The 112,432-nt window shown below is 67.8% G+C and carries 112 protein-coding genes and 2 tRNA genes (2 of these 114 cut by a window edge); 41 read left to right on the plus strand and 73 right to left on the minus strand.

The annotated features are described in order from the left end of the window. The 4 genes from RS883_RS09950 to RS883_RS09965 form a co-directional block, all read left to right on the plus strand. Window positions 1-165, plus strand: partial view of a hypothetical protein gene (locus RS883_RS09950; RefSeq protein WP_315760050.1) — the 3' end only. 330 nt of this gene lie to the left of the window's left edge; the window shows 165 of its 495 coding nt (coding positions 331-495); the start codon falls outside the window, past its left edge; its stop codon occupies window positions 163-165. 11 nt (window positions 166-176) lie between these two features. Beyond that, complete coding sequence (locus tag RS883_RS09955; protein ID WP_315760051.1) at window positions 177-971, plus strand: SDR family NAD(P)-dependent oxidoreductase; 795 nt, start codon at window positions 177-179, stop codon at window positions 969-971. Window positions 972-1,090: 119 nt separating this feature from the next. Then, window positions 1,091-2,116: an aspartate-semialdehyde dehydrogenase gene (locus tag RS883_RS09960; protein WP_315760052.1), complete on the plus strand. Its 1,026-nt coding sequence runs from the start codon at window positions 1,091-1,093 to the stop codon at window positions 2,114-2,116. Window positions 2,117-2,147: 31 nt separating this feature from the next. After that, window positions 2,148-2,915, plus strand: coding sequence for an alpha/beta fold hydrolase (locus tag RS883_RS09965; RefSeq protein ID WP_315760053.1), 768 nt, complete (start codon window positions 2,148-2,150; stop codon window positions 2,913-2,915). Between the two features lie 92 nt (window positions 2,916-3,007). On the opposite strand, the gene RS883_RS09970 is transcribed toward RS883_RS09965, so the two are convergent. From RS883_RS09970 to RS883_RS09985, 4 genes are all read right to left on the minus strand, one after another. Then, window positions 3,008-4,138 carry an SDR family oxidoreductase gene (locus RS883_RS09970; protein WP_315760054.1) on the minus strand — a complete coding sequence of 377 codons (1,131 nt, stop codon included), beginning with the start codon at window positions 4,136-4,138 and terminating at the stop codon, window positions 3,008-3,010. A gap of 59 nt (window positions 4,139-4,197) precedes the next feature. Next, window positions 4,198-5,631: an AMP nucleosidase gene (locus tag RS883_RS09975; RefSeq protein ID WP_315760055.1), complete on the minus strand. Its 1,434-nt coding sequence runs from the start codon at window positions 5,629-5,631 to the stop codon at window positions 4,198-4,200. Window positions 5,632-5,718: 87 nt separating this feature from the next. Continuing rightward, window positions 5,719-6,069 (minus strand): hypothetical protein, encoded by a 351-nt coding sequence (locus RS883_RS09980; protein ID WP_315760056.1) that lies wholly within the window; start codon window positions 6,067-6,069, stop codon window positions 5,719-5,721. Between the two features lie 58 nt (window positions 6,070-6,127). Then, a complete protein-coding gene (locus RS883_RS09985; RefSeq protein ID WP_315760057.1) occupies window positions 6,128-6,607 on the minus strand; it encodes a peroxiredoxin in 480 nt (159 codons plus the stop codon). A 95-nt stretch (window positions 6,608-6,702) separates the two neighbouring features. Here RS883_RS09985 and RS883_RS09990 point away from each other — a divergent pair, with 95 nt between their 5' ends. From RS883_RS09990 to ahcY, 3 genes are all read left to right on the plus strand, one after another. After that, complete coding sequence (locus RS883_RS09990) at window positions 6,703-7,275, plus strand: YqgE/AlgH family protein (protein ID WP_315760058.1); 573 nt, start codon at window positions 6,703-6,705, stop codon at window positions 7,273-7,275. A 50-nt stretch (window positions 7,276-7,325) separates the two neighbouring features. Next, complete coding sequence (locus RS883_RS09995; RefSeq protein WP_315760059.1) at window positions 7,326-8,141, plus strand: sterol desaturase family protein; 816 nt, start codon at window positions 7,326-7,328, stop codon at window positions 8,139-8,141. An 81-nt stretch (window positions 8,142-8,222) separates the two neighbouring features. Further along, the gene (ahcY, locus tag RS883_RS10000; protein WP_315760060.1) at window positions 8,223-9,644 is read left to right on the plus strand and encodes an adenosylhomocysteinase; all 1,422 of its coding nucleotides are present in this window, start codon (window positions 8,223-8,225) and stop codon (window positions 9,642-9,644) included. A 56-nt stretch (window positions 9,645-9,700) separates the two neighbouring features. On the opposite strand, the gene RS883_RS10005 is transcribed toward ahcY, so the two are convergent. Then, a complete protein-coding gene (locus RS883_RS10005; RefSeq protein ID WP_315760061.1) occupies window positions 9,701-10,426 on the minus strand; it encodes an SDR family oxidoreductase in 726 nt (241 codons plus the stop codon). Window positions 10,427-10,570: 144 nt separating this feature from the next. Between RS883_RS10005 and RS883_RS10010 the strand changes: the two genes are divergently transcribed. Next, window positions 10,571-11,467: an AraC family transcriptional regulator gene (locus tag RS883_RS10010; protein WP_315760062.1), complete on the plus strand. Its 897-nt coding sequence runs from the start codon at window positions 10,571-10,573 to the stop codon at window positions 11,465-11,467. Window positions 11,468-11,470: 3 nt separating this feature from the next. On the opposite strand, the gene RS883_RS10015 is transcribed toward RS883_RS10010, so the two are convergent. The 19 genes from RS883_RS10015 to RS883_RS10105 form a co-directional block, all read right to left on the minus strand. Beyond that, window positions 11,471-12,163 (minus strand): glutamine amidotransferase, encoded by a 693-nt coding sequence (locus tag RS883_RS10015; RefSeq protein WP_315760064.1) that lies wholly within the window; start codon window positions 12,161-12,163, stop codon window positions 11,471-11,473. 31 nt (window positions 12,164-12,194) lie between these two features. Then, window positions 12,195-13,091 carry an SDR family NAD(P)-dependent oxidoreductase gene (locus RS883_RS10020; protein WP_315760065.1) on the minus strand — a complete coding sequence of 299 codons (897 nt, stop codon included), beginning with the start codon at window positions 13,089-13,091 and terminating at the stop codon, window positions 12,195-12,197. Window positions 13,092-13,311: 220 nt separating this feature from the next. Beyond that, window positions 13,312-13,788 carry a hypothetical protein gene (locus RS883_RS10025; protein ID WP_315760066.1) on the minus strand — a complete coding sequence of 159 codons (477 nt, stop codon included), beginning with the start codon at window positions 13,786-13,788 and terminating at the stop codon, window positions 13,312-13,314. Between the two features lie 118 nt (window positions 13,789-13,906). Then, window positions 13,907-14,599 (minus strand): phosphate regulon transcriptional regulator PhoB, encoded by a 693-nt coding sequence (gene phoB / locus RS883_RS10030; RefSeq protein WP_096341467.1) that lies wholly within the window; start codon window positions 14,597-14,599, stop codon window positions 13,907-13,909. 10 nt (window positions 14,600-14,609) lie between these two features. Then, window positions 14,610-15,284, minus strand: coding sequence for a phosphate signaling complex protein PhoU (gene phoU / locus RS883_RS10035; RefSeq protein ID WP_315760067.1), 675 nt, complete (start codon window positions 15,282-15,284; stop codon window positions 14,610-14,612). A 17-nt stretch (window positions 15,285-15,301) separates the two neighbouring features. After that, window positions 15,302-16,075, minus strand: a complete 774-nt coding sequence (gene pstB, locus RS883_RS10040; protein ID WP_315760068.1) for a phosphate ABC transporter ATP-binding protein PstB — start codon at window positions 16,073-16,075, stop codon at window positions 15,302-15,304. Beyond that, window positions 16,075-17,337 (minus strand): phosphate ABC transporter permease PstA, encoded by a 1,263-nt coding sequence (gene pstA / locus RS883_RS10045; RefSeq protein ID WP_315760069.1) that lies wholly within the window; start codon window positions 17,335-17,337, stop codon window positions 16,075-16,077. The genes pstB and pstA overlap by 1 nt, the downstream gene beginning before the upstream one ends. Next, window positions 17,330-18,706, minus strand: coding sequence for a phosphate ABC transporter permease subunit PstC (pstC, locus tag RS883_RS10050; protein ID WP_315760070.1), 1,377 nt, complete (start codon window positions 18,704-18,706; stop codon window positions 17,330-17,332). Before pstC ends, pstA begins: the two co-directional genes overlap by 8 nt. Before the next feature lie 6 nt (window positions 18,707-18,712). Further along, window positions 18,713-19,747 (minus strand): substrate-binding domain-containing protein, encoded by a 1,035-nt coding sequence (locus RS883_RS10055; RefSeq protein ID WP_315760071.1) that lies wholly within the window; start codon window positions 19,745-19,747, stop codon window positions 18,713-18,715. A 146-nt stretch (window positions 19,748-19,893) separates the two neighbouring features. Then, window positions 19,894-20,244 (minus strand): curli-like amyloid fiber formation chaperone CsgH, encoded by a 351-nt coding sequence (csgH, locus tag RS883_RS10060; RefSeq protein WP_315760072.1) that lies wholly within the window; start codon window positions 20,242-20,244, stop codon window positions 19,894-19,896. A gap of 23 nt (window positions 20,245-20,267) precedes the next feature. Then, a complete protein-coding gene (locus RS883_RS10065; protein WP_315760073.1) occupies window positions 20,268-21,077 on the minus strand; it encodes a hypothetical protein in 810 nt (269 codons plus the stop codon). Between the two features lie 2 nt (window positions 21,078-21,079). Then, window positions 21,080-21,811, minus strand: a complete 732-nt coding sequence (locus tag RS883_RS10070; protein WP_315760074.1) for a hypothetical protein — start codon at window positions 21,809-21,811, stop codon at window positions 21,080-21,082. Between the two features lie 65 nt (window positions 21,812-21,876). Next, window positions 21,877-23,298, minus strand: coding sequence for a hypothetical protein (locus tag RS883_RS10075; RefSeq protein ID WP_315760075.1), 1,422 nt, complete (start codon window positions 23,296-23,298; stop codon window positions 21,877-21,879). 65 nt (window positions 23,299-23,363) lie between these two features. After that, complete coding sequence (locus tag RS883_RS10080) at window positions 23,364-25,547, minus strand: hypothetical protein (RefSeq protein WP_315760076.1); 2,184 nt, start codon at window positions 25,545-25,547, stop codon at window positions 23,364-23,366. A 98-nt stretch (window positions 25,548-25,645) separates the two neighbouring features. Then, window positions 25,646-27,409 (minus strand): hypothetical protein, encoded by a 1,764-nt coding sequence (locus tag RS883_RS10085; protein ID WP_315760077.1) that lies wholly within the window; start codon window positions 27,407-27,409, stop codon window positions 25,646-25,648. A gap of 253 nt (window positions 27,410-27,662) precedes the next feature. After that, window positions 27,663-28,652 carry a CsgG/HfaB family protein gene (locus RS883_RS10090; protein WP_315760078.1) on the minus strand — a complete coding sequence of 330 codons (990 nt, stop codon included), beginning with the start codon at window positions 28,650-28,652 and terminating at the stop codon, window positions 27,663-27,665. Window positions 28,653-28,655: 3 nt separating this feature from the next. Next, entirely contained in the window at window positions 28,656-29,117 is a 462-nt protein-coding gene (locus tag RS883_RS10095) for a curli assembly protein CsgF (RefSeq protein WP_315765053.1), read from the minus strand. A gap of 298 nt (window positions 29,118-29,415) precedes the next feature. Continuing rightward, a complete protein-coding gene (locus RS883_RS10100) occupies window positions 29,416-29,997 on the minus strand; it encodes a helix-turn-helix transcriptional regulator (protein ID WP_315760079.1) in 582 nt (193 codons plus the stop codon). Between the two features lie 178 nt (window positions 29,998-30,175). Then, complete coding sequence (locus tag RS883_RS10105; RefSeq protein ID WP_315760080.1) at window positions 30,176-31,387, minus strand: ATP-binding protein; 1,212 nt, start codon at window positions 31,385-31,387, stop codon at window positions 30,176-30,178. A 150-nt stretch (window positions 31,388-31,537) separates the two neighbouring features. Here RS883_RS10105 and RS883_RS10110 point away from each other — a divergent pair, with 150 nt between their 5' ends. The 4 genes from RS883_RS10110 (at window position 31,538) to RS883_RS10125 (ending at window position 37,864) form a co-directional block, all read left to right on the plus strand. Beyond that, window positions 31,538-32,404, plus strand: coding sequence for a glycine--tRNA ligase subunit alpha (locus RS883_RS10110; RefSeq protein ID WP_315765055.1), 867 nt, complete (start codon window positions 31,538-31,540; stop codon window positions 32,402-32,404). After that, window positions 32,401-34,902, plus strand: a complete 2,502-nt coding sequence (gene glyS, locus RS883_RS10115; protein ID WP_315760081.1) for a glycine--tRNA ligase subunit beta — start codon at window positions 32,401-32,403, stop codon at window positions 34,900-34,902. Before RS883_RS10110 ends, glyS begins: the two co-directional genes overlap by 4 nt. Window positions 34,903-34,988: 86 nt before the next feature. After that, on the plus strand, window positions 34,989-37,673 hold the full coding sequence (ppdK, locus tag RS883_RS10120; protein ID WP_315760082.1) for a pyruvate, phosphate dikinase: 2,685 nt from the start codon (window positions 34,989-34,991) through the stop codon (window positions 37,671-37,673). A gap of 17 nt (window positions 37,674-37,690) precedes the next feature. Beyond that, window positions 37,691-37,864 (plus strand): hypothetical protein, encoded by a 174-nt coding sequence (locus RS883_RS10125; RefSeq protein ID WP_315760083.1) that lies wholly within the window; start codon window positions 37,691-37,693, stop codon window positions 37,862-37,864. Window positions 37,865-37,984: 120 nt separating this feature from the next. Here the strand turns inward: RS883_RS10125 and RS883_RS10130 are convergent, their stop codons facing one another. The 3 genes from RS883_RS10130 to queF form a co-directional block, all read right to left on the minus strand. Continuing rightward, window positions 37,985-39,271 carry a glycoside hydrolase family 130 protein gene (locus RS883_RS10130; RefSeq protein ID WP_315760084.1) on the minus strand — a complete coding sequence of 429 codons (1,287 nt, stop codon included), beginning with the start codon at window positions 39,269-39,271 and terminating at the stop codon, window positions 37,985-37,987. Window positions 39,272-39,313: 42 nt separating this feature from the next. After that, window positions 39,314-41,593: a glycosyltransferase family 4 protein gene (locus RS883_RS10135; RefSeq protein WP_315760085.1), complete on the minus strand. Its 2,280-nt coding sequence runs from the start codon at window positions 41,591-41,593 to the stop codon at window positions 39,314-39,316. Window positions 41,594-41,721: 128 nt separating this feature from the next. Then, window positions 41,722-42,168: a preQ(1) synthase gene (gene queF / locus RS883_RS10140; RefSeq protein WP_315760086.1), complete on the minus strand. Its 447-nt coding sequence runs from the start codon at window positions 42,166-42,168 to the stop codon at window positions 41,722-41,724. Window positions 42,169-42,205: 37 nt separating this feature from the next. On the opposite strand from queF, the gene RS883_RS10145 reads away from it, so the two are divergent. From RS883_RS10145 to metC, 3 genes are all read left to right on the plus strand, one after another. Then, a complete protein-coding gene (locus RS883_RS10145) occupies window positions 42,206-43,747 on the plus strand; it encodes a cryptochrome/photolyase family protein (protein ID WP_315760087.1) in 1,542 nt (513 codons plus the stop codon). Between the two features lie 29 nt (window positions 43,748-43,776). Then, complete coding sequence (sseA, locus tag RS883_RS10150) at window positions 43,777-44,610, plus strand: 3-mercaptopyruvate sulfurtransferase (protein ID WP_315760088.1); 834 nt, start codon at window positions 43,777-43,779, stop codon at window positions 44,608-44,610. Window positions 44,611-44,772: 162 nt separating this feature from the next. Next, a complete protein-coding gene (metC, locus tag RS883_RS10155; protein WP_315760089.1) occupies window positions 44,773-45,972 on the plus strand; it encodes a cystathionine beta-lyase in 1,200 nt (399 codons plus the stop codon). Between the two features lie 28 nt (window positions 45,973-46,000). Here the strand turns inward: metC and RS883_RS10160 are convergent, their stop codons facing one another. The 5 genes from RS883_RS10160 to RS883_RS10180 form a co-directional block, all read right to left on the minus strand. Further along, window positions 46,001-46,864 carry a cupin-like domain-containing protein gene (locus tag RS883_RS10160; protein WP_315760090.1) on the minus strand — a complete coding sequence of 288 codons (864 nt, stop codon included), beginning with the start codon at window positions 46,862-46,864 and terminating at the stop codon, window positions 46,001-46,003. Next, window positions 46,848-48,056, minus strand: coding sequence for a GNAT family N-acetyltransferase (locus tag RS883_RS10165; RefSeq protein WP_315760091.1), 1,209 nt, complete (start codon window positions 48,054-48,056; stop codon window positions 46,848-46,850). Before RS883_RS10165 ends, RS883_RS10160 begins: the two co-directional genes overlap by 17 nt. Before the next feature lie 125 nt (window positions 48,057-48,181). Further along, window positions 48,182-48,883, minus strand: a complete 702-nt coding sequence (gene ctrA, locus RS883_RS10170; protein WP_315760092.1) for a response regulator transcription factor CtrA — start codon at window positions 48,881-48,883, stop codon at window positions 48,182-48,184. 112 nt (window positions 48,884-48,995) lie between these two features. Then, the gene (locus RS883_RS10175; protein WP_315760093.1) at window positions 48,996-49,934 is read right to left on the minus strand and encodes a LysR family transcriptional regulator; all 939 of its coding nucleotides are present in this window, start codon (window positions 49,932-49,934) and stop codon (window positions 48,996-48,998) included. Window positions 49,935-49,941: 7 nt separating this feature from the next. After that, window positions 49,942-50,607, minus strand: coding sequence for an RluA family pseudouridine synthase (locus tag RS883_RS10180; RefSeq protein ID WP_315760094.1), 666 nt, complete (start codon window positions 50,605-50,607; stop codon window positions 49,942-49,944). On the opposite strand from RS883_RS10180, the gene RS883_RS10185 reads away from it, so the two are divergent. Beyond that, a complete protein-coding gene (locus RS883_RS10185) occupies window positions 50,606-51,397 on the plus strand; it encodes a M15 family metallopeptidase (RefSeq protein WP_315760095.1) in 792 nt (263 codons plus the stop codon). The genes RS883_RS10180 and RS883_RS10185 overlap by 2 nt on opposite strands. A 219-nt stretch (window positions 51,398-51,616) precedes the next feature. Further along, a complete protein-coding gene (locus RS883_RS10190) occupies window positions 51,617-52,189 on the plus strand; it encodes a manganese efflux pump MntP family protein (RefSeq protein WP_315760096.1) in 573 nt (190 codons plus the stop codon). Between the two features lie 4 nt (window positions 52,190-52,193). On the opposite strand, the gene RS883_RS10195 is transcribed toward RS883_RS10190, so the two are convergent. Together RS883_RS10195 and rnd are read right to left on the minus strand one after the other, a co-directional pair. Then, window positions 52,194-52,505, minus strand: coding sequence for an I78 family peptidase inhibitor (locus RS883_RS10195; protein ID WP_315760097.1), 312 nt, complete (start codon window positions 52,503-52,505; stop codon window positions 52,194-52,196). After that, window positions 52,502-53,680: a ribonuclease D gene (rnd, locus tag RS883_RS10200; protein ID WP_315760098.1), complete on the minus strand. Its 1,179-nt coding sequence runs from the start codon at window positions 53,678-53,680 to the stop codon at window positions 52,502-52,504. The genes RS883_RS10195 and rnd overlap by 4 nt, the downstream gene beginning before the upstream one ends. Window positions 53,681-53,779: 99 nt before the next feature. Here rnd and aspS point away from each other — a divergent pair, with 99 nt between their 5' ends. Further along, on the plus strand, window positions 53,780-55,582 hold the full coding sequence (gene aspS / locus RS883_RS10205; RefSeq protein WP_315760099.1) for an aspartate--tRNA ligase: 1,803 nt from the start codon (window positions 53,780-53,782) through the stop codon (window positions 55,580-55,582). Window positions 55,583-55,701: 119 nt separating this feature from the next. Continuing rightward, on the plus strand, window positions 55,702-56,652 hold the full coding sequence (locus RS883_RS10210; protein ID WP_315760100.1) for a manganese catalase family protein: 951 nt from the start codon (window positions 55,702-55,704) through the stop codon (window positions 56,650-56,652). Window positions 56,653-56,711: 59 nt separating this feature from the next. On the opposite strand, the gene RS883_RS10215 is transcribed toward RS883_RS10210, so the two are convergent. Further along, window positions 56,712-57,371, minus strand: coding sequence for a carbonic anhydrase (locus RS883_RS10215; RefSeq protein WP_315760101.1), 660 nt, complete (start codon window positions 57,369-57,371; stop codon window positions 56,712-56,714). Window positions 57,372-57,503: 132 nt separating this feature from the next. Here RS883_RS10215 and lipA point away from each other — a divergent pair, with 132 nt between their 5' ends. Further along, window positions 57,504-58,430, plus strand: a complete 927-nt coding sequence (gene lipA / locus RS883_RS10220; RefSeq protein WP_315765059.1) for a lipoyl synthase — start codon at window positions 57,504-57,506, stop codon at window positions 58,428-58,430. After that, window positions 58,430-58,921: a type II toxin-antitoxin system RatA family toxin gene (locus RS883_RS10225; RefSeq protein WP_315760102.1), complete on the plus strand. Its 492-nt coding sequence runs from the start codon at window positions 58,430-58,432 to the stop codon at window positions 58,919-58,921. Before lipA ends, RS883_RS10225 begins: the two co-directional genes overlap by 1 nt. Here RS883_RS10225 and RS883_RS10230 read toward each other — a convergent pair. The 3 genes from RS883_RS10230 to RS883_RS10240 are packed head-to-tail and all read right to left on the minus strand — an operon-like array spanning window position 58,852 to window position 61,063. After that, the gene (locus tag RS883_RS10230) at window positions 58,852-59,382 is read right to left on the minus strand and encodes a CinA family protein (RefSeq protein WP_315765062.1); all 531 of its coding nucleotides are present in this window, start codon (window positions 59,380-59,382) and stop codon (window positions 58,852-58,854) included. The two genes, RS883_RS10225 and RS883_RS10230, sit on opposite strands and share 70 nt — an antisense overlap. A gap of 5 nt (window positions 59,383-59,387) precedes the next feature. After that, the gene (locus RS883_RS10235) at window positions 59,388-59,921 is read right to left on the minus strand and encodes a hypothetical protein (protein WP_315760103.1); all 534 of its coding nucleotides are present in this window, start codon (window positions 59,919-59,921) and stop codon (window positions 59,388-59,390) included. Then, window positions 59,918-61,063, minus strand: coding sequence for a bifunctional 2-C-methyl-D-erythritol 4-phosphate cytidylyltransferase/2-C-methyl-D-erythritol 2,4-cyclodiphosphate synthase (locus tag RS883_RS10240; RefSeq protein WP_315760104.1), 1,146 nt, complete (start codon window positions 61,061-61,063; stop codon window positions 59,918-59,920). Before RS883_RS10240 ends, RS883_RS10235 begins: the two co-directional genes overlap by 4 nt. A gap of 92 nt (window positions 61,064-61,155) precedes the next feature. On the opposite strand from RS883_RS10240, the gene dusB reads away from it, so the two are divergent. The 7 genes from dusB (at window position 61,156) to hflX (ending at window position 70,264) form a co-directional block, all read left to right on the plus strand. Beyond that, complete coding sequence (dusB, locus tag RS883_RS10245; protein ID WP_315760105.1) at window positions 61,156-62,154, plus strand: tRNA dihydrouridine synthase DusB; 999 nt, start codon at window positions 61,156-61,158, stop codon at window positions 62,152-62,154. Next, a complete protein-coding gene (locus RS883_RS10250) occupies window positions 62,130-63,206 on the plus strand; it encodes a two-component system sensor histidine kinase NtrB (RefSeq protein ID WP_315760106.1) in 1,077 nt (358 codons plus the stop codon). Before dusB ends, RS883_RS10250 begins: the two co-directional genes overlap by 25 nt. Continuing rightward, window positions 63,164-64,654: a nitrogen regulation protein NR(I) gene (gene ntrC / locus RS883_RS10255; RefSeq protein WP_315760107.1), complete on the plus strand. Its 1,491-nt coding sequence runs from the start codon at window positions 63,164-63,166 to the stop codon at window positions 64,652-64,654. Before RS883_RS10250 ends, ntrC begins: the two co-directional genes overlap by 43 nt. Window positions 64,655-64,714: 60 nt before the next feature. Then, complete coding sequence (locus tag RS883_RS10260; RefSeq protein ID WP_315760108.1) at window positions 64,715-66,979, plus strand: sensor histidine kinase; 2,265 nt, start codon at window positions 64,715-64,717, stop codon at window positions 66,977-66,979. After that, window positions 66,976-68,352, plus strand: a complete 1,377-nt coding sequence (locus RS883_RS10265) for a sigma-54 dependent transcriptional regulator (RefSeq protein ID WP_315760109.1) — start codon at window positions 66,976-66,978, stop codon at window positions 68,350-68,352. Before RS883_RS10260 ends, RS883_RS10265 begins: the two co-directional genes overlap by 4 nt. Window positions 68,353-68,471: 119 nt before the next feature. Then, the gene (hfq, locus tag RS883_RS10270; protein ID WP_315760110.1) at window positions 68,472-68,963 is read left to right on the plus strand and encodes an RNA chaperone Hfq; all 492 of its coding nucleotides are present in this window, start codon (window positions 68,472-68,474) and stop codon (window positions 68,961-68,963) included. Between the two features lie 8 nt (window positions 68,964-68,971). Continuing rightward, the gene (gene hflX / locus RS883_RS10275; RefSeq protein ID WP_315760111.1) at window positions 68,972-70,264 is read left to right on the plus strand and encodes a GTPase HflX; all 1,293 of its coding nucleotides are present in this window, start codon (window positions 68,972-68,974) and stop codon (window positions 70,262-70,264) included. Window positions 70,265-70,288: 24 nt separating this feature from the next. Here hflX and mazG read toward each other — a convergent pair whose 3' ends face one another. Genes mazG through RS883_RS10325 form a run of 10 tightly spaced genes read right to left on the minus strand, consistent with a single transcriptional unit; the run spans window position 70,289 to window position 79,405 of the window. After that, window positions 70,289-71,035: a nucleoside triphosphate pyrophosphohydrolase gene (gene mazG / locus RS883_RS10280; protein ID WP_315760112.1), complete on the minus strand. Its 747-nt coding sequence runs from the start codon at window positions 71,033-71,035 to the stop codon at window positions 70,289-70,291. Between the two features lie 42 nt (window positions 71,036-71,077). Beyond that, window positions 71,078-71,668, minus strand: coding sequence for a retropepsin-like aspartic protease family protein (locus tag RS883_RS10285; RefSeq protein ID WP_315760113.1), 591 nt, complete (start codon window positions 71,666-71,668; stop codon window positions 71,078-71,080). Then, window positions 71,665-72,429 (minus strand): MBL fold metallo-hydrolase, encoded by a 765-nt coding sequence (locus RS883_RS10290; protein WP_315760114.1) that lies wholly within the window; start codon window positions 72,427-72,429, stop codon window positions 71,665-71,667. Before RS883_RS10290 ends, RS883_RS10285 begins: the two co-directional genes overlap by 4 nt. Continuing rightward, entirely contained in the window at window positions 72,426-73,205 is a 780-nt protein-coding gene (locus RS883_RS10295; protein ID WP_315760115.1) for a TatD family hydrolase, read from the minus strand. The genes RS883_RS10290 and RS883_RS10295 overlap by 4 nt, the downstream gene beginning before the upstream one ends. Beyond that, entirely contained in the window at window positions 73,202-74,758 is a 1,557-nt protein-coding gene (gene metG / locus RS883_RS10300; protein WP_315760116.1) for a methionine--tRNA ligase, read from the minus strand. Before metG ends, RS883_RS10295 begins: the two co-directional genes overlap by 4 nt. A gap of 41 nt (window positions 74,759-74,799) precedes the next feature. Next, on the minus strand, window positions 74,800-75,777 hold the full coding sequence (locus RS883_RS10305) for an AAA family ATPase (RefSeq protein ID WP_315760117.1): 978 nt from the start codon (window positions 75,775-75,777) through the stop codon (window positions 74,800-74,802). Continuing rightward, window positions 75,774-76,400: a dTMP kinase gene (gene tmk, locus RS883_RS10310; RefSeq protein WP_315760118.1), complete on the minus strand. Its 627-nt coding sequence runs from the start codon at window positions 76,398-76,400 to the stop codon at window positions 75,774-75,776. The genes RS883_RS10305 and tmk overlap by 4 nt, the downstream gene beginning before the upstream one ends. Next, window positions 76,397-77,563, minus strand: coding sequence for a D-alanyl-D-alanine carboxypeptidase family protein (locus RS883_RS10315; protein ID WP_315760119.1), 1,167 nt, complete (start codon window positions 77,561-77,563; stop codon window positions 76,397-76,399). Before RS883_RS10315 ends, tmk begins: the two co-directional genes overlap by 4 nt. A 32-nt stretch (window positions 77,564-77,595) precedes the next feature. Next, the gene (locus RS883_RS10320; protein WP_315760120.1) at window positions 77,596-78,456 is read right to left on the minus strand and encodes an SPOR domain-containing protein; all 861 of its coding nucleotides are present in this window, start codon (window positions 78,454-78,456) and stop codon (window positions 77,596-77,598) included. Continuing rightward, a complete protein-coding gene (locus RS883_RS10325; protein ID WP_315765065.1) occupies window positions 78,440-79,405 on the minus strand; it encodes a lytic murein transglycosylase in 966 nt (321 codons plus the stop codon). The genes RS883_RS10320 and RS883_RS10325 overlap by 17 nt, the downstream gene beginning before the upstream one ends. A gap of 178 nt (window positions 79,406-79,583) precedes the next feature. On the opposite strand from RS883_RS10325, the gene RS883_RS10330 reads away from it, so the two are divergent. After that, a tRNA-Ser gene (locus tag RS883_RS10330) sits at window positions 79,584-79,673 on the plus strand. A 3-nt stretch (window positions 79,674-79,676) separates the two neighbouring features. Here the strand turns inward: RS883_RS10330 and RS883_RS10335 are convergent. The 16 genes from RS883_RS10335 to RS883_RS10410 form a co-directional block, all read right to left on the minus strand. After that, entirely contained in the window at window positions 79,677-80,042 is a 366-nt protein-coding gene (locus tag RS883_RS10335; protein ID WP_315760121.1) for a hypothetical protein, read from the minus strand. Window positions 80,043-80,172: 130 nt separating this feature from the next. Further along, on the minus strand, window positions 80,173-80,514 hold the full coding sequence (locus RS883_RS10340; protein ID WP_315760122.1) for a PilZ domain-containing protein: 342 nt from the start codon (window positions 80,512-80,514) through the stop codon (window positions 80,173-80,175). 45 nt (window positions 80,515-80,559) lie between these two features. Beyond that, window positions 80,560-80,790, minus strand: a complete 231-nt coding sequence (rpmE, locus tag RS883_RS10345; RefSeq protein WP_315760123.1) for a 50S ribosomal protein L31 — start codon at window positions 80,788-80,790, stop codon at window positions 80,560-80,562. Window positions 80,791-80,880: 90 nt separating this feature from the next. Beyond that, window positions 80,881-81,306: a 3-hydroxyacyl-ACP dehydratase FabZ gene (gene fabZ / locus RS883_RS10350; protein WP_409977414.1), complete on the minus strand. Its 426-nt coding sequence runs from the start codon at window positions 81,304-81,306 to the stop codon at window positions 80,881-80,883. Window positions 81,307-81,359: 53 nt separating this feature from the next. Further along, complete coding sequence (locus RS883_RS10355) at window positions 81,360-81,980, minus strand: OmpH family outer membrane protein (protein ID WP_315760125.1); 621 nt, start codon at window positions 81,978-81,980, stop codon at window positions 81,360-81,362. After that, complete coding sequence (gene bamA, locus RS883_RS10360; protein WP_315765066.1) at window positions 81,980-84,700, minus strand: outer membrane protein assembly factor BamA; 2,721 nt, start codon at window positions 84,698-84,700, stop codon at window positions 81,980-81,982. Before bamA ends, RS883_RS10355 begins: the two co-directional genes overlap by 1 nt. 95 nt (window positions 84,701-84,795) lie before the next feature. Continuing rightward, window positions 84,796-85,929 carry an RIP metalloprotease RseP gene (gene rseP, locus RS883_RS10365; RefSeq protein ID WP_315760126.1) on the minus strand — a complete coding sequence of 378 codons (1,134 nt, stop codon included), beginning with the start codon at window positions 85,927-85,929 and terminating at the stop codon, window positions 84,796-84,798. After that, window positions 85,926-87,083, minus strand: a complete 1,158-nt coding sequence (locus RS883_RS10370) for a 1-deoxy-D-xylulose-5-phosphate reductoisomerase (RefSeq protein WP_315760127.1) — start codon at window positions 87,081-87,083, stop codon at window positions 85,926-85,928. The genes rseP and RS883_RS10370 overlap by 4 nt, the downstream gene beginning before the upstream one ends. Beyond that, on the minus strand, window positions 87,080-87,889 hold the full coding sequence (locus RS883_RS10375; protein WP_315760128.1) for a phosphatidate cytidylyltransferase: 810 nt from the start codon (window positions 87,887-87,889) through the stop codon (window positions 87,080-87,082). Before RS883_RS10375 ends, RS883_RS10370 begins: the two co-directional genes overlap by 4 nt. After that, window positions 87,886-88,617, minus strand: a complete 732-nt coding sequence (locus RS883_RS10380) for an isoprenyl transferase (protein WP_315760129.1) — start codon at window positions 88,615-88,617, stop codon at window positions 87,886-87,888. Before RS883_RS10380 ends, RS883_RS10375 begins: the two co-directional genes overlap by 4 nt. Before the next feature lie 37 nt (window positions 88,618-88,654). After that, window positions 88,655-89,212: a ribosome recycling factor gene (frr, locus tag RS883_RS10385; RefSeq protein ID WP_315760130.1), complete on the minus strand. Its 558-nt coding sequence runs from the start codon at window positions 89,210-89,212 to the stop codon at window positions 88,655-88,657. A gap of 12 nt (window positions 89,213-89,224) precedes the next feature. Continuing rightward, window positions 89,225-89,950 carry a UMP kinase gene (pyrH, locus tag RS883_RS10390; RefSeq protein WP_315760131.1) on the minus strand — a complete coding sequence of 242 codons (726 nt, stop codon included), beginning with the start codon at window positions 89,948-89,950 and terminating at the stop codon, window positions 89,225-89,227. A 111-nt stretch (window positions 89,951-90,061) separates the two neighbouring features. Continuing rightward, window positions 90,062-91,000, minus strand: a complete 939-nt coding sequence (tsf, locus tag RS883_RS10395) for a translation elongation factor Ts (protein ID WP_315760132.1) — start codon at window positions 90,998-91,000, stop codon at window positions 90,062-90,064. A gap of 105 nt (window positions 91,001-91,105) precedes the next feature. Continuing rightward, a complete protein-coding gene (rpsB, locus tag RS883_RS10400; protein ID WP_315760133.1) occupies window positions 91,106-91,888 on the minus strand; it encodes a 30S ribosomal protein S2 in 783 nt (260 codons plus the stop codon). Window positions 91,889-92,322: 434 nt separating this feature from the next. Continuing rightward, window positions 92,323-93,108 carry a phosphatidylcholine/phosphatidylserine synthase gene (locus RS883_RS10405; RefSeq protein ID WP_315760134.1) on the minus strand — a complete coding sequence of 262 codons (786 nt, stop codon included), beginning with the start codon at window positions 93,106-93,108 and terminating at the stop codon, window positions 92,323-92,325. Next, window positions 93,108-93,842 (minus strand): phosphatidylserine decarboxylase, encoded by a 735-nt coding sequence (locus RS883_RS10410; protein ID WP_315760135.1) that lies wholly within the window; start codon window positions 93,840-93,842, stop codon window positions 93,108-93,110. The genes RS883_RS10405 and RS883_RS10410 overlap by 1 nt, the downstream gene beginning before the upstream one ends. Before the next feature lie 146 nt (window positions 93,843-93,988). Between RS883_RS10410 and RS883_RS10415 the strand changes: the two genes are divergently transcribed. Continuing rightward, window positions 93,989-95,209 carry an NADP-dependent isocitrate dehydrogenase gene (locus RS883_RS10415; RefSeq protein WP_315760136.1) on the plus strand — a complete coding sequence of 407 codons (1,221 nt, stop codon included), beginning with the start codon at window positions 93,989-93,991 and terminating at the stop codon, window positions 95,207-95,209. A 66-nt stretch (window positions 95,210-95,275) separates the two neighbouring features. Here RS883_RS10415 and RS883_RS10420 read toward each other — a convergent pair whose 3' ends face one another. The 7 genes from RS883_RS10420 to fabD form a co-directional block, all read right to left on the minus strand. After that, entirely contained in the window at window positions 95,276-95,995 is a 720-nt protein-coding gene (locus RS883_RS10420) for an SDR family oxidoreductase (RefSeq protein WP_315760137.1), read from the minus strand. Between the two features lie 91 nt (window positions 95,996-96,086). Further along, window positions 96,087-97,055 carry an endolytic transglycosylase MltG gene (gene mltG, locus RS883_RS10425; protein ID WP_315760138.1) on the minus strand — a complete coding sequence of 323 codons (969 nt, stop codon included), beginning with the start codon at window positions 97,053-97,055 and terminating at the stop codon, window positions 96,087-96,089. A 7-nt stretch (window positions 97,056-97,062) separates the two neighbouring features. Further along, window positions 97,063-98,325 (minus strand): beta-ketoacyl-ACP synthase II, encoded by a 1,263-nt coding sequence (gene fabF / locus RS883_RS10430; protein WP_315760139.1) that lies wholly within the window; start codon window positions 98,323-98,325, stop codon window positions 97,063-97,065. Between the two features lie 208 nt (window positions 98,326-98,533). Next, complete coding sequence (locus RS883_RS10435; RefSeq protein WP_096341411.1) at window positions 98,534-98,770, minus strand: acyl carrier protein; 237 nt, start codon at window positions 98,768-98,770, stop codon at window positions 98,534-98,536. Window positions 98,771-98,859: 89 nt separating this feature from the next. Then, window positions 98,860-99,600, minus strand: coding sequence for a 3-oxoacyl-[acyl-carrier-protein] reductase (gene fabG, locus RS883_RS10440; RefSeq protein ID WP_315760140.1), 741 nt, complete (start codon window positions 99,598-99,600; stop codon window positions 98,860-98,862). 42 nt (window positions 99,601-99,642) lie between these two features. After that, entirely contained in the window at window positions 99,643-100,038 is a 396-nt protein-coding gene (locus RS883_RS10445; protein WP_315760141.1) for a GxxExxY protein, read from the minus strand. Between the two features lie 46 nt (window positions 100,039-100,084). After that, window positions 100,085-101,020 carry an ACP S-malonyltransferase gene (gene fabD / locus RS883_RS10450; RefSeq protein ID WP_315760142.1) on the minus strand — a complete coding sequence of 312 codons (936 nt, stop codon included), beginning with the start codon at window positions 101,018-101,020 and terminating at the stop codon, window positions 100,085-100,087. Window positions 101,021-101,209: 189 nt separating this feature from the next. On the opposite strand from fabD, the gene RS883_RS10455 reads away from it, so the two are divergent. The 5 genes from RS883_RS10455 (at window position 101,210) to RS883_RS10475 (ending at window position 104,322) form a co-directional block, all read left to right on the plus strand. Then, window positions 101,210-101,596 carry an RcnB family protein gene (locus tag RS883_RS10455; protein WP_315760143.1) on the plus strand — a complete coding sequence of 129 codons (387 nt, stop codon included), beginning with the start codon at window positions 101,210-101,212 and terminating at the stop codon, window positions 101,594-101,596. 148 nt (window positions 101,597-101,744) lie between these two features. Further along, a complete protein-coding gene (rpsF, locus tag RS883_RS10460) occupies window positions 101,745-102,158 on the plus strand; it encodes a 30S ribosomal protein S6 (protein ID WP_294265685.1) in 414 nt (137 codons plus the stop codon). Next, on the plus strand, window positions 102,158-102,382 hold the full coding sequence (gene rpsR, locus RS883_RS10465) for a 30S ribosomal protein S18 (RefSeq protein ID WP_007403456.1): 225 nt from the start codon (window positions 102,158-102,160) through the stop codon (window positions 102,380-102,382). Before rpsF ends, rpsR begins: the two co-directional genes overlap by 1 nt. 12 nt (window positions 102,383-102,394) lie before the next feature. After that, window positions 102,395-102,982, plus strand: a complete 588-nt coding sequence (gene rplI, locus RS883_RS10470; protein ID WP_315760144.1) for a 50S ribosomal protein L9 — start codon at window positions 102,395-102,397, stop codon at window positions 102,980-102,982. Between the two features lie 284 nt (window positions 102,983-103,266). Then, entirely contained in the window at window positions 103,267-104,322 is a 1,056-nt protein-coding gene (locus RS883_RS10475; protein ID WP_315760145.1) for a 2OG-Fe(II) oxygenase, read from the plus strand. On the opposite strand, the gene RS883_RS10480 is transcribed toward RS883_RS10475, so the two are convergent. Both RS883_RS10480 and mutL read right to left on the minus strand, forming a co-directional pair. After that, on the minus strand, window positions 104,319-104,651 hold the full coding sequence (locus RS883_RS10480) for a DUF962 domain-containing protein (protein ID WP_315760146.1): 333 nt from the start codon (window positions 104,649-104,651) through the stop codon (window positions 104,319-104,321). The two genes, RS883_RS10475 and RS883_RS10480, sit on opposite strands and share 4 nt — an antisense overlap. 166 nt (window positions 104,652-104,817) lie before the next feature. Further along, the gene (gene mutL, locus RS883_RS10485) at window positions 104,818-106,599 is read right to left on the minus strand and encodes a DNA mismatch repair endonuclease MutL (protein WP_315760147.1); all 1,782 of its coding nucleotides are present in this window, start codon (window positions 106,597-106,599) and stop codon (window positions 104,818-104,820) included. A 146-nt stretch (window positions 106,600-106,745) separates the two neighbouring features. On the opposite strand from mutL, the gene RS883_RS10490 reads away from it, so the two are divergent. From RS883_RS10490 to RS883_RS10515, 6 genes are all read left to right on the plus strand, one after another. Continuing rightward, window positions 106,746-107,789 carry a rod shape-determining protein gene (locus RS883_RS10490; RefSeq protein WP_315760148.1) on the plus strand — a complete coding sequence of 348 codons (1,044 nt, stop codon included), beginning with the start codon at window positions 106,746-106,748 and terminating at the stop codon, window positions 107,787-107,789. Between the two features lie 23 nt (window positions 107,790-107,812). After that, entirely contained in the window at window positions 107,813-108,700 is an 888-nt protein-coding gene (mreC, locus tag RS883_RS10495; protein ID WP_315760149.1) for a rod shape-determining protein MreC, read from the plus strand. Further along, a complete protein-coding gene (locus tag RS883_RS10500) occupies window positions 108,697-109,206 on the plus strand; it encodes a rod shape-determining protein MreD (protein ID WP_315760150.1) in 510 nt (169 codons plus the stop codon). The genes mreC and RS883_RS10500 overlap by 4 nt, the downstream gene beginning before the upstream one ends. Beyond that, window positions 109,203-111,158, plus strand: coding sequence for a penicillin-binding protein 2 (gene mrdA / locus RS883_RS10505; RefSeq protein WP_315760151.1), 1,956 nt, complete (start codon window positions 109,203-109,205; stop codon window positions 111,156-111,158). The genes RS883_RS10500 and mrdA overlap by 4 nt, the downstream gene beginning before the upstream one ends. Further along, a complete protein-coding gene (gene rodA, locus RS883_RS10510; protein ID WP_315760152.1) occupies window positions 111,155-112,279 on the plus strand; it encodes a rod shape-determining protein RodA in 1,125 nt (374 codons plus the stop codon). The genes mrdA and rodA overlap by 4 nt, the downstream gene beginning before the upstream one ends. A gap of 102 nt (window positions 112,280-112,381) precedes the next feature. Continuing rightward, window positions 112,382-112,432: transfer RNA gene (locus RS883_RS10515), tRNA-Lys, on the plus strand (it continues 25 nt past the right edge of the window).

Consider the following 112,432-nt stretch of genomic DNA (forward strand, 5'->3'; position numbering starts at 1 on the left):
CGGTTCGTCGTCAACACGATCATCCCCTTCCGCGGGCTGGTTCGGGAGATCAGCGGCGCTGCTGCATCGGAGCGGCGGCTGGAGCGCGCCAAGGAAGCGGGCGTCGCGCGCCGCGGCTACCTGCGCGGATTGCAAGCGGCGAAGGGCTGCGCCGTCGAGGATTGAGGGAGAAGGCCATGCGCTTTTCGGGCAAGTCGGTGATCGTCACGGGTGCGGGGTCGGGCATCGGCCGCGCCACCGCGATCGGCTTTGCCGCGGAGGGGGCGGCGGTGACCTGCGCCGACCTGAACGGCGCTGAGGCGACGGCGGCGGCGATCGCGGATGCAGGCGGCCGGGCACTTGGCGTGACGATGGACGCGGGCGAGGAGGCGGCGGTCGGCGCGTTGATCAACCGCGCGATCGAGGCCCATGGCGGGATCGACGTCGTCCACGCCAATGCGGGCATCTCGGGCGGGCTCACCGGCCTGTTCGACCAGAGCGCCGGCGACTGGGCGGAGATCCTGCGCATCAACCTGATCGGCCCGTTCCTGGCGATCAAGCATGCCGCGCCGCGCATCGCCGAGCGGGGCGGCGGCGCGATCGTGCTGACCGCCAGTGTCGCGGGGCTCCGGTCGGGGGCCGGCGGCGCGGCCTATTCGGCGTCGAAGGCTGGCGTCATCAACCTGGCCCAGACGGCCGCGCAGCAGCTTTCCGGATCGGGCGTGCGCGTGAACGCCGTATGTCCCGGCCTGATCGAGACGGGCATGACGCAGGTGCTGTTCGACCGCGCGCGTGACCGCGGGGCGGAGGATCGGATCGGCGCGCTCAATCCGCTGCGGCGTGCGGGCGTGCCGGACGAGATCGCCGGGGTCGTGCTGTTCCTCGCCAGCGATGCGGCGAGCTACCTCAACGGGCAGGCGATCGCGGTCGATGGCGGGCTTTCCACCAGCCACCCGGTCACGCGCCAGCGATACGGCCAGGTTGCGACCTGACGAAGCCGCGCTTGGCCGCGGCAAACCGGAAAATCGCTTCCCTTCGCGGGCTCAGGCCCTAAAGCGGCAGCCGTTTTCTTGTGCCCGGCAAGGGCATGTACGACAGGAAGTTGCGGACCATGGGTTATCGGATCGTCGTCGCGGGCGCGACGGGCAATGTCGGGCGCGAGATGCTCAACATCCTCGCCGAGCGTGAGTTTCCGGCCGACGAGATCGCGGTGCTGGCAAGCAGCCGCTCGGTCGGCGAGGAAGCCGAATATGGCGAGACCGGCCGCAAGCTGAAGATCCAGAATATCGAGCATTTCGATCCGACCGGCTGGGACATGGCGCTGTTCGCGATCGGCAGCGACGCGACCAAGATCCATGCGCCCCGGTTCGCGGCGGCGGGCTGCGTCGTGATCGACAATTCGTCGCTCTATCGCATGGACCCCGACGTGCCGCTGATCGTACCCGAGGTGAATCCTGAGGCGATCGACGGCTATACGGCCAAGAACATCATCGCCAATCCGAACTGCTCGACCGCGCAGATGGTCGTGGCGCTCAAGCCGCTGCACGATGCCGCCGGGATCAAGCGCGTCGTCGTCGCGACCTATCAGTCGGTATCCGGCGCGGGCAAGGCGGGGATGGACGAGCTGTTCGAGCAGAGCCGCAACATCTTCGTCGGCGACCAGGCCGAGCCCAAGAAGTTCACCAAGCAGATCGCCTTCAACGTCATTCCGCACATCGACAGCTTCCTGGACGACGGGTCGACCAAGGAAGAGTGGAAGATGGTCGTCGAGACCAAGAAGATCCTGGATCTCAAGGTCAAGGTCGTCGCGACCTGTGTCCGCGTGCCCGTGTTCGTCGGCCATTCGGAAGCGGTGAACGTCGAGTTCGAGCGCGAGATTTCGGCCGAGGAGGCGCAGAACATCCTGCGCGAGGCGCCGGGCATCATGCTCGTCGACAAGCGCGAGGACGGCGGATACGTCACGCCGATCGAGTGCGTCGGCGACTATGCCACGTTCGTCAGCCGCGTTCGCGAGGATTCGACCGTGGACAACGGCCTCGCCTTCTGGTGCGTCAGCGACAATCTCCGCAAGGGCGCGGCGCTGAACGCGGTGCAGATCGCCGAGCTGCTGGGACGCCGGCATCTGAAGAAGGGCTGACGGACGGGCGCTGCCCGGCTAGAGCAGCGCCATGACCGATCAATCGACGATGCAGCACCTGACCGCGGCCGACGGCACGCGCCTTGCGTGGCATGAACTGGGCGAGGGGCGGCCGATCGTGCTGATCCACGGCTATATGTCGAGCGCCGACGTCAACTGGATGCGGTGGGGGCATGCGGGCAAGGTCGCGGCTGAGGGCTACCGCGTCATCATGCCCGACCTGCGTGCGCACGGGCAGAGCGACCGGCCGCACGATGCCGCCGCCTACTATCCCGACGTGTTGGCCGAGGATGCGGAGGCGCTGATCGCCAAGCTGGGGCTGACCGACTACGATCTCGGCGGTTACTCGCTCGGCGCGCGGACGACGATGCGGGTGCTCGATCGGGCGAAGGTGACTGCGCCCGCGAAGGTGATCTTCGTCGGCATGGGCTATGAGGGCCTGATCGACACCGACCGGCGTAGCGGGCACTTCCGCGGCATCCTCGACAATCTCGGCACGTTCGAGCGGGGGTCGCCCAAGTGGATGGTCGAGGCGTTCCTCAAGACGACCAAGGGCGACCCGGTGGCGCTGCGCCACATCCTCGACACCTTCGTCGACACCGCGCCGGAGCGCGTTGCGGCGATCACGCAGCCGACGCTGGTGCTGGCGGGCGAAGAGGATGACGACAATGGCTCGCACCGCGAGCTGGCGGCGGCGATCCCGGGTGCGGCGCTGAAGGAAGTGCCGGGCGGCCATATGAGCGCGGTGACCAAGCCGGAGCTTGGCGATGCGCTGGCGGAGTGGTTGGCAGCGAAGTAAGTCAACGTCATCCCGGCCTTGAGCCGGGGTCCCGCTTCCTTTCCACGGCAGAGATAGCGGGACCCCGGATCAAGTCCGGGGTGACGAGATACTCAGCTCATCGCGACCGGCTCACGCTCCGGGATCGTGCCTTCGTCGGCGATGCCGGCCTGCCAGGAGCGCGACGAGTCCGTCCCGTCGGCCTGGTGCGCGCCGCCGTTCAGCGTGCCGTCGCCCAGCTTCGTCGGACGGAGCAGGAGCCACAGCGCCGCCGCCGCACCGCCGACCAGGGCCGCGGTCGCCGCAGGGCGCATCTGCGCCTCCAGCGACAGGCTGGTGCGGCGGACATAGATGTCCTTGTTCGACCGCTCGCGCCCGTCCTTGCGCGCTTCGAAGAGGTTGTCGGCGGCACCCGGCTCGGGCGGGGTGTCGATCGTCTGCGCGGGCTTGCCGAACACCGTTTCGACCATCAGGTCAGTCATGCGCGGCATCGCGTTGCCCAGCCCGGAGATCATGAACCCGCCGCCGCCGACCGTCAGCTCGCGCTTCTTGTGGCTCGCGGCGAAGCAGATCGCCTTGGCGACCAGTTCGGGGTCGTAGACGATCGGCGGGATGCGCGCCGGCTTGTCGAGCTTGTTGCGGGCATGTTCGGGATAGGGCGTGTCGATGCCGGTCGGCTTGATGAGCGTCACCGAGATCGGCACGCCGTCGCCCTCCAGCTCGGTGCGCAGCGCCTCAGTAAAGCCGAGCACGGCATGCTTCATCGCCGAATAGGTGCCCTGGAGCGAGATCGCGCGCTCCGACAGGACCGAGCCCACATTGATGAGCGCGCCGCCCCGATCCTTCAGCCGATCGACCGCGTAGCGCGAGGCGCGGACGAGCGCGAAATAGCCGACCTCGAACACGCGGCGATGTTCGTCCATGTCGGTTTCCATCAGCGGCGCATAGAGCGCCACGGCGGCGTCGTTGACCCAGGTGTCGAACCCGCCGAACCGCTGGTCGGCGAGCGCGCCGATCCGCTGCGGCGCATCCTCTTCCGCCACGTCGAGCGCGATCCACGCCGCCTTGCCGCCGGAGCGCGAGATCGCCTCGGCCGCTTCGCGCAGCGCCATCTCGTTGCGCGCGACCATCACCACGCGCGCGCCCTCGCGAGCGGCGCGGCGCGCGGTGGCGAGGCCGATGCCCGACGAGGCACCGGTGATGACGATCGTCTGGTCGGACAGCGGCTTCAAGGTGACGGCCATGGCGTGAGCTCCCGGGGAAAGGTCCGATCGCTCAACGCGTTAACCGTGGATGCTATCCCTTACCTGAACGGCGGCTCATTGAAGGCGCGCAGCTTGCGGCTGTGGAGCTTGCCGCCCTCACGGCGGAGTTCCTCGACCGTCTCGATGCCGATCCGCATATGCTCGCTGATCGCGCGCTCGTAGAAGCGGTTGGCCTGGCCCGGCAGCTTGAGCTCGCCATGGAGCGGCTTGTCCGACACGCATAGCAGCGTGCCGTAGGGGACGCGGAAGCGATAGCCTTGCGCCGCGATCGTCGCCGATTCCATGTCGATGCCGACCGCGCGGCTGAGCGAAAAGCGCAGCGCCGAGGCGGAGAAGCGCAGTTCCCAGTTGCGATCGTCGGTGGTGACGATCGTCCCGGTGCGCAGGCGACGCTTGAGCTCGTCGCCCGACTGACCCGACACCGTCTGCGCCGCGCGGGCGAGCGCCTGCTGCACCTCGGCGATGGCGGGCACGGGAATCGCGGGCGGCAGCACCTCGTCCAGGACGTGGTCGTCGCGAAGATAGGCGTGGGCAAGCACATAGTCGCCGATGCGCTGGCTGGGACGCAGCCCGCCGCAGTGGCCGATCATCAGCCACGCCTCGGGCCGCATGACCGCAAGGTGGTCGGTGATCGTCTTGGCATTGGACGGGCCGACGCCGATGTTGACCAGCGTGATGCCGCTGCGATCGGGCGCGATCAGGTGATAGGCGGGCATCTGGTGCCGGCGCCACGCGCTGTCCGCGACATGGTCGGTGGGGTCGGCGCCGGGCTTCAGATAGAGGCCGCCCGCGCCCGACAGCGCGGTATATTGCCCCTTGCCGAGCTGCTCGGTGCCCCAGCGCACGAACTCGTCGACATAGCGGTGATAGTTGGTGAACAGGATATACTTCTGGACATGCTCGGTCGGCGTGCCGGTATAGTGGCGCAGCCGGGCGAGGCTGAAGTCGGTGCGCAGACCGTCGAACAGCGCCAGCGGGCGCGTCCCGTCCAGACTGACCCACAGGCCATCGGCGATCTCGTCGCCGATATGCGCCAGCTCGGTCGCGGGAAACCAGCGGGCAAGCTCGGAGGCGGACACCTCGTCGAGCTGAAGCGCGTGGCCGGGGTCGAGGACGTAAGGGAACGGTATCTCCTGGCGCCCGGGGACCGCCTTCACCTCGACATCATAATCCTCGACCAACAGCGTCAACTGCTCGGTCAGATAGTCGCCGAACATCGCGGGCTTGGTCACGCTGATGCGATAGTCGCCCGCAGTGACGAGCCGGCCGAACGAGCGCGGCGGGGCGGGGCGGTCGGGTCCGCCGGTATAGCGGACGCGGATCTCGGGATAGGCGAAGCTGCCGTCCTTGCGCATCTCGGGCGCTGGCGCTTCGCCGGTGGAGAGATAGGTCTCAAGCGCCTGCTTCAGGCGCGAGACGGAGGCGGTGTAAAGCCGATCAAGCTCGGCGACGATCGATTCTGCCGTTGTCATCTTGGACGGCTAAAGCGCCGACGTGACGCTGGCAAGTCAGCGAATTGACAGGCGCGCGGCAGCCGGGCCGCCGCGCGCCGTGTCGGATCAGTCCTTGGCGGTGCCGTTCGCCTTGGGGGCGGCAGGCTTGCGCTTGCGCGGCGGCGTGGTCGCCTCCTTGCGCTTCTCGACCAGCTTGGTGACGCCGAAGGCAGCACCCGCGACCGCCGCCGCCGTGCCGACCGCGATCGCCGCGGCGGCGACCGGGTGACGCTTGGCCGAATCGACCGTCGTTTCCGTCGCCTCGTCGATCCGCTTCGCCGCCTTCTTGGCGACGGTGCGGCTCTTCTCGGCGGCGTCATTGGCCGCCTGCTTGACGGCGGTGGTCGCCTTCTGCGCCTTGTCCTTCACGGTAGCCTTAGTCTCGTCGGCGGTATCCTGCGCGGTGTCGGTGGTCATCGCGAAATCTCCTTTCGCGTCTGCAACAACCAACCCCCGCGACAGTTCCGGTTCGGCTTTAAAGCTGCTCGATCAGATGGTCCGCCGAGCTGACGCTGAACTCGCCCGGCTGCTCGACATGGATCTGCTCGACCACGCCGTCGTTGACGATCATCGCGTAACGCTGGCTGCGCGTGCCCATGCCATAGGCGCTGCCGTCCATTTCGAGCCCCGCCGCCTTGGCGAAGTCACCATTGCCGTCGGCCAGCATCGTCACCGCCGACGCGTCGTTCGACTTGCTCCAGGCGCCGAGCACGAAGGCGTCGTTGACCGATGTGCACGCGACCTCGTCGATGCCCTTGGCCTTCAGCTCCTCGGCACGATCGACGAAGCCCGGCAGGTGGCGCGCGGAACAGGTCGGCGTGAACGCGCCCGGTACCGCGAACAGCGCAACGCGGCGACCCTTGAAATAGTCGGCCGAGCTGATCTGCTCGGGCCCGTCGGCGCCGACCTTGACCAGCTTCGCCTCCGGCAGTCGCTCTCCAACCTTGATCGTCATCATCATCTCCCATGTCCGGCCCGGCAGCTTGGGCGCCGGCGCGAGTTTTTCAAGCATTTGCGGATCGCAAGTCGGCTGCTTAGGGTTCTGACGTCATGTCAGTGTCCGTTTCGTCCAGTCCCTTCCTCACCGGCCAGTTCCTGCTGGCGATGCCGGGCATCGGCGATCCCCGGTTCGAGCGCGCGGTGATCGCGATGTGTGCCCACGACAAGGAGGGCGCGCTGGGCATCGGGATCGGCGCGACGATCGACGGGCTGACCTTCCACGACGTGCTCGAACAGTTCGAGATTCCGACCGACGGCGTGCCCGCGGTGCCCGTCCATTTCGGCGGCCCGGTCGAACCGCGGCGCGGCTTCATCGTCCACTCCGTCGACTGGAGCGGGCAGGATACCGTCGACGTCGCGGGCCGCTGGGCGCTGTCGGGCACGGTCGACGTGCTGCGCGCGATCGCCGAGGGGAAGGGGCCGGCGCGGTGGATCGTCGCGCTCGGCTATGCCGGGTGGGGCGAGGGACAACTCGATGAGGAGATGACCCGCCACGGCTGGTTCAACACGGCGGGTGACGAGGCGCTGCTGTACGATGTCGAACCCGACAAGCGTTGGGAACAAGGCTTCACCATGGCGGGAATCGATTCCAGACTCTTGACGATATCGGCTGGAAATGCCTGAATCTAGTACGATTTAACGGTTCGTTTAGACCGTCGACGTAGCCCGATCGCGTGGACGTGATCGAGCTCCTGGTAACCCGCGTGGCCGCGCATTGGCACGTCGCCGCCTTTGCTTTCGCCGCCTTCACGGCGCTGGAACTCGCCTTTCCGCGCGAGCGGCAAAGCCTTATCGGACGGATTCCCGGCGTGATCTTTTGGGGCTTGTGGTTTCCGGTCTCCGTCGCCGTCGACCTGGCTTTCGACGCGTTGTGGCAGTCGGCCGGGGTGCGGCCGTTGCTCCGGGTCGATGTCGGTTCGGCCAGCCTGTGGATCGTGATCGCCGTAGCGGTTGCGACCACCGCCCTCTACGACTTCTTCTTCTACTGGTGTCACCGGTTTCAGCATCGGTTCCTGTGGAGATGGCACGCGGTCCATCATTCGGTTCGCGAACTCAACACGGTCAACGCCTATCATCATGTCAGCGAGCCGGTCGTCCAGTCGATCCTTATCATCCTGCCGATGAGCTTGGTCGTCGCCGATAGTGGAGCGGCACCGACGATCGTCGTCGCGCTGGTCGCCGCACAAAGCTGGCTGATCCACAGCGCGTCACGACTTCACTTCGGTCCGATCGCGGCAGTCCTGGTGGACAATCGCTTTCATCGCATCCACCACTCGGTCGACCCGCAGCATTTCGATCGGAACTTCGGGGCGTTCACGACGCTCTGGGACCGACTGTTCGGGACCGCGTGGATGCCGCGAACGGACGAGTGGCCGGATACGGGCATCGCTGAACTCGACCAGCCGCGCAGCGTTGGCGAGTGGGTCAGTTTGCCATGGCGCTTTCCCAAGCTTCAAACGAGCGCTCCAGCGATGCTCACGCACATATAAAGATATCTTTATATGGAGTTTGCGTTGCGCGGCTGATCGCGCTACGGGGCGGCACGCTAATCGTGATTCAGGAGATTGACCGTGGCCACCGCCCCCGTCCTCGAGACGACCGACTATGTCATCAAGGACATCGCGCTTGCCGATTTCGGCCGCGCCGAGATCAAGATCGCCGAGACCGAGATGCCGGGCCTCATGTCGCTGCGCGAGGAGTTCGGCGCCGCGCAGCCGCTGAAGGGCGCGCGCATCACCGGCTCGCTGCACATGACGATCCAGACCGCGGTGCTGATCGAGACGCTGACCGCGCTCGGCGCCGACGTGCGCTGGGCGACGTGCAACATCTTCTCGACGCAGGACCATGCCGCCGCCGCGATCGCCGCGACCGGCGTGCCGGTGTTCGCGGTCAAGGGCGAGAGCCTGGCCGAATATTGGGACTATGTCGGCGACATCTTTAGCTGGGACCATGAGGTCGAAGGCCAGACCGCCAACCTGATCCTGGACGATGGCGGCGACGCGACGATGTTCGCGCTGTGGGGCGCCAAGCTCGAAGCCGGCGCGACGCTACCTGAGCCCGAGAACGCCGAAGAGGTCGAGTTCCAGCGCGCGCTGAAGGCGTTCATTGCGAAGAAGCCCGGCTATCTGACCGAAACGGTCAAGAACCTGAAGGGCGTCAGCGAAGAGACGACCACCGGCGTCCACCGCCTGTACGAGATCGCCAAGAAGGGCGAGCTTCCGTTCCCCGCGATCAACGTCAACGACAGCGTCACCAAATCGAAGTTCGACAACCTCTATGGTTGCAAGGAATCGCTGGTCGACGCGATTCGCCGCGCGACCGACGTGATGCTGGCCGGCAAGGTCGCGGTCGTCGCCGGCTTCGGCGACGTGGGCAAGGGTTCGGCCCAGTCGCTCCGCAACGGCGGCGCGCGCGTGATGGTGACGGAGGTCGACCCGATCTGCGCGCTTCAGGCCGCGATGGAAGGGTTCGAGGTCGTGACGATGGAGGAAGCGGTGACCCGCGCCGACATCTTCTGCACCGCGACGGGCAATGCCGACGTCATCACCGCCGATCACATGAAGGCGATGAAGCCGATGTCGATCGTCTGCAACATCGGCCATTTCGACAGCGAGATCCAGATCGCGGCGCTGTCGAACTACAAGTGGACCGAAGTGAAGCCGGGCACCGACCTGGTCGAGTTTCCGGACGGCAAGCAGATCATCGTGCTCGCCAAGGGCCGCCTGGTGAACCTGGGCTGCGCGACGGGCCACCCGTCGTTCGTCATGTCCTCGTCCTTCACCAACCAGACACTGGCGCAGCTCGAGCTGTGGACGGCCGGCGAGAAGTACGAGAACAAGGTCTACGTCCTGCCCAAGCATCTGGACGAGAAGGTCGCGGCGCTTCACCTGGAGAAGCTGGGCGTCAAGCTGTCCAAGCTGACGAGCAAGCAGGCGAGCTATATCGGCGTGCCGATCGAGGGTCCGTTCAAGCCGGATCACTATCGCTACTGATCGATAGCGATCGAAGGGAAGGGGCGCGGTCGGCGACGACCGCGCCCCTTTTCGTGTCAGAGTGCGGTGTCGACCGGACGGACGACGATCTCGTTGACGTCGACGCCGTCCGGCTGCTCGACCGCGAAGCGGATCGCGCGGGCGATCGCATCGGGGGTCAGCGAACCCTTGCGCCATTCGACCAGCGCCGACTGGATCGACGGATCGGCGATGTCGTGGCCGAGTTCGGTCGAGACGACGCCGGGCGAGATCACGGTCGCGCGAATGTTGTTGTGCTCTAGGCGCAGCCCCTCGCTGATCGCCCACACCGCGAACTTGGTGCCGCAATAGACCGCCGAGGTCGGATAGACGTTGTGCGCCGCCACCGACGCCACGTTGACGACGTGCCCGCTTCCCTGCGCGATGAAACGCGGCAGCACGGCGGCGATGCCGTTGAGCACGCCCATCACGTTGACGTCGAGCATCCGGCGCCAATCCTCGACACGGCAAGCCGCGAGCGGCGACAGCGGCATGATGCCGGCATTGTTGACGAGCGTGTCGATGCGCCCGAACCGCGCCTCGGCCGCGTCGGCGAACGCGGCGAAGCTGGCGGCGTCGGTGACGTCGAGCGCCTGCCAGGCAACATGGTCGCCGAGCTCCTTCGCCAACGCTTCGAGCCGGTCGGTGCGCCGCGCGCCGATGAAGAGCGTCGCACCCTTGGCGGCGAGTTCGCGTACCGCCGCCTCGCCGATACCGCTCGACGCGCCGGTGATGAGAATGGTCTGGTTCGACAGGTCGGTCATGGGTTCCTCCGTTGTTCCGAGGACCGCGATGTGGGGCAGGGATGGCCGCCCGCGTTAGATGGATCGAGCGCGAGTGTTGCACGATCCTCCAGATCGTGACCGGCGCGGGTTGCGCGTCGAGTGCCGGCGAAGGATAGCAGCGGCATGGACACGATCGACGATCTCGCCGCGCTCATGCTGCGCCACTCCCCGGAACAGGGGATCCAGGCGACGGCGATCCCGCGATTGTGGCTGATCCGCGGGGATGCACCGACGATGCCGGTGCCCGCGGTGTACGAGGCGTCGCTTTGCCTGATCGCGCAAGGCTCCAAATGCGTTGCGCTGGGCGATCTGGAGCTCGTCTATGACGCGTCGCGCTTCCTGGTGGTGTCGGTGGACCTGCCGATCGTCGGCCGGGTGATCGATGCGTCGGCCGAGCGGCCCTATCTCTGCTGCAAGCTCGACCTAGATCTGCGCGTGCTGGCCGACCTGGTCCTCGAAACGCAGCGGCCGGTCCGCGGCGACGCGGCACCCGTGCTCGCCGCGCATCCGAGCGACGGCGCGCTGATCGATGCGGTGGCGCGGCTCGTCCGGCTGCTCGGCGAGCCCGACGCGATGCCCGTGCTTGCGCCGCTGATCGAACGCGAGATCCTGTGGCGGCTGCTCGCGGGTCCGCATGGCGGCACGCTGCGCAACCTCGTCGCGGGCGACACTCACCTTCGCCAGGTGGCGCGCGCGATCGCGCTGATCCGGGAACGCTACGCCGAACCCGTCCGGATTGAGGAGATCGCTGCGGTGGCGGGGATGAGCGCGTCGTCGCTCCACGCGCATTTCCGCGCGATTACCCGCGTGACGCCGCTCGAATACCAGAAGCAGCTCCGGCTTCAGGAAGCGCGGCGGCTGATGCTGGTCGAGGGCAAAGCAGCGGGCGCGGCGGGGTTCGCCGTCGGCTATGACAGTCCGTCGCAGTTCAGCCGCGAATATCGCCGCCTGTTCGGCGCACCCCCGCGCGAGGATGTGGAGCGGCTGCTGGTCGCGGGCGAGCGCGCCGCGGCGGCTTAGCCGTCAGAGGCCGGTCAGCCACTCCGCGACGACGCGGCGTCCGGCGGCGACCGCGCGCGGACCGTTCGCGTCGTGCGCGGCGCGCATCGCGTTGGGATCGGTGCCCGCCAGCGCGAGATAGTCGACATCCTCGATCCACTCGGCGAAGCGCTCGTCCTCGCCCATCTCGGGATGGCATTGCAGCGCGAGCAGTTCCCGCCCGCGTCGATACGCCTGATGCGCGTAGTGCGTTGTCGAGGCGAGCAGCTCGGCGCCCTCCGGCAGGTCGAACGTGTCGCCATGCCAGTGGAGCACCGGTACGCCGGCAAGGTGGCGGACGGGCGAGGCGCGGCCCGCTTCGTTGAGCTCGATCGGCGCGAAGCCCACTTCTTTCACCGGCCCCGGATAGACCGGCGAGCCGAGCGCAGCGGCGATCATCTGGGCGCCCAGGCAGACGCCGAGCACGGGCAGGTTGCGGTCGAGCCGCTCGGCCAGCGCGGCGATCTCGGGCTCGATCCAGGGATGCGCGTCGCGCTCATAGACACCCATCGGCCCGCCCATCAGCACGACCAGGTCGGGTGACAGGAAGTCGGTCGCCGCGAATTCGGGCGCGGTCACGTCGACGCGGTCGATCTCGTAACCGGCCGCCTCGACGGGCTGGCGGAAACCGGCGATCCCCTCATAGGGGGTGTGGCGGATGACGAGGGCGCGCTTCATGGGGTTCAGGCTAACGCCGCGCCCGGCGCGATCAAGCCGTCAGCAGGCGTAGAATTGCTTGGGCCTGCTCCATTCCCGATTGCGGCACCCGCTCGCGCGAGCGGTCGGTGATCGCCGACCAGTGCGCCGCGACACCCTCGGGCGAGAGGTCTGCGCCGGACAGCGCGACGCCTTCGGTCAGGGTGATGTACGCGGCCTGGAACGCGCCGGCGCCGGCGCCGACGATCATGTTGGAGGGGGCGTTCTCGCTGACGAGGAAGAGCGCGGCGGGGGCGACGCTCTCCGGCGTAAAGCGCGCGAACGCTTCGGCGGGAAAGATATCCTCGGTCATGCGCGTGCCCGCGGTGGGCGCGATCGAGTTGACGTGGATGCCGTATTTCGCGCCCTCCAGGTGGAGCGTGCGGGCCAGGCCGACGATACCGAGCTTTGCGGCGCCATAGTTCGCCTGGCCGAAATTGCCGTACAGGCCGCTTGACGACGCGGTCATCAGAATGCGGCCATAGCGCTGGAAGCGCATCGTCTCCCACACCGCCTTGGTGACGGTTGCCGATCCGATCAGGTGGACGCGCAGCACGAATGCGAAATCGTCCGGCATCATGTTGGCGAAGCTCTTGTCGCGCAAGACGCCGGCATTGTTGATGAGGATGTCGACGCTGCCGAAGGTTTCGCGCGCCGTCTCGACCATTGCCGTCATCGCCTGCGGATCGGTGACGTCGCCGCCGTCGGCGATCGCGTGGCCACCCGCCGCTACGATCTCCGCCACGACCGCCTCAGCCGCGGCAGAGGCCCCGGTGCCGTCGCGCGCGCCGCCAAGGTCGTTGACGACCACCGCCGCCCCGCGTCGCGCGAGTTCGAGCGCATAGGCCCGGCCGAGTCCGCCACCCGCGCCGGTCACGATGGCGGTGCGCCCGTCGAAGCGGATGGTCATGGCGGTATCCCTCGTTACGATCTGTCGCCGCACGGTGTCGTGGGGAAGCGGCGGTGGCAAGACCCGGTTTAATCCGTCATCCCAGCGAAGGCTGGGATCGCTCGCGGTTGGCGCATCCCGCTGCAACCGGGAGATCCCAGCCTTCGCTGGGATGACGGCTGGCACGAAAAAGGCCCCGGCTTTCGCCGAGGCCTCTTCTCGATCAGCGATCGGGCGTCGATCAGCCGCCGCGCTGGCGGCAGCCGTCGGTCTGGCCCTTCTTGCAGATCGGGTATTCAGCCTTGGGCGCCGGCGGCGGGAAGGCCTGGTCCGGCGACATCGACGGCTGGACGCGCACGGTCGCGCCGGCGGTCGGCGTGCCCGACAGCGGCGGGGTCGAGGGCATGTAGCCGCCCTTCGGCGTCTCACCGCCCGCGGCCATCGGCTGGCCACCGGTCATGCCGCCCTGCGCCTGCATCGGCTGGCTCTGCATCGGCTGGTTCTGCATCGGCGCACCGGCCTGGCCGGCCATGCCCGGCTGCTGCTGCGCGGCCGGATCGTTCTGCATCGTGTCGGTCGGCGCCGGCGCGTTGGGGTCGGTCGGCGGCGGGGTGTTGGCGTCGGGCTGCACCTGGCCGGGCTGCGTCGACTGCGGGGTCTGCTGGGCGTAGCCGGCGCTGGCAAGGGCCAGCGCGGCGGTCATGGCGATGAGCTTCATCAAGAACTCTCCTCGTGTCCAAACGCGCTCGTCGCGCGCGTCGGCCGGTGAACGCCCGGCGCGAGGAAGGTTTCCTTTGTTTCGGTAAAGGTACGTCTCCGACGCGCTTTGATGCCGATCAATTGCCCGCGTCGAGTGCGTAGCCGGCCGAGCGGACGGTGCGGATGATGTCGGGCTTGTCGCCGACGTTGATCGCCTTGCGCAGCCGGCGGATGTGGACGTCCACGGTCCGGCTCTCGATGTCGCTGTCATGGCCCCAGACCGCGTCGAGCAGCCGCTCGCGCGAGAACACCCAGCCGGGGTGCTCGAGGAAGTGCTTGAGAAGCCGGAATTCGGTGGGGCCGAGCGGGATCACCTCGCCGCCGCGGCGAACCTTGTGCCCGACCGTGTCCATCTCAATGTCCGAATAGGTCAGCTGCTCGCCGGCCAGCGCCGGCCGCACGCGGCGCAGTACCGCGCCGACGCGCGCGACGAGCTCGCGGGGGCTGAAGGGCTTGGTCACATAATCGTCGGCGCCGGTCTCAAGCCCGCGGACGCGATCCTCCTCCTCGCCGCGCGCGGTCAGCATGATGATCGGCACGTTCGCCGTCTCGGGCATCCGGCGAAGGCGCCGGCAGACCTCGATCCCCGACAACCCCTCGACCATCCAGTCGAGGAGGACGATGTCAGGCGTCGCTTCCTTGGCGAGCAGCAGCGCCTCCTCGCCATCTGGGGTCTGCTTGACCTCGAAATCCTCGCGCTTGAAATGCCATGCGAGCAGTTCGGCAAGCGCCGCATCATCCTCGACCAGCAACATCTTGACCCGGGCCATCGTCGTCCTTTCAGCTGGCACGTTCGCGCTCGCCCATCCGCTCGCCCGTGGCGGCGTAATGGACCATTTCGGCCAGGTTGGTCGCCTGGTCGCCGATGCGCTCGAGATTCTTGGCGATGAAGAGAAGGTGCGCCGCCTGGCTGATGGACTTGGGATTTTCCATCATGAAGGTGACGAGCGCACGGAAGATCGAATTGTAGAGATCGTCGACCACCTGGTCGCGCTTGCACACCGCCTTTGCGGCGGCGGTGTCGCGCGCGGCAAAGGCGTCGAGCACGTCGTGGAGCATCTCGGCGGCGACGTCGGCCATCGCGGGAAGCACCGACATCGGCTCGATATGCACCGACTGGTCGATCTCGACCACGCGCTTGGCGATGTTCTTGGCATGGTCGGCGACGCGTTCGAGCGTGTTGGCGAACTTCATGCCCGTCAGCACCTCGCGAAGGTCGTCGGCCATCGGCGCCCGCAGCGCGATGAGCTGGACCGCCAGCCGCTCGACCTCGCTCTCCAGCGCGTCGATGCGGCGGTCGCCCTCGACCACGCGCGCCGCCGCCTGAAGGTCGTGGCGCACCAGCGCCTCGACCGCGCACTCGATCGCCTCCTCGGCGAGGCCGCCCATCTGGGCGACCAGTCCGCGAAGCTGCCCCAGCTCGTCGTCGAAAACCTTGACCGTATGCTCGTTCATGTCGATTCCTGTCCGGCTCAGCCGTAGCGGCCGGTGATATAGTCCTTGGTGCGTTCCTGGCGGGGATTGGTGAAGATCTCCGACGTCACGCCATATTCGACCAAAGTCCCCAGGTGGAAGAAGGCCGTTCGCTGAGAGACGCGCGCGGCCTGCTGCATGTTGTGGGTGACGATGACGATGGCATAGCGGCCGCGCAGTTCGTGGATCAGCTCCTCGATCTTCGCCGTCGCGATCGGATCGAGCGCGCTGCACGGCTCGTCCATCAGAATGACTTCGGGGTCGACGGCGATCGCGCGCGCAATGCACAGCCGCTGCTGCTGCCCGCCCGACAGCGCGGTGCCGGAGTCCGCCAACCGGTCCTTGACCTCGCCCCACAGCCCCGCGCGGGTCAGCGAGCGTTCGACGATGTGGTCCAGCTCCGCCTTGCCGTTCGCCAGCCCGTGGATGCGGGGGCCATAGGCGACGTTCTCGTAGATCGATTTGGGGAACGGGTTGGGCTTCTGGAATACCATGCCGACGCGGGCGCGAAGCTGCACCACGTCCATCGCGGGGGCATAGATGTCCTCGCCGTCCAGGCGGATGTCGCCCTCGACCCGCGCGCTCGCGACCGTGTCGTTCATGCGGTTGAGGGTGCGCAGGAAGGTCGACTTGCCGCAGCCCGACGGGCCGATGAAGGCGGTGACATGGTCCATCTCGACATCGATCGAGACGTCGTTGATCGCCTGCTTGGCGCCATAGAAGACGTTGACGCCGTGCGCGGACATCTTGGGGGAGGGGGCAGGGGCGTGCATCACCAGCGGGTCTCGAAACGGTTGCGGAGGTAGATGGCGAGCGCGTTCATCGCGAGCAGGAAGACGAGCAGGACGATGATCGCCGCCGACGTCTTTTCGACGAAGCCGCGGCTCACCTGATCGGACCAGAGGAAGATCTGGACGGGCAGCACCGTCGCCGCGTCGGTCAGGTCCTCGGGCGGCGTGGCGATGAAGGCGCGCATGCCGATCATCAGGAGCGGCGCGGTCTCACCCAGCGCCCGCGCCATGCCGATGATCGTGCCCGTGAGGATGCCGGGCAGCGCGAGCGGCAGGACATGGTGGAAGACGACCTGCACGCGGCTGGCGCCGACGCCCAGCGCGGCGTCGCGGATCGACGGCGGCACCGCCTTGATCGCGTTGCGGCCGGCGATGACGATGACGGGCATGATCATCAGCGCGAGCGTCAGGCCGCCGACGACCGGCGCCGACCGTGGCATGTTGAAGGTGCCGAGGAACACCGCAAGGCCGAGCAGGCCGAAGATGATCGAGGGGACGGCGGCAAGGTTGTTGATCGACACCTCGATCAGGTCGGTCCAGCGGTTCCGGGGCGCATATTCCTCGAGATAGATCGCCGAGAGCACGCCGATCGGGAAGGCGAGGCCGAGCGTCACGAGCATCGTCAGGATCGAGCCCTTCAGCGCGCCCCAGATGCCCGCATTCGACGGGTCGGTCGAATCCGCGCCGCTCAGGAACGTCCAGTTGAAGCCGCGGGTCAGCGCTCCGGCGAGCCGCGCCACCGCCGCCTTGTCGTCGGCACGCCCGTCGCCGGTATAAGCGTCGTGGATGCCGGGCGCCGCGGGAACGGCGATCGTCACGCGGCGCGACAGGATCGTCGGATCGGCCTTGATCGCCTCTCGCACCGTGACCCACGCGCTTTCGGAGATGATGCGCTCGCCATCGTCGCCGAACGCTTGCACCGCCGCTACACCGACCGCGTTTTGGAGCCCCGCGCCGGCAAGGGCGAGATCGGCGCCCGCCCGGTTCAACTGCTCGGGCACGACGTCGAGCGACATCGCCGGGAAGTCGAGCGGCAGCTTGACCTCCGTCCGCGAAAAGCCACCGAGGCCGTTCGACACCATCGTCCACAGGAGAAACGCAAGGAACGCGCCCGACAGGCTCACCGCGCCGAGCCCCAGCCAGCGGAACCGCCGCTCGGCCGCATAGCGGCGGCGGATGCGCCGCTGCATCGCGGCGGCGCGCCAGTCGGTCGGCGCGCGGTTCGGGGTGGCGGCCTTACTCATACGCTTCCCGGTACCGCTTCACGACGCGCAGCGCGACGATGTTGAGAAGGAAGGTGATGACGAACAGCGTCAGCCCCAGCGCGAACGCGGCGAGTGTCTTGGGGCTGTCGAACTCGGCCTCGCCGGTCAGCAGGTCGACGATCTGCTTGGTGACGGTGGTCGCGCTGTCGAAGGGATTGAGGCTGATCGTCGCCGCGCCGGAGGCGGCCATGACGACGATCATCGTCTCGCCGATCGCGCGGCTGACCGCCAGCAGGATGCCGGCGACCACGCCGGGCAGCGCGGCGGGCATCAACACGCGGGCGATCGTCTCCGACCGGGTGGCCCCCATCGCCAGGCTGCCGTCGCGCATCGCCCCCGGCACCGCAGCAAGCGCATCGTCGGCCATCGAACTGACGAACGGAATGATCATCACGCCCATCACCAGTCCCGCCGCAAGCGCGCTTTCGGAACTGGCATAGGGAAGCCCGATCGCGACGGCGAACTGGCGGATCGCCGGCCCGACGGTGAGCGCGGCGAAATAGCCATAGACGACGGTCGGCACGCCCGCGAGGATCTCGAGCATCGGCTTGACCCAGCGGCGCACGCGCGGCGCCGCATATTGCGTCAGGTAGATCGCGCTCATCAGCCCGAGCGGGATCGCGACGACCATCGCGATCACCGCGCCGATGAAGAAGGTACCCCAGAACAGCGGCACCGCGCCCAGCTCCGCGCCGGGATCGGTCGCGCTGATGACCTGCGGGCTCCAGCGCGTGCCGAACAGGAAATCGGTGATTGGCACGATCGAGAAGAACCGCGCGCTTTCGACCAGCAGCGACACGAAGATGCCGAGCGTCGTCAGGATCGCGATCAGGCTGGCGACGAGCAGGATCAGCATCACCCCGCGCTCAACCCGCCACCGCGCGCGGAACGCCGGCGCGATGCGGCTGAAGGCATAGGCGCCACCGGCAAAGGCGAGCACCAGCGCGATGGCGGTGCCGACCCATGCATAACGGGTCAGATAGGTGCGATAGACGGGCGCCAGCAGCTCTGACTGCGGATTGAAGGCGCCGAGCCCCGGGTTGCGCGCGATCGCGCGTGCCTCCGCCAGGATTGCCGACCGCTCGAACGCGAAGCTCGGCAGGCCGGCGGCCTGCGGGCTGGCGAGCACCCCCTCGCGCGCGAGCTGGGGGCTGAGCCAGCCCCAGAAGGCGAGGAAGACGAAGGCGGGCACCGCGACCCACATCGCCACGTACCAGCCATGCTGGCCCGGCAGCGAATGCAGCCGGTCGCTGCCGCTGCCCTGCATCCGCACCGCACGCGCACGCGCGGTCAGCCAGCCGATCAGGGCAAGACCGATGACGAGGAAGAAGAGCGCCGACGACGACATTGCCGGTTACTCGAGCCCCGCTGGATCGAGCGTGGTGCCGCGTTCGATGATCCGTGCACTGGCGGCGCGGACCGCGCTGGGCGCCGCGATCATGCCCTTGCGCACCAGCGGGCCGTCGGGGCCCCAAGCGGCGGCATAGTCGGCGAGGAAGTCGGCCAACCCGGGAACGGGCTTCAGGTGCCGCTTCTTGACATAGATGAACAGCGGACGCGCGCCCGGATAGCGGCCGGTGGCGATCGTCTCATAGGTGGGCTCGATCCCGTCGATCGGCACGCCGTCCAGCCGGTCGGCATTCTCCTCCAGATAGCTGAAGCCGAAGATGCCGATGGCGTTCGGATTGGCGTCGAGCTTCTGGACGATCAGATTGTCGTTCTCGCCCGAGTCCACATAGGCCGCATCGTCGCGGACGCGCGTGCAGGTCCGGGCGAAGCGATCGGGATCGCTCTCCTTCCACGCCGCGGCACCGGGCAACAGCGCCTCGCACGCCGGCGCCAGGATCAGTTCGGCCAGCGCGTCGCGCGTGCCGCTGGTCGCGGGCGGACCCATGACCTGGATCGGGATGTGCGGCAGGCCCGGATTGACGTCGGACCAGAAGCGCGAGGTGTTCGGCTTGCCCCCGGGAAACGCCGCGAGCGCGCGGTAAAGGTCGGTGCGGCCGAGCGACAGGTCGGGACCGCGCGTCGATTCGGCAAAGGCGACGCCGTCGAGGCCGACCTGGATCTCGACGATCTCGGTCACGCCGTTCGCCGCGCAGCTTTCATATTCCGACTTCTTCATGCGGCGGGAGGCATTGAGGATGTCGGGATATAGCGGGCCGATGCCGGCGCAGAACTGCTTGACGCCGGCGCCGGTGCCGGTCGCCTCGATCACCGGTGCCTTGCGGTCCGGGCGCTTGTTGCGGAACTGCTCGGCGACGGCGGTGGTGAAGGGATAGACCGTCGAGGATCCGACGATCCGGATCTCATTACGCGCGGCCCCGCCCTCGTCGCACGCGGCGAGCGCAAGGGCGATGAACCCCGCCAGGGCAAGAGGTCGAAACATCGGCACGGTCCCCCGGATGCCTGGGAAGGCGGTCTGAAGCCGCTAGCATCCGATCGGTGGCCCTTTGTTGCATTGACGTTGCGGTTTGATGACACGGGCGACGGGACGAGGGTGCGTATTCGGGCGCAGGCGGGGAAAGGTAGCGCTTAGGGCGCCGCCCGCTCGATCTGATAGGTGCCGCCCTCCCACTCGACGTCGAGCGTCGCCTGCCAGTCGCGGGCGGCCGATTGGCCGAGGCGCGCGGTCAGGAGGACGGTGTCGCGATTGCCGGCGAGCTCCGCATTGCCGCGCTGCCGCGTACGGTTGCCACCGCTGCGGTTGGTGGTCTCGAGCATGTAGCTGACGCGCGTGGCCTTTTCCCATCGCCCGACGACGCGGATGGTGACGTCGGTATCGGATCGATCGACGACCAACCGGACCGGCCGGTCCGGCGGCGGATGGCTGGCTCCGGTGGCGAGGCCGGCAGCGGCGATGGCGATCATGGCGAGCGGGCTCATGCGGGCACCTCTTGGATCGGCGATTACTGGGGAGGACGAACGATCGGCCCGGTTGGGGTGACGCCCAGCCCCTCGACCAGCGCACCGATCAGGTCGAGCGTCTGCCGATCGACATCGTCGAGCGTCGCGCCCGGTCGGCCTTCTTCGGCAGGGGCGGGGGTCGGGGCGAGCGCGACCGAGGCGATCACCTGGTCGCCGGGCGCCGCGGGATCGATCGCGTTGTTGCCGAGCCGCTGCGCCGCATTCAGCGGACCGTCCGGCGCGGTGCGCACGCGTTGATCGACGAGCAGCCGCTGCTCGGGCGACAGGGTCGGCCGCTCGGGCGCGTCATAGCTGGCCGCGCGCGTCTCGATCACGCTGGCGCAGGCCGGGTCGCCGGCTGCCGCGTCGTCGCAGCGGTCGCGACCCTCCAGCCGCACGGTGCCCGCAGGGCGGCTGTCGCGGCGGCTGGACAGCGAGGCTGCCGCTTCCGCCGACCGGTCGCGGGGCGCGAGCTGGGCAGTGCCCGTTTCGGGGGTCGAGCGGCTGATCTGCGGAGTGGGGACGCCGTCGCCGACCCGGCCGACCTGTGCCGGCTGTTCGGCGTTGTGGGGTGGGGGAGCGGCGGGGTCGGAACCGTCGTCGGTGGACGCGCCCTTGGCGTCCGCGGCGCGCGCCGACGTGATCTGGTCGACACCCACATGCGCCGTGGCATTGCCACGCGAAGGGGCGGGCATCTCCGGCACGCCCTTGTCGTCATCCGACTGCGCCAGCGCGAGCGGCGCCAGCGCGAGCAGCACCGCGGTCGTCACCAGCGCCGATCTAAACATCGCCTGTGCCATCGCGTCTTTCATCCTCAGCGCGTCTGCGTGACGCGGATCGCCTGATTGCCCGACTGGACGAGCGATCCGGCCAGATTGTCGCCGACCTGCGTCCATTCGATACTGTTGTTCGAGGCTTGCTGCACCAGGTTCATGCGATTGCCGTCGCCCGATTGGACGAGGCGCGCGTGATTGTCGTCGCCATCCTGGTCGAGCGCGAGCGCGTTGTCGCTGCCCGATTGAGCGATGATCGCGCCAACATCCCCGCCGGTGGCGCGCGCGGTGACGGTCAGGCGATTGCCCGCGCCCTGCTGCTGAGCAATGTGGACGGCGTCGCCGACCCCACCCTGCGTGATGGCGGCGACGTTGTCGGTCCCGGACTGGGCGAGGTCGACATAGCCGACCGCGACGCTCTGGTGGGTCGAGGCGCGGTTGTCGGTCCCGTTCTGTCGGATGCGCGCATAATTGGCCGCGCCGGTCTGTGCGATCGCTGCCGAGTTGGCCTCGCCCACCTGGCTGATGAAGGCGCTGCGGTCGCGGACCATCGGCACGGCGATCGCGAAATCGTTGGCCGGTTTCGGATCGACCGCGCTGGGGTCGGGTCGGCCATGCCCGCTATTGCCCTGTGCCCCTGCATTGCCGTTGTTGCCGCCGCACGGATTGCCGTTGCCCTTGGTACAGGGAGAACCGGGCGGCGTCTTGTCGTTCGCCGCGATTGCCGGGTGGGCGGCCAAGAGCAGGACGGGCAGGATCAGGATGCGGCGCATGAGCGGTTTCCTAGAAAGCAGAACGATGCCGGCGGGGCAGGGATGCCCCGCCGACAGGCTGGGCCTTACATGCCTGCGTTCTGAGAGACGGTGGCGACATGGCCGCCGCCGTTCTGGCTGACCGACGAGATGTTGCCCGACAGGCCCTGCATCACAACCGCGCTGTTGGCGACGCCCGTGCCGTTTTGAACAATCGTCGACTCGTTCAGGATGCCGCCCTGCGTCAGCTCGGCCGAGTTGTTCAGGCCGTCCTGCGAGACGAACGACGTGCCGCCGACGCCCGTCTGCGTGACGGTCGCTTCGTTGTCACGGCTCGACGAGGCGAGGATGATGTCGGTCTGGCCGGTGCCCTGCATGACGGCCGAGCGGTTGTCCGAGCCGCCCTGCACGACGGTCGCCACCTGGTTCCGGCCGATCTGCATGATGCCGACAGGGCTGGCACCGGAGCCGATCGACCGGTTGCCGGTGCCCGTCTGCGTCACGCTGGCCGTCTGGTCGCGGCCATACTGGCTGATCGTCGACTGGTGATCGGCGCCGGTCTGCGAGACGGTGGCCGAGTCGTTCTCGTTAACAGGCAGGTTGGCATAGATCGGCCCGAACACCTGCGTGCGCTGGCGCGCCGCTGCCTGCGACACTTCCGAGCGGTTGCCGGTGCCGGTCTGGCTCACGACCGCGTCCGATCCATCGGCGAGCCCGACGACCTCCGAACCGTTGTCCGTACCGATCTGCATGATGTCAACGGTCGAGCCGGCGCCGACCTGCAGCACGTTCGAGGTGTTGGTCATGCCGTCCTGCTGGACGTCGACGAAGCTGCCGAGCCCCGCCTGCGTTACGTCGGAGACATTGCCTTCGCCCTGCTGGTCGACGGTGACGTCGGCAAGGCCGGCGAGCTGGTCGACGGTCGATTCGTTGCGCTCGCCATCCTGGGTCACGTTGACCGACGAGAAGGCGCCGGCCTGGTCGACGGTCGAGCTGTTGCCGAGCGTGCCGGCATTGTCGTTGCTTTGCACGACGTCGATCGTCGAGGACACGCCGATCTGGCCCACGTCCGAGCTGTTGCGCGATCCGGTCTGGTCGACGGTCGTGCGGACATTGGCGCTTAGCGCGCCCTGAAAGACCGTCGACTGGTTGGCGGTGCCGTCCTGCGTCACATCGACGAGCGAGGCATCGCCGCGCTGGTCGACGTCCGAGTCATTGCCCGCACCCGTCTGGGAGACGAGGGTCTCGCTGTTCGACGCGGTCGCCGCCTGGTTGACGAGCGAGTCGTTGGTCGCGCCGGCGGTCGCCGTCTGGTTGACGGTCACGCTGCTGCCGTTCGTCGCGGCCTGCGTGACGACGGAGCTGTTCTTGCCGCCGCTCGCGCCCTGCGTGACCTCGACGCTGCTGTTCGACCCGGTCTGCGTCACCGTCGAGTTGCTCTGGCCCATTGCGGGGGCGGCGGCGAACATGGCGAGCGCCGGGACGCCCGAAAGAATGATGGTCTTCATGATCGATCCTTCAAATCCGGAGCGATGCCGGCGGCGACCCCTGGCCGCGCGCCGGCATCAAGGGTTCACATGCCGCCCGACTGGGTGACGATCGCGCTGTTGCTGGTGCCCGACTGAGTGACATCGGAGTTGTTGCCGATGCCGCTCTGGACCACGGTCGCGCTGTGGCCGCTGCCGCCCGTCTGCCAGACGTTTGAGCCGTTATCCGTGCCCGACTGGCTGACATCGGCCGACGACGCCGAGGCGGTCTGGTCGATCAGCGAGGCGAGCTCGCTGCCGTTCTGGAACAGCTTGGCGCTGTTGTTGGCACCCGACTGATCGACGCGCGACGTGTTGCCGGTGGTGGCGGTGTTGGTGCCCGTCTGGTTCACGCTGGCGGCGTTGCCATCGCCACCACGCTGCAGGATCGTCGAGTCGTTGTAGCGACCGTTCTGCACCGTCGACGCGGCATAGGTGCCGAGGCTGGCGTTCGCCGACGACGAGACCTGCTGGACGTCCGACGTGTTATAGGCGCCGATCTGCTGGACATAGGCGCTGGTGTCGCCCGCCTGATAGACGTCGCTGAGGTTCTCGTCGCCCGTTTGCGTGACGTCGATCAGGCCGCCGTTGCCGAACTGCTCGACATAGGACACGTTGGTCGGCGCGTTCGCCGGCAGGCCGAGGTTCTGGCCCTGCTGCGTGACGTTGACGACCGAGCCGGTGCCCGACTGCTTCACGTCCGAGGCGTTGCGCGCGAACGGATCATTCCCGCCCTGCGTCACGGTCAGCGCGTTGCCGCTGCCCGCCTGCTGCGAGACCGAGGTGTTGTAGACGCCGGTCTGGCTGATCGTCGCCGATACACCCGTGCCCGTCTGAACCGCGTTGGCGCGGTTCAGCGTGCCGTTCTGCGTGATCGACGCGTTCGAACCGTTCGAACCCGCATCCTGCCGCACCAGCGCGACGTTGTTGGTGTAGGGCTGACCCGCCGATGATACCGGCAGGGCCACGCCGTCCCAATTACGCGGGCCGAGCGTGTTGGCGCCGCCGCCCTGCGTCACCGACGCACTCGAGCCCGACGACTGGTCGACATCGGCATAGTTGCCGTTGCTGGTCTGCGTGACCGTCGCGGTCGCCCCGGCCGCCGTCGCGCGCTGGGCGACGAATGCCTTGTTGTTGTCGGCATCGGTCGCGCCCGACCCTTGCGTGATCGTCGCGCTGACGGGCACCGCTGCCTGAAGGACGTCGGCCAGGTTGCCGTCGCCCGTCTGGGTCACGGTCGCCTTGGCATTGTCGCCGGCGACGACCGGGCTGCTCGCCGGATTGGCGTTGCCGCTGCCGTCGGCGGTTTGCCTGACCGACGCTTCGTTGTCGCTACCCGTCTGCGTCACCGTCGCGGCGGCGAAGTTGCCGCTCTGGTCGATGGTGGCGAGGTTGTCGTTGCCCGTCTGGACGACGTCCGCAACGGTGTTGTCGCCCGACTGTTCGACGAAGCTCTCGTTGCCGTCACCCGTCTGGGTCACGCCCACGCCCACGCCGCTTTCGACGTTGCCCAGGTTGTTGTCGGGATCGCCGACATCGCCGTTGGTGCCGCTCTGGCGCACTTCGGAGACGTTGCCCGTGCCGACCTGGCGCACGCCAGCCTCGTTGAAGCGGTTCGACTGCTCGATAAAGGAGCGGCTCGCCCCATCCTGATAAACGGCGGCGTTCTGCGCGCCGGTTCTCTGGCGGATTTCGGAATCGGCGGCGCCGCTCTCCTGGATCACGCTGGCGCGCTGGTCGCTGCCCGTCTGGCTGACGCTGCTGGTTGCGGCGTTCGTCAACGCGCGCTGGTAGACTTCGGCGCGGCCGCCGGTGCCGCTCTGCGTCACGAACGAGCCGGTGGAGGTGCCACCGCCCACACCGGCCTGATCGACGCGCGCGCCGTTGTTCAGGCCCGTCTGGTTGACGGTCGAGCGCATGCCCGACGAGCCGGCCGACTGCGTCACCGCCGCGGCGAGCTGGCCGCCATTCTGAGTGACGCTCGAGCGGCCGTTGGCGCCCGCCTGGCTGACGGTCGTCGCGACCGAACGGCCGCTGTTGGCACCATTGGCAAAGGTCTGCGTGCCGCCGGTCTGGTCGACCGTCGACTGGTTGCTGGCGCCGTTCTGCGTGACCGTGGCACCGGCATTGTTGCCCGATTGGGTCGTGGTCGAATTGTTGCTCTGGCCCATCGCCGGAGCAGCCGCGAACATCGCGAGCGCCGAGACGCTCGAAAGAATGATCGTCTTCATGATGTCGTCCTCGAATTAGGGTTGCCGCGGGCCGGCCGCGCCATTCGCGCGCCGCCCGTCGGGGCGAGCGGGGATGCCGCTCGCCCCTCCGTGGGAGATCAGTTCGGCAGCCCGCCGCCCGACTGGGTGACGTTGGCCGAATTGTTCATGCCCGACTGAGTGATGGTCGAGGTGTTGCCGAAGCCGCTCTGGCTGACGACCGCGCTGTGGCCCGATCCGGCGTTCTGATGGATGTACGAGTTGTTCGACTCGCCCGTCTGCGTCACGTCGGCCGTGCTGTTGGTCGCGTCCTGCGTGATGATCGAGCCCAGCTCCGTGCCGTTCTGAGAGACCGCCGCGGCGTTGTCCGCCCCGGCCTGCGTGATCTCGGAATTGTTGCCGTAGCCCGTCTGCTCGACATAGGCCGCATAGCCGACGGCCACGTCGACCTGGTTCGACGAGGCCGCGTTCTGCGTCACGCGCGAGACGTTGGCCTGGCCGATCTGGCTGACATAGGCATCGCTCGCCGCGGTCTGGTCGACATAGGCAAGGTTGCGATCGCTCTCGAAGCCGCCGACATTGTTGGTCTGGAACACGTTGGCGATCGCGCCGGCGCCGGACTGGTCGATATCGGCGAAGTTCTGCTGGCCGTTCTGATCGACGGTGGCCGTCGCCGCCGCCGACTGGAGGATCAGCGCTTCGTTGGTCGGGAACTGCGTCGGCGCGTTGCTGTCGGCAGTCTGGTCGACCCTGGCGGACGCGGCACCGGCGGTCGCGGTCTGGGTCACCTGCGCGCTGTTGTCGCCGTACGCGCCGCCCTGGCTGACGGCGACGGTGCCGTTGCTCGCCTGATTGACGGTGGCGTTGTTGAAGATGCCGCGCTGTTCGATCTCCAGCCCGGCGTTGCTGCCGGTCTGCCCGGCGACCGCGCGGTTGAGATGACCCTTCTGGTCGATTTCCATCTCGTTATTGTCGCCGCCCTGCGACACGCGAGCATAGTTGGCGCGCACCGGATCACCGCCCGCGGTGTCGCGGCCATCGTCGCCGCGGAGGCGCGGGACCGCGTTGCCGGAGTTGTCCTCATCCTGCTTGATGTCGACGTCGCCGTTGGTGCCCGACTGAGCGACAATCGCGTCGTTCTGGTTGTCGAGCTGGAGGACGGTGGCGATGTTGTCCTTGCCGCCCTGGCTGACTGCGGCGCCGTTCTCGCTCCCGGTCTGCGTCACCGTGGCAGTGAGGCGCGACTGGGAGACCTGCGAGAGCTGGTTGATCGTCGCTTCGTTGTCGTCGCCGGTCTGAACCACGGTGGCGGTGCTGCGATTGGCGCCGCCGGCATTGTTGACCTCCTGCCGGATGGTCGAGCTGTTGCCGTTGCCGAATTGGTCGACGTTGGCCGACGAGAAGCTGGTCGGATCCTGATCGATGCTGGAGGTGTTGTCGTCGCCCGTCTGGATGACGCCTGCCGCCGAGCTGTTCAGCGCGTTGCCGACGGTGTTGCTGTTGCCGTTCTGATTGATGGTCGAGCTGTTGCCATCGCCATTCTGGCGGACTTCGGCTTCCTGCGACGTGCCGTTCTGCGAGATGTACGAATAGCTGTCGCCGTTCTGGATCACCTCGGCATCGTTGCGGTCGCTGCCCGACTGGATCAGCACCGACTCCGCGCTGTTGCCCGACTGGCGGACCAGCACTTCATTGGCGTTGGCCGCGTTGCTGCCGTTGCCCGACTGCGTGACCTGCGAAGAACCGTTGCTGCCGGTCTGGCGGACTTCCGCTTTGTTGAAGGCGCCCGACTGCGAGACGGTGCTGCCATTGTCCTGTGCCAGTGCCGGCACGGCGGCGAGCAGAGCGGCAAAAGAAACCGAAGTCAAAATCGTCCGTTTCATGGTTGTCATTCCTCATATTGGATATGATAACCATGCCGCCCCCCGAAGAGAGGGGTTCGACATGATCGATATGCTACCCATTCTCCGCGTGACGGCGCTGCAACGCTGTCACGCGGTTTTGTCTTGAGCCAGCGACGCGCTGCAACACGCCGGTCGGCCCCTCAAAACCTGGAGTTGATTGCGTCGGCTAGGTCCCAGGCGACCCGCCGATCTGCTACATTCCCGGCTGCGACTTGTGCCGGGATCTCGTGTATCACCGCATCGCGGTGCCGCCGGCGCTGCGCACCTGGCTCGTCTCGGGCGGCGCGATGCGGCGCGGCGTCATCTTGGCAGGGGGCATCGCCGCGATGCGCTTGACCGCGTCGGCGACCGCCTTGGCATCGAGGTTGCCGGCCCGTTCCTCGCGGTAGCGATAGAGCAGGGGCCAGCCGGCCTTGGCGTCGGCGAAATCCCAGAGCTTGAGATCCACGCCCTCCATGATGATGCCGTACACCGCCTTCTCGATCGCCTGCTGAAGCGCGAGCTGATCGGGTTCGTTGGTGGTGTAGCCGAGCTCGGCCTCGAGCAGTTCGCGAAAGGCCACGAAGCGGAAGGCGCTGGCGCCCAGCGATTGCGAGGCGATCGTCTTGGAGGCCGTGACCGTCGTCAGCACCTCGCCCGTGCGAACCGACACGGCGCGAAGATAGACGGTGACAGTATCCTGACGATACTGCGTTCGCGCCCCGATGCCGAGGAAGCCGGCCCCCGCGCCGCCGGTGACGGTGTTGCTGTCATAGCCGATGATCCCGCCTTCGAGCAGGACGCCGGCGAACAGCAGCGCGGGCAGCGCCTGTGGGTTGATGTTCGCCTCGCCGAGATAGCGCTCGCGCATCTCGCGGATGATCTGGCGTTCGTTGAGGAGGTTGCGAAGGCTTTCGCGCTCGACGATCGTGAACCACTGGCGATTGCCAGCGTCCTGCAACGCCTTGACCAGGATCGAGCCGCCGCCCTGGCTGACCGCCCGCGACAGGGTCTGGCCGGTCTCGCTCGGCTTGAACTGGCCGGTCTGATCGGTGAAGCCATAGACGGCGATCGCCACCGGACGCGCGGGTGGGGGGATCAGCCCCAGCGCCTTCTGCGTCTGCGTCTGCGCCGGATAGACGGCAAGGCTGCTCATCTCGGGAAGCGTGGCACGGCCCGAATCGCCGACGGTCATGCAGCCGGCAAGCATCGAGGACAGGAGGATCAGCGAAGCGACGCGCATAGGTCAGCCGAGGTCCACGAAGGTCGGGATGACGATGGTCGTGACTTCGCCCGTTGCGTCGTTGGTGATGTTGATCGTCACCTCGTCGAGTGTTCGGAAGAAATCGACCGTCTGGCCGCCAAAGCTGATCTTGCCCTGTTCCTGCGGGTTCTCCCCGAAAATCGCATTCACGATCTGGGACGAGAGGGAGGAGAGCAGCCGAGATTCGAGCTGGCGGCGGAACACGTCGGCCTGGGAGTTGGTCGAGGTGGCGCGAACCGACGCCGGGTCCTTGTAGTCGTTCTGCGCGTTCGCGATGCCGAGCAGATGAGACGAGTTGAACGGATTGCCACCGAAGGACGGATTGACCGGTGTGTAGACCATGTCCTGTGCCGCGGCGGGCGAAATCATGGCGATCGTCGCAGCCAATACGCCAGCCCTCACGCAACGCCCCACGGGCGCCGCGCGCTGATACTTACCCACCATCAGGAACACCCCCTAAAGTCTGTCTGGACGTGCGAGCAACGCTTCCCCCGACTCGCCGCCATTAATCGATCATTAACTGCCGGACAGGATTCATCATCCCCCAAATTGGGTATTGACCGCTTTCAGCCGCGACTTGTTTTTGGTTGTGCGGAATTGGTACATTGCTGATCTCCGTTGAACCGGTATGGTGTCGCGAGCGTATCGCTGCTGTTGATCGAGGTCGGTACTTGGCAAACGCTGCGAAAAATTGGCGCCGGTTCAAGCTGATCCATCCTGCGCCAAACGGGTCCGTTTTGGACTATTCGTAACGGTAGCGATTAAGCCGATGCAGTAACTGCTCGCGCGATCCGACACCTAGCTTCTGGTAGATCCGCCGAAGATGCGTGCGGACGGTCATCACCGACACGTTCGATGCGCTGGCGATCACATCCGCGGTGCTGCCGCGAAGCAGCGCTAGTACGATACGGTTCTCCGACGCGGTCAGGCCGAAGATCGATTCGAAATCATGGTATCGTGGCGTCGAGAGTTCGGTATCGGGCGTAATGAGCAGCGAGACATACTCGCCCTGCGGATCCGGCAAGCGGCGACCGCTGAACAACAGCCACCCGCCATCCTCGCCAAGCGGAAGCGCCATGGCGCCGATCTGAACCAGGTCGCGCACAAAACCAGCGACCTGCCGCTCATGGTCGGCATGGAAGAACTGCAACCGGTCATGATGGTTGGCGACCGCGCGCCCGGTGCCGAGCAGGCGATCCGCTGCGGCATTGCTCCATTGGACCGACAAGCCAGGACCGACGACCAATCGAGCGCGCTGGTCCTCGAGCAGTTGTTGGGCGAAGGCGGCTGTCCCGGGCGGGAGGTTCGCGGCAAGAAGCGGCAAGGATGCAGGACCTTTGGCTGTCGTGTTCGGTCGCGACCCGCAATCTTGTTGGCCTGAAATTCCAACGACGGCCATGGTTGTCAATATGTAAACCGGAATGCCACAATTTGCATCCTGTTGCGAAGTGCCGCGTAACCCCGAGACCGGGCGGCGTTTTTCACAACGGTCGGTGCGCTCGTTAGCCGCCGGCCGCCGCCGGCAGCAGGACCGTCACCGTCGTGCCGTTTCCCGGCTTGCTGGCGATGTCGAGGCGGCCGCGGTGGCGTTCGACGATGTGCTTGACGATCGACAGGCCGAGGCCGGTGCCGCCCGCCTGGCGGCTGCGCCCCGAATCGACGCGGTAGAAGCGCTCGGTCAGGCGCGGGAGATGCTCGGGGGCGATGCCGTCGCCTTCGTCGCGGACGGCGAGGCGGACCATCGCGCCGCCGTCGTGGCGCAGTTCGACCATCACCGGCGTGCCCGGGCGCCCGTATTTCAGCGCGTTGCCGATCAAATTGTGGAGCACCTGGCTCAGTTGCGCACGGTCGCCCTTTACCGCCGGGGCGTCGCCCACCGCGGTGACGAGGTCGGCGGCGCGGCCGTCGGCGATGCTCGCGACCTCGGCACGGACCTCCTCGACCAGCTCGCCCAGGCGGACGACCTGGTCGGGCTCACGATACTTCTCTGCTTCGATCCGCGACAGGCTCATCAGGTCGTCGACCAGCCGCCGCATCCGCGTCGCCTCGCCGAACATGATCTTGAGGAAGCGGTCTCGCGTCTCGGGATCGTCGCCGGCGCCCTCGCGCAGCGTTTCGATGAAGCCGAGGATCGAGGCGAGCGGCGTGCGCAGCTCGTGGCTGGCATTGGCGACGAAGTCGACGCGGATCTTGTCGGCGGCATAGCTGCCGGTTCGGTCGATCAGATGGACGACGCGCAGCGACGGCCCGGCGGCGCGGACGTGCATCTCCCAGCGCTGCTCGCGCGTGCCGACACCGACCAGCTCGATCGGCGCGTCATTGCCGGACAGCGGCGCGGTCAGCCGCTCGGCCGCGGCGGGGTGGCGGATGGCGAGGCGGACGTCGTCGCCCAGGATGTGCTGGCCGAGCAGCGCGCGCGCCGGCGCGTTGGCGCGGACGACGCGGCGGTCGGCCACCACCAGCACGGGCTCGACCACCGCCTCGATCACGTCGCTGACCAGCGCGTCGGGGGCAGCCGCGGGCGTCGCGGCGACCGGTGTGGCGGCGCGCGGCTCGTCCGACTCGGTACCGAGGGCGACCAGCACCGCGGCGATCGCGCCGACGATCGCCACCAGCGTCGCCGACACGTCGCCCCCGATGATGAGCGCCGCCGCGCCGCTCGCCACCGCCAATGCCAGCGCAATCCCTGCGCGAATCGCCCGATCGCCGCCCATGTCCCCCGCGCTACCTGATCGCCCGGCGAAAGTCGCCCGCGGGCGTTATTGACCGCGGGCGCCCCCTTCGCCAAGGGATGCGGCCTTTCCTTGACCCTGCCCGGAAGGCCCGCCTTGCTCAACACCAGCGCGCCCATGAGCTTTCAGCGCATGATCCTGACGCTCCACGACTATTGGGCGGCGCGGGGGTGCGTGATCCTCCAACCCTATGACATGGAGATGGGGGCGGGTACCTTTCACCCCGCGACGACGCTGCGCGCGCTGGGACCGGAGCCGTGGAACGCCGCCTTCGTCCAGCCGTGCCGCCGCCCGACCGACGGCCGCTATGGCGAGAACCCCAACCGGCTCCAGCATTATTACCAGTACCAGGTGATCCTGAAGCCGAGCCCGTCCGACCTTCAGGAGCTGTATCTCGGCAGCCTGGCGGCGATCGGCATCGACTTTGCCGCGCACGACATCCGCTTCGTCGAGGACGATTGGGAAAGCCCGACCTTGGGCGCCTGGGGCCTAGGCTGGGAAGTGTGGTGCGACGGGATGGAGGTGACGCAGTTCACCTATTTCCAGCAGATGGGCGGCTTCGACTGCAAGCCGGTAGCGGGCGAGCTCACCTACGGGCTCGAACGGCTGGCGATGTACATCCAGAACGTCGACAGCGTGTACGACCTGGCCTTCAACGACGCGGGCGTCAGCTATGGCGACGTGTTCCTGGAGAATGAGCGCCAGATGTCGACCTGGAACTTCGAGGTCGCCGATACCGAGCGGCTGTTCGACGGGTTCCGGAAGGCGGTGGCCGAGTGCGAGAACTCGCTGGCCGCGGGTCTGCCCATCGCCGCCTATGAGCAGGCGATCAAGGCGAGCCACCAATTCAACCTGCTTCAGGCCCGCGGCGTCATCTCCGTCGCCGAGCGCCAAGCCTATATCGGCCGCGTCCGTGACCTCGCGAAGGGCGCGTGCAAGGCGCAGATCGACAAGATGACCCCCGATTGGGAAGCGCGTTTTCCGGAGTGGAGCCTGTGACCGACTTCCTCCTCGAACTCCGTTCCGAAGAGATCCCGGCGCGGATGCAGGATCGCGCGCGGGCCGATCTGGAGAAGCTGTTCGTCGCCGAACTGGCCAAGGCAGGCGTCGCGGCGGGCGCGATCGTCACCTATGCGACGCCGCGCCGCCTGGCGCTGATCGCGCGCGACTTGCCCGAAGCGACCGAAGGCTCGCGCGAAGAAGTGAAGGGGCCGCGCACTTCGGCGCCGGAGCAGGCGCTGGAGGGCTTCCTGCGCAAGACCGGGCTGTCGAAGGAACAGCTGACCGAACGCGACGGCGTGTGGTTCGCCGTCACCGAAAAGCCGGGCCGCGCCACCGCGGAGGTGCTCGCCGCCGCGATCCCCGCGATCGTCCGCGCCTTTCCCTGGCCCAAATCGATGCGCTGGGGCGATGCCTCGCTGTCGAGCGAGAGCCTGCGCTGGGTCCGGCCGCTGCAGGGCATCGTCGCGATCTTCGGAGAGGCGCTCGTCCCTTGTGCGATCGCCGGGGTCGAAAGCGGCTATGCGACGGTGGGTCACCGCTTCCACAGCCCGCATGGCCTCACCATCGGCGGCGCGCATGATTATGCCGAGAAGCTGCGGCTCGCGCATGTCATCGTCGATCAGGACGAGCGCCGCGCGATCATCCGTGACCGCGCGACCGCGCTGGCGAGCGCGGCGGGGCTGACGCTGATCGAGGACGAGGGGCTGGTCGCCGAGAATGGCGGCCTCACCGAGTGGCCGGTGCCGCTGCTCGGCCGCTTCGACGAGGCGTTCCTGGACGTGCCGCCCGAGGTCATTCAGCTGACCGCGCGCGTGAACCAGAAATACTTCGTCTGTGCGCGGGCGGATGGCGGCTTGGCCAACGCCTTCGTCTGTGTCGCCAACATCGATGCGCGCGACGGCGGCGAGCGGATCGTCGCGGGCAACCAGAAGGTGCTCGCCGCACGGCTTTCCGACGCGCGCTTCTTTTACGAGACGGACCTCAAGGTACCGCTCGAGGAGCAGGCGAAGAAACTCGAGAAGATCGTCTTCCACGAAAAGCTCGGCACCGTAGCCGACAAGGTCGAGCGCGTGGCGAAGCTGGCGCGGTGGCTGGTCGAGGAGGGGATCGTAAAGCCTGCACCCCTCCCGCTTGCGGGAGGGGTCGGGGGTGGGCCTGACCAGGCGTCGTCACCCGCGGACAGGCCCACCCCTAGCCCCTCCCGCGAGCGGGAGGGGGATCTGGCCGACATGGCCGAACGCGCCGCGCGCCTCGCCAAGGCCGACCTCGTCACCGGCATGGTCGGCGAGTTCCCCGAATTGCAGGGCCTGATGGGCGGCTATTACGCCAAGGCGCAGGGCGAGCCGCGCGAGGTCTGGGAAGCGGTCCGCGACCACTACAAGCCGGTCGGGCAGGGCGACGACGTGCCCACCGCGCCGGTGACGGTGGCGGTGTCGCTGGCGGATAAGTTGGATACGCTTATTTCGTTCTTCTTCGAGGAGCTTCTGCCCACCGGTTCAAAGGACCCATTTGCGCTCAGACGGGCAGCTCTTGGTGTCTTGCAAGTCATCGAAACAAGCGATCTCCGTTTGGGGCTGGCGACGATTGCTGCCGAGGCTGCCTTGCCCCTGGCGGCCCGAAGCTTTCCTGTTGAAAGCGGAATCGCGGATGATCTGTTGCGTCGTTCGTCGAAACTGCTCCCGAAGGCACTTCTAACTAGCCCGGAAATCGCTGCGAAAGACGAGATACGCGCTGTTCAATCGGCTGTGCTCGAAATGCTGCAAGGAAGCGTGCGAACATCTCGGCTGCTGCTCGACTTCTTCGCCGACCGCCTCAAGGTTCAGCAGCGCGAAGCCGGCGTTCGCCACGACCTGATCGACGCGGTGTTCGCGCTGGGTGGGGAGGACGATCTCGTCCGCTTGCTTGCGCGCGTGCACTCGCTTCAGGCGTTCGTGGCGACGGGTGAGGGGGCCAACCTGCTCGCCGCGTACAAGCGCGCGGCGAACATCCTCAAGAAGGAGGGGTGGAGCGACACCGCTGCCCCCGCCGCGACGCCGACGCTGGCCGACATGGCCGAGCAGTCGAAGCCGTTCGGCGACGAGCCGCAGCGCCTGCCCGAGGAGCGCCGCGTGATCGAGGCCGATCTGGCGGGCGGTCGCATCCCTGAGACCGGCGAGGAGGACCCGCTTGCCGAGGGCGCGGGTCAGGACAACGCAGGCATGACCGCCGGCGAGGGCAGCGGCGACGCTCGCGCGACCGCGCACGAGCCCGCCGAAGCCGCGCTGATCGCCGCGCTCGATGCCGCGGAGCCGCGCGCCGCCGCAGCGGTCGAAGCCGAGGATTTCGAGGGCGCGATGGCGGCGCTCGCGTCGCTGCGCGCGCCGATCGATGCCTTTTTCGACCAGGTGACCGTCAACGACGCCGATCCCGCCAAGCGCGAGGCGCGGCTGCGGCTACTCGCGCGGATGCGGGCGGCGGTTCATCGCGTGGCGGATTTCTCGCGAATCGAGGGCTAGGAACCGCTTTAGTCGGAGTGGACATCCTCGAGGGCTCGCTGCAATGCAGCGCATAGCTATGCAAAGAACAAGGCTCGGGGGATAAGATGACGGCGACCAATGGCGCGGGCGAGCCCGTTTACGTCTATCGCTTCGGCGGCGGCGTGTCCGACGGCGGCAAGGGCGACAAGAACCTGCTCGGCGGCAAGGGCGCGAACCTGGCCGAGATGGCGTCGATCGGGCTGCCGGTGCCGCCGGGTTTCACCATCTCGACCGCGATGTGCGCGCGCTATTACGAGGAAGGCGAGGCGTTCCCCGAGAGCCTGCGCGCCGAGGTCGCAAACGGCATCGCGCATATCGAAAGCGTGACGGGCAAGACGTTCGGCGACCCCGCCAATCCGCTGCTCGTTTCGGTCCGTTCGGGCGCGCGCGTGTCGATGCCGGGGATGATGGATACCGTCCTCAACCTTGGCCTCAACGACGCGACGGTCGAGGGGCTGGCCAAGGTGTCGGGCGATCCGCGCTTTGCCTGGGACAGCTATCGCCGCTTCATCCAGATGTATGCCGACGTCGTCCTGGGCCTGGACCACGACCGGTTCGAGGAAGCGCTGGAGATCGCCAAGGAGGATCGCGGATATTTCCTCGATACCGACCTGACCGCCGCCGACCTGAAGGCGCTGGTCGCCGAGTATGAGACGCTGGTCGAGGAATTGTGGGGCAAGCCGTTCCCGCAGGACGTCCACGACCAGCTCTGGGGCGCGGTCGGCGCGGTGTTCGGGTCGTGGCAGTCGGAGCGGGCCAAGGTCTATCGCCGGCTCAACGACATTCCCGGCGACTGGGGCACCGCGGTCAACGTGCAGGCGATGGTGTTCGGCAACATGGGCGACACGTCGGCCACCGGCGTCGCCTTCACGCGCGATCCGTCGACGGGCGAGAACGGCTATTATGGCGAGTTCCTCATCAACGCGCAGGGCGAGGACGTCGTCGCCGGCATCCGCACGCCGCAATACCTGACCCGCGCCGCGCGCGAGGCGGCGGGGGCCAAGCCCGCTTCGATGGAAGAGGCGATGCCCGAGGTCTACGCCGAGCTGGCCGGCGTGTTCGACACGCTGGAGCGGCACTACCGCGACATGCAGGACATCGAGTTCACCGTCGAGCGCGCCAAGCTGTGGATGCTCCAGACGCGCTCGGGCAAGCGGACGGCCAAGGCCGCGCTCAAGATCGCGGTCGATATGGCGAGCGAGGGCCTCATCACCGAGGAGCAGGCGATCGCGCGCGTCGATCCCGCCGCGCTCGACCAGCTGCTCCACCCGACACTGGACCCCGATGCGGCTCGCGACGTGCTGACCAAGGGGCTGCCCGCGTCGCCGGGCGCCGCGTCGGGCAAGGTCGTGTTCGACGCCGACACGGCCGAGAAGATGGCTGCGTCCGGCGAGGACGTGATCCTGGTGCGCGTCGAGACGTCGCCGGAGGACATCCACGGCATGCACGCCGCCAAGGGCATCCTTACCGCACGCGGCGGCATGACCAGCCACGCGGCGGTGGTCGCGCGCGGCATGGGGCGCCCCTGCGTCTCCGGCGCGGGCAGCCTGTCGATCAAGGGCAAGGACGGCGTGATGCGTGTCGGTGAGCGCGAGGTGAAGGCCGGCGACGTCATCACCATCGACGGTTCGACCGGCGAAGTGATGATGGGCGCGGTGCCGACGGTCCAGCCGGAACTCGCGGGCGATTTCGGCACGTTGATGACCTGGGCCGACAAGGTCCGCCGATTGAAGGTGCGCACCAATGCCGAGACGCCCGCCGACTGCCGCACCGCGCGCGAGTTCGGCGCCGAGGGCATCGGCCTGTGCCGGACCGAGCACATGTTCTTCGACGCGGGCCGGATCACCGCGGTGCGCCAGATGATCCTCGCCTCGGACGAAGCGGGCCGCCGTGCCGCGCTCGACAAGCTGCTGCCCGAGCAGCGCGCCGACTTCGCGGAGATCTTTGCGGTGATGGCGGGGCTGCCCGTCACGATCCGCCTGCTCGACCCGCCGCTCCACGAATTCCTGCCGCACGAGGATGCCGAGTTCGAGGAAGTCGCCAAGGCGACGGGGCTGGAGGTTGAGGCGCTGAAGCGGCGCGCGGGCGAGCTCCACGAGTTCAACCCGATGCTCGGCCATCGCGGCTGCCGCCTGGGCGTCACCTATCCCGAAATCTACGAGATGCAGGCGCGCGCGATCTTCGAGGCGGCGGTCGAGGTCGCCGAGAAGTCGGGCGCCGCGCCGGTGCCCGAGGTGATGATCCCGCTGGTCGCGACGGCCAAGGAGCTCGAGCTGATGAAGGCCGTGGTCGACATGGCGGCCGAAGCGGTGTTCACCGACAAGGGGCGTCGCATCGACTATCTGGTCGGCACGATGATCGAGCTGCCGCGCGCCGCGATCCGCGCGGGCGAGATTGCCGAGGCGGGCGAGTTCTTCAGCTTCGGCACCAACGACCTGACGCAGACGACTCTGGGCGTCAGCCGCGACGATGCGGCGCGGTTCCTGGGGGTCTATGTCGAGAAGGGCATCTATGCCCGCGACCCGTTCGTCAGCATCGACGTCGAGGGTGTCGGCGCGCTGGTCGAGATGGCGGCCGAGCGCGGACGCAGGACGCGGCCCGACATCAAGCTCGGCATCTGCGGCGAGCATGGCGGTGACCCCGCGTCGATTGCGTTCTGCGAGCAGGTCGGGCTCGATTACGTCTCCGCCAGCCCGTATCGCGTGCCGATCGCGCGGCTCGCGGCGGCGCAGGCGGCGCTCGCCAAGTGAAGCGTCGGCGGGCTTTGGTGACGAAGGACGGCTATGACCGGGTGGGGCCGTTCCACCCGTTCGTGGCGTGGGGTGCGGTGGCGCTGTTCGACCTGTCGCTGGTCGCGGCGGTGACGCTAACGCTGCTGGTGGGGATCGACTGGACCGAAGATCTGATCTTCCCGGGCGGGCCGGAGATGCTGCCGTTTTAAGGTAGAAGAAAGAAGCGGGGCCCCGGATCAAGTCCGGGGTGACGGTTGGGGATGGAGCTGTCCTCTACCACCCGCGTCATCCCGGACTTGATCCGGGATCCCGCTCCTTCTTCTCAAGCCTCAGTCCATCACCGCCAACATCGAATCGATCGTCACGAAGGCGAAGCCCACCGAGCTGTCGGCGATCCCGTACGGGATGAACAGCCGGTCCCCATGCCGGATCGCGCCGCACGAATAGACGACGTTCGGCACATAGCCCTCGCGGTCCTGGTCCGCCGCCGCCAGCAGCGGCTCGCGCGTGCGGCCGATCACCTTCGACGGATCGTCCTTGTCGAGCAGCACCGCGCCGATCGAATATTTGCGCATCGCACCCACGCCGTGGGTCAGCAGCAGCCAGCCCTCGTCGATCTCGATCGGCGGACCGCAATTGCCGATCTGGACGAGTTCCCAGGGGTAATGCGGCTTGAGCAGCAGCTCGCCCTCGTCCCAGTGCGTCAGCGTGTCGGACTGGATGAGGAACAGGTTCTCGCCGTCCTGGCGCCCGATCATCATGTACTTGCCGCCGACCTTGCGCGGGAACAGGCCCATGCCCTTGTTGCGCGCGGCCGATCCGGTCATCGGCACGAGGTCGAAGGCGCGGAAGTCACGGGTCCGCAGCATCTCCGACTGGATCACCGACCCGTTATAGGCGGTGTAGGTGCCCAGCCACTCGGCCGACCCGTCCTCGTGCGTGAAGTGGACGAGGCGCATGTCCTCCAGCCCGTTCGACTGCGCACGCGTGATCGGGAAGATCACCGTGCCCGACAGCGTCGAATCACGGTGGCGGTGGACGGTCACCTCACCCTCGGGAATCCGATGTTCCTCGCCGCCCTCGACATCGACGGCGGTGGCGAAGGGGGGCTCTGGCGCGAGGATCAGCTCGTTCTGATCGGTGATGATCCCCTCACGGAACGCGACCGAGCTGATATGCCCTTCGCCGACCGAGCGGAGCGACATCAGGATGCGCAGCGATCCGCTCGGCATGCCCGACTGGTCGAAATGCGGGACGGCGCTGGGGTTCATCAGCGCGGCGGCGGCATAGCTGTATTCGTGACAGAAATAGGCGCCGATCAGCTGGCGCTTCTCGTCCGAGATCTGGCTGCCGTCGAGCTTGAGCAGCGTCTCGATCTGGTCGTAGCGCGTCATGAAGACGCGCCGCGTCTGCCAGTGACGCGCCTCGAAATCCTTGAGCACGGTGTTCAGCTGCTGCCGCGCTTCGACCGGCGACATGGCGAGCACGGCCTGGACCAGCCGCTCGGTGCGGCTGGGCGCCGAGCCGTTGGACTGCCACGCGATATGAAACGGACGCACGACCACGCGCGACGGATCGGCATGCAGCCGCAGCGCGTGGGTTTCCAAATCGAGCATTCAAGCCCCCCTCAAGGCCGCCGCTCTACGACCCAAACTGATTTATGCGACGACGATGCGCGGCGGGTCTGCCAGATTTGCAGTGGCCTTTGAAAGGGTGGAAATGGCGCAATTGGCGAGTTGAAGCGCCAAAATCGACTCCGCGCCCTGGTTCCGGTTGAGCCCGGTGGGCTGAAGGCCGTCGAAGCAGCCGCCATCCTGCGCCGTCGCCAGCGGCAGGCCCAGATCGTTGCCGCCCAAATACCAGCGATAGGCGCGTGTCGCTTCCTCGACCCAGCGCTGTTCGCCCGTCGCCTCGTAAGCGGCGACGCATGCCTCCACCGTTGCCTGTGCTTCCAGCGGCTGCTGGTCGAAGGGCAGGGGCTCGGCATATTCGCGGCCGAAACTCTCGGTGCCGACGGCGCGGAACCGCCCCTCGGGCGAGGTTTGGCGCGAGACGATCCATTCGAGCGTCTCGATACCGCAGGCGATGAAATCCTGGCGGCCCAATGCATGCCCGGCGCGGATCAGCGCCTCCGGCAGGCGCGCATTGTCATAGGCAAGGACGATCTCGAACCACTGCCAGTCGGGCCGGCGATTGGCTTCGCACAGCGCTACGAGCTGCTCGCCGAACGTCTCCAGGATGCGCGTCGCGATCGGGTGATTGGGGTGCCCCTCGCGCATCGCGGCGGCGCCGAGCATCGCGAACGCCTGCGCTCGCGGGCTGCCGAGTTCGAGCGCCAGGCTGCCGGTCTGATCGAACATCGCCGCCGCCCAGTCGCGGTGCTTCTGCTCGCGCGCCTCGGTCGCGGCGACGCCGAGCGCCCAGAGCGTACGGCCGTTCGAATCCTCCGATCCTTCGTCCTCGCACCAGCTACGGTCGAAGCGCATGAAGTTGCGGAAGCGGCGGCGGTCGGGGTTCCAGGCGTACTGGACGAACGAGGCATAGATGCTCGTCCACTTGTCGCGCACGACATCGTCGATCGGATCGATGCGGCACATCAGGATCAGCGCGCGGGCATTGTCGTCAATGCAATAGCCGTGGCGGCGATCGGGGATCGAGTAGATCGAATGCTGGAGCATGCCGGTGGCATCGCTCATCCGCTCGACGGCGGCGAGGTCGGGGGCGAGCGGCGCGAACTCGCCGGCGTTGGTCGCGATGCGGTGAAGGCGCGCGCCGGCGACGCCCTCCGCCGCCTTCATCACGCCCTCGGCCAGGCAGGGCCAGAGCATCGTGCGGCCGCGGGCGTAGGCCCGCGTCGCCAGTGCCATCCGCGCGCCGTCGTCGGCAAGGAGCCCCCCGATTGCGGAGGCGAACCCGTCCTTGTCGCCGAAGTCGACCAGAACGCCATGCTCGTCGGCCAGGATCTCGGTCGCATGGACATAGGGGGTCGATACGACCGGCTTGCCCATGCCCACCGCGAAGCTCAGCGTGCCCGACGTGATCTGCGCCGGGTTGTGGTACGGCGTCGCATAGATGTCCGACGCCTGGAGGTAGTCGAGCAGCGCCGGCTCGTCGACGAAGCCGTCGATCAGCTCGACACGGTCGGCGACGCCGAGCTCCGCGGCCTGAGCGATCAGGCGCTCGCGATACGCCTCACCCTCGTGCGCGACGAGGTTCGGGTGGGTGGCGCCGAGCACGACATAGTGCGCGCGCGGTTCGGCGGCGACGATCGCCGGCATCGCCGCGATCATCGTCTCGATGCCCTTATTGGGTGCGAGCAGGCCGAAGGTGAAGATGACGCGGCGACCCTGCCAGCCGAACCGCGCCTTGACGCTGTCGGGGTCGAGGAACGGGCGATCGGGGACGCCGTGCGGAATGGTGACAATGCTGCGCGGGTCGGCGGCATGGACGCGCATCAGGATCTCGCGGCCCTTCTCCGCCATCACGATCACCTTGCTCGCGCGGCGCAGGAGCGCCTCCATCACGCGGCGCTCCTCCGCGCTCGGACGCTCCAGGATGGTGTGGAGCGTGACGATGACGGGCAGCGAGACACGATCGAGCAGCGCGAGCAGATGGTCGCCCGCCGACCCGCCGAAAATGCCGTATTCGTGCTGGACCCATAGCACCTCGGCGCCCGACGCCTCGATCGCGCGCGCCGTCGACAGATAGGCCGACAGGTCGTGCTGCGGGATCGTCGCAGTCACTGCCTCCGGATAGTCATAGCGGCCGGGGTGGTCGTCCATCGCATAGACGTCGACGCGAAGGTCGGGATAGCGCGCGGCCATCGCCTGATGACAATGCGTCGTGAACGTCGCGATCCCGCACTGGCGGGGAAGGTAGTTGCCGATCAGCGCCAGATGATTGATCTGCTGCGCCTTCGCTCCCTCAAGCGTCGACATAAGCACCCTTTCGCAATGCAATAAGGACCGGAAGGGTCCGTAGCTTGGTCTCCCAAACGGCTTAAGCGAAATATGGTTGCAACATTGCCGCAACGCAACATGGACCATTCATCGTTTGTTCAGGGCCGTCAGCCGCGTCCGCGGTACCCCGCAACCCCCTGATCGGGCACCCAAAGCCCAGTCGGGACCGTCCCGGATTGCCAAAACACGTCGATCGGAATGCCGCCGCGCGGGTACCAGTAGCCGCCGATGCGCAGCCATTGCGGCGCCATTTCGCGGAACAGCCGCTCGCCGATGCCGACGGTGCAATCCTCGTGGAACGCGGCATGGTTGCGAAAGCTGCCGAGGAACAGCTTCAGCGACTTGGATTCGACGATCGTTTCACCTGGCGCATAGTCGATGACGAGATGCGCGAAATCGGGCTGACCCGTCACCGGACAGAGCGAAGTGAATTCGGGCGCCGCGAACCGCACACAGTACAAGGACCGGGGGCGCGGATTGGGAACATAGTCGAGCTCTGCTTCGTCGGGGCTGGCGGGCAGGGCGCTGGTCTGGCCGAGATGCTTGGGGGTCATGACGCGCGATATAGGCGTGTCGAAGGCGGAGGGAAGCGTGACAATCCTGATCCCGATCCTGGGCGATCAGCTTTCCGACGACATCGCTTCGCTGAAGGGCGTCGACAAGGGCGATGCCAGCATCCTGATGATGGAGGTGGGGGAGGAGGCGACCTATGTCCGCCACCACGTCCGCAAGATCGCCTTCCTGTTCTCGGCGATGCGCCACCATGCCGCGCGGCTGCGCGACGCGGGGTGGAAGGTCGACTACGTCAAGCTCGACGATCCGGATAACGAGGGCAGCTTCTCGGCGGAGGTGGCGCGTGCGGTCGAGCGGCTGAAGCCCGATCGCATCATCGTCACCGAAGCGGGCGAATGGCGCGTTCGCGGCATGCTCGAAAGCTGGCAGGATCGGTTCGACTGCGACGTCGAGATCCGCGCCGACACGCGCTTCGTCGCCAGCCATGCCGAGTTCGAGGCATGGGCCGAGGATCGCAAGTCGCTCCGCATGGAGTTCTTCTATCGCGAGATGCGGCGGAAGACCTGCCTCCTGATGGACGGCGACAAGCCCGAGGGCGGGCAGTGGAATTACGACGCCGAGAACCGCAAGCCACCACCGGCCGACGCCCGCCCGCCGGCGCCGCTGACATTCGAGCCCGACAAGATCACCGCGGCCGTGCTCAAGCTCGTCAAGGCGCGGTTCGACAACCATGTCGGCCGCCTCGACGATTTCGGCTTCGCGGTGACGCGCGAGGATGCACTGAAACAGCAGGCGCATTTCATTAGGCATCACCTGCCCAAGTTCGGCGACTATCAGGACGCGATGGTGACGGGCGAGCCGTACCTTTGGCACGCGATCCTCTCGCCCTATCTCAACTGCGGGCTGCTCGACCCGCTCGATCTCTGCCGGGCAGTCGAGAAGGCGTACAAGGCGGGCAGGGTGCCGCTGAACGCCGCCGAGGGGTTCATCCGCCAGATCATCGGCTGGCGCGAATTCGTGCGCGGCATCTACTGGCGCGAAGGGCCGGACTATACCAGCCGCAACTTCTTCAATGCCAAGCGCGACCTGCCCGACTTTTACTGGACGGGCGAAACGGACATGCAGTGCCTGTCGCAGGCGATCGGCGGGACGATCAACCATGCCTATGCCCATCACATCCAGCGGCTGATGGTGACGGGCAACTATGCGCTGCTGATCGGTGCCGATCCCGAACAGGTGCAGCGCTGGTATCTGGAGGTCTATGCCGACGCCTATGAATGGGTGGAGGCGCCCAACACGCTGGGCATGAGCCAGTTCGGCGACGGCGGGCTGCTCGCGTCGAAGCCCTATGCCTCGTCCGGCGCGTACATCAATCGAATGTCCGATTACTGCGGCAAGTGCCGCTATGACGTCAAAAAGCGGGTGGGCGAAAACGCCTGTCCGTTCAACGCGCTGTATTGGGACTTCCTGGCCCGCAATCGCGGCAAGCTCGGCAACAATCAGCGGCTGGCCATGCCGTACCGGAATTGGGACCGGATGGCCGAGGCGACGCAAAAGGCGGTGCGCAAGCAGGCGGCATCGTACCTTCGAGCGCTTGGCGGGGGACCGGCTTCTTCGTAGATTCGGGCTAGACGAAGGAGGGACATGCCATGGATTCGCTCGTTTCGACCGACTGGCTGGAAGCGGAACTGGGGAGCGGCGACCTGCGCGTCGTCGATGCCACCTGGTTCATGCCCGGACAGGGCGATGCCGCCGCCGATCATGAGCGCGCGCACGTCCCCGGCGCGGTGTTTCTGGACCTGGAGGACGTGCGTGACACGTCCAGCGCCCTGCCGATGATGCTGCCCGCGGCCGAGAAGTTCGCCAGCCGGATGCAGTCGCTGGGCCTTGGCGACGGCAGCCGCATCGTCCTCTACGACAACTCGCCCTATCGCACCGCCGCGCGCGCATGGTTCATGCTCAAGACGTTCGGGGCGCACGACGTCGCGATCCTCGACGGCGGCTTTGCCAAGTGGCTGGCCGAGGACCGGTCGGTCGAGAGCGGCAAGGCGAGCGTCCGCCACCGCCACTTCACGCCGTGGGAGGATCGCGGCCATGTGCGCGACCTGTCGGCGATGAAGGCCAATCTGGACAGCGGCGCCGAGCAGATGGTCGACGCGCGCTCCGCCTCGCGCTTCTCGGGCGAGGAGCCCGATCCGCGCGCGGGGACGGCGGCGGGGCACATCCCGGGCTCCAGGAACCTGCCGATCGCGCGGCTGTTTAATCCCGACGGCACCTACAAGTCGAAGGACGAGCTGCGCGCCGCGTTCGAGGCGGCGGGCGTGGACGTCGAGCGGCCGGTGGTCACCACCTGCGGCTCTGGCGTGACCGCATCGGTGCTCGCTTTCGCGCTGCATCTTCTGGGGCAGAAGGCCGCGCTCTACGACGGCAGTTGGTCCGAATGGGGCGCAGAGGCGGACACACCAAAAGCGACGGCCGCCTAATCCCTCCCCCGGCGGGGGAGGTGGCAGCCGCAGGCTGACGGAGGGGTCGTCGCCGCAAGGGTATCGCAAGCGGCTACACCCCTCCACCATGCTGCGCATGGTCCCCCACCCCTTGCAGGGGAGGAATTGTCCGGCTCGCGCCCTGCCGCTACGGCGAGCCCCATGACCGATCCCATCGACCCCGCCGCCCCGATCGCCGACGCCACCCGCGTGGTCCAGGGCGGGCGGCGGAGCGAGTGGACGGGGGGGATCGTCAATCCGCCGGTCTGGCGTGCATCGACGATCCTCTACGACAGCGTCGAGGATCTGCGCACCAACGCCCGCCGCGACACGCACCACCGCCTGTTCTATGGCCGGCGGGGCACGCCGACGCAGTGGAGCCTCGCCGACGCGCTGACCGAGCTGGAGCCGGGCGCAGAGGCGACGATGCTCTATCCCTCCGGCGTGGCGGCGATCGCGACCGCATTGCTGGCGGTGCTGTCGCCGGGCGACGAGCTGCTGGTGCCCGACAGCGCCTATGATCCGACGCGCTCGCTCGCCAGCGGGCTGCTGAAGCGGATGGGGATCACCACGCGCTTCTACGATCCGATGGTCGGCGCCGGCATCGCCGAGCTGATCGGCCCCGCCACCCGCGCGATCTTCATGGAGAGCCCCGGCAGCCTGACCTTCGAGGTTCAGGACGTGCCCGCGATCGTCGCCGCGGCGAAGGCGCGCGGGATCGTGACGTTGCTCGACAACACCTGGGCGACGCCGCTCCTGTTCCGCGCGATCGAGCGGGGCGTGGACTACACGATCCTTGCCTGCACCAAATACGTCGTCGGGCATTCGGACGTCATGCTCGGGTCGGTGACCGCGGGGCCGGGGCGGCTGGAGGCGCTGCGCACGGCCACCTATCAGCTCGGCCAGTGCGTCAGTCCCGACGACGCCTGGCTCGGCAGCCGTGGGCTGCGCACGATGAAGCTTCGCATCGACGAGCAGGGGCGTTCGGCGCTCGCCATCGCCGAATGGTTGAAGGGTCGGCCGGAGGTTGCGCGCGTGCTTCATCCGGCGTTGCCGGACTGTCCGGGGCATGAGGTCTTCGCACGCGACTTTGCCGGCGCATCGGGGTTGTTCAGCGTGGTGCTGAAGGGCGGCGGCGATGCGGGCCGCATCGCGCTGATCGACGGCCTTCGTCACTTCGGCATCGGTTACAGCTGGGGTGGTTACGAGAGCCTGGTCATCCCGATCGACCCACAATTCTATCGAACCGCGACGAAGTGGGACGCGGAGGGACCGATGATCCGGCTCCAGATCGGGCTGGAAGATACCGGCGACCTGATCGCGGACCTGGAGGCAGGACTGGCGCGATTTAGCGCGGCCTGAACTCGGATCAAATCCGGAGTGCGGAGCTTCAGTTCGACTTGTCGATCCCCGTGATCCGCCTTGCCTTGGCGATCGCTCGGTAGGCCGTCGATTTTGCCAGGTTCTGCGACGGATACCGCTTGGGCGCGGAGGGCGACAGGCCGACATCGCGCATCATCGCGTTGAGATTGTGCGCGTATTGCTCGCGATAGCTCCACTCCGACCGCCAGGTGATCGAGAAGGAGACCGATGTCGCCGGGCCATTTTGCACCCAGTGCGGCGCCTTGACGGGGACATAGATCGCCTCGCCCGGCGTGATCGTGATCGGCTGTCCGCGATCGGCGATCGCCTGATCGAAGGGCAGGTTGCGGTGGGCGCCGCGGTGGAACGCCTCGTGCGCCTGCGGCTTGACGACGTCGTGATCGGCCGGATCGAAAACCGTCATCGTCTTCTGCCCGCGCAGTTGCAGCAGGATGTTGTGCTCGGGATCGAAGTGGAACGGCGTCACGGCATTCGGCGAGGAGACGAAGATGAACGCCTCCCGCTTCAGCATCGGTCCCGTCGACGGCGCGGCGAGCGGCGCGATCTCGTCCAGCACCTCGTCCATCAGCGCCTTGTAGGCCGGATCCTGCTCGACGAACTTGAGTACCATCCACGACCCGTTCTCTTCGATGGACCGGATCGTGTCGGCGAAGGACAGGCCGTTGTCGCGGACGCTGTCGGGATCAACGCCGATCGGCAGGTTGGCGAGGTTCTGTTCGACATCGACCGGCCGCATCCGCTGGGCAAGGTCGACGAGCGACTCGAGCTCGAACAGCTTGTGGCCGACGAGTTGGTGGGTCAGCTTGCCCGGCTTCTCGGGATACAGCGTGTCGAAGGTCGCGCGCGCGCCGTCGTCAAAGATCTGCGTCATCGTCGTTCGTCCGTGGTTGGGAAGAAGGGGGAGCGCGGCGCGCCTTGATCGCGGCCCAACCGCGCTCGACCGCGCGCGCGGCGGCAAAGGCGAGGCGCCCGCGCGCGCCACCCAGGGGGAGCGTCAGGCGGATGATGCCGCGCCGCTCGGCCCAAAGGCTGTCGATCATCGGATGGTTGGCGGCCGCGCAGCTGTCCATCCAATCGATGCCGGGCGCATCCAGGATGTCGTAATTCTCGATCTGGATGAGCACGCCGGGCGAGAAGCGCGCATAATCCTCGTCATAGGCGATCTTGAACGATGCGCTGCCCGGCGCGCAGAGGAAGTTGACGAGCATCGCGATCGTCCGCTCGCCGACGCTCATGCGCAAGAGTTCGAGTCGGCCGGCATCGTGCGCGCCCGCCAGCGCCTCCGCAAAGAAGCCGCGCTTGCCGTCGTCATTGCCGAGCGCGGATCCCTCGCGGCCCTTCCATCCCGATGCCTCGAGCGCGAGGAAGGCTGCGATCCACTCGGCGAGATCGTCACCCGCACCGAACCGCCGCGTCTCGACCAGCCCGAGCTCGGCGAGGCGATTGGCGAGCCGCTTCAGCTCCTTGCGCTTCTTCTTGCGGACGGTGGCTTCGTAATAGGCAGTCGGCGTCAGTGCGCTCTGCAGCAGCGCGCGTTCGTGGCGGAGGACGGTCGCGATCGAGCGAGCGGCGACGCCGATCAGTGCACGGTGAGCGGCGCCATCCTCGACGATCGAGGTGAGATGGAGGAGAGGCGGGATGCCCGGCGTGCGATCGAGCACCGCCAGTATCTCGCGCCATGCTGCCGCCTCATCGCCCGCCCGGAGCAGCGGCATGCCGAGGAACGCGTTGGCGTGGACCCAGTTGGCGAGCGTGGGGACGGGAATACGGTAGTAGCGGCTTTCGCGCGCGATCGGCATCAGCCCGATCAGCCGGTCACCGCGGAACGCCGCCACTGCATGCACCGTCGCCGGATCGGCGAGGTGGCGGGCTGACGCCATCACGAACCAGCGCTCGGCAAAGGGGTTTGGTTCGGCGGCGTGGCGGACGCACTCGTCCCACGCTGCGCCATGAACCGCGTCGAGCTCGGCCAGCGTGAGCAGACGCGCGGAGGCCGGCGCGGAGGGCGCCAGCGGGACCGCGTCGCTGCCTTTGATCGCCTGATGGTACAGTGCCGCCTCCACGATGGCGGCAACGCTTAGCGACGAGCCGTTAACAAGCCGCTGCCATTTCAACAGAAACGGCGCCGGATCCCCCGAACCGGCGCCGCTCCCATGTTCCCCCGCTCAGGGGAAGCGAAGTCGTGAAATCAGGCGACCTGCGCCTCGCGCGCTTCCTCCGGATCGCGCAGCACATAGCCGCGACCCCAGACGGTCTCGATATAGTTGTCGCCCTCGGTCGCCATCGACAGCTTCTTGCGAAGCTTGCAGATGAAGACGTCGATGATCTTGAGCTCGGGCTCGTCCATTCCGCCATAAAGGTGGTTCAGGAACATTTCCTTGGTCAGCGTCGTGCCCTTGCGGAGCGAGAGCAGCTCCAGCATCGCATATTCCTTGCCGGTCAGGTGCACGCGGGCGCCATCGACCTCGACCGTCTTGGCATCCAGGTTGACCGCCAGCTTGCCGGTCTTGATGACCGACTGCGAATGCCCCTTGGAGCGGCGGACCACGGCGTGGATGCGCGCGATCAGTTCCTCGCGGTGGAAGGGCTTGGTGACGTAATCGTCGGCGCCGAAGCCGAAGCTGCGCACCTTCGAATCCATTTCGGCAACGCCCGACAGGATCAACACCGGCGTCTGCACCCGGGCGACGCGCAGCTTCTTGAGCACGTCGTACCCGTGCATGTCGGGCAGGTTCAGGTCGAGCAGGATGATGTCGTAGTCATAGAGCTTGCCAAGGTCCAAACCCTCTTCGCCCAGGTCGGTCGAATAGACGTTGAAACCCTCGGTCCCGAGCATCAGCTCGATCGCCTTGGCAGTGGTAGGCTCGTCCTCGATCAGCAGTACGCGCATCGGCCGGATCCCCTGTCCTCTGACGAGATGCTCTCTGCCCCCTTTGGCACGGCCGCTCGTTGGACTGTTCCATTAACCTAAACAGCTCTGAAGCCAAAAGGTTAATTTCTCGCTAAGGCGCGGTAATCCTCGAGTCGGCGTGCTTACCTTCTCGTTCGCAAATGTTACGGAAGCGTTCGGTAAACCAGGCGATCAGCAATTCCACGCGTGCCGGACGGCGCGGGCTGGGCGGGGTGAGCAGATGGAGCGCGACCGGCGGCGCGCGCCATCCGGGCAGGATCGCGACCAGGTCGCCGGTGGCAAGCTCGCGATCGACGATGAAGTCGGGCAGGCGGGCGATGCCGATGCCGGCGAGCAGGGCGGGGATCATCGCCTCGCCATTGTTGGTGGCGATCGGGCCCGTCGCTCGGACAGCCGCGACTTCGCCGCCCGGACCCTGGAACAGCCAGGTCGGGTTGGCGATGTTGGTGTACCCGAAGCAAGGATGCTCGGCGAGCTGCGCCGGATGCGTCGGCGTGCCCGCGCGGGCGAGATAGGCGGGGCTGGCAACGACGTGCGAGCTGACCGCCGACAGCCGCCGTGCCCGAAGCGAGCTGTCGGGCAGGTCGGCAATGCGCAGCGCAATGTCGATCCCCTCGGCGACGATGTCGACCCGCGCGTCCGACAACGCGAGTTCGATCTCGATCCCGGGATGCTCGGACATGAAGTCGGCGAGCGCGGGCGCGACGTGACGGACGCCGAACGTCATCGGCGCGGCGACGCGGACCAGGCCGGTCGGCGCCTGCGCGCTCTCCAGCGCCTGCTCCTCCGCCGCCTGTCCCTCGGCCAGGATGCGCTGCGCATGTTCGGCGAGCGACCGGCCGCTGTCGGTCAGCGTCAGCCGACGCGAGGTGCGGTGGAACAGCGCGGTGCCCAGCCGCGCCTCCAGCCGGCTGATCGCCTTCGACACGGTGGCCTTGCTGAGGCCGAGCGACTGGGCGGCGCCGCTGAAGCTGCGATGATCGACCACGCAGGCGAAGATCGCCCAGGCCTCGAAATCGGGCAGCGCCATGGCGCGCCTAGCCTTCGCCGAAGCCCGCGGCGGCGAAGCGCTCGGGCAGCGGCGCCTCCGCCTCGATCGGCGCCTTGCCGTCGCGAGGAAGCGACAGGCGATGCGCGTGGAGCAGCATCCCGCCCCGCTCGCCGCGGCCATAATGCGGGTCGCCGACGATCGGAAGGCCGATGCCGTTTGCGGCGTGGACGCGGATCTGGTGCGTGCGTCCCGTCTCCGGCACGAAGGCGACGAGCGCGCGGCCGGTTTCCACTCGCAGCACTTCGTAATGCGTGACCGCCCGCTTGCCGCGCGGATCGGGGACCATGCGCCAGCCTGTCTCCGCGGTCGACACCTTGGCGAGCGGCAGGTCGACCGTACCTTTCGCTTCCGCCGGAACGCCCGAAAGCACGGCCAGATAGCGCTTGCCGACCAGCCCGCCCTCGAATGCTTGCTGGAACCGCTTGTGCGCCTTGGGGTTGCGCGACAGGAGCAGGCAGCCGCTGGTGTCGCGGTCGAGCCGATGGACGGGAAGGGGCGCACGCTTGAAGCCGAAGGTCAGCGTATCCAGCATCGATTCGACGCTCGGTGAGCGGTCGCGCGGTTCGTCGACGGGCAGCCCCGCGGGCTTGTCGAGGATCAGCGCCTCGCCATCGATGAACAGTACGCGGTCGGCAAGATCGGGGAGGGCCATGCGACGTCGCCTAGCATGCGCATGGGCGCTGGGGGAGGGGGCGCTGCTCGCGCTCGCCGGATGTGCCGCGCCGCCGGCGCCGGTGACGATAGCGAACCCGGCCCCTGCACCCTACACCCCGCTTCCTGCGGCACCGCCCCCGGTTCTCGTCGCCGCAGCACGGCCGCCGATGGCGCTGTGCGGGCGAGGGACGGTGGCGCCAGGGCCCGATGGCCGGTTGCTCAATCACTTCCCCTATCCCGAAATGCCGTCCAGCGCGCTGGTGCCCGCCCCTGCGTCGCTCGGCGACAATGGTTGCCGCGTGAACCCGGCGATGCTGCCCGACCTCCAGCGCCTGATCGCCGCCGCCGACGCGGATCCGCGCGTCGCGGGCAAGCTGCGCGCGGTGTCGTGCCAGCGAAGCGTCGCGTTCCAGGCGCAGACCTTTTGCGCGGGCATCCTGTCGGGGCGCACGCAGGGGTTCACCGACCGCGCCTGGGCCTCTGCACCGCCGGGGCATAGCGAGCATGCGACCGGCTATGTCATCGATTTCGGGACGCGCGATCGCGGCGGCTGTCCCGATGCGGATGCGTGCTTCGCCGCGACCGACATGGGCAAGTGGCTGCTCGCCAACGCCGCGCGCTATGGATTCGAGCTCAGCTTCCCCGCGGGCAACAGGCAGCAGGTGAAGTGGGAGCCGTGGCACTGGCGCTGGGTGGGGACGAACGCGGCAATGCCGAGTGCGGAGGCGGCGCGGCGGACCTTCCGGTTGGCGCGGGCGAAGTTTCCGGCCAATCCGGGGGTCGACTGACTGGAGCGGTTGCTCCGATTGGCGCCGTCGTTTAGGGAGCGCGCAACCCTTGGGGAGTAGTTACCCGCATGCAAGCGGGGCTGTCGTCAACAAGCTCGGTCCTGCGGATCGTGGCGGCAGCAGCGGCGAAAGGCCGCCCGACGAGACCAGCGGCAGCACCGGGCCACGATGGGCCAGGGTCGGTGGCTGCCGTTCGATCTCGGCCCCAGGATTTGCGACATGCCCGGTATCCTCACGCTCGGCGCGCTCGGCGCCAGCCTTTCGGTCGACGCCTTTGCGGCGGCCCTCGGCAAGGGGGCGCAGGCTCCGCGAACGCGGTGGCGCGACGCGCTGCGCGTCGGCGCGGTGTTCGGCTTCTTCGAGGCGCTGACCCCGGCGGCGGGCTGGCTGCTCGGCTATCTGGTCAACGACTGGATCGCGGACTGGGATCACTGGGTCTCGTTCGTGCTGCTCGCGGTGATCGGCGGGCACATGATCGTCCAGAGTGTCCGCGGCAATGCGGAGATCGAGGCGCCCGCCCCGAGCGAGACCAACTATTTCCGACTGATGCTCACCGCACTCGCCACCAGCATCGATGCGGCGGCGGTGGGCGTCACGCTGGCGCTGATGGACGTCAACATTGCGGTCGCCTGCATCGTCATCGGCGGCGTCACCTGCCTCGTCGCAACGGGCGGCGTGATGCTCGGCAAGCGGGTGGGGCCGTATCTGGGCAATTACGCCGGGATCGTCGGCGGCGTCGTGCTGGCGGGGATCGGCACCGCGATCCTCCTCCAGCACACCGGCATCATCTAACGCATCAGCCGCAGGTCAGGCGAGCGATCTTTCCGTCCGCGCCGCGCTCGACGTTCAGCCGGTCGGGGCGGAAATCCTGCGTCACCGCGTCGCCCGTGTTGTAGCTGCGCACGGTGCGCGCACCTGAGGTCGACCGCGCGCGCTCGATCGTGGCGGCGTCGGCGGTCTGGCCGACCAGCGACTGGACGGCGGTCGCGTCGCACTGCGCACCCGTCGTCGGATCGGTCGCGACCGGGCTCTCGGCCGCGGGCGGCGTGTCCGTCGTCGGCGTGCAGGCGGCACAGGCGATCAGGGCGATCGGGGCCAGTCGGATCATTCGGCTTCCTCCTCGGTACGCGTCATCTTGAGCTTGCCGCCCTTGACGGCGAAGCCCAAGCGCCCTTCGACCAGCGCCACCGCATCGCGGCCGAACTGTTCGAAGCGCCATCCCTCGAGCACCGCCAGTCCCTCACGCTGTCCGGCGGCGAGCGCCTCCAGATCGTCGGATCGGGCGAGCAGGCGCGAGGCGACGTTGATCTCCTTGGCGCGGATCTTGAGGAGCAGCTTGAGCAGGTCGGCGACCAGCGCGCCGTCCTTGCCGACGCCGGGCTTGCGATCGTCGCGTGCGGGCAGCTCGTCGCCGCGCATCGGCGTCGCGCCCTCCAGCGCGGCCATCAGTCGCCCGCCGATATCGTTGCCGCCCCATGTTGCCGACAGCCCGCGCACGCGCGTCAGGTCGCCCTGCTTCCTGGGCGGATTGGCGGCGAGGTCGGCGATCGTCTCGTCCTTGACGATGCGGCCACGCGGCAGGTCCTTGCCCTGCGCCTCGAGCTCGCGCCAGCGGGCGAGTGCCTTCAGCCGACCCAGCACTTCGGGCTTGCGGCTGTTGATGCGGACGCGCTGCCACGCCTCATCCGGATCGTTGAAATAGTTGGCGGGGTTGGCGAGCCGCTCCATCTCCTCGTCCAGCCACAGCCCGCGGCCGGTGCGACGCAGCTTGTCGAGCATCCGCGGGAAGATCTTCGACAGGTGCGTCACGTCGGCGATCGCATAGTCGATCTGCCGCGCATCGAGTGGCCGGCGCGACCAGTCGGTGAAGCGTGCGCCCTTGTCGACGACGATGCCGAGATAGCTGTCGACCAGGTTCGAATAGCCGATCTGTTCGCCCTGGCCGAGTGCCATCGCCGCCACCTGCGTGTCGAACAGCGGGTGCGGGGTCTTGCCGGTCAGGTTGTAGATGATCTCGATATCCTGGCCGCCGGCATGGAAGACCTTGAGCACGTCCTCGTTCTCGGTGAGGAGGTCGAGCAGGGGCTTCAGGTCGATGCCCGGCTGCATCGGATCGATCGCCGCCGCCTCGTTCTCGTCGGCGATCTGGATCAGGCAGAGCTCGGGCCAGTAGCTGTTCTCGCGCATGAACTCGGTGTCCACCGCGACGAAGGGCGAGTTGGAAAGGCGCGCGCAGAGATTGGCGAGGGCGGCATTGTCCTCGATCAGGCCATGTATGTGCATCGGCCCCCCATAGAACCAGTCGCGCGGGTTGACAAAGAGGGGAAGGAGCCGGATGCGCCGCCCCATTCCGTTTCGCGCTGAATTGAAAGAGCAACGACCATGCACGCCTATCGCACGCACCATTGCGGCGCCCTTCGCGACACCGATGTCGGCGCGACCGTCCGCCTATCGGGCTGGGTGCACAAGAAGCGCGATCATGGCGACCTGGTCTTCATCGACCTGCGCGATCATTACGGCATTACCCAGATCGTGACCGAGGTCGACGGTCCCGTCTTCAACGTCATCGAATCGCTGCGCAGCGAATCGGTGGTGACGATCACCGGCAAGGTCGTCGCCCGCGCGGCCGAGGCGGTGAACCCCAACCTGCCGACCGGCGCGGTCGAGATTCGCGCGACTGAGGCGGTGGTTCAGTCGATGGCGCACGAGCTGCCGATGCCGGTCGCGGGCGACAACGAATATCCAGAGGACATTCGCCTGCGCTACCGCTTCGTCGACCTGCGCCGCGAGAAGGTGCACGCCAACATCATGCTGCGCGCCAGCGTGATCGCGTCGCTGCGCCGCCGGATGATCGACCAGGGCTTCACCGAGTTCCAGACGCCGATCCTGACCGCGTCGTCGCCAGAGGGTGCGCGCGACTACCTCGTCCCCAGCCGCGTCCATCCGGGCAAGTTCTATGCGCTGCCGCAGGCGCCGCAGATGTTCAAGCAGCTGCTGATGGTCGCCGGCTTCGACCGCTATTTCCAGATCGCGCCCTGCTTCCGCGACGAGGATGCGCGCGCCGACCGGTCGCCCGGCGAATTCTATCAGCTCGATTTCGAGATGAGCTTCGTCACGCAGGAGGACGTGTTCGCCGCGATCGAGCCCGTGCTGCACGGCTTGTTCGAGGAGTTCGCCGACTGGCAGGGCAAGGGGCGCCAGGTCTCGGCACTGCCGTTCCGCCGCATTCCGTATCGCGAGTCGATGCTGAAGTACGGCAACGACAAGCCCGACCTGCGCAACCCGATCGAGATCGTCGACGTGACCGATCACTTCCACGGCTCGGGCTTCGGCATCTTCGCCAGCCTGGTCGAGGGGGGCAGCGTCATCCGTGCGATCCCGGCGCCGGGCGCCGGTGCGGGGAGCCGCAAGTTCTTCGACGACATGAACAACTGGGCGCGGGGCGAGGGCTATTCGGGCCTCGGCTACATCAACATCAAGGATGGCGTCCCCGGCGGCCCGATCGCCAAGAACCATGGCGAGGAAGCGACGGCGAAGCTGATCGCCGCGCTTGGCCTGGGTGCCAATGACGGCGTGTTCTTCGCCGCGGGCAAGGAAGGGCAGGCGGCCAAGCTCGCCGGGCTCGCCCGCACGCGCGTCGCCGAGCAGCTGAACCTGATCGACCAGAACCGCTTCGAGTTCTGCTGGATCGTCGACTTCCCGATGTTCGAATATGACGAGGACGCCAAGAAGGTCGACTTCAGCCACAACCCCTTCTCAATGCCCCAGGGCGAGTTGGAGTCGCTCACGACCAAGGACCCGCTCGACATCCTCGCCTATCAGTACGACATCGTCTGCAACGGCGTAGAGCTGTCGTCGGGCGCGATCCGGAACCACAAGCCGGAGATCATGTACAAGGCGTTCGAGATCGCCGGCTATTCGCAGGAAGAAGTCGACGCGAACTTCTCGGGCATGATCAACGCGTTCAAGTGCGGCGCGCCGCCGCACGGCGGCTCGGCGCCGGGCGTCGACCGCATCGTCATGCTGCTGGCCGACGAGCCCAACATCCGAGAGGTCATCACCTTCCCGATGACGCAGAAGGCCGAGGATCTGATGATGAACGCGCCGTCGGCGGTCACGGCCAAGCAGCTTCGCGAGCTGGGCATCCGCATCGTCGAGGCACCGGCGAACAAGCCCGCGGGCTGATCCGCGCAACCTCGATCAACATCGGTCAGCATCTCGCTAACCTACAGCAAAGACGTCGTTTTCTCCGGAACATGACCTGCGAGCGCCCGTTTGGGCCTCGCAGCACATGATCCTGGCCGATGACTGCGAAGCGCCCGCTTCGCAGCACGGCCGCTCTCGTCCCGAGCCCGGAGGAAGCGATGTACTATACCGACAAGCTGTTGCAGTATCCCGTCCGCGTCGAGAAGCCGGACCCGCTGTTCGCCAAGGCGTTGCAGCAGGCGATCGGCGGGATCGAGGGTGAGATCCGCGTCTGCCTGCAATATTTCTTCCAGGCCTGGGGCAGCCGCGGCCCCGCCAAGTATCGCGACCTCCTGCTCAACACCGCCACTGAGGAAATCGCACATATCGAGATGCTGGCGACGGCGGTGGCGCTTAATCTCGAGACGGCGCCGCTGTCGATGAAGGAGGACGTCGCCAAGGACGCGGCGGGCGGGTCGGTGCTCAACGGCATCGACATGCGTCACGTCCTGTCGACCGGATTGGCGGCGCTGCCGACCGATGCCAACGGCGTGCCGTTCGACACCAGCCACGTCTATGCCAGCGGCAACATCGCCGCCGACATGCTCGCCAACGTCACCGCCGAGGCGACGGGGCGGATGCTTGCGACCAAGCTCTACAACATGACCGAGGATCCGGGGATGAAGGACATGCTGTCCTACCTCATCGCCCGCGACACCTATCACCAGCAGCAGTTCCTGGCGGTGATCGAGGAGTTGGGCGGGCTGGACGCCAACCTGCCGATCCCCAACAGCTTCCCGCAGGCGAGCGAGGCGGCCGAGTTCAGCTACGTCCAGCTCGGCTTCAACCGCGATGGGTCGCCGCCGCCGGCAGGGCGCTGGTCGCAGGGGCCGTCGCTCGACGGCAATGCCGAATACTCTCAGCGGGCGATGGAGCCGCTGGGCGGCGAACCGATGCTCGCGCCGCCGCGGCCCGGTGGCGGCGCGCAGACGCAGCAGATGTCGGATCAAAAAGAGGACGGCATGCTCGGCAAGGCCGCTCATGCCGTCCAGGACGCGCTCAAGAGCTGAGCGCGCGAGGGAAGTGGTCTCGCCGGCGCCCTTATCGGGCGCCGGCGAGTAGTCGGGGATTAGAGAACGGCGGTCTCGACCGCGCGCGGCTGCGGGAAGTGGAACTTGTCGTCCTCACCCAGCACGTGGAGCTCGCCGTCCATGATCGAGAAATAGGCGCCGTGAAGCTTGATCTCGCCCGCCGCCTTGGCCTTCTGGATGAAGGGGAAGGTGTCGAGGTTGGCGAGCGAGACGCGAACCGCCTCATACTCCATCTCGCGGCCCGCTTCGGCGCTGTCGCCGTGGCTGGCCTTGATCTTCTCACGCGCGCCGTCGAGGATGCTGACCCAGTCGCGGACGAATCCGCCCTCGCCGGGCTCGGCATCCTTGAACACGTTCGACAGCGCCGCGGCGCAGCCGCCGCAGGCGCCGTGGCCCATGACGACGATCTCTTCGACCTTGAGCTTGGTCACCGCGAATTCGAGCGCGGCCGACACGCCGTGGCGGCCGCCGGTATCCTCGAACGGGGGGACGAGCGCGGCGACGTTGCGCACGACGAAGATCTCGCCCGGAATGGTGTCGAAGATCTGCGACGGCTCGACGCGGCTGTCGGAGCAGGCGACGATCATCACCTTGGGCTCCTGCTTCTCGCGCAGCTCCAGCCAGCGGTCATGCTGGCGACGAAGGTCCGAGGTCCGGAACCGGTGATAGCCGTCAATCAGCTCGTTGAAGTGGGTCATTTGGCCTCCCGACAAGGGTTGATTGCTGTGACGTGCAGCTAGGCAAGGGTGTTTTGCCAAGCAACGAACGCTTTGTGTCAAATGATGTCCCGGCCGATTGTCTCCACGGTCCGCTGCCTCTATCTGGACCGCATGACCGACAGCCCCGTTCTTGCTCCCCGCGCGCCGCGTGCGCGCAAGCCCGACTGGATTCGCGTCAAGGCGCCGACCTCCGCCGGGTTCGCCGCCACGCGCGAGCTGATGCGATCGAAAAGCCTGACGACGGTGTGCGAAGAGGCGGCGTGCCCGAACATCGGCGAATGCTGGTCGAAGAAGCACGCGACGGTGATGATCCTGGGCGACACATGCACGCGCGCCTGCGCGTTCTGCAACGTGAAGACGGGGATGCCGCGCGCGGTCGACCGGATGGAGCCGCAGAACGTCGCCGACGCCGCGGCGCAGATGGGGCTGAACCACATCGTCATCACCTCGGTCGATCGCGACGACCTGCCCGACGGCGGGGCGAGCCAGTTCGTCAAGGTGATCGAGGCGATCCGCGCGTCGAACCCGACCACGACGATCGAGATCCTGACCCCCGACTTCCGCAACAAGGCGGAGGCCGCGGTCGAGGCGATCGTCGCGGCGCGCCCGGACGTGTACAATCACAACCTGGAGACGGTGCCGAGGCTCTATCCGACCATCCGGCCGGGCGCGCGCTACTACGCGTCGCTGCGCCTCCTGGAGAGCGTCAAGAAGCACGACCCGTCGATCTTCACCAAGTCGGGGATCATGCTGGGGCTGGGCGAGCAGCGGCTGGAGGTTCATCAGGTGATGGACGACATGCGCTCCGCCGACGTCGATTTCCTGACGATGGGCCAGTATCTTCAGCCGACGCCGCGCCATGCCAAGGTCGAGGATTTCGTGACGCCGCAGGCGTTCGATGCCTATGCCGCGATCGCGCGGGCCAAGGGCTTCCTTCTCGTCGCATCCTCGCCGCTCACGCGGTCGAGCTATCATGCGGGCGACGATTTCGAGCGGCTGCGCACCAATCGCGAGGCGAAGCTCGCCCGCACCCGCTGATGCCCAAGCACAACGAGACGCGGGCACTGCCGTACAGCCCGGAGCAGATGTACGACATGGTGGCCGATGTCGGCCGCTATGCCGAGTTCCTGCCCTGGGTCAGCGCGATCCGCGTGCGATCGAACAGCGAGACGGAAATGGTCGCCGACATGATCGTCGGCTTCAAGGGCCTGCGCGAAAGCTTTACCTCGCGCGTGAAGAAGGAGCGGCCGGAGCATATCCGCGTCGATTACCTCGACGGGCCGCTCAAATACCTCAACAACGACTGGACCTTTCGCCCCGACGGAAAGGGCGGCACGCTGGTCGACTTCGCCGTCGACTTCCAGTTCAAGAGCCGGGTGTTCGAGATGCTGGCGGGCCAGGTGTTCGACCGCGCGCTGCGCAAGATGATCGGCGCGTTCGAGGAGCGCGCCGCGACGCTCTACGGCAGTTCGACCTCGGGCTCCGCGGCGTCCGGCAGCAGCAGTTCGAGCGCGCACGACGCCGCCTGAAGGCGGATCCCCGCGCGGCCATTGTCCTCGAACAACCTGGAATCGGCGTGGACGTCCTGCGGATCGGCACCGCGGACCGCGCGAGCGAACACGACCGTACCGACCGGTTTCTTCGGCGAACCGCCGCCCGGCCCGGCGATACCGGTGATCGCCACCGCGACGTCGGCGCCCGAATGGTCGAGCGCGCCCTGCGCCATCCGCCACGCGACCGCGATCGAAACCGCACCGAACGTTTCGAGGACATCCAGGCTGACGCCCAGCGTCTTCATCTTCGCTTCGTTCGAATAGGTGACGAAGCCCGCGTCGAGCACCTCCGACGAGCCGGGGATCTCGGTCAGCGCGGCGGCGACGAGGCCGCCGGTGCAGCTTTCGGCCAGCGCGACGCGGCGACCGCGTTTGTGGTTCGCCTCGACCACGCGCCGGGCGAGCGCGACGAGATCGGGGGGCAGCATCGTGTCCATGCGCGTCACCGATTGGGCGCTTCGCAGATCGTCAGCGGCGAGCGGCGTCCGGACTGGCGGTCGCGATCGTTGGCGATCTGGAGAAAGGCAACGGCGATGCCCGCGACATTCTGTGGCGGCAGCGGCGCGACGAGCGAGAGGATGCGATCAAGCTGCGGGCAGTCGGCGGCCTTGATCTCCGACGCGACGAGCGGTGCGACCAGCGACGACACCGCCGGCGCGGCGAAAGCCGAGTCGAGCAGCGGGGCGACATCCGGACCGGCAACCTTGGCGATTGCGACGCGCGCGGCCGGCCATGCATCGGCGCTCGCCGCGGCATAGCGCCGGCCAAGGTCGCCCGAACGGCGCAGATAGGCGCTGGCGGGCAGCACGGGCGCGCAGATGCGGCCCGCCTGCGAAAGCAGATCGGGGGCGAGGTAGAGCAGCACCGCCTCGCCCTCGCGCTCGGTCAGGCACTGGCTGCGCGCCTGCGCCATGGCGGGGGCGGGCAAGGCGAGCGCGGCGAGCCACAGCGCGCCGCGCGAAATCGTGTCGATCATGGTTCCTGTCCCGGTACGCGGACCGTCGCGCTCGCCTGAGCAGCGATCCCTTCGCCGCGGCCGGTGAAGCCCAGCCGCTCGGTCGTCGTTGCCTTGACGCTAACGTGGGCGACCGGAAGCTGCAAGATCGCCGCGATCCGCTCGCGCATCGCGGCGCGGTGCGGGCCGATCTTCGGCGCCTCGCACATCAGCGTCAGGTCGATGAAGTCGATGATCCCGCCCGCCTTGGCGACGAGGGTTGCGGCGTGGGCGAGGAACTGGTCCGAGCGAGCGCCCTTCCACTGCGGATCGCTGGGCGGAAAATGCTGGCCGATATCGCCCGCCGCGATCGTGCCGAGCAGCGCGTCTGTGATCGCATGGAGCGCGACGTCGGCATCGCTATGCCCCGACAGCCCCTTGTCGTGCGGGATCAGGACGCCGCCGAGCCACAGCTCCTCGCCGGCCTCCAGCCGGTGGACGTCGAAGCCCGTTGCGGTGCGGCTGACCAGTCGCGATGCGAGCCGCGCTTCGGCAGCGGCGAAGTCGGCGGGGTAGGTGATCTTGTCGAGCATCGGGCTTCCTTCGACCAGCGCGACGGTGTGGCCGGCGGCGCGCAGCATCTGCGCATCGTCGGTGGCCTCGGCATCGGCGGGCCAGGCGTCGTGCGCGGCGACGAGGTCGGCGAGGCGAAAGGCCTGCGGCGTCTGGATGCGCACCATGCCGTCGCGCGGCACCGTATCGCCCAGCACCTCGATCCCGCGCGCAAGCGTGTCGGCGACGGCGAGGGCGGGGGTGGCACCCGCATCTTCGTCCAGCGCGGTCAGCAGCGCGTCGATCACCGACACCGGGACGAACGGCCGGGCGGCATCGTGGACGAGCACGCGGTCATGGCCCGCCAGCGCCGCGATCCCCGCGCGCACGGACTCGCGCCGCGTGGCGCCGCCGATCACGAACGGGACCTCGCCCAGCGCCTCGACCAGCATCGTTTCCTGTCCCGCGCCGATCGCGACGAGCACGGTGTCGATGCCGGGGTGCGTCGAGAGCGCGGCATGGCTCCAGGCGATGAGCGGTCGCCCGCCGAGATCGCGGAACTGCTTGGGGCCGCCGGCGCGCGTGCCTTGCCCGGCGGCGACGATCAGGGCGGCGGTCTTGGGGCAATCCATCACCGCGCGCCTACGCGAATCGTAGCGGAGCCGCCAGCCTTGCGAGTCACCGGCCCTTCGGTTATGCGCTGCCCGTTTTTCAGGCAGTATCGATGACCCAGCTCGCTCCCATCCAGATCGGTCCGGTGCGGATCGACAGTCCCGTGATCCTCGCGCCGATGACGGGTGTCACCGACCTGCCGTTCCGCAAGATCGTGCGCCGCTTCGGCTCGGGCCTGAACGTCACGGAGATGATCGCCAGCCAGGCGATGATCCGCGAGACGCGCCAGTCGCTGCAGAAGGCGGCGTGGGATCCGGTCGAGGAGCCGGTGTCGATGCAGCTCGCCGGCTGCTCGCCGTTCGAGATGGCGGAGGCGGCCAGGCTCAACGAGGATCGCGGCGCCGCGATCATCGACATCAACATGGGCTGCCCGGTCAAGAAGGTCGTCAACGGCGATGCGGGCTCCGCGCTGATGCGCGACCTGCCGCTCGCGGCCAGCCTGATCGACGCGGTGGTCAAGGCGGTAAAGGTGCCGGTCACCGTCAAGATGCGGATGGGCTGGGATCATTCGAGCCTGAACGCGCCTGAACTCGCGCGCATCGCGCAGGATCTCGGCGCACAGCTCATCACCGTCCACGGCCGCACCCGCAACCAGATGTACAAGGGGAACGCCGACTGGGCGTTCGTCCGCACCGTCAAGGATGCGGTGACGCTGCCCGTGATCGTCAACGGCGACATCTGCTCGATCGAGGATGCCGACACCGCGCTGGCGCAGTCGGGTGCGGACGGCGTGATGATCGGGCGCGGAGCGTACGGCAAGCCGTGGCTGCTGGGCCAGGTGATGGCGCATTTCGCCGGTGGGCGCGAGGTCGCCGACCCGTCGATCGAGGCGCAGTACGAACTGATCGCCGAGCATTACGATATGATGCTGTCGCACTACGGCACCGAGACCGGTGTCAACATGGCGCGCAAGCATATCGGCTGGTACACGCGCGGCCTTCATGGCTCGGCCGAGTTCCGCAACAAGGTCAACCAGATCGGCGATCCCAAGGTCGTCCAGGCGATGCTCGCCGACTTCTACGCGCCGTGGCGCTCGCGCGCGGCGGCTTGAGGGTCGAGGGCGGCCCCGCCGCGGCCGAGCTGTTCGCGGCGCTGCCGGTGGCGGTGCTGGTGCTGGATCCCGGTGACGGGATCGTCTTCGCCAACGGCGCCTGCGAGCTCCTGCTCAACCAGTCCGACCGATCGATGCGCGGCCTCGGCCTGACGCAGGTGCTGGTGCTGCCGGAGGAGTTCGTGCGCGGGCGGGAGCGCGGCGGCCTGGCGCTGCTCGACACAGACCTGGTCACCCGCCGCGGCCACCGCATCCGCGTCGACATGATCGAGGCGATGCTGCCGGAAAGCGGCTGGCGCGTCGTCACGCTGCATGACGCGAGTGCGGGACGCCGGCACGGTGTGGGCGATCGCGGCGGTGCACGGGCGGCGATGGGCGCGGCGGCGATGCTCGCGCACGAGATCAAGAACCCGCTGTCGGGCATCCGCGGCGCGGCGCAGCTTCTGGCCGACGAAAGCGGCGAACAGGAACTGACCGGCCTCATCACCACGGAGGTCGATCGCGTCGCCGCGCTGATCGACCGCATGCAGGACTTCACCGACACGCGCCCGCCGGCGCTGGAGGGGGCGAACATCTATCCGCTGCTCGCCCATGCCAAGCGGCTGGCACAAGCGGGGTTCGCGCGCGGCGTGACGATCGAGGAACGGTTCGACCCGTCACTGCCCGACGTGCTGATCGACCGGGACCGCTTCGTCCAGGTGATGGTCAACCTGATGAAGAACGCGGCGGAAGCGCTGCAGGGCCGGCGCGATCCGCGGATGCAGATCAGCACCGCCTACCGCCACGGCATGTCGGCGAGCACGGCGCCGGGCCGCCCACGCCAGAAGCTGCCGATCGAAATCTGCGTCGTCGACAATGGCCCGGGCGCGCCTGCCGACATCGCCGAGCATCTGTTCGAGCCGTTCGTGTCGGGCAAGCCGGAGGGGCAGGGGCTCGGCCTGCCGCTGGTCGACAAGCTGGTGCGCGACATGGGCGGGATCGTCGCCTATGCTCGCGAGGGAGAGCCTGAATGGACGGTGCTGCGTATCCTGTTGCCGCGAGCCGGCTCGTGACCGAGGGGCGGATCGGCAGCATCCTGGTCTGCGACGACGACGCGGCGATCCGCACCGTCGTCGCGCAGGCGCTGCGCCGGGCAGGACACCGCGTCGACACCGTCGCCAGCATCGCCCAGCTTCGCCAGGAGATCGCGCGAGGGCTGCCCGGCGTGCTCGTCACCGACGTGATCCTGCCGGATGGGAACGGGCTGGACGTCGTCATGTCGCTGACCGACGAATATCCGGGCCTGCCCGTGATCGTGCTGTCGGCGCAGAATACGCTGACCACCGCGGTCCGCGCGACCGAGGCGGGCGCGTTCGACTACCTTCCAAAGCCCTTCGACCTCGCCGCGCTGGCCGACGCCGTGCAGGGCGCGCTGGCCAAGGGCGCCGCACGGCCCGTCGATATGGGGCCGGCGGAGGAGGGCGGTGGCCTCCTCATCGGCCGGTCGCCGGCGATGCAGGAGGTGTATCGCGTCATTGCGCGCGTGGTCGCCAACGACCTGACTGTCCTGATCTCGGGCGAGTCGGGAACGGGCAAGGAACTGGTCGCGCGGGCGATCCACGAACTTGGCCCGCGCCGTGCCGCGCCGTTCGTCGCGATCAACATGGCGGCGATCCCGCGCGAACTGATCGAGGCGGAGCTGTTCGGCCATGAGCGCGGCGCCTTTACCGGTGCCGGCGCCCGCGTCGCCGGTCGGTTCGAGCAGGCGGCGGGCGGCACGTTGTTCCTCGACGAGATTGGCGACATGCCGATGGAGGCGCAGACCCGATTGCTCCGCGTGCTCCAGTCGGGCGAGTTCACGACGGTCGGCGGCGCGCGCACGATCCGCGCCGACGTGCGGATCGTCGCCGCCACCAACAAGGACCTGACCGCCTCCGTCAGCCAGGGCGCGTTTCGCGAGGACCTGTTCTATCGCCTCAACGTCGTGCCGATCAGCCTCCCGGCACTGCGCGAGCGTCGGCAGGATGTCGGATCGCTCGCCCGCCACTTCCTCGACCGCGCGGCGCAGAGCGGACTTCCGCGCAAGGGGATCGACAAGGGGGCGCTGTCGCTGCTCGAGAGCCATGACTGGCCGGGTAACGTCCGCGAGCTTGAGAACCTGATGCGGCGCGTCGCCGCGCTCGGTCGCGACACGACGATCGATGCCGAGGAAATCCGCGCCAACATGGGCAAGGGCGGTCCGCCGGCGATCGCGCCGGGCGAGGTCGACCCCGACCTCTCCGCCGCGGTTGCCGCGCGGCTGGAGCGGCTGGCGCGGGAGACGCCGCAAGCGTTCGAGGATGGGAGCCTCTACGAACGCATCATCGCGGAGGTGGAGCGGCCGCTGATCGAGGCGGTGCTCGCGCGATGCGGCCAGAACCAGCTTCGCGCCGCGCGCATCCTGGGCATCAATCGAAATACGCTCCGCAAGCGCCTCGACACGCTCGGCATTGATCCCAGTCGGCGAACCGTGAGCGCCTGACGGCAGGATGAGCGAAAGAATGTGTTTTCGCGGCCACGCTGACGTTGTACCGTTGCAACGATGGAGGCTGTGGCCGTTCCCGATGCGTTGACGACCGAACCGCGCCGCCGGCTGAGCGTCACGCCGCTGGTCGAGCTGGGTGTGCTCGCGGCGGCGATCGCGATCGGTATCGCCACCTATTTCATCATCACCGCCGACCCCAGTTCGCCGCGCCCGCTGACGCCGCCGCTGGTGGCATTGCTGATGGTCGCCAACCTGGTGCCCGCGGTCGCGCTGATCGTGCTGATCGGCCGCCGCATCGCGATCAAGCGCGCGGCCGAAACGGCGGCAGGGGGGCAGGGGCGGCTCCACGTCCGGTTGGTCGCGCTGTTCTCCGTCCTCGCCAGCGTGCCGATGATCCTCGTCACGATCGTCGCATCGATGCTGTTCCAGTACGGCGTCGAGTTCTGGTATTCCGACCGCGCCAAGGACATGATCGAGCGGGCGGCGACGCTCGCCAACGAATCCTATGTCGAGATGACCCGCTGGGTCGATGGCGAGAACATCGCCGTCGGCAAGGACGTCGCCAATCTGCTGTCGAGCGGCTACGGCTTCGACTCCCCGGAATTTGTCGGCACTTACGCGCAGAGCGTGCTTCAGCGCAGCTTGGCCGAGTCGATCATCTTCGGCGTGTCGCCCAAGGGCGAGATCCTGACCTTTGCCCTCCTCGACCCGTATGAGCGTGGGCTGGCGAGCAGCATTCGCATCGAAGATGCCCGCGCCGTGCTGGCGGGCAAGCCGAGCGTGGTGATCGTGAGTGGCGAGCGGGTTCAGTCGATCGCGCCAGTGCCCGGCACGCAATATCTCGTGGCCTCCAGCCGCGTCGTCGGCGCCAAGGAGCTGATGCAGCGTAAGCAGCGGGCCGAGGGTGTGGTCGCCGACTATCGGGCGTTGCGCGAACGGTCCCGGTCGCTCCAGCTTCGCTTCAACCTCGCGCTGCTCGGGATCTCGCTGTTCATCGTCGGGCTTGCGGTCTTTGCAGCGCTTGCCATCGCCGATCGCCTCGTGCGGCCGGTGAACGATCTTGTCGACGCCGCGCGCCGTGTGGCCGGCGGCAATTTCGACGCTCGTGTCAGCACGCCCAAGCGGATGGACGAGGTCGGCACGCTGGCGGGCGCGTTCAACACGATGACCGAGCGGCTGAAGGAGCAGACCGGCGCCCTCGTCGCCGCGAACGCGGAGTCGGAAGGGCGCCGTGCGCTGATCGAGGCGGTGATGTCGGGCGTCTCCGCGGGCATCGTGTCGATCGGACCGGGGCGGACGGTGCGGCTGATCAACAGCTCGGCCGCGAGTCTCCTCCAGACCGGCGAGGCGAGCGCGATCGGGCGTCCGCTCGCCGAGATCGCGCCCGAGCTCGACGCGCTGCTGGGCAGCGACCAGCGCGAAGCGGTGGTGCAGCTGACGCATGGCGGCGAGGCGCGGACGCTCGCGGTCAAGATCACGCGCGACGCCGCCGGGCCGATCCTGACCTTCGACGACATCACCCAGCAGCTCGCCGACCAGCGCCGTGCCGCCTGGGCCGACGTCGCACGCCGAATCGCGCACGAGATCAAGAACCCGCTCACCCCGATTCAGCTCGCGGCCGAGCGGCTCCAGCGCCGTTACGGCCGTCAGATCGATCCCGCCGACACGACCTTCCCGCGCCTGACCGAGACGATCGTCCGTCAGGTCGGCGACCTGCGGCGCATGGTCGACGAGTTCTCCTCCTTTGCGCGGATGCCCAAGCCCGTGTTCCGCCGCGAGTCGCTGGTCGACATCGCGCGCCAGTCGCTGTTCCTGCACGAGGTCGGGCATCCCGACATTGCCTTCCGCCTCGACCATGACGCCGACGCACCGGTCACGCTCGTCTGCGATCGGCGCCAGATCGGCCAGGCGCTGACCAACATCATCAAGAACGCCGCCGAGGCGATCGGCGCGCGCGATGGCGAGGAACTGCCCCCCGGCGAGGTCGTGCTGACGCTGGGCGAGGCGGATGGGCGCGTGCTCCTCAGCGTCGCCGACAATGGCGTCGGCCTCCCGCTGGAGCGCGACCGCATCGTCGAACCCTATATGACGACGCGCAGCCGCGGCACTGGCCTGGGCCTCGCGATCGTCAAAAAGATCGTCGAGGAGCATATGGGCTCGATCGGCTTTGCGGACCGCCCCGGCGGCGGCACGATCGTCACGCTCGCCTTCGACGCGCGCGCGCTCGCGCCGCTGGCGATCGTCGAGGATGCCGAAGCGACGCCGATGATCGACGACGACCGCCTCCACATGTTGACTCGTAACCGGAAGCCAATGCCATGACCCTCGACATCCTCGTCGTCGACGACGAACGCGATATCCGCGAGCTGGTGGCAGGGGTCCTCGAAGACGAAGGCTATGAGACGCGCGCCGCGGCCGACAGCGACTCCGCGCTCGAGGCGATCGCGACGCGGCGGCCCAGCCTCGTCCTGCTCGACGTCTGGCTGCACGGATCGCGGCTCGACGGGTTGGAGTTGCTTGAGGAGATCAAGCGGCGCGATCCGTCGCTGCCCGTGCTCGTCATCTCCGGCCACGGCAATCTCGACACCGCGGTGGCGGCGATCCGGCGCGGCGCCAGCGACTTCATCGAAAAGCCGTTCGAGGCGGAGCGCCTGCTCCTCCTCGTCCAGCGCGCGACCGAGACCGAGCGGCTTCGCCAGGAGGTCGAGAGCCTGCGCGCGAGTGCCGGCCGCGACACCGACCTGACCGGCGCGTCGGCGGCGATCAACACCGTGCGCGCGACGCTCAAGCGCGTCGCTTCGACCGGGAGCCGCGTGCTGATCTCGGGTGGGCCGGGGGTCGGCAAGGAGGTTGCCGCCCGTCTGCTTCATGCCTGGAGCCAGCGGTCGAACCTGCCGTTCGTCATCGTCAGCGCCGCGCGAATGACGCCGGAGCGCGTCGAGGAGGAGCTGTTCGGGGTCGAGGAAGCGGGCGATCTCGTCCGCCCGGGGCTTCTCGAACAGGCGCATGGCGGCACGCTGTTCCTCGACGAGATCGCCGACATGCCGGTCGCGACACAGGCGCGCATCCTTCGCGTGCTGACGGACCAGAGCTTTACCCGCGTCGGCGGCACGCGCGTGGTCAAGGTGGATGTCCGCGTCGTGTCGGCGACGGCGCGCGACCTGATGGTCGAGATCGGGGAGGGGCGGTTCCGCGAGGATCTCTACTACCGCCTCAACGTCGTGCCCGTCGTCATCCCGCCGCTGGCCGACCGGCGCGAGGACATCCCGCCGCTGGTCGAGCATTACGTCGCGCGCTACGCCGCGGATCGCCGCGTGCCGACGCCCGAGGTCGCACCCGATGCGATGGTCGCGCTGCAAAGCTATGAATGGCCGGGCAATGTCCGCCAGCTTCGCAACGTTGTCGAGCGGACCGTCATCCTCGCGCCCGGCGATCGGATCGGTCGCATCGACCTCGACCTGTTGCCGCCCGAAGTGCTTCAGACCGGCCGCGACGGCAGCGGGCTGGGCGCGAGCGCGATCATGGGCACGCCGCTTCGCGAAGCACGCGAGACGTTCGAGCGCGAGTATCTGCGCGTCCAGATCCGCCGCTTCTCCGGCAACATCAGCCGCACCGCGAGCTTCATCGGGATGGAGCGGTCGGCGCTACATCGTAAGCTCAAGCTTCTGGGCATCACCGAAACCCGCGACGAGTAAGCTGGACGATCGTCGCAATCGTCCCTATTTTCGAGCCACGCGCCGTCTTGGCGCGCGACCGACGCCGCTCTCAATCGGCGCACAGCGGGTAAACCCCGCCAAGAACAAGGGATCGACCGATGGCCGACAAGCAGACCTCACTCCAGGATCAGTTCCTCAACGCCCTCCGCCGCGCCAAGACGCCGGTGACGATGTTCCTCGTCAAGGGTGTGAAGTTGCAGGGCATCGTCACCTGGTTCGACAATTTTTCGGTCCTGCTGCGCCGCGACGGCCAGTCGCAGCTCATCTACAAGCACGCGATCTCGACGATCATGCCGACCGGCAATCTCGATCTGGCGCCGATCATCGACAGCGTGTCGGATAACGGCAGCAAGAACCCGGTCCTTCAGGAAATTTTCCTGAGCGCCGTCCGCCGTCAGCAGGAGCATGTGACCATGTTCCTCGTGAACGGCGTGATGCTCCAGGGTCAGATCGCCGCCTTCGACCTGTTCTGCATGCTGCTCCAGCGCGACGGCATGTCGCAGCTTGTCTACAAGCACGCCGTGTCGACGATCCAGCCCGCCAACCCGCTCAACCTGGCCGAGGAGCAGGCACAGGGCGACGCCGCCTGAGCCCGCCGATGAGTAGTGGGTTCGATCGCGACGCCGAGGAGTTCGCCCGCGGCGCGCGCGCCATCGTCGTGCTTCCAGATCAGGGCGGCGCCAGCCGTGAGGTCGATGCGCGGCTGGAGGAGACCGCCGGTCTCGCCGCCGCGATCGGGGTCGAGGTGGTCGAGCGTGTCGGGCTGCGCGTCCGCACGCCGCGACCCGCGACATTGATCGGCGGTGGTCAGGTCGAGAGCCTGCACGAGCGCGTCGAGGCGCTTGGCGCCGGTCTGGCGGTGTTTGACGCGGCATTGACGCCGGTGCAGCAGCGCAACCTGGAGACCGGCCTCGGCTGCAAGGTTATCGACCGCACCGGCCTAATCCTCGAGATCTTCGGTGAGCGCGCGCGGACGGCCGAGGGGCGGTTACAGGTCGAGCTCGCCCACCTCGACTATCAATCCTCGCGCCTCGTGCGAAGCTGGACCCACCTCGAGCGGCAGCGCGGCGGCTTCGGCTTCCTGGGCGGTCCCGGCGAGACGCAGATCGAGGCCGACCGGCGAATGATCCGCGACCGCATGGCGCGCCTTCGCCGCGAGCTCGATCAGGTGAGCCGCACGCGCACGCTCCACCGCGATCGGCGCCAGCGGGCGCCCTGGCCGGTCGTCGCGCTCGTCGGCTATACGAATGCTGGCAAGTCGACGCTGTTCAACCGCCTGACCGGGGCGGGGGTGATGGCCGAAAACCTGCTGTTCGCGACGCTCGATCCGACGCTGCGGCAGGTGGCGCTGCCGGGGATCGACAAGGCGATCCTGTCGGACACGGTGGGCTTCGTGTCGGAGCTGCCGACGCAGCTGGTCGCGGCCTTCAAGGCGACGCTGGAGGAAGTCATCTCGGCCGACCTCCTCATCCACGTTCGCGATGTCGCGCATCCCGACAGCGAGGCGCAGCGGCAGGATGTCGAGGATGTGCTCGGCGAGATCGGCGTCGATCCCGAGACGCCGCGGATCGAGGCATGGAACAAGCTGGATGCGCTGGACGACGAGCGTCGCGGCGAGGTGATCGAGGACGCGGCGGCGCGCGGTGACGTGGTCGCAATCTCCGCCTTGACGGGGGAGGGCGTCGACGACCTCGTCGCTACCGCCGCCGCCCGCCTGACGGCGGAACACCGGCGTTTCATCCTGACGCTGGATCCGGGCGACGGCGCAGGGGCGGCGTGGCTGCACCAGCATGGCGAAGTGCTGGACCACTGGATCGACGACGACGGCGCGCATTACGAAGTACGGCTGGCGCCGGAAGATCACGAGCGGTTCGTCAGCCGGGCAGGGTAGCGCCTGGGTTTGGCAAACGCGGCGTTAACCTCGTTCGGCGCGCTTCGCGGCCACCCATAGCGCTTCCTTGGCTTCCAGTTCCAGCGCCGGGAACGCGTCGCCCGCTGACGCTTCCATCGCTTGAAAGCGGCGCTCGAACTTGCCGTTGGCGACCCGAAGCGCCGCCTCTGGATCGATGCGGTGATGGCGCGCCCAGTTGACGACGGCGAACAGCAGGTCGCCGACCTCTTCGGTGCGATGCTGGTCGTCGGCGGCGCTCTCGACCTCGGCAATCTCCTCGTCGATCTTGGCACGAGCCCCGCTGGCGTCGGGCCAATCGAAACCGACCCGGGCGGCGCGGTTCTGAAGCTTCTCGGCGCGGGTGAGCGCGGGTAGGCCCAAGGCAACGCCCGCCAGCGCGCCGCCGTTGGATTTGGCCGCACGTTCCTCGGCCTTGATGACCTCCCACAGATGGTGACCGCCATCGGCGCGGTCGCCGAAGATGTGTGGGTGTCGGCGCTCCATCTTGTCGCTGATCGATGTGACGACGTCGGCCAGCGTGAACGCGCCGGCTTCCTCGGCCATGCGGCTGTGAAAGACGACCTGGAGGAGCAGGTCGCCAAGCTCGTCGCGAAGGTCGTCCATGTCGCCGCGCTCGCATGCGTCGGCGACCTCGTACGCTTCCTCGATCGTGTATGGTGCGATCGATCGGAAATCCTGAGCGACGTCCCACTCGCAGCCGCGTTCCGGATCGCGGAGGCGGGCCATGATCGCCACCAGACGCTCCATCATCCCCCCATCTCCGCAAGTTCGATAATATACATTATGTAAAGCTCAGCTGCGTTTGGGTTCGAGGATGAGCGTGCGACCCTCAACCCGCCAGCTACCCAGCCGCGACAGGAAGTTCATGCCGACGACGCTCATCTCGCCGAAGCTTGGCGAAATGACGACCGACAGATCGCGCGTTTCCAGGTCGCCGATCGCGAACGTCTCGGCGACCCCGCGACGGGCCTGGACCTGTCCATTGGCGGTCGCCAGGATCACCGGCATTCCGCCCTCGGCCTTGACGCCCGCAGCCTGCGCCGCGCTCTCGGACAAGGCCGTGATCGTCGCGCCGCTGTCCACCAGCATCCGCTGGCGCGTGCCGTTAATGCGGACATCGGCATAGAAATGACCATCAGGCGACTGGCGGATGCGAACCGTGTCGCCCGAGACCTGCTGGCCCGTCAGCCCGGCCTGCTCGGCAAACAGCGCGATGCGATCCTGGTTGTTGAACAGCACGAACAGCACGCCGGCGATCGCCACCCAGCCGAGCACGTTGCGGATCAGCACGCCCGCCGACACGCGCCGCACGGTGAGCGCGCTCAGCACCAGCACCAGCGCGCCGACACCCCAGATCAGCTCGACACCCTGATCGCCGGTCATGGCACCAGCTCCATGCCGTCATAGCCAAGCTCGACCCCGGTTGGCAGCGCGGCGTTAACCGTGCGATAGTCCATCGAATTGTCCATGTGGATCAGCACCGCGCGGCCGGGTTCGACCCGCTCGATATGGTCGAGCGCGAGCGGCAGATGATTGTGCGACGGATGCGGGTGGCGGCGCAGCGCGTCGAGGATCCACACTTCGCAACCTGCAAATGAGTCTGCCATTTCGTCGGTAAGTGCATGGAAGTCGGTTGAATAGACGATCCGTTTACCATTTTGTGTGAAGATGAGCCCGGCACTGGTGATCTCGCCATGCGGCTGATCGACCACATCAATCTCGACCCCGCCGATCGTGATCCGATCCGGCAGCACCGACAGCGAAGCGACCGGCCGATAGCCGCCGCCGCCACGGAAGATATAGCCGAACCGCTCGTCCAGCACCGCCGCGGTCGCAGGCCGGGCCCAGCACGGCACCCGCTGCCCCAGCGAATGCGCAAGCTGGCGCAGGTCGTCGATCCCATGCGTGTGGTCGGCATGGTCGTGGGTCCAGATCACCGCATCGACGCGGCCGACATTGGCGGCGTTCAGCTGTTCGCGCATGTCGGGACCGGTATCGATCAGGATGCGCGTGTTGCCGCTTTCGACCAGCGCGGCACAACGCGTGCGGCGGTTGCGCGGCTCGCTCGGATCGCAATCGCCCCAGTCGTTGCCGATCCGCGGCACGCCGGACGAGGTGCCGCAACCGAGCAGCGTCAGCTTCACGCGCGCGTCTTCGCGAACAATGCGTGGAAGTTGGCGGCGGTCGCCTCGCCCAGCGCCTCCGCCGTGGTGCCGCGCAGGGTGGCGAGGAAGGCACAGGTGTCGGCGACGAAGCCCGGCTCGCCCGGCTTGCCCCGGTGCGGCACCGGCGCAAGGAACGGCGCATCCGTTTCGATGAGCAGTCGCTCGATCGGCAGCCGCGCGGCGGTTTCCTGAAGATCGCGCGCGTTCTTGAACGTCACGATCCCGGAAATCGAGATGTAGAAGCCGAGGTCCAGCATCCGGTCGGCGAACGGACCGGTGCCGGTAAAGCAGTGGATGACGCCGGGAAAGGCCCCCTTCCCCAGTTCGTTCTCCAGCAACGCGGCGGTATCGTCCTCGGCATCGCGGGTATGAACGATGATCGGCAGGCCGGTCTCTCGCGCGGCGGCGCAGTGCGCGCGGAAGCTCGACGCCTGTGCCGCGCGATCGCTGTGATCGTAGTAATAGTCGAGCCCGCATTCGCCGAGCCCGACGACCCGCGGGTGCCGCGCCGCCTCGATCAGCTTGGCCGCATCGACGTCCGGGTGCTGATCCGCCTCGTGCGGGTGGATGCCCACGCTGGCCCAGACATCGGACTCCCGCTCGGCAACCGCAATGACGTCGCCCCACTCACGCTCGCGCGTCGAGATGTTGAGCATCGCGGTCACGCCGCGCGCGCGGGCGCGTTCGAGGACCTTGGCCTGTTCCTCGACCAACCCCTTGTAGTTCAGGTGACAATGGCTGTCGGCCAGCGTCATGCCGCGGCTTCCTCCTCGGGCACGTCCAGGCGCGGGAAGATGGGGGTCGGGGGCGCGATGCGAAAGCCCTCGCCCGCCTTTCGCGCGTACCAGCCGGCATCGGCGAGCGCCTCATGGTCGCGCTCGTCGGCGCCGACCTGATCGAGCATCGCGCTGGCGGAGGCCGGGACGACGGGCAGGATCGTGATCCCCAGCAGCCGGATCGCGCGAACGAGCGTGCCGAGCACGGCGTGCATCCGGTCGGGATCGGTCTTGCGCAGCGACCAGGGGGCCTGCACGTCGATATACTGGTTGCAGGCGAACACCCCGCGCATCCAGGCTTCGAGCGCGGGGGTGATCGACTGTTCGGCAAACAGGCGGATGAACTCAGCGTTGGCTTCTGCCACGGTCGCGAGCAAGGCCGCGTCGGCGTCGTCGGGCCGACCTTCGGACGGCAACGCGCCGTCGAGGTTCTTGGCGATGAAGCTCAGCGTCCGCTGGGCGAGGTTGCCGAAGCTGTTCGAAAGGTCGGCATTGGCGCGCATTGCGATCGCACGCGGGCTGTAGCTGCCGTCCTGGCCCCAGCTGATGTCCCGCAGCAGGAAATAGCGGAGCGCATCGACCCCGAACGCATCGGAGAGCGCGAGCGGATCGACGACGTTGCCGACCGACTTCGACATCTTCTCGCCGCGGTTGAGGACGAAGCCGTGGCCGAACACCTCGCGCGGTACCGGCAGGCCCGCAGACATGAGGAAGGCGGGCCAATAGACCGCGTGGAAGCGGACGATGTCCTTGCCAATGACGTGCAGGTCGGCAGGCCAGTAGCGCCACAGCTCGCCCTCGTCCGGATAGCCGGCGCCCGTCAGATAGTTGGTGAGCGCATCGACCCAGACATACATCACGTGCCCCGGGCTGCCCGGCACCGGCACGCCCCAGTCGAAGCTGGTCCGCGACACCGATAGGTCGGTCAGCCCGCCTTCGACAAAGCGCAGCACCTCGTTGCGGCGGCTCTCCGGCCGGATGAAGCCGGGCTCGGCGGCATAAAGGTCGAGCAGCGGCTGCTGGTATTTGGACAGGCGGAAGAACCAGGTCTCTTCGGCGGTCCATTCGACGGGCGTGCCCTGCGGTGACAGGCGCTGCCCGCCGTCCCCGTCGGTCAGCTCCTTTTCTTCGTAGAAGGCCTCGTCCCGGACCGAGTACCAGCCCTCGTAACGGTCGAGATAGAGGTCGCCGGACGCCTGCATCTTCTCCCAGATCGCCTGGCTGGCGCGATAGTGATCGGCTTCGACGGTGCGGATGAAGCGGTCGTGGCTGATGTTGAGGCGATCGGCCATCTCGCTGAAATGCGCCGACATCTCGTCCGCCAGCTCGCGCGCGGTCATGCCGCGGTCCCGCGCGGTCTGCGCCATCTTGAGCCCATGCTCGTCGGTGCCGGTCTGGAAACGGACGTCGCGGCCCGCCTGACGCTGGAAGCGGGCGATCGCGTCGGCGGCGATCATCTCATAGGCGTGGCCGATATGCGGCCGGCCGTTGGGATAGTGGATCGCGGTGGTGATGTAAAAGGGCTGAGCCATGCCCTTCGCTCTAGGGGGCGCGCCGCAGTGCGGCAAGCGCGTCAGCGCGGCGCGAGACGCGCGACGATGCCGCCGAGTTCGAACACCGCGCCCGCCGCATCCTGCGTCAGCGCGAGCGCGATGCCGCCGACCTGCCGCGCATCGGCATGCGCGTCGAGCGCGGTGCGGAGGCGCTCGCCGCTGGCGACGCGCGCCTGCTCGGCGATGAAGGCCGGCACGCGCTCGACGAAGGCGGCGAAACGAGCGGCGGCGCCCTTCCCCGCCAGCGCCTTGGCCAGCCGTCCGCGCGCCGCATTGTCGCGGTCGCCCGAGGCGGCGATCGTCTCGAGCTCGCGTTCGATCGCTGCCATGTCGAGCCCGGCAAAGGCGAGCGCGCGGCCGGGCGAGCCAGCACCGGCGCGGACCAGCGCGGCGATTTCAGGCTCCGCCAGTTCCGGATCGGCATTGCGCAGCGCACGCGCGACGTCGCCGTCCTCCAGCGCCGAAAAGCGCAGCAGTCGGCAGCGCGAGCGGATCGTCGGGAGCAGACGGCCCGGCGCATGGCTGACCAGGAGGAAGATCGTGCCCGTGGGCGGCTCCTCCAGGTTCTTGAGGAGCGCATTGGCGCCGGCCCGCTCCAGATCGTCGATCGCGTCGATGACGATCACCCGCCGCTCGGACAAAGCGGGCTTGGTCGCGAACATCGGTTGGAGCGTGCGGACCTGATCGATGGCGATGCTGCGCTTCAGCCCCTCGTCGGGCTTCGCGGCATCCTTCGGCAGGCGGACGAGCTCGCGATAGTCCGGATGCGCTCCGCTCGCGAGCAGGCGGGCGATGCGGTGGTCTGGCGGCAACGGACCCGCAAGAGGCACCGAAGGGTCGATCGCGCGGCCGAGCAGCACCGCCGCCGCCGCCCGCGCGAACAAGCCCTTCCCCACTCCTTCCGGTCCCGCGATCAGCCAAGCGTGGTGGATCGAGCCGCCCGCGACCGCGGCGGCAAAAGCGGCGCGCGCGGTCTCGTTGCCGATCGGCGACGTCATGGCAGCAGGTCGGCGAGCGCCTCGATCAAGGCGGCAGTCACCGTCTGCGGCGCGGCGCTGGCATCGATCCGGCGCACGCGCTCGGGCTCGGCGGCAGCGATCGAGTCGAAGGCGGCGGCAACCGCGGCGTGGAAGCCCGTTCCGCGCGTCTCGAACCGGTCATTGGCGGCCGGATCGCGCCCCGCCGCTCGCGCGGCGCCCTCGTCAGGGGGCAGGTCGAGCAGGAAGGTGCGATCGGGCATCAGCCCGCGCGAGCCGAAGCCGTGCAGCGCCAGGATCGCCGCATCGTCGATCCCCTGCGCACCCTGATAGGCACGAGTCGAATCGACATAGCGATCGCAGATCACCCAATGGCCGGCGCCGATCGCCGGACGAATGTGCTTCTCGACATGATCGGCGCGGGCGGCGGCGAACAGCAAGGTTTCGGCGTGTGGGCTCCAACGGGCGATGTCGCCCTGCATCAGCAGGCTGCGGATCGCCTCCGCCCCCTCGCTGCCACCGGGCTCGCGCGTGACGAGAACGTGGAAGCCGCATGCCTCCAGGGCCTCGCCCAGCGCGCGCGCCTGCGTCGACTTGCCCGCGCCCTCGCCGCCTTCCAGCGTGATGAACCGACCCGGCGTCAAGCGCCGAACAGCCCCATCAGCCCGGCCCAGACGCGGCCGAAGAAGCCCGCCTCGCCCACCTCGCTCTCCGCGACGAGCGGCAGGCGCTGCTCACCCACGTCCGCGCTGGTGATGACGAGGTCGGCGATATGCTGGCCCTGCTTGATCGGCGCCTTGACCGGTCCCTGATAGACGACCTTGGCGGTCATCGCCGCCGACGTGCCGGCGGGCACCGTGACGTTGAGGTCGCGCGGCGCGACCAGGCCGACGGTCGAGGCGTCGCCGAGCTGGACGTCGGCGGTCTCGACGCGCTTGCCCTGCTTGACGACGGGCTTGGCCTTCCACGCGTTGAAGCCCCATTCCATCAGGCGGACGGACTCGCTGATGCGCTGGTTGAAGCTGTTGAGCCCGGCGACGACCATCACCAGGCGGCGGCCATTCTGCTCGGCGGAGCCGGTGAAGCCATAGCCGGCTTCTTCGGTATGGCCAGTCTTCAGGCCATCGGCGCCGTTGACGCGGCCGAGAAGCGGGTCGCGATTGGCCTGGGTGATGGCGTTGCCGCCCATCGTCTGACCCCAGGTGAAGTCGCGGCGGCTGTAGAACTTCTTGTAGAGGTCGGGATAGTTTTCAATCGTCGCCCGGGCGAGCTGCGCAAGGTCACGCGCGGTCACATAGGTCCGCCCCTCGTCCGGCCAGCCGTTGGACGTGCCGAATTGGCTGTTCTTGAGCCCGATTGACTTGGCGCGCTGGTTCATCAGGTTGACGAACGCTTCCTCGGTCCCCGCCAGCCCTTCGGCCAGCACGACGCAGGCGTCGTTGCCGGAGAGGACGACGACGCCATAGAGCAGGTTCTCGACGCTGACCTGCTCGCCGGGCGACAGGAACATCGTCGAGCCCGCCTGGGGTCCATGCCACCGCTTCCACGTCTCCGGCCGGACGGTGATCTTCTGGTCGAGCTTCACCTCGCCCTTCTTGATCATGTCGAAGATGACATAGGTGGTCATCATCTTCGCCATCGATGCCGGTGGCATCCGGCGGTCGGCATCCTTGGCGAACAGCACCGCGCCCGAGGACAGATCCTCGATGAACGCGACCGGCGCGGGCGTGTCGAAGGGCGGGCGCTGGGCCGCGGCAGGCGCAGCGATCGCGAGGACGAGGGGCGAGAGGGCAAGCAGGCGGTTCATCGGTCGGTCGGTACCCGGTGGCTTGAGGAAGATCAGGGAATCTGGACGAGTGCGGCGCCGCCATGGCCGCGGCGGGCAAGGTCGGTCCGTGCGCGATCGGCGGCATTGCGGTCGGCAAAGGGGCCGAGCTGGACGCGGTAGAGGCCGCCGCCTTCACGCACGCGGCCGCCGAGCTGGCCGGCAAGCTTGCGCGCATTGGCGGCGTTGGAGAGCGCGGCGACCTGAACGCCCCAACCGCGCGCCGGCGCGGTCTGAGGCTTGGGCTGGACGGCAACCTGCTTTTCGGGCGGATCGATCGGGCGCTGGGCCGGTCGACGGACCGACTGCGTGGAGGCCTGGCCCGCGGCCGCCGGTACGGCCATCGGAGCGCCTCGCGCAGGGCGCGGCTTCGCCGCGGCGGTCGGTGACGGCGCCGATCGCGAAACCGCGGGCGCAGCGCGTGAGGGCAGTTCCTTGCGCAGGCCGACGAGCAGCACGGCGGGCGCATCGAGCCGCGCACTTGCCGGCTGTCCGGCGCGAAGGGCGGCGATCTCCGGCGGCGACGGGCGCCCCGCGCGGACGCGGACAGGCGCATCGGCGCTGGCGATGCCGAGCTGCTGCATCGCGATGGCCGATAGGGCGACGACTTCGCCGGCGCGGGGCTGCATCCCCTCCGTCACCGCGAACAAAGCGGTCTTGCCCGTGTCGAGTGCGGTTACTTCCACGAAGCTGCCCGGCGGCAGGGTTGCGTGGGCGACGCCTGCGGGCGCCTCGATCGAGCCGGCATAGCCGACCGCGTCATAGCGCTCACCCTCGTTGGAAGAGGCGCGCGGCCCCTCGCCCGTCGGCGGCGCGTCCTGCGCCGGCGTCGCGGCGGCGAGTGTCAGGGCGATCAGCTCAGCGGGCGACGGCATCGGCGAGCAATCCCACGGAAAGCGCGTAGAAATTAGAGCAGTTATAGTCGAGGATCACGCGGTAGTTCCCCGTCAGCAGATAGGCGGTGCGGCCCGGCCCGTCGGGCTCGATCAGCGTCGCGAGCACGTCGTCGGCCGGCCGGCGTCCCGATTGTGGCACCATGCCCAGCGAGCGCCATTCTCGCATCGTCCGCCACTGGCTGTGCCGCTCGAACACGCGCGGGCAGCGCGGCGAGATCGTGCGCGTCGTCATCCCCGCACGGTTGAAGCCGCCCGGCACATTGACCGCGACGCCCCAGGGCTGGCCCGCTCGCCACCCGGCATTGACGAAGTAGTTGGCGATCGAGGCGAGCGCGTCGGCCTCGCTCGTCCAGATGTCGGCGCGCCCGTCGCCATCGCCGTCGCGCGCCAGCCGCAGGTAGATCGACGGCAGGAACTGCGGATAGCCGGTCGCCCCCGCCCAGCTTCCCTTCAGCCGCTCACGCGGGATGCCGCGGTCCATCATCTTGAGAAGCGCGATGAATTCGCCCTCGAACAGCGCCCGGCGGCGGCCCTCATAGGCGAGCGTCGCCAGCGAGCGGGCAAGGTCGAAGTCGCCGGTATAGGCGCCGTAATTGGTCTCGTGGCCCCAGATCGCGACCATGATCGATTCCGGGACGCCGGTCTCCGCCTCGATCCGCGACAGGCGCGAACGGTTGGCGGCATAGGCGCGCTGGCCGCGGCCGATCCGGGCGGCGTCAACATGGCGCGCCTGATAGGGTGCAAAGTTCGGGATGGCGTTGGGATTGTTGCCGCCACCCGGCTGGCCGCGATCAAGCTCGATCACCCGCGGGTTGACGGTCAGCGTCGGCAGCACCGCATCCAGCGTGCGTGCGGTTACGCCCTGTTGCAGCGCGCGACCGCGGACCTGGGACAGATAGGCCTGGAAGCCTGCCTCATCCTGCGCCATCGCGCCGCCCGCGGTGCCGACCAACAGCCACAGCGTCAACAACGCTGCGCCCCATCCACGCTTGAACCCGTACCCCGACATGCACGAAGCTGTGCCACAGTCCCGGCCCGGCCTGAACCCCCCAATCGCGCGGGCTTGCACAAATGCGGCCGGGAGCGCTAACCCGGCGCCCACGTGCGGAGAGGTGGCCGAGTGGTTTAAGGCAGCGGTCTTGAAAACCGCCGTGGGTTCACGCTCACCGTGGGTTCGAATCCCACCCTCTCCGCCACCCTCAGTCGATCAGCGCGTCCGTCATGCGGACCAGGGCGCCGCCGATCCCGCCGAGCGCAAAAGCGGGGCTGAACGCATCGCGTCCGGTGTCGAGGCGCATCGACATGCGCGCGCGCATCGGCGCGCCGGGTTCGCGCGGGCGTTCGTGGGTGTCGGCGCAGAGCTCAGCCGTCGGCCGGTCGCCGGGGAGAAGATCGTCGCTCGACACCTCCGGCGTGATGCGGAACGGACGGGGCTGTGCCGCCTCAGGCGCGATCAGGCGAAAGTCGAGGGCAATGGGGGCAGCCGCTCGTGAGGGCGGCGCCGGCTCTCGCGGCGTGACCGCATCCGTGGTCAGCAACAATGCAATCGCCCATGCCCCAGCCATCGACGTTCCCCGGCATCGCGCGGTCGGCCCGACCGGCAATGTGGCAGGATCATGGCTCAATTATGCGCGATGCGCCAGCGACGAACGAAGCTTGGTCCTGAAAAGCGCTCAGGCCGGCGAACGGCCGCGGTCAGCCGCCCATCAACGCGTCGAATTCGGCTTCGCTGAGGGGTTCGTCGAACTGGCAGCCGGCTTCGTAATCGCGCGACCAGACGATGCGCGTCAGGCGGCGAATGTCGCCCGGCAGGGCCAGCACGATGCTGCTGCCGGCGCGAAGGTCGCCATAGGTCTGAATACGGGCCCCGTGGATCGACAGGTCGGTGACGCGGCACAAGCTGCCATGCATGGCGACGCTCGCCACGCCCGCTTCGATCGAGACGGCGGCTCGCGGTGCGCGGCGGCGGGTCTCGCCGGCGTCGATCGGCGTCAGCTCGGCTGCGATGCGCGTGCGAACGGGGACATGGCTCTCCATGTCCCCGATGCTAGTCTCGCTTGGTAAACGAGGTGTGAAGGCCGCTTACTTGCGGAGCGACAGACCGCCGCCGAAACGCTTGTTGAAGCGGGCGACCTGGCCGCCGGCGTCGAGCAGGCGCTGGTTGCCGCCGGTCCATGCCGGGTGCGCGAGCGGATCGATGTCGAGCAGCATCGTCTCGCCTTCCTTGCCCCAGGTCGAGCGCGTCTCGAACACGGTGCCGTCGGTCATCTGCACCTTGATCATGTGATAGTCGGGGTGGCCGGTCTTCTTCACGTCATATCTCCAGGGATGGCCGCTGGTTTCCGACCAGCAGCGAAGGGCGCGCGCATAGCAGCGCGGCGCCCCGCCTGCAATGCGCTTGGGTCAGCCCGCCTTGGGCGGGTCGGCAATCATCGCGGTGAAGTTGGCGGTCGCCGCCACCGCGCCGTCGATCAGCGCGCGGCCGGCGAACTTGCAGACGCTCGACCGCTTCTGCACGAACTCGACCTCCAGGCTGAGGAGCACGCCGGGCTCGACGGGCTTCCGGAACTTGGCTTCCTCGATCGCCATGAAATAGACGAGCTTGCCCGAACCGGCGAGATCGAGGCTCTCCACCGCGAGCACGCCGGCGGCCTGCGCCACCGCTTCGACGATCAGCACGCCCGGCATGATCGGACGCCCGGGGAAATGCCCCTGGAAGAAGCCTTCGTTGATCGTCACCGCCTTCGTCGCGCGGATCGACCGGTCGAGGACGATTTCCTCGACGCGGTCGACCAGCAGCATCGGATATCGATGCGGCAGCGCGGCCATCACGCGGTTGATGTCGAGCGGGCCGATCGTGCGGCCCGCCCCCTCGCCTTCGCTCACCGGCCGGCTGCGGCCGCGGCCGGAGCGGCAGGCGCCGCCGCGGCCTGCTGACCACCCGGCTGCCAGTTGGCGGGCGGCGTGATGCCGACGCTGGGCACCAGGCGGTTGAGCTCGGTCGTCACGTCGGCGGTGATGTCGGCCGCCGGGCCGGCCTGGACCGTCGCCTCGGGACGGAGCAGCAGCGTCACCTTCTTGCGCGACATCGCGGCATTGACTGCCGCCTCGAGCTGCGCGCCGATCTGCTCGGCGGCATAGGCGCGGGCGCGCTGGACCGGCTGGGTCAGGCGCTGAAGCTCCTGGTTGGCGGTCTGCTCGCGCTGCTGGATGGTGGTCGCCTGGGTCTGCAGCGCGGCCTGGTTGGCGTTCGGGGCCGAACGCGCCTTGTTGAAGGCCTCGACCAACGGGCGAAGCTCGTTCTGGATCGCGGTCTGGCGCGTCTGCGCCTGATCTAGCTGCGCCTTGTAGGTCGTCTGGATCTGCGAGATCGCGGTCTTCCAGGCGTTCGACTGGAGGACGGCGGTCTCGGGATTGGCGACGGCGATGCCGTTGACCTGCGCCAGCGCGGGCGACGCGATCGCGACCGGCGCAAGCGCGGCGGCGAGAAGGAACTTGTTCATTAGAAAGCGGCTCCAACGTTGAAGGTGAGAAGCTTGGGGTCGTCACCATCGACCGAAATCAGGTCCTTGGCGAGATCGATGCGAAGCGGACCGAACGGCGAGTTCCAGTTGACGCCGACGCCGACGGTAATGCGCGGCTTGGGGGTGTCGCCGACGAAGCGCTCGAGGAACGGCGTAATCGTCTGCGTCTGCGCCGCGTTCGGATCGTTGCCGGCGCAGGCGCCGCCGAAGGTGGCGGAGTAGCCGACCGAACACGTCGTCAGGCGCGTGCCGGTGACGCCGTTCTCGGTAAAGCTGTTGAGGTAGAGCTGCTGTCCTGCATCGGTGGTGACCGGACGAACCAGCGGCAGCAGCGAGGGCGAACCGTCGACGTTGAAGACGGGGTTGCCGCTCGAGTCGGTCGCCTGCGTAAAGGTCGCGGTCGGCAACGGACGGGTGATGCTGAACAGCGAACCCGCCTGGACATAGATCGACGGACGGAGGCCGAGCTCCTGAGCGCCCGAACCGAGCGGGATCTCGAGCTCGGCGCGGCCGAGATAATAGGCCTTGGCGCCCAGCGGATCGTCCACGATCGACTGGCGATCGGTCTGGAGGATCGTATTGCCGTTCTCGTCCTGCGTGTACGGCACGCGCAGCACGCGTGGGCCAACGCCGCGGATGTCGAAGCCGCGGAACTGCGGCTCACCCAGATAGAAGCGATCGACGATGCGGACCGCATCGATGCCCGGACCCGGCGAGTCCTCCAGGCTCCTGATATAGCCGCCTTGGCCGTTCAGCGAGAAGATGAACCCGCCGCCCAGGCCCCAGAACTTCGAGCCTTCGACCGTGCCGCGCAGGTAGCGGACGTCGCCGCCGACGCCGGCGAAGTCGAGGCGTCCGACCAGTCGCTGACCGCGCGTCGGCCGCAGGCGGCTGTTGAGGCTGTCATAGACGAGGCTGACGCCGATGCGCGAGGTCAGGCGGTTGCCGATCTGCTCGCACAAATAGCGGCCGGCACGCAGCGGATCGCACGAACCGTTGGTGTAGTAGAGCGACTCGTCGAGCGTGACGTTGTCCTGCGACAGCTGATAGTTGCCCGACAGCGACCAATACTCGGTCAGCGGCACGCCCGCGACGATCTGAAAACCGGTCGAGGTCTGGCTGAAGGTCGTATTGCGGTTGTTGCCGATGAAGTTGAACGCGTTGTAGTCGCGGCGGAAGATCGTGCCGCCCAGCGCGATGTTCTTGTCGAACAGATAGGGCTCGGTGAAGCCCAGCTCGATGGACTTCGAATAGCTTGAATAATTGGCTTGAAGGCGCAGGTCTTGACCCTTGCCGCGGAAGTTGCGCTGGCGGATCGAGCCCTGGAGGATGAATCGCTCGAGGCTGGAGAAGCCCGCCGACAGCGTGAGCTCGCCGGTCGAGCGCTCCTCGACATTCGCACCGAGCACGACGCGATCGGGTGCGGAGCCTTCCTTCTCCTCGATCTCGAACTTGTCCTGGAAGAAGCCGAGCGAGTTGACGCGGTCCTGCGACCGCTTGCGAAGGAAGCTGTTGTACGCGTCGCCCTCGGACAGACGCATCTCGCGGCGGATGACCTCGTCCTGCGTCTGCGTGTTGCCGGTGATCTCGATCCGCTCGACATAGGTGCGCGAGCTTTCGGCGATGTTGAACGTCAGCCCCATCGTCAGGTTTTCGGCGTCGCGCCGATATTCCGGACGCACGTCGGCGAACGCATAGCCGAACAGGCCGGCGGTCTCGGTCAGCGACGTGACCGAGTCCTCGACCTGCTTGGCGTTGAACCAGTTGCCCTTCTTGATCGGCAGCCCGGCGGCGAGCTTGGCGCCGTCGAAGTCGCGGATGCCGCTGTCCACCTCGACATCGCCGAATTTGTAGCGTGGACCTTCCTCGACCACGTAGGTGATGATGAAGTCTTCCTTGTCGGGCGTCAGCTCGGCCACCGCGGAGATCACGCGGAAGTCTGCATACCCTTCGGTCAGGTAGAACTGGCGCAGCTTCTGCTGGTCGTACGCCAGGCGATCCTGGTCGTACGAAGTGTTCGAGCTGAAGAAGCGGAAGAATCGCGCCTGCTTGGTCGCCATCTGCTTGCGCAGCTCGTCATCGTCATACTTCTCGTTGCCGATGATGTTGATCTGGCGGACCTTGGACTTCGGTCCCTCGGTAATCTCGAAGACGACGTCGACGCGGTTCTGGTCGAGGTTGACCTGCTTGGGCTCGACCACCGCGGCGAAGCGGCCCTGGCGGCGATACAGTTCGATGATCCGCGCCACGTCGGCGCGGACCGCAGTGCGCGTGAAGATCTGGCGCGGCTTGAGCTTGATCTCCGGCAGGATCTTGTCGTTCTTCAGCCGCTTGTTGCCCTCGAGCACGATGCGGTTGATGATCGGGTTCTCGACCACGCGCACGATCAGGTCGCCGGTTTCGACGCCTTCGATCTGGACAGTCTGAAGGAGGTCGGAGGCGAGCAGGTCCTTGATCGCCTGGTCGACCGTCTCGTTCGTATAAGGCTGACCGACACGAAGTTTGGTGTAGCTGAGAACCGTATCGGGTTCGATGCGTTGGTTGCCGAGGACGCGCAGCGATTTGATCGTGCGCGCAGGTGCCGCCTGGACCGCGGGCGCGGGGGCCGTCGGTGCCTGCGCGGCGGGCGCAGCGGTCTGCGCCTCGGCCACACCCGCCAGCATCGTGCCGGCAAGCAGCACCGAGCCCAGCGCACCCATCTTGCTCGCCTTGATCGCCGTCACCGTCGTCCCCACCCAAAATGTCCCGAAGAAAGAGTCCCGCATCGGGGCGCCACGCCCCTGCACGAACCGTGTCAGCCGATCAAGCCGGCGAGGCTGCGCCAAAGTCCGAATGCGCCGAGATCATTGATCGTCACGAGGAACATCAGCGCAAGCAGCGCCGCAAGTCCACCGCGGAACGCCCATTCGAGCACCTGCGGGTCGACGGGTCGACGGCGCACCGCCTCGATCGCGTAAAAGAGCAGGTGACCGCCATCAAGCATCGGAACTGGCAAGAGGTTGATGAACCCCAGGTTAATCGAAATGAGCGCGATCAAGCCGATGAACTCGGGCAGGCCCAGGCTGAGCTGCTGGCCGGACACCTGAGCGATGCGCAACGGTCCGCCAAGCTCCTCCACCGAGCGGCGGCCGGTGATGATCTGGCCGATCGTGTCGAGCATCATGCCGACGATCTCGCCGGTGCGCTGGACGCCGACGACCGGCGCTTCGAGAAGGCCGATCGGCTCGCGTACCGGCGCGGCGGGGCCGATGCCCAGGCGCCCGATGCGATAGTCGTTGCCGAAGCGGTCGCGCTCCCGCCGCTCACCGATGGTGACGGGCAGAGTCTGGCCGATGCCGTCCCGCTCGATGCGGATGTCGATCGCTTCGCCGGGCCGCAGCCGCGCGTATCCGGCGATGTCGTCGAAGGTCTCGATGCCGCGGCCACCGATCGTGACGATGCGGTCGCCGCGCTCCAGCCCCGCCGTCGCGGCGGCGCTGCCCGGCTCGATGACGCCGATCACCGGCGGCGTGCGGCTGACGCCATAGGCATAGGCGAAGCCGCCGAGAATCAGGATCGCGAGGAGGAAGTTGATCGCCGGGCCGGCCGCGACGATGATCGCGCGCTGCCACACGGGCTTGGCCTGGAAGGTCTGCGCACGCTCTTCGGCAGGCAGCGACAACCATTCGGCATTGGGCTGGCTCGCGGGGCTCATGTCGCCGGCGAACCGGACATAGCCGCCGAGCGGCAGCCAGCCGAACTTCCACCGGGTGCCGCGACGATCGGTGAAGCCCGCGACCTCGCGCCCGAAGCCGATCGAGAACGCTTCCGCCTTCACCCCGAACCAGCGGCCGGCGAGATAGTGGCCCAGCTCGTGCACGAACACGAGCGGGCCGATCATCGCAACGAAGGCGATCGCCGTGAAGAACACACCCGGGTTTTCGATCAAGCGACGCGATCCTCTACCCGCTCGGCCGCGAAACGCCGCGCCTCGCCGTCCACCGCCAGCACCCCATCGACATCGCCGGGTGCGGGCGGATCGTACCGTTCCAGCGTATCCGCGACGATTGCGGCAATTTCGAGGAAGCCGCAGCGCCGCTTGAGGAAGGCCTCGACCGCCACTTCGTTCGCGGCATTGAGGATCGCGGGGCGCGCGCCCCCTGCCCCCAGCGCCTGACGCGCGAGCGCCAGCGCGGGGAAGCGCACGGGATCGGGCGCCTCGAACTCCAGCCGCCCGAGCGCGACCAAATCGAGCGGCGCCATCGGCGTCGCCATGCGGTCGGGCCAGGCCAGCGTGTGCGCGATCGGCACGCGCATGTCGCTGGGCCCGATCTGCGCCAGCATCGATCCGTCGACATATTCGACCAGCGAATGGACGGCGGATTGCGGATGGACGACGATGTCGATCGCTTCCGGATCGACCGGGAACAGCCGCGCCGCCTCGATCAGCTCCAGGCCCTTGTTCATCATCGTCGCGCTGTCGACGCTGATCTTGGCACCCATTGACCAATTGGGGTGGGCGACCGCCTGCTCGGGCGTGACCGACGCCATCCGGTCGCGGGTCCAGCTTCGGAACGGGCCGCCGCTGGCGGTCAGGATCAGCCGCCGGACGCCCGCGGGACGATCGCCGGCGAGGCACTGGAAGATTGCGTTGTGCTCGCTGTCGGCGGGCAGCAGCGTTGCGCCGCTTGCCTGCGCCGCGGCGAGGATGAGCTCGCCGGCGGAGACCAGCGGCTCCTTGTTGGCGATGACGACGGTCCCGCCGCCCTCGATCGCGGCTAGCGTGGGACCGAGCCCCGCACAGCCAACGATCGCGCTCATCGTCCAGTCGGCACCGGCGCGCGCCGCCTCGCAGATCGCCGCCGCGCCGCCGGCCGCCCGCGTCGACGTTCCGGCGAGCGCTGCCTTCAGCGCGGGCAGGCAGCTTTCGTCGGCGACGACCGCGAGCTCGGCGTTGGTGCGGCGCGCCGCGGCGGCAAGCCGTTCGACGTCGCAATTGGCGGTCAGCGCGACGACGCGGAAGCGGTCGGGCTCCCGCTCCACCAGATCGAGCGTCGAGGTGCCGATCGATCCGGTCGCGCCGAGGATCGTGACCGTCCTCACGCCGCCGCTCCCACCGCGAGTACCAGCAGCGCGGCGAGCGGCGCCACCGGCACGATACCGTCGAGCCGGTCGAGCATGCCGCCATGGCCGGGGAGCAGCGTCCCGGAATCCTTGATCCCCGCCCGCCGCTTGAGCCAGCTTTCGTAGAGATCACCGAGCGCCGACACGACCGCGAGTACGGGCGTCGCGGCAGCAAGCCAGGGCGACAGGCCGTTGGCGGCCATGATCCCGCCCAGCACCGCCGCGGCGACGAGCCCGCCGAGAAACCCCGACCATGTCTTGTTGGGGCTGATCGCCGGCGCGAAGCGCGGGCCGCCGACCGATCGACCGACGAAGAAGGCGGCGGTGTCGCACGCCCAGACCAAGCCCATCGCCCAGAGCGACAGGAACAGGCCATCGGGCATCGACCGCAGCAGCAAGAGCGACAAGGCGGGAAGGCCGGAATAGAGGATGCCGCCGGCCAGCGCGCGCCGCCCGGTGATCGCGCCCACGAAGAAGGCCGCGCCGACGACGAGGCCGAATGCGAAGAAGCTCGGCCCGCTGGCTATCGGCGCCATGATCGCGAGCGGTACGGATAACGCGAATTGGCCGATCCGCTTGTCACGCTGACTGGCGCCGAACATGTCCGACCATTCGCTCATCATCAGGAGCGCGCCGACGACGACCACCAGCCAAAAGGCGATGCCGCCCCACCACAGCGCGCAGAACGCGATGGCGAGCAGGCTGAACCCGACGGTCAGCCGCTGGTTGAGGTTCGCCTTTCGCCGCGCCCGTTCGTCCGCAATCACCTGATCTTCAGGGGTCACAGGCCACCAAAGCGTCGCTGCCGCCGCGAAAAGGTGTCGAGCGCGTCGGCGAGCGTCGTCTCGTTGAAGTCGGGCCAGAGCGTGTCGACGAACAGCAGCTCGGCATAGGCCGCCTGCCAAAGAAGGAAGTTCGACAGCCGCTGCTCCCCCGACGTGCGGATCAACAGGTCGAGCGGCGGCAGGTCGCGCGTCGTCAGCTCGCCCTCGATCCGCGCCTCGTCGATCTCGGCCGGGTCGATCGTCCCGTCCCGCGCGGCGGCGGCGAGGCGGCGGGCGGCGGCGGCGATCTCCGCCTGCGCGCCGTAATTGAGTGCGATCACCAACGTAGGGCCGGTATTCCGCGCGGTCCGTGCGATCGCATCGTCGATCATCGCGACCAGGTCACGCGACAGCACCTGATAGTCGCCGATCACGCTCAGCCGGACATTGTCGGCGACCAGCGTCGCGATCTCGGCGCGGAGGAAATGACGCAGCAGCCCCATCAGGTCCTGCACTTCCTCGGCCGGGCGGCGCCAATTCTCCGAGGAAAAGGCGTAGAGCGTCAGCACCTCAAGCCCCAGGTCGCGCGCAGCGCGGGTAACGCGGCGCACCGCCTCCACCCCCTGCTTGTGACCAGCCGCGCGCGGCAGGCGCCGGGCCTTTGCCCAGCGCCCATTGCCGTCCATGATGATCGCCACATGCCGCGGGCGGGCGCCGGCAAGCGCCGCGGGATCGATCTGCGTCGCCATCAGCGCGCCCCCCGGGCGCCATGCGCAGCCGCGGAACTCACTTGCCGAGGATTTCCTTTTCCTTGGCAGCGGCGGCGGCATCGAGGTCGGCGATCGTCGCGTCGGTGAGCTTCTGCACCTCGGTCTCGTGGCGCTTGCGCTCGTCTTCCGAATAGACGCCCTTCTTCTCGTCGGTCTTGAGCGCGTCCATGCCGTCGCGGCGGACGTTGCGGACGGCGATGCGCGCCTTCTCCGCATATTGCCCGGCCAGCTTGGCGAGCTCCTTGCGGCGCTCCTCGGTCAGGTCGGGGATCGGCAGGCGCAGCGTGTTGCCGTCGTTGATCGGGTTGAGGCCCAGCCCGGCCGAGCGGATCGCCTTTTCGACGGGGCCGACGTTCGACTTGTCCCAAACCTGCACGGAGATCATGCGCGGCTCGGGCACCGAAACGGTTGCGACCTGCACCAGCGGCATGTGCGCGCCGTACACCTCGACCGTCACCGGATCGAGCAGCGAGGTGGAGGCGCGGCCGGTGCGCAGACCGCCCAGGTCGCCCTTCAGCGATTCGACGGCGCCCGCCATGCGGCGCTCGAGATCGGCCTTGTCATATGCGGCCATGGCGGCTCTCCCTTATGCTTGTGGCTTGCGGACGATGGTGGCGGTGCCCTGACCGCCGACCACGGCGGCAAGGTTGCCCTCGTCACGAATGCTGAAGACGACGATGGGGATGTCGCTGTCGCGGCACAGCGCCACAGCGCTGGCGTCCATCACCTTGAGATTGTCGGCGAGCACGCGGTCGTAGCTGAGCTCGTCATAGCGTTTGGCGGTCGGCACCTTCTTGGGATCGGCGTCATAGACGCCGTCGACGCTGGTGCCCTTGAACAGCGCGTCGCAGCCCATTTCGGCCGCACGCAGCGCCGCGGTGGTATCGGTCGTGAAGAACGGGAGGCCGGTGCCCGCGGCGAACAGGACGACACGGCCCTTTTCCATGTGCCGCTGTGCGCGGCGGCGGACATAGGGCTCGCAGACGCTGGCCATCGGGATCGCCGACTGGACACGGGTGTCGACGCCCGCCTTCTCCAGCGCGTTCTGCATGGCGAGCGCGTTCATCACCGTCGCCAGCATGCCCATGTAATCGGCCGAGGCGCGGTCGAAGCCCTGCGCGGCGCCTGCCAGCCCGCGGAAAATATTGCCGCCGCCTACCACCATGCAAAGCTCGAGCCCGGTGTCGACGATCGCCTTCACTTCCTGGGCGACGCGGTCACAGGTTTCGGGATCGATGCCGTACTGCCCCTGGCCCATCAGGACCTCGCCCGACAGCTTGAGGAGAATGCGCTTGAAGGTGGGGCGGCTCATGAATCCCGTTCGATCTCGAGGGGGCAGCAAAACGGCGCGGACCTTAGAAGGCCCGCGCCGCGATGCCAACTGATTAGCCCCCTGCCCGCTCGGGGCAAGGGGCGCAAGGCGTCAGTTCTTGCCGATGCCCGCGGTGGCGGCGACTTCGGCGGCGAAGTCGCTCTCTTCCTTCTCGATGCCCTCACCGAGTTGGAAGCGGACATAGTCGATCAGCTTGATCGACGCGCCGGCGTCCTTGGCGGCCTTGGCGATGACGTCGCCGACCGGGGTCTTGCCGTCCATCACGAACGCCTGGGTGAGGAGTGCGTTCTCCTTCTTGAACTTCTCGATCGGCCCGTTGAGGATCTTCTGGGCGACCTCGTCGGACTTGCCGACGATCTTCTCGGCGTTCTTCTCGCGAAGGATCGCGGCCTCACGCTCGACGACTTCGGAATCGAGGTCGTCGGCGGTCAGCGCCAGCGGGAAGGCGGCCGCGACATGCATCGCGATCTGCTTGCCCAGCGGCTCGAGCACGTCGACGCCAGCATCCGATTCGAGCGCGACGAGCACGCCGATCTTGCCGAGGCCGGGGGCCGCCGCGTTGTGGACGTACGGGATCACCGCGCCCTGCGACACCGACACCGCCTTCGCGCGGCGAAGCACCTGGTTCTCGCCGATGGTCGAGATGTTGTTGGTCAGCACCTCCTCGACGGTCCCGCCGGCCGGCATCTGCGCGGCCTTGAGCGCGTCGATGTCGTCACCCTGCTCCAGCGCGAGCGCGGTCACGTTGCGGACGAAATCCTGGAAGATCTCGTTCTTGGCGACGAAGTCGGTCTGCGAGTTCACCTCGACCGCAACGCCCTTGGTGCCGGCGACGGCGACGCCGACCAGGCCCTCGGCCGCGGTGCGGCTCGACTTCTTGGCGGCGGCGGCAAGGCCCTTGGTGCGCAGCCAGTCGACGGCGGCTTCCATGTCGCCCGCGTTCTCCGCCAGCGCCTTCTTGCAATCCATCATGCCGGCGCCCGAACGCTCACGCAGTTCCTTGACGGCGGCAGCCGTGATCTCGGCCATGTCGATTTCCTTCTTAAAATGCGGGCGGGGTCAGCGCGTCGTGCCCTGCCCCGCCCGAATGACAGATCGGTGACGCGCGGGCGTGCCGCGCGTCATATCAGGCGATCAGGCCTGCGCGGGCTCCGCGGCCGGCGCTTCCTCGGTCAGCGCGGGCTCGACCGGCGGCTCGGCCATCGCGCCGAAGTCCTGGGTCTGCATGGCCGCCTGGTTGTTGCCGCGGGTCGCGGCGATCGCCATCGCCTCGCAGTAAAGACGGATCGCGCGGCTCGCGTCGTCGTTCGCGGGCACCGGGAAGGCGATGCCGTCGGGCGAAACGTTCGAGTCGAGGATCGCGACGACCGGGATGCCAAGCGTGTTGGCTTCCTTGATCGCCAGCTCTTCCTTGTTGGCATCGATCACGAACATGATGTCGGGAATGCCGCCCAGGTCGCGGATGCCACCCAGCGACAGCTCGAGCTTGTCGCGCTCACGCGTCAGGTTGAGCACTTCCTTCTTGGTGAGGCCGTGCGTGTCGCCCGACAGCTGCTCCTCGAGCGTCTTGAGGCGCTTGATCGAGCCCGAGATCGTCTTCCAGTTGGTGAGCATGCCGCCCAGCCAGCGGTGATTGACGAAGTGCTGACCCGAACGGCGCGCCGACTCGGCGACCGCTTCCTGCGCCTGGCGCTTGGTGCCGACGAACAGCACCTTGCCGCCGCCGGCGACGGTCGACGACACGAATTCGAGCGCGCGCGCGAACAGCGGCACGGTCTGGCTGAGGTCGAGGATGTGGACGCCGTTGCGCTCGCCAAAGATGTAGGGCTTCATCTTCGGGTTCCAGCGATGCGTCTGGTGGCCGAAGTGCGCGCCAGAATCGAGCAGCTGGTGCATGGTGACGACAGGTGCCGCCATAGGGATATCTCCTTCCGGTTGAGCCTCTGGGAAGCGAGCGACCCGCCACACACCTGAAAGGCGGCCTCGGGCACCGGGTTATATGCTTCCCATGCGGGTTGAGCGGGCGCCTTTATCCGAACGCGCGATCAAGATCAATGCTTGACAGCGCGAACACAAGTGGAACATACCATGTCCGCAACAGGATCATGGAACCCGCCGGTCGCAAATCTGTTGATAACTAACAGTTTGTTAACATGCCGGCGTATCGGGAGTTCGAAGGGTGGCTGCTTTCCTCGCAATCGTGCTGTTTGCTGTCGCGGCCGTGGTCGCCATGGGCGTGATCGTGCTGACCGTGGCGCCGTACCGCGCCCGGATCCTCTGCCTGCTGACGCATGGTACGCAGACGCGGCTGGCAACGCTGCCGCCGCTGCCCGGTCGCCGGGCGGGACGCCCTATGCCTCGGCTGACGGCGTCGCCGGCGCACCTGCGCGCAGCCGCCTGACCCTTGCATAGCTGAGGATGCTGAACGGGATCGTCGCGACGTAGGCGACACAGATCACGCTCAGCGTCTGCCAGGGTGCGGAGACGATCGCGGCGGCCAGGATCACGACCACCGCCAGCGCCTCGAACCGGACCCGCCGCCGCAGCCGCATCGACGACCAGGAAAAGGTCGCCAGGCTCGACACCATCAGGAACGCGACGAACGCGACCCAGGGCGCGACCAGCCAGGGCGAGGCAAAGATTGCCTCCCCGCTCCAGAACCACAGATACATCGGCAACATGGCCAGGCCCGCGCCGGCTGGGGCGGGAACGCCCGTCAGGAAGCCGGCCGACTTGTGCGGCTGTTCCGCCACGTCGATGTTCGCATTGAACCGCGCGAGACGAAGCGCGCAGAACACCGCGTAGACGAGCGCCGCCAGCCAGCCGATCCGCGGAATGCCCATGAGCGACCAGAGATAGAGGATCAGCGCGGGCGACACGCCGAAGCTGATCGCGTCGGACAGGCTGTCGAGCTCGGCGCCAAACCGGCTCTCGCCGCGAACGAGCCGGGCGATACGCCCGTCGATGCCGTCGAGCGCGCCGGCGAGCAGCACCATCAGCACCGCCCGTTCCCAATCCCCAGCGATGGCGAAGCGAATGCCGGTCAAACCCGAGCACAATGCCAGCGCGGTGACGGCGTTGGGGGCGATGGCGCGAAGCGGAAGGCCGCGGCGCACCCGACGTGGACGAAGCGGCATTACTGCGACACGCCCATCGGCGGCTCGGCACCCAAACGGCCGATGATCGTCTCGCCCGCGACGCTGCGCTGGCCGAGCGCCACCTGCGGCGCGTAGCCGGCGGGCAGGAACACGTCGACGCGGCTGCCGAAGCGGATCAGGCCGATGCGCTGGCCCGCGACGATCATGTCGCCCGGCTTCACGAAGGCGAGGATGCGGCGCGCGACGAAGCCCGCGATCTGGGTGAAGCCGAAGCGAGTGCCGTCCGGTGCCTCGACGACGATGTGCTGGCGCTCATTCTCGTCCGACGCCTTGTCGAGGTCGGCGTTGACGAACTTGCCCGAGATATAGACGACCTGGCGCACCGTGCCGGTCACCGGCGTGCGATTGATGTGGACGTCGAACACGCTCATGAAGATCGACACGCGCGTAAGCGGCCCCTCGCCCAGCCCCTGCGGGCCGGCGAGCTCGGGTGGTAGCGGAACTTGCTGGATCATCGTGATGAGACCATCGGCGGGCGCGACGATCAGCCCCGGCCCCTGCGGCGTCACGCGAACCGGATCGCGAAAGAACGCCGCGACCCAGATCGTCACGCCGATCAGCGGCCACGTCCAGAACCAACCGCCACCGACGATGTAGGCCAGAGCGGCGATCGCGCCGGCGATCAGGACGTACTTGCGCCCCTCTGGATGAACGGCGGGGAAGCGCCACTTGACCGTGGTGGTGGCGATCGGCGGCTTGTCGAGTGATGGCATCGCCCGGGTCTAACCGTGCCCGCCCTGCGACACAATCAGTTGTGGCAATAGCGCGGCTGCAAAGCCGATGCCCCATGCGGTTGATCCCGCGCGCCGCCGGGCTTAGGGAACGCGGCAATCCCTCCCTCAGGAACAGCGAGACGTTGATGGCGAAGATCAAGGTGAAGACGCCCGTCGTGGAGATCGACGGCGACGAAATGACGCGGATCATCTGGGCTTGGATCCGCGAGCGCCTGATCCTCCCCTATCTCGACATCGACCTCGAATATTACGACCTCGCCGTCGAGAAGCGCGACGAGACCGACGACCAGATCACCGTCGACTCGGCCAAGGCGATCCAGAAATACGGCGTCGGCGTGAAGTGCGCGACGATCACCCCCGATGAGCAGCGCGTTGAGGAATTCAGCCTCAAGAAGATGTGGAAGTCGCCCAACGGCACGATCCGCAACATCCTGGGCGGTGTCGTCTTCCGCGAGCCGATCGTCATCAAGAACGTCCCCCGCCTCGTTCCCGGCTGGACCCACCCGATCGTCGTCGGCCGCCACGCGTTCGGCGACCAGTATCGCGCGACCGACTACAAGGTGCCCGGCCCGGGCAAGCTGCGCCTCGTCTTCGAAGGCGACGACGGCACGGTAATCGACGAGGAGGTGTTCCGCTTCCCCTCGTCCGGCGTCGCGATGGCGATGTACAACCTGGACGATTCGATCCGCGACTTCGCGCGCGCCAGCCTGAACTACGGCCTGGGTCGTCAGTGGCCAGTGTATCTGTCGACCAAGAACACGATCATGAAGGCCTATGACGGGCGCTTCAAGGACATCTTCCAGGAGGTGTTCGAGACCGAGTTCGAGGCGCAGTTCAAGGAAGCGGGCATCGAGTATCAGCACCGCCTGATCGACGACATGGTCGCCTCCGCGCTCAAGTGGCACGGCGAGTTCGTTTGGGCGTGCAAGAACTATGACGGCGACGTCCAGTCCGACACGGTCGCCCAGGGCTTCGGCTCGCTCGGCCTGATGACCTCGGTGCTGATGACGCCGGACGGTAAGACGATCGAGGCGGAAGCCGCGCACGGCACCGTCACGCGCCACTATCGCCAGCACCAGCAGGGCAAGGCGACGTCGACCAACCCGATCGCGTCGATCTTCGCCTGGACCGGCGGCCTCAAATATCGCGGCAAGTTCGACGGCACGCCCGACGTGACCCGCTTCGCCGAGACGCTGGAGCGCGTCTGCGTCGAGACGGTCGAGAACGGCGCGATGACCAAGGATCTCGCGATCCTGATCGGTCCCGACCAGCCCTGGATGACGACCGAGCAGTTCTTCGAGGCGATCCGCGTCAACCTCGAAACCGCGATGGGCGAGTGGAAGTAAGCTTCCGCCGCTGACGCCATGAAGGGGCGCTCCGGGTGACCGGGGCGCCCTTTTTCGTAGCGATCGTCAGGCCTGGACGGCAGGACGCACGACGATCTCGCCGATGTTGACGCCGGACGGTTGCGCGATCGCGTAGGCGATGGCGGCGGCGATCGTCTCCGGCGGCATCGCGATCGAAGCTCCTGCCGCGACGCGCTCGCGCGTCGCCTGGTCGCGGATATGGTCGGCGAAGTTGGTCGCGGTGAAGCCCGGAAGGATGGTCGTCACGCGGACCTTACCAGCGACCTCCTGGCGAAGCCCCTCGCAGATCGCGACCACCGCCGCCTTGGTCCCGGCATAGACCGCCATGCCGGGCACGATCTTGCGCGAGGCAGTCGAGGCGATGGCGATGAAGTGCCCCTCCTCCTGCGTCAGGAACCGGGGCAGCACGGCGCCGATGCCCCACAGTACGCCCTTCACGTTGACGTCGACCATCTGCTCCCAATCGTCGAACGCGAGCGTTTCCATCGGACTGATCGGCATCGCGCCGGCGTTGGCGACGAACACGTCGAGCCGACCGAATGCCTCGATCGCCCGATCGACCAGCGCCTGAGAGCCCGTTCGATCCGTGACGTCCATCGCGACATGGACGGCCTTTCCACCAGCCTCGTTGATCGATGCGGTGATCGCGGCAAGCGCCGCCTCGCTGCGTGCGCCCAGGACGACACGCATACCCTGCGCCGCGAGGTAGCGGGCGGTCGCCTCGCCGATGCCACCGCTTGCGCCGGTGATTGCCACGACGGTCATGCTTCGCGCCTCCTGTCAGTCATTGGTCGACCTTAGGCGCAGCAGCGCCGGCGATCCTGCCCGATACTCGCGAAAACCTGCCCGATCCGCGCTACATCTCGCCGCGAGCGCGGCGGATCGCATACCACTTCGCCACATTGGCGTTGTGCTGTTCCAGCGTGTCGGCGAAGACGTGGCCGCCCTTTCCGTCCGCGACGAAATAGAGCGCGGAGCTTTGCGCGGGATCCAGCACCGCATCGATGCTCTTGCGGCCCGGATTGGCGATTGGCCCCTCGGGCAGGCCGGTCATCGCATAGGTGTTGTAGCCGTTGACCGCATTGACCTCCGACCGGAGGATGCGGCGACCGAGCGGACGACCCTTGGTCAACGGGTAGATGATTGTCGGGTCGGCCTGGAGCCGCATGCCCTGCTTCAGCCGGTTGGAATAGACGGCGGCGACAGTGCGCCGCTCGGCCTCGACCGCGGTTTCCTTCTCGACGATCGAGGCGAGGATCAGCGCCTCGCGCGGCGTCGAGACCGCGATGTCCGGCTTGCGGCGAGCCCATGCCTCCGCAAGGTAGCGGTCCATTGCGCGCTGCATCCGGCCGAGCACCGCCGCGCGCGGCTCGCCGCGCTGATAGCTGTAGCTGTCGGGCAGTACCGAACCTTCGGCGGGCACATCGACCTTGCCGGTCAACTCGGGCGCGCGCATCAGCGCTTCCTGCACCAGCACCGATGGCAGCCCCTCCGGCACCGGCACGAAGCGCTGGAGCGTCTTGCCGCCCTGCATCAGCTTGAGGAGGTCCGCCTGGCTGATCCCCGCCGGGATCGGATATTCGCCCGCGCGGATCGGATCGGACCCGCCAAACAGCTTGGCGAACAGCACGAAGCGGCTGGCCGACGCGATCGCGCCGGCCTTTTCCAGTTCCTCGGCCGCACGGGTCAGGCTGGCGCCCTGCGGCACCACGACGCTGGCGTTGGCGGCGAGCGGCCCCTTGCCGCCCCAGCTCTGCATCACCCCGAACAAGGCCGCGATCGCGACCAGGCCCAGGATCAGGCCGAGGCAGCCGAGACGCTTCATCGCCGGGTCAATCGATCGGCTTCATCACGAGCGAGGCGTTGGTCCCGCCGAAGCCGAACGAGTTGTTGAGGATCGCGCGGACCTGCCGCTCCTTGGCGACGTGCGGCACCAGGTCGACGCCCGCGCAATTCTCGCTCGGATTGTCGAGGTTGAGCGTCGGCGGCACGATCCCGTCGCGCATCGCCAGGATGCAGAAGATCGATTCGACCGCGCCCGCGCCGCCCAGCAAATGGCCGATCGCCGACTTGGTCGAGCTCATCGAGAGCGAGCCGATCGCGTCGCCGAACAGCCGGCGGACCGCGCCCAGTTCCAGCTCGTCGCCCAGCGGCGTCGAGGTACCGTGCGCGTTGATATAGTCGATGTCGGACAGCGACAGCCCCGACTTGCGCATCGCCATTTCCATGCTGCGATACGCACCCGACCCTTCGGGATGCGGCGCCGTCACGTGATAGGCATCGCCAGATAAACCATAGCCGATCACCTCGGCATAGATCTTGGCGCCGCGCGCCTTGGCCCGCTCATATTCCTCGAGCACGACGACGCCCGCACCCTCGCCCATGACGAAGCCGTCGCGGTCGCGGTCATAGGGGCGGCTGCCCTTTTCGGGGGTGTCGTTGAAATTGGTCGACAGCGCGCGCGCCTGCGCGAAGCCGGCGATACCGATCGGGCAGATCGCGCCCTCCGCACCGCCCGCGAGCATCACGTCGGCATCGTCCATTGCAATCATCCGGGCGGCGTCGCCGATCGAATGGGCGCCGGTCGAACAGGCGGTGACGACCGCATGGTTCGGCCCCATCAGCCCGTACTTGATCGAAACCTGGCCCGAAATCAGGTTGATGAGGCGGCCATGAACGAAGTGCGGCGAAACGCGGTTCGGCCCCTTGCGATCGAGCACGAGCGATTCGCTCTCGATCCCCGGAAGCCCGCCGATGCCTGCACCGATCGAGCAGCCGGCGCGATACCGCTCCTCCTCGCTCATGTCGGTCAGGCCAGCGTCCTCGAGCGCCTGGCCCGCGGCGTCGATGCCGAAGACGATGAACGGATCGACCTGACGCTGGACCTTGTGGTCGACACGCTTGTTCGCGTCGAAGCCATATTCATGGTCCGCGGGCTTCACCTCGCACGCGATCCGACATTTGTAGTCGGTCGGATCGAAGCGGGTGATCCGCCCCGCGCCGGACTTGCCGGCGATCAGGTTCTTCCACGCGGTCTCGACCTCAGCGCCCAGCGGCGTGACGAGACCCAGGCCGGTGACGACGACGCGGCGCATGCGAAACTCTCCGTCCATCGGCCTGGCAGGCAGGCCTTCCTCTCGGTCGCGCGGAGCTCGTGCCGCTACGGCAAGGCCCCGTCGCACCTCAGGCGATCAAGGGACTGCCGCACGCGCTGTCAAGCGCCGCGCAAAACAAACGGCTCCCCGCCCGGCCCGTGGGGCGCGGGCGGAGAGCCGCGAACGTCTTCAACGTGCCAGGCTCAAATCAGCCCTTGTGCTCGTCGATGTAAGTGATCGCGTCCTTGACGGTCGTGATCTTCTCGGCGGCATCGTCGGGAATCTCGACGCCGAACTCTTCCTCGAACGCCATGACCAGCTCGACGATGTCGAGGCTGTCGGCGCCAAGATCGTCGATGAAGCTGGCGTCCTCGGTCACCTTCTCGGCCTCGACGCCCAGATTTTCGACGACGATCTTCTTCACGCGATCGGCGGTGTCGCTCATTCCCAAGGTCCTCTTGTGGGGTTCTTTCGGTTACCTGAACGCCCTATCGGGCCAAATCCGTGCTGGCAAGTGGGCGTCGGCAGAGCGCGTCAGAGCATCGCCATGCCGCCGTTGACGTGAAGCGTCTGGCCGGTGACGTACCCCGCCTCCCGGCTGGCGAGATAGACGACGGCGGCGCCGATGTCCTCGCCCGCGCCCAGGTCGCCCGCCGGGATGCGGGCGGTGAGCGCCGTCTTCTGCGCCTCCGGCAGTACGTCGGTCATCGCCGAGCGGATGAAGCCCGGCGCCACGCAATTGACGGTGATGTTCCGGCTGGCAAGCTCCTGCGCCAACGCCTTCGACATGCCGACCAGCCCTGCCTTGGACGCGGCATAGTTGGCCTGGCCCGGATTGCCGGTCGCGCCGACGACCGAGGTGATCGAGACGATCCGGCCGAAACGCGCCTTTATCATCGGGCGCGCCGCCGCGCGGGCAAGGCGGAAGGCGGCCTCCAGATTGACGCGGATCACGTCGCCCCACTCCTCGTCCTTCATCCGCATCGCGAGGTTGTCGCGCGTGACGCCCGCGTTGTTGACGAGGATGTCGAGCCGCCCGCCCAGCGCCTCGACCGCCTGCGGCACGAGCGCATCGACGGCGGCGCCGTCGGACAGGTTGCAGGGCAGCGCCACATGGTCACCGCCGAGTTCGCCGCGAAAGGCATCGAGCTTGGCGGCGTTCGACCCCGACACCGCCAAGCGCGCGCCCTGCCCCGCCAGCGCCTTCGCGATCGCCGACCCGATCCCGCCCGAGGCGCCGGTCACGAGGGCGGTCATGCCAGTAAGGTCGAACATGCTTTAAACTCCGAAAGAAGAAAAATTGTTCACGCAAAGGCGCTAAGGCGCGAAGGCAGCGCGGCTGTTGATGACGCGCTTGAGACCTTCCTCCATCGTCTCGCCGCCGAAATTCATCAGCAGCCCAAGGGGCTGCTGCATTAATCTTAGGTAGGTCAACAGCTGCTTGGCATGAACCCCGCTCAGGCGCTCGATCGACTTCACCTCGATTACGAGGCCGGCATCGACGAGCAGGTCGGCGCGGAAGGCGTTCTCGAACGTCATGCCATTGAAGCTGAAGGTGACGGGCTGCTGTCGTAGCACATTGTGCCCGCGCCGCTCGAGTTCAGCGGCGAGCAAGAGTTCATAGACGCTTTCAAGCAGACCTGGTCCGATCGCACGATGCACCATGACTGCCGCGTCGACGGCATCAGCTGCAACGGCTTCGAGATCACGCAACGGCTTCGCGCCTTTGCGCCTTTGCGTGAACCATTTTCTTTTTCCCTTAGATCACCTTCAGCAGCGCCTCGATGTCGTCCATGCCAATCACGCTCGCGGTCGTGGCGTCGGGGGCGGTGCGCTTGACCATCGGGCCGAGGACCTTGCCGCCAAGTTCGACGAAGTCGGTCACCCCCGCCTCCCACATCGCCCCGACCGATTCGCGCCAGCGGACCATGCCGGTCACCTGCTCGACCAGCAGCGCGCGGATGACGGCGGGGTCGGCGACAGGCGCGGCAGTGACGTTGGCATAGACGGGGACGAGCGGCGCCTGCATCGGCGCGTCGGCCAACGCGGCTGCCATGACGTCGGCGGCGGGCTGCATCAGCGGGCAGTGGAACGGGGCGGAGACGGGGAGCAGCACCGCGCGCTTGGCGCCGTGATCCTTGGCGATCGCGATCGCGCGCTCGATCGCGGCGCGGGCGCCGGAGATCACCACCTGGCCCGGATCATTGTCGTTGGCGACGGTGCACACTTCGCCCTCCGCGGCGGCATCGGCGATCGCCTGCGCCTTGTCGCGGTCGGCGCCAAGCAGCGCGGCCATCGCCCCCTCGCCCACCGGCACCGCCGCCTGCATCGCCTGACCGCGGCGCTTGAGCAGGCGAGCGGTCGTCGACAGGTCGAGCGCCCCGGCAGCACACAGCGCGGTATATTCGCCGAGCGAGTGGCCCGCGACATAATCGGCCTTGTCGGCCAGCCGCACGCCGCCCTCGCGTTCCAGCACGCGCAGCACCGCGATCGCATTGGCCATGATCGCTGGCTGCGCATTCTCGGTCAGCGTCAGGTCGCTTTCCGGCCCCTCTGTCATTAGGCGGAAGAGGTGCTGGCCCAGCGCCTCGTCGACCTCACCGAACACCTCGCGCGCATGGGGGCTCGCCTCGGCGAGCGCGCGGCCCATGCCGACCGACTGGCTGCCCTGTCCCGGAAAGATGAACGCGCGCATCTGGCTTCCCCTCAGATTGGAAGCGCCGGCGCCTACGCCCGAACGGCGAAAGCTTTCAAGTCCCGGCGCGGTTGCGACAGGCTGCGACCATTTTGCCGGGTTGCCGCGATAGGTCTGCGACACGCGGGGACCAGATTGCTCTCATCGCCGGACGGACCGGCGGACGAAACTCGAACGAGGAGACAATCGATGTTCAAGAAGCTGATGCTCGCCGGTGTCGCCGCCTCGATGGTCGCGGCCCCCACCCTCGCCAGTGCGGCGCCCCAGAACTACCGCGTCATCAAGGAGCGGCCCAACCGCACCGTCGTCGTCGATCGCGGCCCTGGCTATCGCGAGCGCACCGTAATCCGCCACAACGACGCGCGCCGCTTCAATCAGCGCAACTGGCAGCGCGGCCAGCGTTTCGATCGGCGCTATGCCACCAACTATCGCCAGATCGACTATCGCGGTTATCGCAATCGCGGTGTCTATGCCCCGCCCCGCGGCTATCAGTGGGTGCAGTCGGGTAACGACGCGGTGCTGGTGGCGCTGGCAAGCGGCCTGATCGGCGCGGTGATCGGCGGGGCGCTCCGCTAACGCTTGCAAAAAACCGGCGTTCGTGATTAAGCGCCGGCAACCGGGGTGGAAGGTTCGCCTTTCCGCCCCGGTTCGCATTTCGGACGACAGCCGGAGGGGCCATGCGATGGGCGCATGGTCAGCGATCGGCCAAGACAGGAACGAAGACATGGCTCTTTACGAGCACGTCTTCCTCGCCCGCCAGGATCTGGCGCAGGCGCAGGTGGACGCGTTGGCGGAAAACGCCACCAAGATCGTCGAATCGATGGAAGGCAAGGTCGTCAAGACCGAGACCTGGGGCCTTCGCAGCCTCGCCTATCGCATCGCCAAGAACCGCAAGGCGCACTACGTGATGCTCGAGATCGACGCGCCCGGTGAGGTCGTCGCGGAACTGGAGCGCCAGACCCAGATCAACGAGGACGTGATCCGTTACATGACCGTCCGCGTCGACGGCCATGAGGCCGGCCCGACCGTCATGATGCGCAAGGGCGACCGCGAGCGTCGCCGTGACCGTGACGACCGCGGCGACCGTGGTGGCGATCGCGGCCCACGCCGTGAGCGTGAGGAAGGGGAGAACAACTGATGGCCCGCCCGTTTTTCCGCCGCCGCAAGAGCTGCCCCTTCTCGGCCAAGGACGCCCCGCGCATCGACTATAAGGACGTGCGCCTGCTCCAGGGTTTCGTGTCGGAGCGCGGCAAGATCGTGCCGAGCCGCATCACCAGCGTGTCGGCCAAGAAGCAGCGCGAACTGGCCCAGGCCATCAAGCGTGCGCGTCATCTGGGCCTGCTGCCCTACGTCGTGAAGTAAGGATCGGATCCCATGCAAGTCATCCTGCTTGAGCGTGTCGAGAAGCTCGGCCGCATCGGCGACGTGGTTACGGTGAAGGACGGGTTCGCCCGCAACTTCCTGCTGCCCCGCAAGAAGGCGCTGCGCGCCAACGACGCCAACCGCCGCGTGTTCGAGGCCAATCGCGAGCGTCTGGAGGCGGAGAACGCCGCCCGTCGCGGCGATGCCGAGAGCGAGGCCAAGAGCCTGGACGGCGTGTCGGTCACGCTGATCCGTCAGGCCTCGAACGTCGGTCAGCTCTATGGCTCGGTCGCGGTTCGCGATCTGGTCGACGCGCTCGTCGCCGACGGTCACAAGGTCAACAAGGGCCAGGTCGTCCTCGACAAGCCGATCAAGACGATCGGCCTGCACGAGGTCCGCGTGGCGCTGCACCCCGAGGTGTCGGTGACCGTCAAGGTCAACGTCGCCCGCTCGCCCGAAGAGGCCGAGATGCAGTCGCAGGGCGTCGACGTCATGTCGGCGATGTTCGAGAAGGAAGAGAGCGGCTTCACCGAAGACCGCGATCCGAACCTCGAAGCCGGCGAGATCGCGCGCGAGCCCGAAGCAGAAGCCGAGGCTTGAGCTTTCCCTTCAGCGAACAACGAAAAAGGGGCTGTCCGGGCGACCGGGCAGCCCCTTTTTCGTGATGGGTGCGTATCGGGTCGAGCGTGAGCGCCCGTTCAGGGCACTGCGACGCACGCACTGATGACCGCCGCCAGCGGAATCAGCGACAGAACGACCGGGATGACCTTACTCATTTCAACGCCTTTCCAAACCCTTCGCCTGCTTCAATGCGCGAAGGTTACGAAAGGTTTCCGGTTGCTGAACGGCTTGCTCCGCCGCGCCGGCGCTGTCATCCCTGGGCGATGAGCAAGCTTCTGAGCGTCGGCGAGCATGCGCCCTGGGTCGCCTATGTCCCGCTGGGCGGCGGCGATCCGTTCAACATATCGCGCCTGGGCGGGAAGCCGCTTTTGGTGGCATTGCTCGGCTCGCTTCGCCATCCGGTGATTGCGACGGTGAGCGATGCGCTGAACGAGGCTGCGGTCGCTGGCGCCAACATCCTGGTCGTGACCAGCGACCCGGCCGATCGCGAGGCACCGCCCGCGATGCGCGACGGCGTCACCCACGCCTTTGACGCCAACACGGAGATCGCCGCCACGTTCGGCGCTTGCCCGCCTGAGGGCGGCATGGCGGCCTATCGCCCGCAATTGATCGTCCTGGACCGCCGGCTTCAGGTCGCAGCGGTGCTGCCGCCGGCCGAGGTCGCGCGAGCCCGCGCGCTGCTCGCGACGCTCGCCGACGATGCGGTCAACATCCCCGCCCCCGTCCTGGCAATGCCCCGGCTGTTCGAGCCCGAATTCTGCCGCTCGCTGATCGACCTCTACGAAGGCGGGGACAGCGAGGAATCGGGCTTCATGCGTGAGCGGAGCGGCAGGACCACGCTCGTCCACGACGCCGACTTCAAGCGGCGGCGCGATCACATCATCACCGATCCGGCGGCCCAGGCGGCGATCCGTGCGCGAATCAAGGACCGCCTGCTCCCGGCGATCCGGCGCGCCTTCCAGTATGAGGCGACACGGATCGAGCGCTATCTGGTCGCGGCCTATGATGCCGAGAGCGGCGGACATTTTCGCGCGCACCGCGACAACACGACGCGCGGGACGATGCACCGGCGCTTCGCCGTCACGATCAACCTCAACGCCGATTACGACGGCGGCGACCTGCGCTTTCCCGAGTTCGGATCGCGCACCTATCGCGCCGAGCCGGGCGGCGCGGTCGTCTTCTCCTGTTCGCTGCTGCATGAGGCGACGCCGGTGACACGCGGCCGGCGCTATGCCTGCCTGCCGTTCCTCTACGACGACGCCGCCGCAAAGGTCCGCGAGGCCAATGTCGCCAACATCGACTTCGGCACCGCCGCCTAGGCGCGCGGATCGATTCCTGCGGCGCCGAGGTGCCGATCGAGGCGGCCGGTCAGCCACAGGAAGAACATGCGATAGTCGCTGACCAACGACCAGAGCGGGTGGGTGAAGGTCGCGGGCCGGTTCCGCTCGACCCGGAAATGCGCAAACCAGGCAAAGCCATAACCCGCCAGCGGAACCGCCAGCCACGACCAGCCGCCGACCGCAACCGCGATACCGGCAAAGACGAAGGTCAGCGCGGTCCCCGCATAATGCAGCCGCCGCGTCCGCGCCTTCGCATGTTCGCGAAGGTAGAAGGGCCAGAACTCGGCATAGGTGGCGATGCGCGGCATGGCTGGAGGTTACGCCTCCTCCTCCAATCCGTCACCCCGGACTTGTTCCGGGGTCCACCGAGCCATTCGCCTAAGCGGTCGTGGTCAAAACACCGTGCGAGCCACAGACCTTCGCCACCGCGGCCAAGTGGACCCCGGAACAAGTCCGGGGTGACGAGACCCCCTTCTAGCGTCGCCCGAACAGCTTTTCGATGTCGCCGTGCGCCAGCTTCACCCAGGTCGGGCGGCCATGATTGCACTGGCCCGAGTGCGGCGTAACCTCCATCTCGCGGAGCAGCGCGTTCATCTCAACGACCGACAGCACCCGGCCCGCCCGGACCGATCCATGGCACGCCATCGTCGCCGCGACATGGTCGAGCCGCTCCCTCAGCGACAGCGCCTGATCGTGCGCGGCGATCTCGTCCGCCAGGTCGCGGATCAAGCCGGTGACGTCGCTCTGGCCGAGCAGCGCCGGCACCGCGCGGACGAGCACCGCCTGAGCGCCGAACCGCTCGACCTCCAGCCCCATCTCGGCGAGTTCGGCGGCGCGCTCCTCGATCCGGTCGCAAGCGGGCTCGTCCATCTCGACCACTTCGGGGAGCAGCAGTGCCTGGCGCGGCGCCCCGCCGGCGGCGAGCGCGCGGCGCAGGCGTTCGAGGACGAGCCGCTCGTGCGCGGCATGCTGGTCGACGATGACGAGGCCGTCCTCGGCCTCCGCGACGATATAGGTTCGTGCCACCTGCCCCCGCGCCACCCCCAGCGGATGAGCGGTGGTGGCCGGCACGGGCTCCGCCGCCATCTCGGCCCGCGCCGCGGGCGGCGGGGTGAGGAAGGTCGGGCGCGCATCTCGGACGAGCAGATCCGTACCCGGCGCCGGGCCCCAGGCGAACGCCTCCGGCGCCGGACCGGCGGCGACCGGCTCCGCCACCCAGTTCGCCATCGCGCCCGCATCGGCCGCCTGAACAACGCGGTGCCCGGCTTCGTCGAGCGCACGGCGAAGGCCGCTGACGATCAGCCCGCGGACCAGCGCGGGGTCGCGGAACCGCACCTCGGTCTTGGCCGGATGGACGTTCACGTCGACGCTGTCGGCGGGCACCTCAAGAAACAGCGCGACCACCGCATGGCGATCCCGCGCGAGCATCTCGGCATAGGCGCCGCGCACCGCGCCGACGAGCAGCTTGTCGCGCACCGGCCGGCCGTTGACGAACAGATACTGGTGATCGGCGATGCCGCGGTTGAACGTCGGCAACCCGGCGACCCCGCCCAGCACATGCCCCGCCCGCTCCAGATCGACCGCCACCGAATTATCGGCTAGCGCACGGTCGGTCAGCGCGGCGACACGATCGGGCCGCGTCTCGTCCGGCGCGACCGACAACACGCGGCGGCCGTCATGCTCGACCGAAAAGCCGATCTCCGGCCGCGCCATCGCCAGCCGGCGAACGACGTCAAGGCAGGCGGCATATTCTGCGCGCGGGCTGCGCAGGAACTTGCGGCGCGCGGGGATGCGCTCGAACAACGCCTCGACCCGGACTCGCGTGCCGGGCGGCAGTGCGGCGGGCCCTTCCTCGACCAACTCGCCATTGTCGACGATCCGGCGCCAGCCATCGCCGCCCCGCTCGCGGCTTTCGAGCGTCAGGCGCGCGACGCTGGCGATCGAGGGCAACGCTTCGCCGCGAAAACCGAGCGTTGCGACGCCTTCGATCGCGCCCGCTTCCCACATCGATTCGGGCAATTTGGAGGTCGCGTGGCGCTCCAGCGCCATTGCCATGGCATCGGGCGCCATCCCGCAGCCGTCGTCCACGACCTCGATCCCGTCGATCCCACCCGCGGATAGCCGCACTGCGATGCGGCAAGCCCCTGCATCGACGGCGTTTTCCACCAGTTCCTTGAGCGCGGAGGCAGGCCGCTCGACCACTTCGCCGGCGGCGATGCGGTTGACGAGGTTGGGCGGCAGGCGGCGTATTGACATGGGACAGCCTCTAGCCCAAGCGGCGGCATCCCGCGACCCGCAACCGCCACCCTTCATCCGGCGCCGGACTTCCGGCAGGCGGCGGGTCCGGCTAGACGCTATCACGCCCGCGCGCAGTTCCGCGTGCGGCCAGAACGGGTTGGTCGATGGTTTTCTCGCGATTGTTCAAGTTCATGTCGCACGATATGGCGATCGACCTGGGGACGGCCAACACCGTCGTCTATCTTCGGGGGCGCGGCGTCGTCCTCAACGAGCCTTCGGTCGTCGCGGTCGAGACGCTCAACGGCGTCAAGAAGGTCAAGGCGGTCGGTGACGACGCCAAGCTGATGATGGGCAAGACGCCCGGCTCGATCGAGGCGATCCGGCCGCTGCGCGACGGCGTCATCGCCGACATCGACGTCGCCGAACAGATGATCAAGCACTTCATCGAGAAGGTGCATGGCCGCCGCCGCGGACCGTTCAGCTTCCCGCAAATCGTCATCTGCGTCCCCTCTGGCTCGACCAGCGTCGAGCGCCGCGCGATCCGCGACGCTGCCTCGAATGCGGGCGCGAGCCAGGTCTTCCTGATCGAGGAGCCGATGGCCGCCGCGATCGGTGCCGACATGCCCGTGACCGAGCCGATCGGCAGCATGGTCGTCGACATCGGCGGCGGCACGACCGAGGTCGCCGTCCTGTCGCTGCGCGGCCTTGCCTATTCGACCAGCGTCCGTGTGGGCGGCGACAAGATGGACGAGGCGATCGTCAGCTATGTCCGCCGCAACCACAATCTGCTGATCGGTGAAGCGACGGCCGAGCGCATCAAGCAGGAGGTCGGCTGCGCCAAGCCGCCGGCTGACGGCATCGGCGCGACGATCCACATCAAGGGCCGCGACCTGGTCAACGGCGTGCCCAAGGAGATCCAGATCAACCAGGGCCAGATCGCCGAGGCGCTGTCGGAGCCGGTCGGCACGATCATCGAGGGCGTGCGCATCGCGCTGGAGAACACCGCGCCCGAGCTCGCCGCCGACATCGTCGATCAGGGCATCGTCCTGACCGGCGGCGGCGCGCTGCTCCAGGGCATCGACGAGGTGCTTCGCGACGAGACCGGCCTGCCGGTGACGATCGCCGAGGACCCGCTGACCTGCGTTGCGCTGGGCACGGGCCGCGCGCTCGAGGATCCGATCTATCGCGGCGTGCTGCTCGCGGTCTGAACTCGATAAGGGAGGGCGCGCCGATGGCGCCGCCACGCAAGCCGCGGCCAGGATTTTCGCGCCGGGCGCAATTCGGCCTGTTCCTCGGCTATGTCGCCGCGGCGCTGGGCGCGATGGTCGGCGCGATCCTGCTGGTGCTCTCCTTCTTCAACCCGCCCGCCTATGTCGCGGCGCGCGGCATCCTGAGGGAAGCGACGACGCCGGTATCGTCGGGGCTCGACTGGATGCGCCGCCAGGTCGCCGATATCCCGCCGGGAGTCGGCGGCTATTTTGGCGTGATGGGCGAGAACCGCCGGCTCAAGGGCGAGCGTGAAGCGGAGAAGAAGCTGGTCGAGCGCGCCCGCTCGCTGGTGATCGAGAATATCCGCCTGCGTCGCCTGCTCCAGCTCCGCGACCGTGAGGGGCAGACGATCGCCACCGCCCGCCTCGTCAACGCCAGCGGGTCGAGCACGCGCCGCTTCGCGACCCTCAACGCCGGACTTTGGCAGGGCGTGCGCGCCGGCTATCCGGTGCGCGGGCCAGAAGGGCTGGTCGGCCGCGTGCTGGAGGTGAGCCCCAACACCGCACGCGTGCTGCTGGCGGTCGATCCCGAGAGCATCATTCCCGTGCGCCGCGTGCGCGATGGCATGCCCGCGATCGCGACGGGGCGCGGCGACGGACTGATCGATGTCCGCGTCGCGGGGATCGCCAACATGCCCTATCGCGCCGGCGACGTCTTCGTGACGTCGGGCGCGGGCGGCATCTATCCGCCGGGCATCCCGGTCGCCCGCGTCCTCAAGAACGCGCGGGACACCGCCGAGGCCCGCCCGCTTGCCAACCCCGACATGCTCGACTTCGCGCAGGTCCAGCGCCCCTATCTCCTTCCCCCTGCCCAGCCCGCGCCGCCCCCCGGTGCCGAGGCGAAGAAGTGAACGAACCGCTCCGCTCCGCCTTTGCAGAGCCGGAGCCGCCGCTCCGGTCGCGGCGGCTGGCGCCGCTGACGGTGATGATCGGATCGCTTGCGACCTTGGTGCCGGTGGTCTCGACGGTGCCCTGGTTGCCGCCGCTCGGCCTCATCCTACTGGCCGGCTGGCGGCTGCTCCGGTCGGATGTGCTGCGCGTCTGGGCGGCGGCGCCGCTCGGGCTGTTCGACGATCTGGTCAGCGGCCAGCCGCTCGGCAGTTCGATGCTCCTATGGGGGATGTCGTTTATTGCCTTGGATATGCTAGATATGCGTCTCGTGTGGCGTGATTTCTGGCAGGACTGGCTGTTGGCGAGCGGGACGATCGCATTCTGCCTCATCGGCGGCCGGCTCATTGCCGCGCCGCTGGGGGCGCATGTCGACACCGCGCTGGCGCTTCAGATTGCGCTATCCGCCGCGCTCTATCCGGTGATTGCACGCATGTGCTTCGCGCTCGACGCCAAGGGTCGGCCATGAGCGGCCCGATCCGTCAGGTGACCGAAGCGGCACAGGCGTTCAGCTTCTCGCGGCGGGCGATGACGCTCGGCATCGCGCAGATGGGCGTCGGCGCAATGCTGGCGGGTCGGATGGCGTGGCTGGCCGTCGCGGAGAACGAGCGGTACCAGCTGCTTGCCGAGAGCAATCGTGTCAACCTGACACTGATCCCGCCGCGTCGCGGCTGGATCGTCGATCGCGCAGGCCATGCGATCGCCAACAACCGCACTGATTTCCGAATCGACCTCATCCCCGAACGCGTCGAGGATGCGGTGCGCGTGCTTACCGACCTCGCCCGCCTGTTGAAGCTCGACCCCACCGAAGTCGATCGCATCGCCAAGGAATTGAGCACCGCGCGTGGGCTCCAGCCGGTGCCGGTGGCGGAGAATCTCGACTGGGAACGCTATGCCGCGGTCGTGGTGCGCCAGCCCGAGCTGCCCGGCGTCGCGCCGACACAGGGCTATGCGCGCAACTATCCGGCGGGCGCCGCAGTCGCGCATCTGGTCGGCTATGTCGGCGCCGCCAATGCCGAGCAGTACAAGGAGACCCGCGACCCACTCTATCTCGCTCCGGGTTTTAAGCTCGGCAAAGATGGGCTTGAGAAATCGCTGGAAAAGGATCTCCGCGGTATTCCCGGCGCTCGCCGCGTCGAGGTGACCGCGCGCGGTCGTCCCGTCCGTGATCTCGAGACACGGCGCGACGTGCCCGGCCGCACCGTCAAGCTGACGATCGACGCCGGGCTCCAGGAATATGCCGCGCGGCGGCTGGGCAACGAGAGCGGCTCGGCGGTCGTCATCGACGTGCGCACCGGCGGCATCCTGGCGATGGCGTCGATGCCGGCCTATGATCCCAACAGCTTCTCCGACGGGATCAGCCGGCTCGAATGGGGGATGCTGAGCGGCGACGACCATCTGCCGCTGATGAACAAGGTGCTGCAGGGCCTCTACCCGCCGGGATCGACCTTCAAGCCGGCGACGGCGCTGGCGGCGCTGCGTTCGGGCATCGACCCCAACCGCACCGTCTTCTGCGGCGGCGGCTATCAGCTTGGCAACCGCTTTTTCCGCTGCCTTGGACGGCATGGCTCGGTCAATCTGCACCGCGCGATCGCAAAGAGCTGCAACACCTATTTTTACACGATGGGTCGCGATGTCGGGATGGACGCGGTCGCCGCCGCCGCGCGTGAGCTGGGGCTCGGTGCCGAATACGACCTGCCCTTCCCATCGCAGCGTTACGGCACTATCCCCGATCCGGCGTGGAAGCTGCGCAAGTACGATCAGAAATGGACGCCGTCCGACACGCTCAACGCCTCAATCGGACAAGGCTACATCCTCGCCAGCCCGCTTCAGCTCGCGGTCCAGGCGTCGCGGATCGCATCCGGTCGCGCGCTCGTCCCGCGTATCCTCGCCGACGCGCCGATCGTCGCGCCCATGCTCGACGTCCCGCCCGAGCGCATGGACCTGATCCGGTCGGGGATGGACGAGGTCGTCAACGGCGCCGGTACCGCGGTGCGCAGCCGCCTGCAGGTCGAGGGCATTCGCATGGGCGGCAAGACCGGCACCGCGCAGGTCCGCCGCATCGCCGGCGGCGCGCGCGGTGGCCTCAACGTGCCCTGGAAGTATCGCGACCACGGCCTGTTCATCGGTTTCGCACCGGTGGAGGCACCGCTCTACGCCGTCGCCGTCGTGATCGAGCACGGCATGTCGGGCTCCGGCGCCGCGGCGCCGGTCGCGCGCGACCTGCTCACCTATCTGTTCGACCGTCCCCGCGCGATCGAGACGCTCGACGCGTTCGAGAAGCAGTGGGGCGGCGACCTCAACGCGCGCATGGCGGCCAAGGCGGAGGCGTATCGCCTCGTCCGGCAGGCGCCCATCCCGATCCCCACCCCCTCGCCACATCCTGAGGCGTCACCTCCAGCCCCGCCGCCCCGCCCATGAAGCTGTCCGAACTCATCCCGGCGCCGATCGCGCAACTGCCCTGGCATGTACTCCTGCTGATCCTGGCGATCGGCGGGTTCGGCACGGTCGTGCTGTTCTCCGCCGCGGGGGGCAGCTTCCTGCCCTGGGCCTGGTCGCAGGGATTGCGGCTGTCGGTCTGTCTCGGCCTCGCGATCGTCCTGTCCTGGGTGCCTGCGCGCGCCTGGGAAGCGATCGCGCTGCCGGGTTATGGGATCACGCTCGTCGCGCTCGTCGCTGTCGAGCTGCTCGGCGCGGTCAAGGGGGGCAGCCAGCGCTGGCTGGACCTCGGCTTCATCCGGCTCCAGCCTTCCGAGTTCATGAAACTGTTCATGGTCCTCGCCGCCGCCCGCTTCTACGCGATCCTCCCGGCGGCGGAGGTGCGGCGGTTCAGCGGCATCTGGCCAGCGGCCGGGCTGATCGCGATGCCCGCGGCGCTGGTGATGCTCCAGCCCGATCTCGGCACCGCGCTGATGATCACCGGTGGCGGGCTGGTCATCATGTTCCTAGCGGGCGTGCCGCTGCGGCTGTTCATCGGCGGCGCACTGGCGCTCGCACTCTTCATCCCGATCGCCGTCAACTATGTGCTCCACGATTATCAGCGCAATCGCGTGCTGATCTTCATGAACCCTGAGGCCGATCCGCTCGGCACCGGCTATCACATCAGCCAATCGAAGATCGCGATCGGATCCGGCGGGCTGTTCGGCAAGGGCTTCCTCCAGGGGACGCAGAGCCACCTCGACTATCTGCCCGAGGGTCACACCGACTTCGTTTTTGCGACGATGGCGGAGGAATGGGGTCTGGTCGGCGGCGTGCTGCTGATCCTGGCCTTCATGCTGCTGATCCGCTGGGGGATGAACGTCGCGGGCCGATCGCCCAATCGTTTCGGACGGTTGGCGGCGGCGGGGCTGGCGACGACGATCTTCTATTATGTCGCGATCAACCTGATGATGGTGATGGGCCTGGCGCCGGTCGTGGGCATCCCGCTTCCGCTGGTCAGCTTCGGCGGATCGGCACAGATGACGGTGCTGATCTGCGTCGGCATCCTCATGTCGCTCAATCGCGCCGGACAGCCCAAGTCGGGCTTTCCCCGGATGTTTTGACGCAATGCGAAAAAAGGGGTTGTCGGGTCGAGGGGGCGATGCTAGTGGCGCGCCTCCCGACGCGGGAACGGCCTTTCTGAACGGCTCGTTCCTCTCCGGAATGGACGCATAGCTCAGTTGGTAGAGCAGCTGACTCTTAATCAGCGGGTCCTT

Origin of the sequence: Sphingomonas sp. Y38-1Y, from assembly GCF_032391395.1 — a bacterium.
Lineage (GTDB): Bacteria > Pseudomonadota > Alphaproteobacteria > Sphingomonadales > Sphingomonadaceae > Sphingomonas.

Coding starts and splice junctions, on each gene's coding strand:
- RS883_RS09955 (WP_315760051.1), top strand. CDS start 177: ATGCGCTTTTCGGGCAAGTCGGTGATCGTCACGGGTGCGGGGTCGGGC.
- RS883_RS09960 (WP_315760052.1), top strand. CDS start 1,091: ATGGGTTATCGGATCGTCGTCGCGGGCGCGACGGGCAATGTCGGGCGC.
- RS883_RS09965 (WP_315760053.1), top strand. CDS start 2,148: ATGACCGATCAATCGACGATGCAGCACCTGACCGCGGCCGACGGCACG.
- RS883_RS09970 (WP_315760054.1), bottom strand. CDS start 4,138: ATGGCCGTCACCTTGAAGCCGCTGTCCGACCAGACGATCGTCATCACC.
- RS883_RS09975 (WP_315760055.1), bottom strand. CDS start 5,631: ATGACAACGGCAGAATCGATCGTCGCCGAGCTTGATCGGCTTTACACC.
- RS883_RS09980 (WP_315760056.1), bottom strand. CDS start 6,069: ATGACCACCGACACCGCGCAGGATACCGCCGACGAGACTAAGGCTACC.
- RS883_RS09985 (WP_315760057.1), bottom strand. CDS start 6,607: ATGACGATCAAGGTTGGAGAGCGACTGCCGGAGGCGAAGCTGGTCAAG.
- RS883_RS09990 (WP_315760058.1), top strand. CDS start 6,703: ATGTCAGTGTCCGTTTCGTCCAGTCCCTTCCTCACCGGCCAGTTCCTG.
- RS883_RS10005 (WP_315760061.1), bottom strand. CDS start 10,426: ATGACCGACCTGTCGAACCAGACCATTCTCATCACCGGCGCGTCGAGC.
- RS883_RS10010 (WP_315760062.1), top strand. CDS start 10,571: ATGGACACGATCGACGATCTCGCCGCGCTCATGCTGCGCCACTCCCCG.
- RS883_RS10015 (WP_315760064.1), bottom strand. CDS start 12,163: ATGAAGCGCGCCCTCGTCATCCGCCACACCCCCTATGAGGGGATCGCC.
- RS883_RS10020 (WP_315760065.1), bottom strand. CDS start 13,091: ATGACCATCCGCTTCGACGGGCGCACCGCCATCGTGACCGGCGCGGGT.
- RS883_RS10025 (WP_315760066.1), bottom strand. CDS start 13,788: ATGAAGCTCATCGCCATGACCGCCGCGCTGGCCCTTGCCAGCGCCGGC.
- phoB (WP_096341467.1), bottom strand. CDS start 14,599: ATGGCCCGGGTCAAGATGTTGCTGGTCGAGGATGATGCGGCGCTTGCC.
- phoU (WP_315760067.1), bottom strand. CDS start 15,284: ATGAACGAGCATACGGTCAAGGTTTTCGACGACGAGCTGGGGCAGCTT.
- pstB (WP_315760068.1), bottom strand. CDS start 16,075: ATGCACGCCCCTGCCCCCTCCCCCAAGATGTCCGCGCACGGCGTCAAC.
- pstA (WP_315760069.1), bottom strand. CDS start 17,337: ATGAGTAAGGCCGCCACCCCGAACCGCGCGCCGACCGACTGGCGCGCC.
- pstC (WP_315760070.1), bottom strand. CDS start 18,706: ATGTCGTCGTCGGCGCTCTTCTTCCTCGTCATCGGTCTTGCCCTGATC.
- RS883_RS10055 (WP_315760071.1), bottom strand. CDS start 19,747: ATGTTTCGACCTCTTGCCCTGGCGGGGTTCATCGCCCTTGCGCTCGCC.
- csgH (WP_315760072.1), bottom strand. CDS start 20,244: ATGAGCCCGCTCGCCATGATCGCCATCGCCGCTGCCGGCCTCGCCACC.
- RS883_RS10065 (WP_315760073.1), bottom strand. CDS start 21,077: ATGAAAGACGCGATGGCACAGGCGATGTTTAGATCGGCGCTGGTGACG.
- RS883_RS10070 (WP_315760074.1), bottom strand. CDS start 21,811: ATGCGCCGCATCCTGATCCTGCCCGTCCTGCTCTTGGCCGCCCACCCG.
- RS883_RS10075 (WP_315760075.1), bottom strand. CDS start 23,298: ATGAAGACCATCATTCTTTCGGGCGTCCCGGCGCTCGCCATGTTCGCC.
- RS883_RS10080 (WP_315760076.1), bottom strand. CDS start 25,547: ATGAAGACGATCATTCTTTCGAGCGTCTCGGCGCTCGCGATGTTCGCG.
- RS883_RS10085 (WP_315760077.1), bottom strand. CDS start 27,409: ATGAAACGGACGATTTTGACTTCGGTTTCTTTTGCCGCTCTGCTCGCC.
- RS883_RS10090 (WP_315760078.1), bottom strand. CDS start 28,652: ATGCGCGTCGCTTCGCTGATCCTCCTGTCCTCGATGCTTGCCGGCTGC.
- RS883_RS10095 (WP_315765053.1), bottom strand. CDS start 29,117: ATGGTGGGTAAGTATCAGCGCGCGGCGCCCGTGGGGCGTTGCGTGAGG.
- RS883_RS10105 (WP_315760080.1), bottom strand. CDS start 31,387: ATGGGCGGCGATCGGGCGATTCGCGCAGGGATTGCGCTGGCATTGGCG.
- RS883_RS10110 (WP_315765055.1), top strand. CDS start 31,538: ATGATCCTGACGCTCCACGACTATTGGGCGGCGCGGGGGTGCGTGATC.
- ppdK (WP_315760082.1), top strand. CDS start 34,989: ATGACGGCGACCAATGGCGCGGGCGAGCCCGTTTACGTCTATCGCTTC.
- RS883_RS10130 (WP_315760084.1), bottom strand. CDS start 39,271: ATGCTCGATTTGGAAACCCACGCGCTGCGGCTGCATGCCGATCCGTCG.
- RS883_RS10135 (WP_315760085.1), bottom strand. CDS start 41,593: ATGTCGACGCTTGAGGGAGCGAAGGCGCAGCAGATCAATCATCTGGCG.
- queF (WP_315760086.1), bottom strand. CDS start 42,168: ATGACCCCCAAGCATCTCGGCCAGACCAGCGCCCTGCCCGCCAGCCCC.
- sseA (WP_315760088.1), top strand. CDS start 43,777: ATGGATTCGCTCGTTTCGACCGACTGGCTGGAAGCGGAACTGGGGAGC.
- metC (WP_315760089.1), top strand. CDS start 44,773: ATGACCGATCCCATCGACCCCGCCGCCCCGATCGCCGACGCCACCCGC.
- RS883_RS10160 (WP_315760090.1), bottom strand. CDS start 46,864: ATGACGCAGATCTTTGACGACGGCGCGCGCGCGACCTTCGACACGCTG.
- ctrA (WP_315760092.1), bottom strand. CDS start 48,883: ATGCGCGTACTGCTGATCGAGGACGAGCCTACCACTGCCAAGGCGATC.
- RS883_RS10175 (WP_315760093.1), bottom strand. CDS start 49,934: ATGGCGCTGCCCGATTTCGAGGCCTGGGCGATCTTCGCCTGCGTGGTC.
- RS883_RS10185 (WP_315760095.1), top strand. CDS start 50,606: ATGCGACGTCGCCTAGCATGCGCATGGGCGCTGGGGGAGGGGGCGCTG.
- RS883_RS10180 (WP_315760094.1), bottom strand. CDS start 50,607: ATGGCCCTCCCCGATCTTGCCGACCGCGTACTGTTCATCGATGGCGAG.
- RS883_RS10190 (WP_315760096.1), top strand. CDS start 51,617: ATGCCCGGTATCCTCACGCTCGGCGCGCTCGGCGCCAGCCTTTCGGTC.
- RS883_RS10195 (WP_315760097.1), bottom strand. CDS start 52,505: ATGATCCGACTGGCCCCGATCGCCCTGATCGCCTGTGCCGCCTGCACG.
- rnd (WP_315760098.1), bottom strand. CDS start 53,680: ATGCACATACATGGCCTGATCGAGGACAATGCCGCCCTCGCCAATCTC.
- aspS (WP_315760099.1), top strand. CDS start 53,780: ATGCACGCCTATCGCACGCACCATTGCGGCGCCCTTCGCGACACCGAT.
- RS883_RS10210 (WP_315760100.1), top strand. CDS start 55,702: ATGACTGCGAAGCGCCCGCTTCGCAGCACGGCCGCTCTCGTCCCGAGC.
- RS883_RS10215 (WP_315760101.1), bottom strand. CDS start 57,371: ATGACCCACTTCAACGAGCTGATTGACGGCTATCACCGGTTCCGGACC.
- lipA (WP_315765059.1), top strand. CDS start 57,504: ATGACCGACAGCCCCGTTCTTGCTCCCCGCGCGCCGCGTGCGCGCAAG.
- RS883_RS10225 (WP_315760102.1), top strand. CDS start 58,430: ATGCCCAAGCACAACGAGACGCGGGCACTGCCGTACAGCCCGGAGCAG.
- RS883_RS10230 (WP_315765062.1), bottom strand. CDS start 59,382: ATGGACACGATGCTGCCCCCCGATCTCGTCGCGCTCGCCCGGCGCGTG.
- RS883_RS10235 (WP_315760103.1), bottom strand. CDS start 59,921: ATGATCGACACGATTTCGCGCGGCGCGCTGTGGCTCGCCGCGCTCGCC.
- RS883_RS10240 (WP_315760104.1), bottom strand. CDS start 61,063: ATGGATTGCCCCAAGACCGCCGCCCTGATCGTCGCCGCCGGGCAAGGC.
- dusB (WP_315760105.1), top strand. CDS start 61,156: ATGACCCAGCTCGCTCCCATCCAGATCGGTCCGGTGCGGATCGACAGT.
- ntrC (WP_315760107.1), top strand. CDS start 63,164: ATGGACGGTGCTGCGTATCCTGTTGCCGCGAGCCGGCTCGTGACCGAG.
- RS883_RS10260 (WP_315760108.1), top strand. CDS start 64,715: ATGGAGGCTGTGGCCGTTCCCGATGCGTTGACGACCGAACCGCGCCGC.
- RS883_RS10265 (WP_315760109.1), top strand. CDS start 66,976: ATGACCCTCGACATCCTCGTCGTCGACGACGAACGCGATATCCGCGAG.
- hfq (WP_315760110.1), top strand. CDS start 68,472: ATGGCCGACAAGCAGACCTCACTCCAGGATCAGTTCCTCAACGCCCTC.
- hflX (WP_315760111.1), top strand. CDS start 68,972: ATGAGTAGTGGGTTCGATCGCGACGCCGAGGAGTTCGCCCGCGGCGCG.
- mazG (WP_315760112.1), bottom strand. CDS start 71,035: ATGATGGAGCGTCTGGTGGCGATCATGGCCCGCCTCCGCGATCCGGAA.
- RS883_RS10285 (WP_315760113.1), bottom strand. CDS start 71,668: ATGACCGGCGATCAGGGTGTCGAGCTGATCTGGGGTGTCGGCGCGCTG.
- RS883_RS10295 (WP_315760115.1), bottom strand. CDS start 73,205: ATGACGCTGGCCGACAGCCATTGTCACCTGAACTACAAGGGGTTGGTC.
- metG (WP_315760116.1), bottom strand. CDS start 74,758: ATGGCTCAGCCCTTTTACATCACCACCGCGATCCACTATCCCAACGGC.
- RS883_RS10305 (WP_315760117.1), bottom strand. CDS start 75,777: ATGACGTCGCCGATCGGCAACGAGACCGCGCGCGCCGCTTTTGCCGCC.
- RS883_RS10315 (WP_315760119.1), bottom strand. CDS start 77,563: ATGAACCGCCTGCTTGCCCTCTCGCCCCTCGTCCTCGCGATCGCTGCG.
- RS883_RS10320 (WP_315760120.1), bottom strand. CDS start 78,456: ATGCCGTCGCCCGCTGAGCTGATCGCCCTGACACTCGCCGCCGCGACG.
- RS883_RS10325 (WP_315765065.1), bottom strand. CDS start 79,405: ATGGCGCAGGATGAGGCAGGCTTCCAGGCCTATCTGTCCCAGGTCCGC.
- RS883_RS10335 (WP_315760121.1), bottom strand. CDS start 80,042: ATGGCTGGGGCATGGGCGATTGCATTGTTGCTGACCACGGATGCGGTC.
- RS883_RS10340 (WP_315760122.1), bottom strand. CDS start 80,514: ATGGAGAGCCATGTCCCCGTTCGCACGCGCATCGCAGCCGAGCTGACG.
- fabZ (WP_409977414.1), bottom strand. CDS start 81,306: ATGGCCGCGCTGCCGCATCGATATCCGATGCTGCTGGTCGACCGCGTC.
- RS883_RS10355 (WP_315760125.1), bottom strand. CDS start 81,980: ATGAACAAGTTCCTTCTCGCCGCCGCGCTTGCGCCGGTCGCGATCGCG.
- bamA (WP_315765066.1), bottom strand. CDS start 84,700: ATGGGTGCGCTGGGCTCGGTGCTGCTTGCCGGCACGATGCTGGCGGGT.
- RS883_RS10380 (WP_315760129.1), bottom strand. CDS start 88,617: ATGGCGACGCAGATCGATCCCGCGGCGCTTGCCGGCGCCCGCCCGCGG.
- frr (WP_315760130.1), bottom strand. CDS start 89,212: ATGGCCGCATATGACAAGGCCGATCTCGAGCGCCGCATGGCGGGCGCC.
- pyrH (WP_315760131.1), bottom strand. CDS start 89,950: ATGAGCCGCCCCACCTTCAAGCGCATTCTCCTCAAGCTGTCGGGCGAG.
- tsf (WP_315760132.1), bottom strand. CDS start 91,000: ATGGCCGAGATCACGGCTGCCGCCGTCAAGGAACTGCGTGAGCGTTCG.
- rpsB (WP_315760133.1), bottom strand. CDS start 91,888: ATGGCGGCACCTGTCGTCACCATGCACCAGCTGCTCGATTCTGGCGCG.
- RS883_RS10405 (WP_315760134.1), bottom strand. CDS start 93,108: ATGCCGCTTCGTCCACGTCGGGTGCGCCGCGGCCTTCCGCTTCGCGCC.
- RS883_RS10410 (WP_315760135.1), bottom strand. CDS start 93,842: ATGCCATCACTCGACAAGCCGCCGATCGCCACCACCACGGTCAAGTGG.
- RS883_RS10415 (WP_315760136.1), top strand. CDS start 93,989: ATGGCGAAGATCAAGGTGAAGACGCCCGTCGTGGAGATCGACGGCGAC.
- RS883_RS10420 (WP_315760137.1), bottom strand. CDS start 95,995: ATGACCGTCGTGGCAATCACCGGCGCAAGCGGTGGCATCGGCGAGGCG.
- mltG (WP_315760138.1), bottom strand. CDS start 97,055: ATGAAGCGTCTCGGCTGCCTCGGCCTGATCCTGGGCCTGGTCGCGATC.
- fabF (WP_315760139.1), bottom strand. CDS start 98,325: ATGCGCCGCGTCGTCGTCACCGGCCTGGGTCTCGTCACGCCGCTGGGC.
- RS883_RS10435 (WP_096341411.1), bottom strand. CDS start 98,770: ATGAGCGACACCGCCGATCGCGTGAAGAAGATCGTCGTCGAAAATCTG.
- fabG (WP_315760140.1), bottom strand. CDS start 99,600: ATGTTCGACCTTACTGGCATGACCGCCCTCGTGACCGGCGCCTCGGGC.
- fabD (WP_315760142.1), bottom strand. CDS start 101,020: ATGCGCGCGTTCATCTTTCCGGGACAGGGCAGCCAGTCGGTCGGCATG.
- RS883_RS10455 (WP_315760143.1), top strand. CDS start 101,210: ATGTTCAAGAAGCTGATGCTCGCCGGTGTCGCCGCCTCGATGGTCGCG.
- rpsF (WP_294265685.1), top strand. CDS start 101,745: ATGGCTCTTTACGAGCACGTCTTCCTCGCCCGCCAGGATCTGGCGCAG.
- rpsR (WP_007403456.1), top strand. CDS start 102,158: ATGGCCCGCCCGTTTTTCCGCCGCCGCAAGAGCTGCCCCTTCTCGGCC.
- rplI (WP_315760144.1), top strand. CDS start 102,395: ATGCAAGTCATCCTGCTTGAGCGTGTCGAGAAGCTCGGCCGCATCGGC.
- RS883_RS10475 (WP_315760145.1), top strand. CDS start 103,267: ATGAGCAAGCTTCTGAGCGTCGGCGAGCATGCGCCCTGGGTCGCCTAT.
- RS883_RS10480 (WP_315760146.1), bottom strand. CDS start 104,651: ATGCCGCGCATCGCCACCTATGCCGAGTTCTGGCCCTTCTACCTTCGC.
- mutL (WP_315760147.1), bottom strand. CDS start 106,599: ATGTCAATACGCCGCCTGCCGCCCAACCTCGTCAACCGCATCGCCGCC.
- RS883_RS10490 (WP_315760148.1), top strand. CDS start 106,746: ATGGTTTTCTCGCGATTGTTCAAGTTCATGTCGCACGATATGGCGATC.
- mreC (WP_315760149.1), top strand. CDS start 107,813: ATGGCGCCGCCACGCAAGCCGCGGCCAGGATTTTCGCGCCGGGCGCAA.
- mrdA (WP_315760151.1), top strand. CDS start 109,203: ATGAGCGGCCCGATCCGTCAGGTGACCGAAGCGGCACAGGCGTTCAGC.
- rodA (WP_315760152.1), top strand. CDS start 111,155: ATGAAGCTGTCCGAACTCATCCCGGCGCCGATCGCGCAACTGCCCTGG.